This is a genomic window from Ruegeria sp. HKCCD6647-2 (genome assembly GCF_057221075.1).
On record NZ_JBWVBD010000002.1, the window covers coordinates 115026 to 226922 of the forward strand.

General features: G+C 58.8%; 115 protein-coding genes (2 of these 115 running past the window's edge). 50 read left to right on the forward strand and 65 right to left on the reverse strand.

The features are described from left to right. From AC2TDJ_RS06625 to AC2TDJ_RS06635, 3 genes are all read right to left on the reverse strand, one after another. Positions 1-89 carry the 5' portion of an NAD(P)/FAD-dependent oxidoreductase gene (locus AC2TDJ_RS06625; protein ID WP_480841419.1) on the reverse strand. The gene continues 1195 nt to the left of window position 1, outside the view, so only the first 89 of its 1284 coding nucleotides appear in the window; the start codon lies at positions 87-89; the stop codon falls past the left edge of the window. 266 nt (positions 90-355) lie between these two features. Beyond that, positions 356-1165, reverse strand: a complete 810-nt coding sequence (locus AC2TDJ_RS06630; RefSeq protein ID WP_480840471.1) for a nuclear transport factor 2 family protein — start codon at positions 1163-1165, stop codon at positions 356-358. A gap of 177 nt (positions 1166-1342) precedes the next feature. Further along, positions 1343-2500 (reverse strand): acyl-CoA dehydrogenase family protein, encoded by a 1158-nt coding sequence (locus AC2TDJ_RS06635; protein WP_480840473.1) that lies wholly within the window; start codon positions 2498-2500, stop codon positions 1343-1345. Between the two features lie 260 nt (positions 2501-2760). On the opposite strand from AC2TDJ_RS06635, the gene AC2TDJ_RS06640 reads away from it, so the two are divergent. From AC2TDJ_RS06640 to AC2TDJ_RS06660, 5 genes are all read left to right on the forward strand, one after another. Further along, positions 2761-3393 (forward strand): pyridoxamine 5'-phosphate oxidase family protein, encoded by a 633-nt coding sequence (locus AC2TDJ_RS06640; RefSeq protein WP_480840475.1) that lies wholly within the window; start codon positions 2761-2763, stop codon positions 3391-3393. Between the two features lie 87 nt (positions 3394-3480). After that, positions 3481-5958 carry a heavy metal translocating P-type ATPase gene (locus AC2TDJ_RS06645; RefSeq protein WP_480840477.1) on the forward strand — a complete coding sequence of 826 codons (2478 nt, stop codon included), beginning with the start codon at positions 3481-3483 and terminating at the stop codon, positions 5956-5958. Then, positions 5955-6344, forward strand: a complete 390-nt coding sequence (cueR, locus tag AC2TDJ_RS06650) for a Cu(I)-responsive transcriptional regulator (protein ID WP_480840479.1) — start codon at positions 5955-5957, stop codon at positions 6342-6344. Before AC2TDJ_RS06645 ends, cueR begins: the two co-directional genes overlap by 4 nt. A gap of 95 nt (positions 6345-6439) precedes the next feature. Further along, the gene (locus AC2TDJ_RS06655) at positions 6440-7312 is read left to right on the forward strand and encodes an NAD(P)-dependent oxidoreductase (RefSeq protein ID WP_480840481.1); all 873 of its coding nucleotides are present in this window, start codon (positions 6440-6442) and stop codon (positions 7310-7312) included. A gap of 106 nt (positions 7313-7418) precedes the next feature. After that, on the forward strand, positions 7419-10484 hold the full coding sequence (locus tag AC2TDJ_RS06660; protein ID WP_480840483.1) for an aminotransferase class III-fold pyridoxal phosphate-dependent enzyme: 3066 nt from the start codon (positions 7419-7421) through the stop codon (positions 10482-10484). A gap of 64 nt (positions 10485-10548) precedes the next feature. Here AC2TDJ_RS06660 and AC2TDJ_RS06665 read toward each other — a convergent pair whose 3' ends face one another. Both AC2TDJ_RS06665 and hemP read right to left on the reverse strand, forming a co-directional pair. Then, positions 10549-11025: a hypothetical protein gene (locus AC2TDJ_RS06665; RefSeq protein WP_480840485.1), complete on the reverse strand. Its 477-nt coding sequence runs from the start codon at positions 11023-11025 to the stop codon at positions 10549-10551. Continuing rightward, complete coding sequence (hemP, locus tag AC2TDJ_RS06670) at positions 11022-11189, reverse strand: hemin uptake protein HemP (RefSeq protein ID WP_298387027.1); 168 nt, start codon at positions 11187-11189, stop codon at positions 11022-11024. The genes AC2TDJ_RS06665 and hemP overlap by 4 nt, the downstream gene beginning before the upstream one ends. 223 nt (positions 11190-11412) lie before the next feature. On the opposite strand from hemP, the gene gph reads away from it, so the two are divergent. After that, on the forward strand, positions 11413-12090 hold the full coding sequence (gene gph, locus AC2TDJ_RS06675; protein ID WP_480840487.1) for a phosphoglycolate phosphatase: 678 nt from the start codon (positions 11413-11415) through the stop codon (positions 12088-12090). Positions 12091-12312: 222 nt separating this feature from the next. Here the strand turns inward: gph and AC2TDJ_RS06680 are convergent, their stop codons facing one another. From AC2TDJ_RS06680 to AC2TDJ_RS06695, 4 genes are all read right to left on the reverse strand, one after another. Then, complete coding sequence (locus tag AC2TDJ_RS06680; RefSeq protein ID WP_480840489.1) at positions 12313-13491, reverse strand: acetate/propionate family kinase; 1179 nt, start codon at positions 13489-13491, stop codon at positions 12313-12315. After that, the gene (locus AC2TDJ_RS06685) at positions 13491-14876 is read right to left on the reverse strand and encodes a bifunctional enoyl-CoA hydratase/phosphate acetyltransferase (RefSeq protein ID WP_480840491.1); all 1386 of its coding nucleotides are present in this window, start codon (positions 14874-14876) and stop codon (positions 13491-13493) included. Before AC2TDJ_RS06685 ends, AC2TDJ_RS06680 begins: the two co-directional genes overlap by 1 nt. A gap of 300 nt (positions 14877-15176) precedes the next feature. Beyond that, positions 15177-16148: an endonuclease/exonuclease/phosphatase family protein gene (locus AC2TDJ_RS06690; RefSeq protein WP_480840493.1), complete on the reverse strand. Its 972-nt coding sequence runs from the start codon at positions 16146-16148 to the stop codon at positions 15177-15179. 211 nt (positions 16149-16359) lie between these two features. Continuing rightward, complete coding sequence (locus AC2TDJ_RS06695; RefSeq protein WP_480840495.1) at positions 16360-16629, reverse strand: DUF2312 domain-containing protein; 270 nt, start codon at positions 16627-16629, stop codon at positions 16360-16362. Positions 16630-16794: 165 nt separating this feature from the next. On the opposite strand from AC2TDJ_RS06695, the gene AC2TDJ_RS06700 reads away from it, so the two are divergent. Then, on the forward strand, positions 16795-17013 hold the full coding sequence (locus AC2TDJ_RS06700; protein WP_480840497.1) for a hypothetical protein: 219 nt from the start codon (positions 16795-16797) through the stop codon (positions 17011-17013). A gap of 9 nt (positions 17014-17022) precedes the next feature. On the opposite strand, the gene AC2TDJ_RS06705 is transcribed toward AC2TDJ_RS06700, so the two are convergent. After that, a complete protein-coding gene (locus AC2TDJ_RS06705; protein WP_480840499.1) occupies positions 17023-17238 on the reverse strand; it encodes a hypothetical protein in 216 nt (71 codons plus the stop codon). A 240-nt stretch (positions 17239-17478) separates the two neighbouring features. On the opposite strand from AC2TDJ_RS06705, the gene AC2TDJ_RS06710 reads away from it, so the two are divergent. The 4 genes from AC2TDJ_RS06710 to AC2TDJ_RS06725 are packed head-to-tail and all read left to right on the forward strand — an operon-like array spanning position 17479 to position 19665. Continuing rightward, positions 17479-18342, forward strand: a complete 864-nt coding sequence (locus AC2TDJ_RS06710) for an MBL fold metallo-hydrolase (protein ID WP_480840501.1) — start codon at positions 17479-17481, stop codon at positions 18340-18342. 22 nt (positions 18343-18364) lie between these two features. Further along, on the forward strand, positions 18365-18793 hold the full coding sequence (locus AC2TDJ_RS06715) for a YeeE/YedE family protein (RefSeq protein WP_480840503.1): 429 nt from the start codon (positions 18365-18367) through the stop codon (positions 18791-18793). Next, positions 18793-19224, forward strand: a complete 432-nt coding sequence (locus AC2TDJ_RS06720; RefSeq protein ID WP_480840505.1) for a DUF6691 family protein — start codon at positions 18793-18795, stop codon at positions 19222-19224. The genes AC2TDJ_RS06715 and AC2TDJ_RS06720 overlap by 1 nt, the downstream gene beginning before the upstream one ends. 9 nt (positions 19225-19233) lie before the next feature. Then, a complete protein-coding gene (locus AC2TDJ_RS06725; protein WP_480840507.1) occupies positions 19234-19665 on the forward strand; it encodes a protein tyrosine phosphatase family protein in 432 nt (143 codons plus the stop codon). Positions 19666-19670: 5 nt separating this feature from the next. On the opposite strand, the gene AC2TDJ_RS06730 is transcribed toward AC2TDJ_RS06725, so the two are convergent. The 5 genes from AC2TDJ_RS06730 to AC2TDJ_RS06750 all read right to left on the reverse strand — a co-directional run bounded on the left by AC2TDJ_RS06730 (position 19671) and on the right by AC2TDJ_RS06750 (position 25598). Then, on the reverse strand, positions 19671-20783 hold the full coding sequence (locus AC2TDJ_RS06730; RefSeq protein WP_480840509.1) for a FliM/FliN family flagellar motor C-terminal domain-containing protein: 1113 nt from the start codon (positions 20781-20783) through the stop codon (positions 19671-19673). An 80-nt stretch (positions 20784-20863) separates the two neighbouring features. Further along, positions 20864-23545 carry an ATP-binding protein gene (locus tag AC2TDJ_RS06735; protein ID WP_480840511.1) on the reverse strand — a complete coding sequence of 894 codons (2682 nt, stop codon included), beginning with the start codon at positions 23543-23545 and terminating at the stop codon, positions 20864-20866. Continuing rightward, the gene (locus AC2TDJ_RS06740; protein WP_480840513.1) at positions 23533-23850 is read right to left on the reverse strand and encodes a hypothetical protein; all 318 of its coding nucleotides are present in this window, start codon (positions 23848-23850) and stop codon (positions 23533-23535) included. The genes AC2TDJ_RS06735 and AC2TDJ_RS06740 overlap by 13 nt, the downstream gene beginning before the upstream one ends. Beyond that, positions 23847-24227, reverse strand: coding sequence for a response regulator transcription factor (locus AC2TDJ_RS06745; protein ID WP_480840515.1), 381 nt, complete (start codon positions 24225-24227; stop codon positions 23847-23849). Before AC2TDJ_RS06745 ends, AC2TDJ_RS06740 begins: the two co-directional genes overlap by 4 nt. A gap of 78 nt (positions 24228-24305) precedes the next feature. Next, positions 24306-25598 (reverse strand): short-chain fatty acyl-CoA regulator family protein, encoded by a 1293-nt coding sequence (locus tag AC2TDJ_RS06750; protein WP_480840517.1) that lies wholly within the window; start codon positions 25596-25598, stop codon positions 24306-24308. Positions 25599-25788: 190 nt separating this feature from the next. Here AC2TDJ_RS06750 and AC2TDJ_RS06755 point away from each other — a divergent pair, with 190 nt between their 5' ends. The 4 genes from AC2TDJ_RS06755 (at position 25789) to aat (ending at position 29019) form a co-directional block, all read left to right on the forward strand. Next, complete coding sequence (locus AC2TDJ_RS06755) at positions 25789-26325, forward strand: LuxR C-terminal-related transcriptional regulator (protein WP_480840519.1); 537 nt, start codon at positions 25789-25791, stop codon at positions 26323-26325. A gap of 150 nt (positions 26326-26475) precedes the next feature. Beyond that, the gene (accB, locus tag AC2TDJ_RS06760) at positions 26476-26979 is read left to right on the forward strand and encodes an acetyl-CoA carboxylase biotin carboxyl carrier protein (RefSeq protein WP_480840521.1); all 504 of its coding nucleotides are present in this window, start codon (positions 26476-26478) and stop codon (positions 26977-26979) included. A gap of 9 nt (positions 26980-26988) precedes the next feature. Continuing rightward, positions 26989-28338, forward strand: coding sequence for an acetyl-CoA carboxylase biotin carboxylase subunit (gene accC, locus AC2TDJ_RS06765; protein ID WP_480840523.1), 1350 nt, complete (start codon positions 26989-26991; stop codon positions 28336-28338). Positions 28339-28386: 48 nt separating this feature from the next. Next, complete coding sequence (aat, locus tag AC2TDJ_RS06770; RefSeq protein WP_480840525.1) at positions 28387-29019, forward strand: leucyl/phenylalanyl-tRNA--protein transferase; 633 nt, start codon at positions 28387-28389, stop codon at positions 29017-29019. Here aat and AC2TDJ_RS06775 read toward each other — a convergent pair. From AC2TDJ_RS06775 to AC2TDJ_RS06805, 7 genes are all read right to left on the reverse strand, one after another. Beyond that, positions 28983-29342, reverse strand: coding sequence for a DUF2155 domain-containing protein (locus tag AC2TDJ_RS06775; protein ID WP_480840527.1), 360 nt, complete (start codon positions 29340-29342; stop codon positions 28983-28985). The genes aat and AC2TDJ_RS06775 overlap by 37 nt on opposite strands. Next, complete coding sequence (gene mlaD, locus AC2TDJ_RS06780; RefSeq protein WP_480840528.1) at positions 29339-29791, reverse strand: outer membrane lipid asymmetry maintenance protein MlaD; 453 nt, start codon at positions 29789-29791, stop codon at positions 29339-29341. The genes AC2TDJ_RS06775 and mlaD overlap by 4 nt, the downstream gene beginning before the upstream one ends. Before the next feature lie 11 nt (positions 29792-29802). Further along, the gene (locus AC2TDJ_RS06785; protein ID WP_480840530.1) at positions 29803-30186 is read right to left on the reverse strand and encodes an NADH:ubiquinone oxidoreductase subunit NDUFA12; all 384 of its coding nucleotides are present in this window, start codon (positions 30184-30186) and stop codon (positions 29803-29805) included. 79 nt (positions 30187-30265) lie between these two features. After that, the gene (locus AC2TDJ_RS06790) at positions 30266-30625 is read right to left on the reverse strand and encodes a RidA family protein (protein WP_480840532.1); all 360 of its coding nucleotides are present in this window, start codon (positions 30623-30625) and stop codon (positions 30266-30268) included. Positions 30626-30693: 68 nt separating this feature from the next. Beyond that, positions 30694-31959: an ATP-dependent Clp protease ATP-binding subunit ClpX gene (gene clpX / locus AC2TDJ_RS06795; protein ID WP_480840534.1), complete on the reverse strand. Its 1266-nt coding sequence runs from the start codon at positions 31957-31959 to the stop codon at positions 30694-30696. Positions 31960-32092: 133 nt separating this feature from the next. After that, the gene (locus tag AC2TDJ_RS06800) at positions 32093-32725 is read right to left on the reverse strand and encodes an ATP-dependent Clp protease proteolytic subunit (protein ID WP_480840536.1); all 633 of its coding nucleotides are present in this window, start codon (positions 32723-32725) and stop codon (positions 32093-32095) included. 50 nt (positions 32726-32775) lie between these two features. Further along, complete coding sequence (locus tag AC2TDJ_RS06805) at positions 32776-32967, reverse strand: hypothetical protein (protein WP_480840538.1); 192 nt, start codon at positions 32965-32967, stop codon at positions 32776-32778. A gap of 101 nt (positions 32968-33068) precedes the next feature. Between AC2TDJ_RS06805 and AC2TDJ_RS06810 the strand changes: the two genes are divergently transcribed. The 3 genes from AC2TDJ_RS06810 (at position 33069) to AC2TDJ_RS06820 (ending at position 34993) form a co-directional block, all read left to right on the forward strand. Beyond that, a complete protein-coding gene (locus AC2TDJ_RS06810) occupies positions 33069-33404 on the forward strand; it encodes an ArsR/SmtB family transcription factor (RefSeq protein ID WP_480840540.1) in 336 nt (111 codons plus the stop codon). Between the two features lie 224 nt (positions 33405-33628). Beyond that, positions 33629-33766 carry an entericidin A/B family lipoprotein gene (locus tag AC2TDJ_RS06815; protein ID WP_480840542.1) on the forward strand — a complete coding sequence of 46 codons (138 nt, stop codon included), beginning with the start codon at positions 33629-33631 and terminating at the stop codon, positions 33764-33766. 1068 nt (positions 33767-34834) lie between these two features. Further along, positions 34835-34993 (forward strand): hypothetical protein, encoded by a 159-nt coding sequence (locus AC2TDJ_RS06820; RefSeq protein WP_480840544.1) that lies wholly within the window; start codon positions 34835-34837, stop codon positions 34991-34993. A gap of 85 nt (positions 34994-35078) precedes the next feature. Here AC2TDJ_RS06820 and AC2TDJ_RS06825 read toward each other — a convergent pair whose 3' ends face one another. The 3 genes from AC2TDJ_RS06825 to AC2TDJ_RS06835 all read right to left on the reverse strand — a co-directional run bounded on the left by AC2TDJ_RS06825 (position 35079) and on the right by AC2TDJ_RS06835 (position 36670). Beyond that, positions 35079-35528, reverse strand: coding sequence for a hypothetical protein (locus AC2TDJ_RS06825; RefSeq protein WP_480840545.1), 450 nt, complete (start codon positions 35526-35528; stop codon positions 35079-35081). 172 nt (positions 35529-35700) lie between these two features. Next, on the reverse strand, positions 35701-36054 hold the full coding sequence (locus AC2TDJ_RS06830; RefSeq protein WP_480840547.1) for a hypothetical protein: 354 nt from the start codon (positions 36052-36054) through the stop codon (positions 35701-35703). A 133-nt stretch (positions 36055-36187) separates the two neighbouring features. Continuing rightward, positions 36188-36670 (reverse strand): hypothetical protein, encoded by a 483-nt coding sequence (locus AC2TDJ_RS06835; protein ID WP_480840549.1) that lies wholly within the window; start codon positions 36668-36670, stop codon positions 36188-36190. Positions 36671-36902: 232 nt separating this feature from the next. Here AC2TDJ_RS06835 and AC2TDJ_RS06840 point away from each other — a divergent pair, with 232 nt between their 5' ends. Together AC2TDJ_RS06840 and AC2TDJ_RS06845 are read left to right on the forward strand one after the other, a co-directional pair. Next, entirely contained in the window at positions 36903-37847 is a 945-nt protein-coding gene (locus AC2TDJ_RS06840; protein ID WP_480840551.1) for an aldo/keto reductase, read from the forward strand. An 865-nt stretch (positions 37848-38712) separates the two neighbouring features. Next, on the forward strand, positions 38713-38886 hold the full coding sequence (locus AC2TDJ_RS06845) for a hypothetical protein (RefSeq protein WP_480840553.1): 174 nt from the start codon (positions 38713-38715) through the stop codon (positions 38884-38886). Positions 38887-38986: 100 nt separating this feature from the next. On the opposite strand, the gene lepA is transcribed toward AC2TDJ_RS06845, so the two are convergent. Further along, positions 38987-40786: a translation elongation factor 4 gene (gene lepA / locus AC2TDJ_RS06850; RefSeq protein WP_480840555.1), complete on the reverse strand. Its 1800-nt coding sequence runs from the start codon at positions 40784-40786 to the stop codon at positions 38987-38989. 163 nt (positions 40787-40949) lie between these two features. Here lepA and AC2TDJ_RS06855 point away from each other — a divergent pair, with 163 nt between their 5' ends. From AC2TDJ_RS06855 to AC2TDJ_RS06865, 3 genes are all read left to right on the forward strand, one after another. After that, positions 40950-42056, forward strand: a complete 1107-nt coding sequence (locus AC2TDJ_RS06855) for a Hint domain-containing protein (RefSeq protein WP_480840557.1) — start codon at positions 40950-40952, stop codon at positions 42054-42056. Beyond that, positions 42053-42364: a hypothetical protein gene (locus tag AC2TDJ_RS06860; protein WP_480840559.1), complete on the forward strand. Its 312-nt coding sequence runs from the start codon at positions 42053-42055 to the stop codon at positions 42362-42364. The genes AC2TDJ_RS06855 and AC2TDJ_RS06860 overlap by 4 nt, the downstream gene beginning before the upstream one ends. A 66-nt stretch (positions 42365-42430) precedes the next feature. Further along, positions 42431-43372, forward strand: a complete 942-nt coding sequence (locus AC2TDJ_RS06865; RefSeq protein ID WP_480840561.1) for a LysR family transcriptional regulator — start codon at positions 42431-42433, stop codon at positions 43370-43372. On the opposite strand, the gene AC2TDJ_RS06870 is transcribed toward AC2TDJ_RS06865, so the two are convergent. Beyond that, positions 43369-43812 (reverse strand): low molecular weight protein-tyrosine-phosphatase, encoded by a 444-nt coding sequence (locus AC2TDJ_RS06870; protein ID WP_480840563.1) that lies wholly within the window; start codon positions 43810-43812, stop codon positions 43369-43371. The genes AC2TDJ_RS06865 and AC2TDJ_RS06870 overlap by 4 nt on opposite strands. Before the next feature lie 29 nt (positions 43813-43841). Here AC2TDJ_RS06870 and AC2TDJ_RS06875 point away from each other — a divergent pair, with 29 nt between their 5' ends. Then, entirely contained in the window at positions 43842-44537 is a 696-nt protein-coding gene (locus AC2TDJ_RS06875) for an NAD-dependent deacylase (protein ID WP_480841421.1), read from the forward strand. Between the two features lie 69 nt (positions 44538-44606). Then, the gene (locus tag AC2TDJ_RS06880) at positions 44607-45215 is read left to right on the forward strand and encodes an HdeD family acid-resistance protein (protein WP_480840565.1); all 609 of its coding nucleotides are present in this window, start codon (positions 44607-44609) and stop codon (positions 45213-45215) included. A gap of 72 nt (positions 45216-45287) precedes the next feature. On the opposite strand, the gene AC2TDJ_RS06885 is transcribed toward AC2TDJ_RS06880, so the two are convergent. The 6 genes from AC2TDJ_RS06885 to meaB form a co-directional block, all read right to left on the reverse strand. Continuing rightward, the gene (locus tag AC2TDJ_RS06885; RefSeq protein WP_480840567.1) at positions 45288-45752 is read right to left on the reverse strand and encodes a copper chaperone PCu(A)C; all 465 of its coding nucleotides are present in this window, start codon (positions 45750-45752) and stop codon (positions 45288-45290) included. Between the two features lie 42 nt (positions 45753-45794). After that, complete coding sequence (locus AC2TDJ_RS06890) at positions 45795-46145, reverse strand: hypothetical protein (protein WP_480840569.1); 351 nt, start codon at positions 46143-46145, stop codon at positions 45795-45797. A 68-nt stretch (positions 46146-46213) separates the two neighbouring features. After that, a complete protein-coding gene (locus AC2TDJ_RS06895; protein ID WP_480840571.1) occupies positions 46214-46363 on the reverse strand; it encodes a hypothetical protein in 150 nt (49 codons plus the stop codon). Positions 46364-46552: 189 nt separating this feature from the next. Continuing rightward, complete coding sequence (rpmB, locus tag AC2TDJ_RS06900) at positions 46553-46840, reverse strand: 50S ribosomal protein L28 (RefSeq protein WP_171094054.1); 288 nt, start codon at positions 46838-46840, stop codon at positions 46553-46555. Positions 46841-46959: 119 nt separating this feature from the next. After that, positions 46960-48153 (reverse strand): Hint domain-containing protein, encoded by a 1194-nt coding sequence (locus AC2TDJ_RS06905; RefSeq protein ID WP_480840573.1) that lies wholly within the window; start codon positions 48151-48153, stop codon positions 46960-46962. A 149-nt stretch (positions 48154-48302) separates the two neighbouring features. After that, positions 48303-49280: a methylmalonyl Co-A mutase-associated GTPase MeaB gene (meaB, locus tag AC2TDJ_RS06910; RefSeq protein WP_480840575.1), complete on the reverse strand. Its 978-nt coding sequence runs from the start codon at positions 49278-49280 to the stop codon at positions 48303-48305. 194 nt (positions 49281-49474) lie between these two features. Between meaB and hrpB the strand changes: the two genes are divergently transcribed. The 3 genes from hrpB (at position 49475) to AC2TDJ_RS06925 (ending at position 54145) form a co-directional block, all read left to right on the forward strand. Beyond that, positions 49475-51946 carry an ATP-dependent helicase HrpB gene (hrpB, locus tag AC2TDJ_RS06915; protein WP_480840577.1) on the forward strand — a complete coding sequence of 824 codons (2472 nt, stop codon included), beginning with the start codon at positions 49475-49477 and terminating at the stop codon, positions 51944-51946. Between the two features lie 172 nt (positions 51947-52118). Further along, on the forward strand, positions 52119-52577 hold the full coding sequence (locus tag AC2TDJ_RS06920; RefSeq protein WP_480840579.1) for an NUDIX hydrolase: 459 nt from the start codon (positions 52119-52121) through the stop codon (positions 52575-52577). An 89-nt stretch (positions 52578-52666) separates the two neighbouring features. Further along, on the forward strand, positions 52667-54145 hold the full coding sequence (locus tag AC2TDJ_RS06925) for an inorganic phosphate transporter (protein WP_480840581.1): 1479 nt from the start codon (positions 52667-52669) through the stop codon (positions 54143-54145). Positions 54146-54161: 16 nt separating this feature from the next. Here AC2TDJ_RS06925 and AC2TDJ_RS06930 read toward each other — a convergent pair whose 3' ends face one another. Together AC2TDJ_RS06930 and AC2TDJ_RS06935 are read right to left on the reverse strand one after the other, a co-directional pair. Then, a complete protein-coding gene (locus tag AC2TDJ_RS06930; RefSeq protein WP_480840583.1) occupies positions 54162-55136 on the reverse strand; it encodes a 2-dehydropantoate 2-reductase in 975 nt (324 codons plus the stop codon). Positions 55137-55221: 85 nt separating this feature from the next. Next, positions 55222-56184, reverse strand: coding sequence for a pirin family protein (locus AC2TDJ_RS06935; protein ID WP_480840584.1), 963 nt, complete (start codon positions 56182-56184; stop codon positions 55222-55224). A gap of 295 nt (positions 56185-56479) precedes the next feature. Here AC2TDJ_RS06935 and AC2TDJ_RS06940 point away from each other — a divergent pair, with 295 nt between their 5' ends. Both AC2TDJ_RS06940 and AC2TDJ_RS06945 read left to right on the forward strand, forming a co-directional pair. After that, entirely contained in the window at positions 56480-56968 is a 489-nt protein-coding gene (locus AC2TDJ_RS06940; protein WP_480840585.1) for a twin-arginine translocation pathway signal, read from the forward strand. A 13-nt stretch (positions 56969-56981) separates the two neighbouring features. Further along, positions 56982-57590, forward strand: a complete 609-nt coding sequence (locus AC2TDJ_RS06945; RefSeq protein WP_480840586.1) for a ferric reductase-like transmembrane domain-containing protein — start codon at positions 56982-56984, stop codon at positions 57588-57590. Here the strand turns inward: AC2TDJ_RS06945 and argF are convergent. Continuing rightward, on the reverse strand, positions 57587-58513 hold the full coding sequence (argF, locus tag AC2TDJ_RS06950; RefSeq protein ID WP_480840588.1) for an ornithine carbamoyltransferase: 927 nt from the start codon (positions 58511-58513) through the stop codon (positions 57587-57589). The genes AC2TDJ_RS06945 and argF overlap by 4 nt on opposite strands. A gap of 74 nt (positions 58514-58587) precedes the next feature. Further along, positions 58588-59775: an acetylornithine transaminase gene (locus AC2TDJ_RS06955; protein ID WP_480840590.1), complete on the reverse strand. Its 1188-nt coding sequence runs from the start codon at positions 59773-59775 to the stop codon at positions 58588-58590. Between the two features lie 295 nt (positions 59776-60070). On the opposite strand from AC2TDJ_RS06955, the gene AC2TDJ_RS06960 reads away from it, so the two are divergent. Together AC2TDJ_RS06960 and AC2TDJ_RS06965 are read left to right on the forward strand one after the other, a co-directional pair. Next, positions 60071-60955: a DMT family transporter gene (locus AC2TDJ_RS06960; protein WP_480840592.1), complete on the forward strand. Its 885-nt coding sequence runs from the start codon at positions 60071-60073 to the stop codon at positions 60953-60955. A gap of 111 nt (positions 60956-61066) precedes the next feature. Next, positions 61067-62299, forward strand: coding sequence for an MFS transporter (locus tag AC2TDJ_RS06965; protein ID WP_480840594.1), 1233 nt, complete (start codon positions 61067-61069; stop codon positions 62297-62299). Between the two features lie 2 nt (positions 62300-62301). On the opposite strand, the gene AC2TDJ_RS06970 is transcribed toward AC2TDJ_RS06965, so the two are convergent. Continuing rightward, positions 62302-63105, reverse strand: coding sequence for an ABC transporter permease (locus AC2TDJ_RS06970; protein ID WP_480840596.1), 804 nt, complete (start codon positions 63103-63105; stop codon positions 62302-62304). A gap of 126 nt (positions 63106-63231) precedes the next feature. On the opposite strand from AC2TDJ_RS06970, the gene AC2TDJ_RS06975 reads away from it, so the two are divergent. Both AC2TDJ_RS06975 and AC2TDJ_RS06980 read left to right on the forward strand, forming a co-directional pair. Further along, positions 63232-63801, forward strand: a complete 570-nt coding sequence (locus AC2TDJ_RS06975) for a GcrA family cell cycle regulator (RefSeq protein ID WP_480841423.1) — start codon at positions 63232-63234, stop codon at positions 63799-63801. Positions 63802-63806: 5 nt separating this feature from the next. Continuing rightward, a complete protein-coding gene (locus AC2TDJ_RS06980) occupies positions 63807-64451 on the forward strand; it encodes an NUDIX hydrolase (RefSeq protein ID WP_480840598.1) in 645 nt (214 codons plus the stop codon). A 5-nt stretch (positions 64452-64456) separates the two neighbouring features. On the opposite strand, the gene AC2TDJ_RS06985 is transcribed toward AC2TDJ_RS06980, so the two are convergent. Next, positions 64457-65533 carry a DUF2235 domain-containing protein gene (locus AC2TDJ_RS06985; RefSeq protein WP_480840600.1) on the reverse strand — a complete coding sequence of 359 codons (1077 nt, stop codon included), beginning with the start codon at positions 65531-65533 and terminating at the stop codon, positions 64457-64459. Continuing rightward, positions 65511-67802 carry a xanthine dehydrogenase family protein molybdopterin-binding subunit gene (locus tag AC2TDJ_RS06990; protein ID WP_480840602.1) on the reverse strand — a complete coding sequence of 764 codons (2292 nt, stop codon included), beginning with the start codon at positions 67800-67802 and terminating at the stop codon, positions 65511-65513. The genes AC2TDJ_RS06985 and AC2TDJ_RS06990 overlap by 23 nt, the downstream gene beginning before the upstream one ends. Before the next feature lie 164 nt (positions 67803-67966). Here AC2TDJ_RS06990 and AC2TDJ_RS06995 point away from each other — a divergent pair, with 164 nt between their 5' ends. The 4 genes from AC2TDJ_RS06995 (at position 67967) to AC2TDJ_RS07010 (ending at position 73826) form a co-directional block, all read left to right on the forward strand. Then, complete coding sequence (locus AC2TDJ_RS06995) at positions 67967-68863, forward strand: phytanoyl-CoA dioxygenase family protein (RefSeq protein ID WP_480840604.1); 897 nt, start codon at positions 67967-67969, stop codon at positions 68861-68863. A 120-nt stretch (positions 68864-68983) separates the two neighbouring features. Next, on the forward strand, positions 68984-72145 hold the full coding sequence (locus tag AC2TDJ_RS07000; RefSeq protein WP_480840606.1) for a valine--tRNA ligase: 3162 nt from the start codon (positions 68984-68986) through the stop codon (positions 72143-72145). Between the two features lie 144 nt (positions 72146-72289). Continuing rightward, positions 72290-73453, forward strand: a complete 1164-nt coding sequence (locus AC2TDJ_RS07005; RefSeq protein WP_480840608.1) for a benzoate/H(+) symporter BenE family transporter — start codon at positions 72290-72292, stop codon at positions 73451-73453. Between the two features lie 40 nt (positions 73454-73493). Then, a complete protein-coding gene (locus tag AC2TDJ_RS07010) occupies positions 73494-73826 on the forward strand; it encodes a DnaJ family domain-containing protein (protein ID WP_480840610.1) in 333 nt (110 codons plus the stop codon). Here AC2TDJ_RS07010 and AC2TDJ_RS07015 read toward each other — a convergent pair whose 3' ends face one another. Beyond that, positions 73827-74609 (reverse strand): crotonase/enoyl-CoA hydratase family protein, encoded by a 783-nt coding sequence (locus AC2TDJ_RS07015; RefSeq protein WP_480840612.1) that lies wholly within the window; start codon positions 74607-74609, stop codon positions 73827-73829. It lies immediately after the preceding gene. A 126-nt stretch (positions 74610-74735) separates the two neighbouring features. Between AC2TDJ_RS07015 and AC2TDJ_RS07020 the strand changes: the two genes are divergently transcribed. After that, a complete protein-coding gene (locus AC2TDJ_RS07020) occupies positions 74736-75848 on the forward strand; it encodes a pyridoxal phosphate-dependent aminotransferase (RefSeq protein WP_480840614.1) in 1113 nt (370 codons plus the stop codon). Here the strand turns inward: AC2TDJ_RS07020 and AC2TDJ_RS07025 are convergent. The 6 genes from AC2TDJ_RS07025 to AC2TDJ_RS07050 form a co-directional block, all read right to left on the reverse strand. Then, positions 75845-77041, reverse strand: a complete 1197-nt coding sequence (locus tag AC2TDJ_RS07025) for a pyridoxal-phosphate-dependent aminotransferase family protein (RefSeq protein WP_480840616.1) — start codon at positions 77039-77041, stop codon at positions 75845-75847. The two genes, AC2TDJ_RS07020 and AC2TDJ_RS07025, sit on opposite strands and share 4 nt — an antisense overlap. A gap of 51 nt (positions 77042-77092) precedes the next feature. After that, on the reverse strand, positions 77093-77728 hold the full coding sequence (locus tag AC2TDJ_RS07030; protein ID WP_480840619.1) for a bifunctional 4-hydroxy-2-oxoglutarate aldolase/2-dehydro-3-deoxy-phosphogluconate aldolase: 636 nt from the start codon (positions 77726-77728) through the stop codon (positions 77093-77095). A 3-nt stretch (positions 77729-77731) separates the two neighbouring features. Beyond that, on the reverse strand, positions 77732-79537 hold the full coding sequence (gene edd, locus AC2TDJ_RS07035) for a phosphogluconate dehydratase (RefSeq protein ID WP_480840621.1): 1806 nt from the start codon (positions 79535-79537) through the stop codon (positions 77732-77734). Positions 79538-79539: 2 nt separating this feature from the next. Continuing rightward, a complete protein-coding gene (gene zwf, locus AC2TDJ_RS07040) occupies positions 79540-80985 on the reverse strand; it encodes a glucose-6-phosphate dehydrogenase (RefSeq protein ID WP_480840623.1) in 1446 nt (481 codons plus the stop codon). 163 nt (positions 80986-81148) lie between these two features. Beyond that, entirely contained in the window at positions 81149-83392 is a 2244-nt protein-coding gene (gene ptsP, locus AC2TDJ_RS07045; protein ID WP_480841425.1) for a phosphoenolpyruvate--protein phosphotransferase, read from the reverse strand. Positions 83393-83438: 46 nt separating this feature from the next. Next, positions 83439-84677 carry an aspartate kinase gene (locus AC2TDJ_RS07050; protein ID WP_480840625.1) on the reverse strand — a complete coding sequence of 413 codons (1239 nt, stop codon included), beginning with the start codon at positions 84675-84677 and terminating at the stop codon, positions 83439-83441. A gap of 168 nt (positions 84678-84845) precedes the next feature. Here AC2TDJ_RS07050 and AC2TDJ_RS07055 point away from each other — a divergent pair, with 168 nt between their 5' ends. Next, positions 84846-85202: a hypothetical protein gene (locus AC2TDJ_RS07055; protein WP_480840627.1), complete on the forward strand. Its 357-nt coding sequence runs from the start codon at positions 84846-84848 to the stop codon at positions 85200-85202. Here AC2TDJ_RS07055 and AC2TDJ_RS07060 read toward each other — a convergent pair. The 4 genes from AC2TDJ_RS07060 to AC2TDJ_RS07075 form a co-directional block, all read right to left on the reverse strand. After that, complete coding sequence (locus tag AC2TDJ_RS07060) at positions 85196-85834, reverse strand: SDR family oxidoreductase (RefSeq protein WP_480840629.1); 639 nt, start codon at positions 85832-85834, stop codon at positions 85196-85198. The genes AC2TDJ_RS07055 and AC2TDJ_RS07060 overlap by 7 nt on opposite strands. 3 nt (positions 85835-85837) lie before the next feature. After that, a complete protein-coding gene (locus AC2TDJ_RS07065) occupies positions 85838-86290 on the reverse strand; it encodes a DUF1178 family protein (RefSeq protein WP_480840631.1) in 453 nt (150 codons plus the stop codon). Between the two features lie 63 nt (positions 86291-86353). Then, positions 86354-87103 carry an EcsC family protein gene (locus AC2TDJ_RS07070; RefSeq protein ID WP_480840633.1) on the reverse strand — a complete coding sequence of 250 codons (750 nt, stop codon included), beginning with the start codon at positions 87101-87103 and terminating at the stop codon, positions 86354-86356. Positions 87104-87156: 53 nt separating this feature from the next. After that, positions 87157-87651 (reverse strand): GNAT family N-acetyltransferase, encoded by a 495-nt coding sequence (locus tag AC2TDJ_RS07075; RefSeq protein ID WP_480840635.1) that lies wholly within the window; start codon positions 87649-87651, stop codon positions 87157-87159. A gap of 72 nt (positions 87652-87723) precedes the next feature. Between AC2TDJ_RS07075 and AC2TDJ_RS07080 the strand changes: the two genes are divergently transcribed. Continuing rightward, the gene (locus AC2TDJ_RS07080) at positions 87724-88329 is read left to right on the forward strand and encodes a flavin reductase family protein (RefSeq protein WP_480840637.1); all 606 of its coding nucleotides are present in this window, start codon (positions 87724-87726) and stop codon (positions 88327-88329) included. Positions 88330-88466: 137 nt separating this feature from the next. Here AC2TDJ_RS07080 and AC2TDJ_RS07085 read toward each other — a convergent pair whose 3' ends face one another. Beyond that, positions 88467-90101 carry a SulP family inorganic anion transporter gene (locus tag AC2TDJ_RS07085; RefSeq protein ID WP_480840639.1) on the reverse strand — a complete coding sequence of 545 codons (1635 nt, stop codon included), beginning with the start codon at positions 90099-90101 and terminating at the stop codon, positions 88467-88469. Between the two features lie 219 nt (positions 90102-90320). Here AC2TDJ_RS07085 and AC2TDJ_RS07090 point away from each other — a divergent pair, with 219 nt between their 5' ends. After that, positions 90321-91193, forward strand: a complete 873-nt coding sequence (locus AC2TDJ_RS07090) for an S-methyl-5'-thioadenosine phosphorylase (RefSeq protein WP_480840641.1) — start codon at positions 90321-90323, stop codon at positions 91191-91193. A gap of 16 nt (positions 91194-91209) precedes the next feature. Here the strand turns inward: AC2TDJ_RS07090 and AC2TDJ_RS07095 are convergent, their stop codons facing one another. After that, positions 91210-92067 carry an alpha/beta hydrolase gene (locus AC2TDJ_RS07095; protein WP_480840643.1) on the reverse strand — a complete coding sequence of 286 codons (858 nt, stop codon included), beginning with the start codon at positions 92065-92067 and terminating at the stop codon, positions 91210-91212. Between the two features lie 365 nt (positions 92068-92432). On the opposite strand from AC2TDJ_RS07095, the gene AC2TDJ_RS07100 reads away from it, so the two are divergent. Beyond that, a complete protein-coding gene (locus AC2TDJ_RS07100) occupies positions 92433-93062 on the forward strand; it encodes a LysE family translocator (protein WP_480840645.1) in 630 nt (209 codons plus the stop codon). 4 nt (positions 93063-93066) lie between these two features. Here the strand turns inward: AC2TDJ_RS07100 and AC2TDJ_RS07105 are convergent, their stop codons facing one another. Next, positions 93067-93240: a hypothetical protein gene (locus AC2TDJ_RS07105; protein ID WP_170354960.1), complete on the reverse strand. Its 174-nt coding sequence runs from the start codon at positions 93238-93240 to the stop codon at positions 93067-93069. Between the two features lie 323 nt (positions 93241-93563). Here AC2TDJ_RS07105 and AC2TDJ_RS07110 point away from each other — a divergent pair, with 323 nt between their 5' ends. Then, positions 93564-94103, forward strand: coding sequence for an adenine phosphoribosyltransferase (locus tag AC2TDJ_RS07110; RefSeq protein ID WP_480840647.1), 540 nt, complete (start codon positions 93564-93566; stop codon positions 94101-94103). A 171-nt stretch (positions 94104-94274) separates the two neighbouring features. Then, the gene (locus AC2TDJ_RS07115) at positions 94275-94757 is read left to right on the forward strand and encodes a fasciclin domain-containing protein (RefSeq protein WP_480840649.1); all 483 of its coding nucleotides are present in this window, start codon (positions 94275-94277) and stop codon (positions 94755-94757) included. Between the two features lie 41 nt (positions 94758-94798). On the opposite strand, the gene AC2TDJ_RS07120 is transcribed toward AC2TDJ_RS07115, so the two are convergent. The 11 genes from AC2TDJ_RS07120 to coxB form a co-directional block, all read right to left on the reverse strand. Next, positions 94799-96211, reverse strand: a complete 1413-nt coding sequence (locus AC2TDJ_RS07120) for an FAD-binding oxidoreductase (RefSeq protein ID WP_480840651.1) — start codon at positions 96209-96211, stop codon at positions 94799-94801. 38 nt (positions 96212-96249) lie between these two features. Then, entirely contained in the window at positions 96250-97068 is an 819-nt protein-coding gene (locus AC2TDJ_RS07125; RefSeq protein ID WP_480840653.1) for an MBL fold metallo-hydrolase, read from the reverse strand. 106 nt (positions 97069-97174) lie between these two features. Continuing rightward, positions 97175-97759 (reverse strand): GNAT family N-acetyltransferase, encoded by a 585-nt coding sequence (locus AC2TDJ_RS07130; protein ID WP_480841427.1) that lies wholly within the window; start codon positions 97757-97759, stop codon positions 97175-97177. Continuing rightward, positions 97759-99021 (reverse strand): M16 family metallopeptidase, encoded by a 1263-nt coding sequence (locus tag AC2TDJ_RS07135; protein WP_480840655.1) that lies wholly within the window; start codon positions 99019-99021, stop codon positions 97759-97761. Before AC2TDJ_RS07135 ends, AC2TDJ_RS07130 begins: the two co-directional genes overlap by 1 nt. Further along, positions 99018-100406: a threonine synthase gene (thrC, locus tag AC2TDJ_RS07140; RefSeq protein WP_480840657.1), complete on the reverse strand. Its 1389-nt coding sequence runs from the start codon at positions 100404-100406 to the stop codon at positions 99018-99020. The genes AC2TDJ_RS07135 and thrC overlap by 4 nt, the downstream gene beginning before the upstream one ends. Next, complete coding sequence (locus AC2TDJ_RS07145) at positions 100403-101080, reverse strand: SURF1 family protein (protein ID WP_480840659.1); 678 nt, start codon at positions 101078-101080, stop codon at positions 100403-100405. Before AC2TDJ_RS07145 ends, thrC begins: the two co-directional genes overlap by 4 nt. Before the next feature lie 151 nt (positions 101081-101231). Then, complete coding sequence (locus AC2TDJ_RS07150) at positions 101232-102047, reverse strand: cytochrome c oxidase subunit 3 (RefSeq protein WP_480840661.1); 816 nt, start codon at positions 102045-102047, stop codon at positions 101232-101234. Between the two features lie 22 nt (positions 102048-102069). Then, complete coding sequence (locus tag AC2TDJ_RS07155) at positions 102070-102645, reverse strand: cytochrome c oxidase assembly protein (protein ID WP_480840663.1); 576 nt, start codon at positions 102643-102645, stop codon at positions 102070-102072. Beyond that, positions 102645-102806, reverse strand: a complete 162-nt coding sequence (locus tag AC2TDJ_RS07160) for a hypothetical protein (RefSeq protein ID WP_480840665.1) — start codon at positions 102804-102806, stop codon at positions 102645-102647. The genes AC2TDJ_RS07155 and AC2TDJ_RS07160 overlap by 1 nt, the downstream gene beginning before the upstream one ends. Next, entirely contained in the window at positions 102803-103759 is a 957-nt protein-coding gene (gene cyoE / locus AC2TDJ_RS07165) for a heme o synthase (RefSeq protein ID WP_480840667.1), read from the reverse strand. Before cyoE ends, AC2TDJ_RS07160 begins: the two co-directional genes overlap by 4 nt. Positions 103760-103842: 83 nt before the next feature. Beyond that, positions 103843-104754: a cytochrome c oxidase subunit II gene (gene coxB, locus AC2TDJ_RS07170; RefSeq protein WP_480840669.1), complete on the reverse strand. Its 912-nt coding sequence runs from the start codon at positions 104752-104754 to the stop codon at positions 103843-103845. A 176-nt stretch (positions 104755-104930) separates the two neighbouring features. Here coxB and tldD point away from each other — a divergent pair, with 176 nt between their 5' ends. From tldD to AC2TDJ_RS07195, 5 genes are all read left to right on the forward strand, one after another. Continuing rightward, the gene (gene tldD, locus AC2TDJ_RS07175; protein WP_480840671.1) at positions 104931-106352 is read left to right on the forward strand and encodes a metalloprotease TldD; all 1422 of its coding nucleotides are present in this window, start codon (positions 104931-104933) and stop codon (positions 106350-106352) included. Between the two features lie 239 nt (positions 106353-106591). After that, positions 106592-107728, forward strand: coding sequence for a DNA-processing protein DprA (gene dprA / locus AC2TDJ_RS07180; RefSeq protein WP_480840673.1), 1137 nt, complete (start codon positions 106592-106594; stop codon positions 107726-107728). 154 nt (positions 107729-107882) lie between these two features. Continuing rightward, positions 107883-110522, forward strand: a complete 2640-nt coding sequence (gene topA / locus AC2TDJ_RS07185) for a type I DNA topoisomerase (protein ID WP_480840675.1) — start codon at positions 107883-107885, stop codon at positions 110520-110522. A 127-nt stretch (positions 110523-110649) separates the two neighbouring features. Continuing rightward, complete coding sequence (locus AC2TDJ_RS07190; RefSeq protein WP_480840677.1) at positions 110650-111354, forward strand: CoA transferase subunit A; 705 nt, start codon at positions 110650-110652, stop codon at positions 111352-111354. After that, positions 111354-111897, forward strand: partial view of a CoA transferase subunit B gene (locus AC2TDJ_RS07195; protein WP_480840679.1) — the 5' portion only. The gene runs 83 nt beyond the window's last position; the window shows 544 of its 627 coding nt (coding positions 1-544); it begins with the start codon at positions 111354-111356; its stop codon lies off the right edge, out of view. The genes AC2TDJ_RS07190 and AC2TDJ_RS07195 overlap by 1 nt, the downstream gene beginning before the upstream one ends.

Below are 111897 nucleotides of genomic sequence, written 5' to 3' on the forward strand. Positions count from 1 at the left end.
AGGTCACCGGACAGTGCAACGGCGTCGACGTTTTCTACGCAAGTTTTTCGCCACAGCGATTGGTTGTGATCACCCAATTTGAACCTCATGGATTTGAGCGGATCTTCGGTGCGGACGGGCCCGGTTACAAGCGCCGATCGATCATCGCCATCCATTTCTTGAATTCGAGTAGAACAGTCAAATCAAAAACGCGATGCAGTCGTACCTGTCGCCGACTCCGAGGCCAAAGGCGTGTCGCAACGTTGGCTCACTACTCGGCGCAGACCCGTGTTCGGGTCGAGGGGCGATTTCCTGACTTTTTCGACTGTGGCCCCAGCCCAAACTAAAACCGCGGAGACCGCATTGCGCAAGCAAATCAGAATTTGCCGTTGTCGTTCTTCCATTCGTTGCGCGGGGCAATTGTCTCGACCGTGTCCCAATGCTCGGCAATCTTGCCGTTCGCCACGCGGAACAAATCATAAAATGCGCTGTGGTTGCCGTTGAACCTGCCTTCGCACACTGTCAGAACGAAATCTCCTTCGGCCAACACCCGATGAACGCGCCGATAATCGACAACCCGATCACCATTTAGCCTCGCTGACAGAGAGGATCGCAACTCTGACACCTCATCAGATAGCCGTGGGTTGTGTTCGACATATGCATCAGAGTCGATATCAGTTTCGAGCCGATCCAAGTCACCCGTAATAAGTACGGCTTCGACAAAGGCGTGCACGAAGGCCCGGTTTGCTTCTGTGAGATGCTCGTCACTGGCGCCCGTTACCCCGTCCACCATGCTGTGACCGGATCTGTTCGGCCCCTGCCGCTTTTGAATATTATCCCAATGTTCGACGGCCTGACCGTCTTCAAATCGGAAAACCTCAAACCCGATATTGCGACGGGAAAAATCATACTCCGTATGAGCAAATACGTAGTCTCCGTCCTCGAAGGCCCTGACGACATTCACGCGGGGCGAGATTTCTGACAGGCGCTTGAACAAGGCGGCGAGACCCTCACTGCCTTCATGGGTTTGAGGGTTGTGCTGAATGTAGCGGGCCTCGTTCACCACGGAAACTGGGCCGGGGTCACCGGTCTCAATGCTTTTGAGCAGGGCTCGGATTCGATTCTTGTTAGTGTCCACCATGACGGCGCTCTTCGGGTCGATTTCGATACCCGGCCAGAATGCCATTCAGATCAACGCGGAACAATGGCGCCAAGTTGGATTTGCTGCGCAGCCTTCGGCTTTGCGTCCTGCGGACAGCAGGTGGGCCGGGCAGGCGCGGGCTTCGCCCGCGCCTGCCCGGCCCAACGGGAGGAGACGTTCCGAAAGGAATGTCGACGACGGGCGGGAGCCTACTTCTTCCGACTACTCGTCCAACGAGCGGGCAATGAGTTCCTTCATCACCTCATTTGTACCGCCGTATATCATCTGAACCCGCGCATCCGCATAGAGGCGGGCAATTGGGTATTCCATCATGTATCCGTAACCGCCGAACAACTGCAGACATTCGTGCATGACTTCATTCTGCACTTCCGATCCCCAGTATTTCACCATCGAGGCAGTCGCAGCATCCAGTTCACCCGCCTCCAGTTTGGCAATGCAATCATTCACGAAACTCCGCAGCACTTCGGCCTTGGTCTTGCACTCGGCCAGCTTGAAACGCGTGTTCTGGAAATCCATTACACGCTGCCCAAACGCCTTGCGTTCCTGAACATATTTCACGGTCTCGGCGATGGCGAAATCGATTGCTCCCAGCGCCATGATACCAATGGTCAACCGCTCCCACGGCAGCTGCTTCATCAACTGATAGAACCCCTGCCCCTCTTCCGGGCCCAGCAGGTTGGTCATCGGCACTTTGACGTCCTCAAAGAACAGCTCGGCCGTGTCGTTCCCCTTCATTCCCAGCTTTTTGAGATTGCGACCCTTGCGAAACCCCTCGACCCCGCCAGTTTCCACCACAATCAGCGAAACACCCTTTGCGCCCAGAGATTTGTCGGTCTTTGCCGCAACGATCACCAAGTCAGCCGACTGGCCGTTGGTGATAAAGATCTTTGAGCCGTTGATCTTGTACGAATTCCCGTCCTTTTCGGCCATGGTCTTTACGGCCTGCACGTCAGAACCGGTTCCGGGTTCCGTCATAGCCAACGCGCCGACCATCTCACCCGAAGCGAGTCTCGGCAGCCATTTCCGCTTTTGCTCATCACTGCCATAAGCGGTGATGTAATGGGTCACGATAGACTGTATGCCATAACCCCACCCGGCATCCCCTCGTGCGGTCTGCTCATAGAGAGTCACGGCGTCAAACCCCATGCCGCCGCCGACGCCGCCGTATTCCTCGGCAATCGAACCCGCCATCAGCCCTGTTTCACCTGCCTTCAACCAGAAGGCGCGATCAACGACACCGTTCTCGACCCAGGTCTCGATATTCGGCACCAGGGCGTCATCCAGGAACCGGCCCGCCATTTCGGCAAACATCCGGTGTTCATCGGTGACCCATGCGGCAGAGCTGGTAAAAAGAGACATTGAGACCTCATTCCTCTGGATTTGCTCCAAAACTAGCGGCTGCTTCACTTTCAGCCAATCCATGTGACGTCGCGTTCGGACAGACCGATACGCAACGTTTTGAATTTCACGCGCCTGTTGTAACCTTCGCCACGATCACGCTTTTGTCAGCGGCCCGGTCCAAAACCATGCCCATATAGTTGGTTCAAACTTTCGACCAATGCGCCACTTGTCGTGCGATTCAATGCCCTCGGTTCTCGAGGGTCACGAAAGGAACTTCGATGCCACGCGCCTTTTCTCAGTTGACTTTCACTCCGGCCGTACGTGCCTATCAGGACCGAATGGGGTCCGCCGCGACTTATGCCAAGTTCATTGAAGGCGGCCCGCAAAAAGGGCATGAGATCGGACCGAACGAAAAAGCCTTTATCGAGGCACGCGACGGGTTCTATCAGGCCACGGTGTCCGAGACGGGCTGGCCTTATGTGCAGTTTCGCGGCGGTCCTGTCGGCTTTCTGAAGGTTCTTGACGAACGCACAATCGGATACGCGGACCTCACGGGAAACAAGCAGTACATTTCGCGCGGGAATCTGGACGTCAATGACCGGATCGCGATGATCCTGATGGATTATGCGAACAAACGTCGCCTGAAAATCCTGGGCCGGGTCTCGTTTGCCGAAGGCGCTGAAGCCGCTACTGATTTGTACCCCGAAGGCGCCGAAACCGAGGCAGAACGCGCCGCCACAATACGGGTAGAAGCGCTGGACTGGAACTGTCCGCGCCATATCACACCGCGCTTTACGGAAGCCGAGTTGCGCCCCCATCTGAACAAACTGGGGCGCGAGATGGCGCAGCTTCAGGCCGAAAACGAGCGTTTGAAGGCCGAGTTGGACCGCATCAAAGCGACTTGGGGCTAAAATACGGCAAATAAGCGGAACACCCCTTGACCTTCCCGTGACTGGAACCCCCATCTGGAGGGTACTGCCAGTATCAGGACGACTCGGATGACAGAACTCAAACACGCTCAGATCAAAGTCACGGGAATGGGCTGTGCCTCATGTGTTGGACGGGTTGAAACCGCGTTGCAGGCCGTTCCAGGCATCGGCGAGGCTTCGGTCAATTTTGCGACCGAGACTGCACAGATCGCGTATGATGGCCAATTCCCTGAGATCGCCAAGGCGCTGGAAGCCGCTGGATACCCGGCCGCCACACAGGAAAGCATTTTGCAGATCGACGGGATGAGCTGCGCCTCCTGCGTTTCCCGGATTGAAAAAACCCTGACCTCCAGCCCCGGTGTAATTGGTGCAAACGTGAACCTTGCGACACAAAACGCGACGGTGATTTATCTCCAAGGAGCAACAGACCCGGCCGCGCTTGCAAAAACCGTGACCGAGGCAGGATACCCAACCCGCCCTGCAAGCAAGCAGGACGATCACGATCTCTCCGCAAAAACGGAAGAAATCAAAGCGCTCGCCCGGACGACCTTGTTCGCTGCGCTGCTGGCCCTGCCAGTTTTTGTTCTGGAGATGGGTGGTCATATGATCCCCGTATTTCACCATTGGGTGCAGGCGACCATCGGCACGCAGAACAGCCATTTGATCCAGTTCGCTCTGACCTCGGTATTGTTGGTTGGTCCCGGTCGGGTGTTTTATGCAAAAGGTGTCCCGTCGCTGTTGCGGGGTGCGCCGGATATGAATGCTCTGGTCGCGCTGGGAACCGGGGCAGCCTATTTGTACTCTGTCGTTGCAACTTTCGCGCCACAAGTGCTGCCGCAAGGCACAGCCAATGTATATTTCGAGGCCGCCGCCGTCATCGTCGTCCTGATCCTGTTGGGCCGACTGCTGGAGGCGCGCGCCAAGGGCCGGACCGGCGCCGCAATTCGCAAACTGGTCGGCCTGCAACCCAACACGGCCCGCGTGGCGCGTGACGGCGTCTTCGTCGACCGCCCGATTGCCGAGATTACAGTGAATGACATTATCCAAATTCGCCCCGGTGAGCGCGTCCCTGTGGACGGGCTCGTTCTGGACGGCAGCTCCTATGTGGATGAAAGCATGATCACGGGCGAACCGGTTCCGGTTGGCAAAGAGACCGGTGACGAGGTCGTCGGCGGCACGGTCAACGGCACAGGTGCGCTGCAAATCCGTGCAACCCATGTGGGCGCCGATACGGTGCTGGCGCAGGTTATCCGGTTGGTCGAGCAGGCTCAGGGCGCGAAGCTGCCCATTCAGGGGCTGGTGGACCAGATCACTCATCGCTTTGTTCCGGCCGTCATCGGTGTCGCCGTACTGACTGTTCTGGCGTGGTTGCTCATCGGTCCGGCCCCGGCGCTGCCGCTGGCATTGGTGGCGGGTGTTTCGGTGCTGATCATCGCCTGCCCTTGCGCCATGGGTCTGGCCACGCCGACCTCGATCATGGTGGGCACCGGTCGGGCGGCGGAATTGGGCGTTTTGTTCCGCAAGGGAGACGCGTTGCAGCAGTTGCAGCAAGCGCGGGTCGTTGCACTGGACAAGACCGGAACGCTGACACTGGGCCGACCCGAACTGGTCGAGGTGATCACCGCCTGCGGTTTTGCCCGGGAAGAGGTACTGCAATTGGCTGCGGCGGTTGAGGCTCGATCGGAGCATCCGATTGCAACTGCGATTACCCGTGCCGGACCGACGGAATTGCCGGAAGTTTCGGATTTCGAATCCCTCACGGGTCTCGGCTTGCGTGCGGTGGTCCAAGGGCGCAGCGTTTTGATCGGATCAGACCGTCTCATGGTGCAGAACGATGTTGATCTTGGCGCGTTGGAGACTGAAGCCGCACGACTGGCTGCCACTGGCGCAACGCCAATTTATGTCGCCGTCGACGGGCAACCGGCTGCCGCGCTGGCCGTTTCGGATCCGATTAAGCCAGGCACGCGGGCAGCTCTGGAACGCCTGCATGAAATGGGGCTGAAGTTTGCCATGATCACTGGCGACAATGCGCGAACGGCGCAGGCTTTGGCGGGTGAGTTGGGCATAGACCATGTCACCGCTGAGGTGCTGCCAGACGGTAAATTGGCGGCAATTACCGATTTACAAAGCCGGTTTGGACCTGTGGCTTTCGTCGGCGACGGCATCAATGACGCTCCGGCCTTGGCGGCTGCCGATATCGGGATCGCCATCGGCACCGGCACGGACGTTGCAATTGAAACCGCCGACGTGGTTTTGATGTCGGGCGACCTGCGTGGCGTGGCGAACGCCGTTGAGATCAGCCGCCGCACCATGCGCAATATCCGCCAGAACCTCGGCTGGGCGTTTGGGTACAACACCTTGCTGATTCCCGTCGCGGCAGGCGTGCTGTATCCGTTCGGCGGTCATCTGCTGTCCCCGGCGCTGGCGGCAGGTGCGATGGCTTTGTCCAGCGTCTTTGTCGTCTCCAATGCACTGCGTCTGCGTCGCGCACGCGCAAGCGTTTCCGAAACGCCCCAACCATCCTTATCGCAGGAGGCACACTCATGAATATCGGAGACGTCGCCACCCGAACCGGGCTGCCTGCCAAAACCATCCGCTATTACGAAGAGATCAACCTGATCAAACCGTTACGCGACGACAATGGCTATCGCCGGTTTCGTGAGCAGGACATTCACAAACTGAACTTCCTGGGTCGCGCCCGAGCGCTGGGATTCACCATTGAAGACTGCCGCACGCTGCTGGCGCTTTACGAGGATGAAAGCCGCGCCAGTGCTGACGTCAAACGGATCGCGCGTGAGCATCTGACACAGATCGACGCCAAGATCGCCGATCTGAAAGCGATGCGAGACACACTCGGCCACTTGATCGAGGCCTGCGCCGGAGATGATCGCCCCGATTGTCCGATCCTGCGGGATCTGGGTGGACAAGCGTAACTCGGGGTTGCCCTTTGGTCCCGGCTTTGCTTTGTCAGACCTGAACATTCCGGTACTGGCCACAGCCGCCGCCGGACAGGGGAGAGGATCACAAAATGGCAAAAGTCGCGTTCCTTGGCCTGGGTGTCATGGGCTATCCCATGGCAGGGCACCTTCAGGCAGCAGGGCATCAGGTCACGGTCTATAATCGCACATCCGCCAAAGCCGAGGCCTGGGTCGCCGAGTACGCGGGCACAATGGCCGCAACGCCGCGCGAAGCGGCGCAGGGCGCGGAATTTGTCATGGCCTGCGTGGGCAATGACGACGATCTGCGCATGGTCTGCACCGACGAAGACGGGGCCTTTCGCGGTATGTCAGAGGGTTCTGTTTTTGTCGATCACACAACCGTTTCCGACAAGATCACGCGCGAGCTTTATGCCGCCGCCAAGGCGCAAGGCATTGCATTCGTTGACGCCCCGATCTCGGGTGGGCAGGCGGGTGCCGAAAATGGCGTTCTGTCGATCATGTGCGGTGGTGATCAAGCTGCCTATGATGCAGCTAAACCGCTGATGCAGGTCTATTCGAAAATCTGCCGTCGTATCGGCGACAGCGGCGCCGGGCAATTGACAAAGATGTGCAACCAGATCGCCATTGCGGGGTTGGTTCAGGCCCTGAGCGAAGCATTGCATTTTGCCGAGAAGGCAGGGCTTGACGGTCGTGCAGTGGTCGAAGTGATCAGCCAGGGTGCGGCCGGTAGCTGGCAGATGTTGAATCGGCACGAAACCATGCTGGACGATTTTTTCGAACATGGCTTTGCAGTCGACTGGATGCGCAAGGATTTGGGCATCTGTTTGGACATGGCCAACGAAACCGGCGCTTCGTTGCCTGTCACGGCACTGGTCGATCAGTTCTACAAGGATGTTCAGAAGCTGGGCGGCGGGCGTTGGGACACATCCTCGTTAATCAAACGGTTGCGGGCTTTGGACTGACGAAAGGGGGCTGTCTGCCCCCTCTTGGCCCATTGGGCCAATTCACCCCCGAGGATATTTGGGGCCAGATGAAGAGGATCCCGGTGCAAGCGGGACACAGAATCAAATGAGCGACTTGAACACATTCTGGACCAACGCCCTGCGCCAATCCTGGGGGCTGGACGCCCGGTTGACGCGTTTGGATGGTGAGTATGACCTGAATTTTCTGGCCCGGGCGACCAACGGCCAGGACTATGTGCTGAAGGTCATGCGGGCGGATTGCGCGCCCGATCTGGTCGATCTACAGATCAGGGCGCTGAAATACATCTCCGCCGAAGCTCCGGGCCTGCCATTTCCTCAAGTGTACCCGGATCTGAATGGAGATTTCCTGCCTGAGATTGCGGATGAAAACGGACAGACACGGCTTGTTTGGTTGTTGGAACGGCTTCCGGGACATTGTTATGCAAGTACAGCACCTAAGACCGAAGACCTGATCCTGAAATTGGGCCGTGTCCTGGGTGCGACTGACCGGGCACTGGAAGGGTTCACCCATGCCGCTTTGATCAGGCCGGATTTCAAGTGGGATTTGATGCAGGGCGGTTGGATCGCAGACAGACTGGACGCTATTTCGGATCCGAACCGGTGCGCGCTTTTGCAGGAAATCGTGGAGGGCTTCGAGACGATATCGGACACGCTGTCCAGCTTACCTGTTCAGGCCATCCACAACGACGCCAACGACTATAACATTCTGGTTGAGGGCGAGTTGAGCGAACGCCGCAGCGTTTCGGGTCTGATCGATCTGGGAGACATGTGCGCGGCGCCGCGAGTATGTGACCTGGCGATTGCCGGAGCTTATGTGGTGCTGGATCATCCCAAACCTGAACGCGCTCTGGCGGCTCTGGTGCGGGGCTACCATGCGGCAAACCACCTGCGCCCTGAAGAGGTTGATCTGATCTGGCCCTTGTTGCGCATGCGGCTGGCCGTTTCGGTCGTCAATTCGACTTTGATGGCGCTGGAAAACCCGGACGATCCATATGTCACTATCAGTCAGGCACCGGCCTGGCGCTTTCTGGAAAACGGCACCGTCAATGGCGGCCTGATGCCTGCGCGGCTGCGCGCCGCCTGTGGGCTGCCGGTTGTCGATGGGGCCGAACGGATACACGCTTATCTGTCCGATCATCGCGGCCATTGCGCGCAATTGTTCGGGCAGGACCTGAATGAGGCGCCCATGGGGTCACTGTCCGCTGAGAACTCTACCTGGCCGCAAAACCCATTTCACATGCCATTGGCCGAAGCCGCGCGCGTGGGTGAGGAATTCGGAGTCGGCCTCTGGCTTGGTTACTATAACGAACCCCGTTTGATCTATGCGGAACCCGGGTTTCGCAAGGGGTCGTGGAAGGCTTCGGACCGGCGTACGGTTCATCTGGCCGTAGATGTATTCGCGCCAGCGGGGACTGTCCTCTATGCACCGATCAGTGGGCGGGTCGAGGTTGTGGAAAACCGCGACAATCACCTGGACTATGGCGGCGTTGTGATCCTGCATCACGAAACGCCAGAGGGTGATTCATTCTACACGCTGTATGGCCATCTGGACCCGGAGGTCTGCGACCGCCTTAAGCCGGGGGATCCGGTGGCGCAGGGTGCAGCTTTTGCCAGATTGGGCGATGCAAACCAGAATGGCGGTTGGGCACCGCACGTGCATTTCCAACTGGCCCTGACCACCGCCGGGATGGACGCGGACTGGCCGGGAGTTGCCGACCCGGATGAGATGGAGCTATGGAACGCCCTCTGCCCCAATCCTGCGGCGCTGCTGAATCTGCCTGACGACAAGGTGCATTATCGCCCGACGGACAAGCAGGCCATGCTGCAAGGGCGTCAGGCGCATTTCGGCGGCAATCTGAGCCTGACATATGATGACCCGGTCATGCTGGTGCGCGGTTGGAAGCATCATCTGTTTGACGAATGGGGACGCCCCTATCTGGACGCGTATAATAACGTCCCGCATGTGGGTCATGCACATCCACGCATTCAGGCCGTCGCGGCGGATCAGTTGAAGCGGATGAATTCGAACACCAGGTATTTGCACCCCGCGCAGACCGCTTTCGCCGAGAAAATTCTCTCCAAACTGCCGGATCACTTCGAGGTCTGTTTTTTCGTCAACTCCGGCACGGAAGCGAACGAACTGGCCTTGCGTCTGGCCCGTGCCCATACCGGGGCAAAGGGTATAGTGACTCCGGATCATGGATACCACGGCAACACCAACGCGGCCGTGGCGATCTCGGCTTACAAATTCAACAAGCCCGGCGGCGTTGGTCAGGCGGACTGGGTCGAATTGGTCGAAGTCGCGGATGACTATCGCGGCTCGTACCGACGAAACGACCCCAACCGCGCGCAAAAGTTTGCGGATCTGGTCGACCCGGCGATTGCCGAATTGCGAAACAGGGGCCACGAGCTTGCCGGTTTCATTGCAGAGACCTTTCCATCGGTCGGCGGACAGATCATTCCGCCAAAAGGCTATCTGCCTGCGGTGTACGAAAAAATCCGCGCCGCCGGGGGCGTCTGTATTGCCGACGAGGTGCAAACGGGCCTCGGGCGGTTGGGAAATTATTACTTTGGCTTCGAACACCAGGGCGCCCTGCCCGACATCGTGGTGTTGGGCAAACCCATCGGCAACGGCCATCCGCTGGGCGTACTGGTAACGACGAAGGCCATCGCTGAGAGTTTCGACAACGGGATCGAGTTCTTCTCGACCTTCGGCGGCTCGACCCTGTCATGCCGGATCGGGAAGGAGGTGCTGGATATCGTTGATGACGAAGGATTGCAGGGTAATGCCAAGGCCATGGGCGAGCGGTTGATGGATGGCCTCAGACAGATCGAAGCCGACTTTCGGCACGTTGGCGACGTGCGTGGCATGGGGCTGTTTCTGGGAGTTGAACTGATAAACCCCGACGGCTCGGAAGGCACCGAGATCTGCAGCTACGTCAAAAACCGGATGCGCGACTACCGCATCCTGATCGGCAGCGAGGGCCCCAAAGATAACATCCTGAAGATCCGCCCGCCTTTGACGATTGAAGCCGGAGATGTAGATATGATCCTGTGGACATTGCGCGATGTATTGGCAGAGGTTGGAGATTACACGCCTGCGCCGGTTTGCGACCACAATCATCACCACGCGGGTTGCGGATGCTGCTGAGGTACGCACTGTAAGCCAGAAAAACAAAACCCCGGCGGTAATTGCCGGGGTTTTGCAGTACCGATCAATGCAACATCGCAGAGGGTGCGTGATGCCCTGTCGTCGGCACGGGGGGTGCGGATATCATTCGGCGAAGGGCCAGCCCGAGCTCTTCGGACAATGACGCCAGAGCCGGTGCAAAGTCGGGGCGCACGATCAGTGAGGCCATCATCATGGCGTCTTCGCGCGCACCTTCCGAAGCGGCGGCAACCATCTGCGCGAAACAGTTTTCGTCAGCACCAATACACGAACACTCCAACCCGTGCCGGATCAGCGAACGACGCCCATAATTGGCACAAAGCGTACACAGGCGGTCCAGCGTCAGCATCACCGCCTGCCCGCGATCCGAGCCGAGCGCGATATTGAAATCACTTGCCGCGTCAGCCCGACCGGACGCTCCGTCACTCCAGAGCCGCAGATACATGACTGCCCCGGCTTCGACAGGACTCAGATCAGCCAGTCGGCCTACAGCCGCCCCGCCGCGTGAGGATGGCGCGCTCATTTCGTCAGGATCAGTTTGCCCGCGCGCGTGATGCGCAGGGTATAAAGCTGGTCGCCAAGCTCGATATGAGCCAGGTTGCCACCATTGGTCAGCTCTTCGGCCTTGTGAGCCGGCAGCATTGAGACAGCATAGCCTTGGGTCGGTGTGGGATTTTGCGCGTTCATCGGACATCTCCAGAGCGTGTCGGGCAAAGTGCCATATCTGCTAATGGTTTTCGTGATCTGGCTGACCCTGACGGGCTGGCTTTCTGTTCCTGAAACTTAATCTGATTATTTTAGTCGGGATTGTCAAGCGCCAGATTTCAAACCTTTTGTTGGGCTGCCGGTTGCGCATGGACACCTGCACGGGATAGGCCTGAAACCGACAAAGCCAGAGGCGGACCTATTCATGAGCGCAACCATTGTTTTCGACTTGGACGGTACACTCATCGACAGTCTCGCCGACCTGTCACAGGCAGTGAACCGGATGCTCGCGGACGTCGAACTAGCGCCGCTTCCGCAGCAAACGATCCGGCAATTTGTCGGCAATGGCCTGCCGAAACTGGTGGAGCGGACGATGGACCACTGCGGGCTGCCCCGACATCGCCATTCCGAACTGACAAAGGTAACTCTGAACCACTACAATTCGGCAGCATGTGATCTTACGACTGTCTATCCCGGCGTGCCGGAAGCGCTTGGCAATTTGCGCGATATGGGTTGTGCTCTGGGTGTCTGCACGAACAAACCTGAGGCCCCTGCAAGGCACGTTCTCGACGAGTTGAATCTGTCAGGGTTTTTCGACGCCGTTTTGGGCGGCGATACCTTAAACACACGAAAGCCGGACCCGACCCATTTACACGCCAGCTTTGAAGCATTGCCGGATGCCGGCCCGAGGATCTTTGCGGGGGACAGCGAGGTCGACGCCGAAACCGCGCAGCGGGCCGGGGTCCCGTTTCTGCTGTATACCGAAGGTTACCGCAAATCCCCTATTGCGGATCTGCCGCATCATGCCAGCTACGGCCACAGCTCAGAATTGCCGGGACTCGTTTTGCAACTGCTACACGATGATCCCCACCTTGCCACCTGATCGGCCCGACCGGTTAAGACCCCCAAAATGAAATTGAGGGGCTGGCCGAGGGGGTAAAGAGCCAGCCCCCCATAGGGGAATTAAGTGAGAGTGGTAAGGCCTGAGCGGCCCTGGTAATACGCAATAGATAGCGCATGTGTTGAGGGAACGATATTGGGGAATTCCCGTAGAGCCTGTATTTGCCAATCAGGAGGCGGATTTTTGCCAATATAATCGGGACACTCAACCCTTGGGGGCGAAGTCAAATGCGGCGCGGGCGATAACCAGTTCTTCATTTGTGGGAATGACCAAAACCTGAACTCGGGATGCCTCAGTCGAAATGGTTCGCGCGCTGCTCTGATTTGCGTCCTTGTTCAGTTCGATTCCCAGCCACTCCAAATCTGCGCAAATCTGGTCCCGAACACGCGCCGAATTCTCACCGATTCCACCGGTGAATACCACAGCGTCCACTCCGCCCAACACTGCAGCCAGCGAGCCAAGCTCTCGGCGGGCGCGGAAAGTGAAATACTCGATTGCCTGACGGGCATCGGCTGTTTCTGCCTGCTCAAGCGTGCGCATGTCGTTGGACAAACCGGAAAGGCCCAGCAATCCGGATTTGCGATACAGCAGGTCCGAGATTTCGCCGGCACTCATACCTTTCTGTTCCATCAGGTACAGGAGGACACCGGGATCGATCTGTCCGCTGCGCGTGCCCATCGGCAGACCATCCAGAGGCGAAAAGCCCATGGTCGACCCGGCTGAGCGCCCCCCACGTATGGCGCACATGGACGCCCCGTTTCCAAGATGAGCGACAATGACCCGACCAGCATGCAAATCCGGAGCGGTCTGTTGCAGATGACCGGAAATGTAATCATAGCTCAGCCCGTGAAACCCGTATCGCCGCACACCCATGTCGTAATACTCGGTGGGCAGAGCAAAAGTGTCGTTCACCCACGATTGGGTTCTATGGAAGGCGGTATCGAAACAGGCAACTTGTGCCGCCTTCGGAAACCGGCCCATTGCCGCGTGTACTCCGGCAAGGTTGTAGGGCTGGTGCAAGGGTGCAAAGGATGAGAGGCCCTCCAGGGTTTTCAGGCTGTCCTGTGTCAGCAGGACTGGCCGATCGTTATCCGGCCCGCCATGCACGATCCTGTGGCCCACTGCCGCGATCCGGGCGCCCGGAAACTGCTGCTGCAGCAGCGTCAATACATGCTCAAGTGCCGAGTCGTGATTCTGGATGACGTCCGAAGTTTCATCGGCCAGAACCTCGCCGTCCGACATGCGTGCGCGGACCTTCGCGGCCGGGCTGCCGATACGGTCGACGAGACCTGTGCAAACTTCCGACGGCTCTCCTCCGTCCGCCTGGAAGAGACCAAATTTCAAAGACGAAGACCCCGCATTCAGCGTGATGATATGATCCATCAGATTTTCCCCGAAAGCCGCGCTGCATGTAGTGCCGCAACGGCGCATGAGGCCAACCGAGCCTTGTCGTCATCCGCGCGGCTGTTCAGGATGATCGGCACTTTTGCACCCAGGACAACACCGGCGCCCTCGGCATGGGCGATGTAGGTCAACTGCTTGGCCAGCATGTTGCCCGCGTCCAGATTGGGCACCACCAGAATATCAGCCCGCCCCGCCACCTCGGAGACGATACCCTTGGTTCGTGCAGCGGCCAGGCTCACTGCATTGTCCATCGCCAGAGGGCCATCGACCAGCCCGCCCTTGATCTGCCCTCGTTCGGCCATCTTGGACAGCAGCGCGGCGTCAATCGAGGACCGGATGGCCGGATTGACTGTTTCGACGGCCGACAGAACCCCCGCTTTGGGGGCGCTGATCCCGATTGAGATTGCCAGGTCGATCGCATTCTGGGTGATGTCGATCTTGGTCTCAAGATCGGGTTCAATATTGATCGCGGCATCGGTCACCAGCAACGGATGCGGCTGACCTGGGACATCCATCACGAAGACATGCGTAAAGCGCCGCCCGGCCCGCAGCCCGCGGTTGCGCCGCAGGGCAGCGTGCAACAACTCGTCAGTATGCAGGTGGCCTTTCATCAACGCCTGCGCACGCCCATCCGCTACAAGGTCGACGGCCACATTGGCGGCCTCGAAATGCCCCTTTACCGGGATGATTTCCGTGTCCCCCAGCGGTACTTCCGTTTCACGCGCCGCCGCGGCGATTTTGTCCGGATCGCCGACCAGGATCGGCTTGATGATCGTCTCCTGCGCGGCCAGCAATGCCCCGCCCAGTGAATTGGGCTCTTCTGGCGCAACCACGGCCGTTGGCATCGCCGCCAAGGGACGCGACCGTTCCAGCAGCGCGTCGAAATGCCGATGCCGCTGGACCACTAGGCCGGGCAATTCGATCTCGTGAAAGGACAACTCTTTTTCCGGCGCAATAACGACGGCCGTACCGGAAACGATCACCGCATCGTCACTGGGTCGCAGGACGCTGGTGTCCATGACAACTTCGCGATTTTCCCGCTTTTCCAACACCTTAACCCGCGCCTGCAATTCCTCGCCTGCATGAGCCCGGGCGCCAAATTCGAAATGCTGTGATTTATACAGCGTCCCCGCACCGGGCAGGATATTCCCAAGCACCGCTGAAATCAGCGCACCCACGAACAAGGCGGGTGCAATGGCTTCGTTGACGGAATCGCCGTCCCCGTCTTCCGTCGACAGGTGCAGCGGGTTGTGATTTCCAGAGTTCGAGGCGAAGACAAAAAAATCGTCTTCGGTACAGATTCGCGTCAACTCGGCCGAGTCGCCGACATTCAGCTGGTCGTAGGGTTTATTGTGATAATGCATCGGGTTTCTCGGCGGCTGCTTGCATCGGTTCACGCCCCCGGATCATGCACGAACCGTTGAGGCCGGGGCTCCGGTTCGGGACTTTAGGAAGTTTCGTCGGGAAGTCCACTGATATCGCCGCTTACAAACCAAAGCGTTGACCTGAAATACATACGCCCACCAACTGAGCCGGCACAAGCGACCGAAATATTCAGGCATCGCATAAAGGTCCGTGCTTCACGAGCACTCGGCAAATGCGGGTTCGCATTCCTGACAAATTGGAACCGACGGGCCTAATGGTGGTCGACGGCGACCGCAGATCTAAACGTCCAACTTCACGAGGATCGGAAAATGATCAGACACCCCGTCCAAATCAACGCCCGATTTGGCGGACGGTCTGCTAAAGCGCCTCGGCCGACCACTGGAACCAACCATCACAGCAGGTCGGAATATTTCCACCGTGTCTGCATCCACCTTGATCGGGCTGGGTCCTCGGAGCATGCCATAAGACACCAGAAACTGATCCAGCATGTTCCAGTCGCTTTGGTAGAGATATGTCCCGGGATCATGCCCGAACATCAACGGCCATATCAGGTTCAACATGTGCCCGGATCTCGAATAGCGGACCCGACCCGGATCGCGGCTGCCCAGGAGATACTCCTGCATCGATCTGTTGAAGGGTTCGTCATTGAAATCACCCATTGAAATGATCGGCAGATTTTTGTCACCGCCGGCCTCCTCGTTCAGCAAGTTTGCCGCGATGTAGGCATGCGTTTCGCCGGTGAGCATCCGAAAGGGTTCGGAACTGTACTGCCCCGCGCTTCTTGACGGCCAGTGGTTGGCGATCGCGACAAATTCCTCGTCGCTGGAAGCAACTTTGAGCCGCGCCCAAAAGATATCCCGCGTCGCAGAACGTTTGATAACGCTCTGATGATCAGTTTCCACTACGGACAGCTCATTCGCGTCAAAGATAAATGACGTGTCGATTCCCCGTGCATCCGGAGACGCGTGCGCAGCGATCTGGTAATTTCGACCCGGGATGTTGATCGCATTCGCCAGACGCTGAACCACGTCTTCGTTTTCGACCTCACAAAGGCCAAGCAAGGCAGGTCCGGTGCCGTTGAACATCTGTTCTACCACGCTCGCCAACTGAGTGATCTTTTTGTCTCTGACAGCGGCGGTCCACCCCACCAGTTCATCCGCCAGCTTCTGCTTCAGCTTGGGGTCTCGGGGGGCGTTTTCATGGTCAAAAAGGTTTTCAACATTCCAAAACGCAACGTTCAAAGTTGCCATCAAACTGTCTCCTAAAAAATCGGCATCTCAATAGGCTAAGCCTAGCACGTTTTTTGAAGGATATCTTTGATATTTGGAAATTTATCGACATAACCGACGATCGAGTGACCTCGACCCCGCTGTTTTTTCGGACGGCAACAACAGCCGACGACCGGCACTTCACACTGAGGGTGTAGCACCGTGAAACAAGTATTGGGATGGCAGAATGGCCTCAGGTCATCCCCAGCGCTTCTTTGTACATCTCGATGACGGCTTCTTGTTCAGCAATGTCATCCTTATCGCGCTTCCTGAGGGAAATGATGCTGCGCATCGCCTTCACATCGTAACCGCGTGCCTTGCTTTCGGCGTAGACCTCTTTGATCTGATCCGCGATATCCTTTTTCTCCAGCTCCAGACGCTCGATCCGCTCAACGAACTGGCGTAGTTCGCCTGCAGTAACTCGGTAATTGGCAGCGGCCTGATCTTCGGTGATGTCTTCCATCTGCGTCTCTCCCAGGGACTGTTTGGTGATGCGATGTCATCGGGCAAGGTGCCGGATACATCGACACCGCGCGGGGCGCAAGCGTGCAATCGGGCAGCCGGGCTTGTACCGACGACACCGATCCGCTAAGCGCGGTTGCAGGAATTTTGGCAAGTGTTGGAAACTATGTTCGACATCATCGTCTGGGGCGGGGCCGCCCTGTCCTTGGCCGGGTTGGCCGGCCTTATCTGGTGCATCCTGCGTGTGATGAAAGCGCGTAGATCCGGATTGTCGGACGATGAATTGAGGGCCGCCGTTCAAGGCGTGCTGCCATGGAACATGGCTGCGCTTTTTCTGTCGGTGATTGGATTGATGATGGTCATCCTTGGCATTTCGCTTGGATGACCACCCCGGTCAGACCGGCATATTGTCAAATCGCGCTTCAAGCGCATCTTCGCACAGGGCCGCATCCAGCCGTCGCAGGCGCGACGGAATATGAACACCTGTTGCGCGCATCCTATCCAGAACTTTGCTGACACTGGGTTGCAGAGCCAGACGTGTGTCCAGACAAGCGTTCTGCAGCTTTTGTTCCAGCTGTTCCGCTTCGGCAAAAAGATCCTGAGCAGTCATTTGCTTCCTCCCACATGTCGTTACTGTGTCTGATATAGGTAACGACATTAAGACCAGAATGAGACTAGATGAACGTCGCGCAATTTCTTGCCTGTTCTCTCGAAAAATCGGCGATACACCACTGGTCGATTAATCCTTATACGAAAATCTCTCGAATTGCCTTGACTGACATCAACTCGTGATTTGGAACTTCCATCACATTCCGCTATCAATATATGAACTAACCGGCGGGAGGACCCAATGACACCCATCGTGAAAGCATTCTTTGAGCCCGAGACCTTCACCGTTTCCTACGTGGTGCAAGAACCAGAGGGCTCGGCCTGCGCCATCATCGACAGCGTGCTGGATTTCGATCATGCCTCGGGTCGCACCAATACGACGTCAGCGGATCAGATCATCGACTTCGTGACGGAACAGGACCTCAAGGTTGAGTGGATTTTGGAAAGTCACGTTCATGCCGATCACCTGTCCGCAGCCCCTTATTTGCAGCAGAAGCTTGGCGGCCGCATCGGCATCGGCGCAAACATCGTGGTGATCCAGGACACGTTCGGAAAGATCTTCAACGAAGGCACCGAATTCCAGCGCGATGGCAGCCAGTTTGATGCGTTGTTCAAGGAAGGAGACAGCTTTCACATAGGCCAGATGCGCGGGGATGTCCTGCACACGCCCGGCCATACACCCGCCTGCATGACTTACGTTATCGGTGACGCAGCCTTTGTCGGAGATACCTTGTTCATGCCGGATTTCGGCACGGCGCGCTGCGATTTCCCGGGTGGATCGTCGGCCGATCTATATGCGTCGATACAGAAAATTCTGTCATTACCGGATGAAACACGCGTGTTTGTCGGCCATGACTACAAGGCCCCCGGTCGGGACGAATTTGCGTGGGAAACAACCGTGGGCGAGCAAAAGGCCCTCAATGTCCATATCGGACAGGGTCGCAGTATCGAAGAATTCGTCGAGATGCGCGATGCGCGTGACGCGACCCTGTCCATGCCCCGGCTGATTCTGCCGTCGCTGCAGGTGAATATGCGCGCGGGTCAGATGCCGCCCGCGGATGAAAAGGGCGACGTGTTCCTCAAGCTGCCGGTCAACAAACTGTGAACGACGAGAAAGAGATGTTTGGATGAACGTTGAATGGATCTGGGGTCTTGCCGGAGGTCTGATGATCGGACTTGGCGCTGCGGTTTTTCTGTTGGGCAATGGCCGCATCATGGGCGCCAGCGGGATACTGGGTGGATTGATTGAACGCAGCGACCGGAAGATCCGGACCGAGCGTCTGGCCTTTGTTGCCGGCCTCATTGGCATGCCTCTGCTGCTGCGCCCGTTGATTGCACCTCAGGCCCAGACGCATCTGACCGGCGATTTGGCCATCGTGATTCTGGCGGGTCTGCTGGTCGGCATTGGCACACGGATTGCAAATGGCTGCACATCCGGTCACGGGGTCTGTGGGATATCTCGGTTTTCCATGCGCGGGATCGTCGCCACCGTGTTTTATATCCTTGCTGGAGGTCTGACTCTGGTGCTGTTTCGCCACGTTCTGGGGGTGGTTTGATGCGGATTACGCTTGCCTTTGTGGCCGGGTCCCTGTTCGGCATCGGCCTGCTGATCTCCGGCATGACTGATACGACCAAGGTACAGGGCTGGCTGGATGTTTTTGGCAACTGGGACCCGACACTGGCCTTTGTGATGGGCGGTGCAATTCTGCCCATGCTGGTGGCCTGGCGGCTGACCAAGGGACGCGAACCACTGGTGGGCGGGCAGTTTCCGACCGCGCCCAGGCCCGAGCTGGATCACCGTTTGATTGTCGGGTCTGTCCTGTTTGGTATGGGATGGGGTTTGGCCGGTCTGTGCCCGGGTCCCGCAATGGCGTCGCTCAGCTATGGCGGAACTGGTGGTGTCGTCTTTCTGATCGCTATGATCGCGGGCATGTTCGCGGCCCCGAAACTGGGCGCGCAACTGGACAGAATTGCCAATGCGGCCTAAGCATTCCTCATGGAGATTCGCCCGATTACACCCCGCTATGCCGTCTCGCCCCAGATCTCGGTCGAGGACGTGCCAGCCATTGCCGAGGCAGGTTTTGTCAAAGTGATCTGCAACCGGCCCAATTCCGAGGTACCACCGGATCAGCAGTCGGACGCTATCGGCGAAGCCGTGCGTGCTGCCGGGATGGAATATGAAGTGCTGGAGCTGACGCATCAGACCATGACGCCGGAAAACGTCGCGCGTCAAAGGGATATGGCCGAAAGCTGCACCGGTCCGGTTCTGGCCTATTGCGCGTCGGGCACACGGTGCTCGGTCGTTTGGGCATTGGGCCAATGCGACCAGTTGAGCACCGACGAAATCCTCGATGCGACGACCAAGGCGGGGTACGCGCTGGACAACCTGCGCCCGGCCTTGGAGCAGATGCGCAACGCGCCAGACTGATCGGATCAGGGCGTCCGATCTTCGTCCTCGCCGTATCCCGGCAGGCCCGCGAGCTGAGTGATTTCAGCCATCACCTGATCGGGGCTTGTAGCGGTCGTATCCATCTCCCCGTCGACCGTCACGTTTACCGGCAATTGCGCTTCGGAAACTCCGTCGTTTGTATCGCGCTGAGGAAAGACCCCCGTCTCGTCCGCGGGCCGCAGTACCGTGCGGCTTTCCATGAATGTCTGTTCGACCCCATCGGGTATGGCTGGCACCGGCACTTGTTCATTGATCCGCACGGCACGCATGCCGCCACATTGACCCAACCTTCCAATTGCCGCTTTGGTTCTGTCGATGGTCTCGACATTGGTTCGATCAAGCCGCGCACCGGTCAGCGGCAGAACATCCCCGGTCTTGAGATTTGAAAAAGTGGAAAGTGGCAGTGACATACGGCAGATCATGGCGTGCAATTCAGCCCGCATAACGCCTGAAGCCACGCTCAGGCTTAACCCGTCATCCAAACTTTCGGCTTCCTGATCGCCCTCGGTCGCTTGAATTTCAGGTAGCAGAATCGCGATCTGACCTTGCCTCAGCCCGCCTGCCAGATCGACGGTCAGATCGAAAACTCGGTAGCTGTCATTCACCATCCCCAGCACTAGCGACCGGGCGTCTTCGGCGCGTACCTCGAACTCAAACCCGGAGAGGCTTGCAAGGCCCATCGGCCCGTCCACAAGAGATTGCGCCCGGTTGAACAGGTCATCAATCAGCGGCACCGCCATTGCCGCGTCGGTGTCAGTAAACGCCCGGGGTTGCGGTTGCCCGCCCATCACCTCTCCGATCGTCTGGGTTTGCACGATAGCCGAAACGAAGCCCGGATCAATGCACACCGCCGCCGCACCTTGATGATAGGTAAACCGCAGGAGCATCCAACCGTCGTTGACCACATCCAGCAGATCTTCCTGCGCACGTACCCCCTGCTTGATACCAATCACCGACAGGGACAGGTTCAATCGCTCACTGGCAGAACGCGCGAGAGCCAGACGCAGCGCCCGCAGAATCGATCGGGGATTGGTTCCTGCGCTGTCCTGCCCCGCCGAAAGCTTGCGCGCCAAAGCGGCATTGGCATGTTGTGTCATGTCACCGAACCGCCCAATACATCTTCTGATCCGATAACCGGTGTAACCCGCCGAAGGTTACGAATATCTTTATGTATTTGTCATTGGGCCGCTTGGCTGAATGCCAGCGGCAATGAGACGCGGAAGGCCGCGCCGCCCTGACCTGGCAAATAGGTGATCTCTCCCCCCAAACGCTGCATGATCTCGCGGCAAATCGCCAATCCCAGACCCGCGCCGCCGGCCTTGTCGGAACCGACGCGGGCGAATTTCTCGAACACCATGGATTGTGCCTCGGATGGGATTCCACCGCCGTTGTCGATGAAATCGATCACAACCTGACCGCCCACGTCATGGGCCGAAATAGTCAGTACCGGCTCGACCGCATCACAGTATTTCTGCGCGTTGGAAATCAGGTTGATAAAAACCTGGCCCAAACGATCCAAATCGGTGTATAGCGCGATACGTTCGGTCGATCGGACGCGTCGCACGACGAGAGTCCGGTTGCCACCGGCCAACGCGCTGGAAACGGCCCGGTCCAGCACCGCGCGCAGTGTACCGTCCCCCATATTCAGGCTGACTTGTCCGCTTTCCAGAACACTCAGATCCAGCAGATCATCCAACAGCCGCGTCAGACGCAAGGCTTCATCATGGATGATTGCCGCATATCGGGTCTGCTCGTCAGCGCTCAAACCATCCGTATCTCGCATGATCTCGGAAAACGCCCGGATCGAGGTCATGGGTGTGCGCAACTCATGGCTGACCTGACTGAGGAACGCGTCCTTTTGCATCGAGACCTGAGTCAGCTTCGCATTTGCTTCGCGCAACTGCCGCGCGGTGCGGCTCAGTTCGGCAGATTTCGCCTCAAGCTGGCTGGAATACTCAAGCATCTGCGCGGATTCATCCGCCACAGCCAGCAGGTCTTCGACAGACACGGACGAGCCGCCGACAATCTGACCGATCATCGCATGGGCAGTTGCAGCACCTACCGAACCGCTCAGCTCACGCTCAAGGCGTTGCAGAAAACTGGGCGTGGGTTCCGGCAGCCGCCCCGCCCGGCCATTTTGTTTGGCTGCCTCGGCCTGAAAGAATTCTTGCGCCGGCACGGTGCCCAGAATCCTCTGGGTCATGATCATCAGATCTTCGCTTTGCGCCACGGACCCGGACCAGCCGCGCGGCGCGATGGAATGGTCAAAAATGTCGACGAACTGCGCACCCTGCAAACGCTCGAGCGGGCTGGGAAAACTCAGCAGTGATGTCACGCAGAACGCGATGGTGTTCAGCGACATAGACCACATGACGGTATGCACCATCGGGTCGATCCCTTCGATTCCGAACAGCGCCTGAGGCCGCAACCAACCCCACCCGAAGGGGCCGTTTTCAATGACCGAACTGGGGATGATTCCACCCCCCATCCCCGGCAAAAGCAGCGTGTAGATCCACAGGCCAAACCCAACGCTGAGCCCGGCCAGTGCCCCGGCCCGAGTGGCCCCGCGCCAGAACAAACCGCCGACCAGTGCCGGCAGAATTTGCGAAATCCCGGCAAAAGCCACCAACCCGATCGAGGCCAGCGCAGCCCCTCCGCCCGACAGATGATAGTAGAAATACCCCAGCGCCATGATGACCGCGATCGACACCCTGCGCGCCATCAGAACGACAGTTCGCACATCACCCGAAACCGAACCCGAACCTTCCTGCGTGTTGAGCCAGATCGGCATGACCACATGGTTTGACACCATCGTCGACAACGCCATCGCCGTCACGATGACCATGGACGTGGCCGAGGAGAACCCGCCGATAAACGACAGCATTGCCAGCCCCTCGTTGCCGAGCGACAGCGGCACGGTGAGAACAAACAGGTCGGGATTCGACCCCTCGGGCAACAAATCCAGACCGACAACTGCGATAGGGACGACGAACAGGCTCATCAGCAGCAGGTACAGGGGGAAAGCCCAGGCGGCCGTGCGCAAATGGCTTTCGTCGTCGTTTTCCACGACCATGACCTGAAACATCCGCGGCAGGCAGATAAAGGCCGCAGCGGACAGAAAGATGAACGTCGTCCAGCGGCTGGCGTCCACGTTCCACTGTCCGATCTCCGACGCATCGATCCGCTCCATCATCGGTCCCAGCCCACCAGCGACACTCCAGACAACGAAAATGCCAACGGCCAGCAAGGCAAACAGCTTGACCACCGCCTCCAGTGCGATGGCAGTGACCACGCCATGGTGGCGTTCGTTGACATCCAGATTGCGTGTGCCGAACAGAATGGCGAATACGGCCAGCCCAGCGGCTACCCAGAACACGCTGGAGCCTTCGCGGTACAATCCCGTCGGGTCTGCTTCGGCAAAGATCGAAAAGGACAACGTAATCGACTGCAATTGCAGGGCGATATACGGCGTTCCGCCAAGCACTGCCAAAATGGTCACGCAAACGGCGAGCGTGTTTGACTTTCCGTATCGCGACGAGATCAGGTCGGCGATCGAAGTTACACGCTGGCTGCGCCCCACGCGCACCAGCTTGCGCAGGCCCCACCACCAACTGACCATAACCAGAGTGGGCCCAAGATAGATGGTGACAAACTCAAGCCCCGATCGGGCAGCGTTGCCGACAGCGCCGTAAAAGGTCCATGCTGTGCAATAGATCGACAACGACAATGTGTAGATAAGCGGCGAGCGCAGCCACTTGCCCCGGCCCACCGCTGCCATGCGATCGGCGGCAAAGGCGACGGCGAACAGCAAAACCACGTAGCCGAGGCAAACCAGGATCAGGACATTCAGCGTTGCCATTCTTCAGGCTCCGGCGCGGGGCCGTCCGGAGCGGTCAGACGCCTTGCAGCAATCCCGAAGACCACACCAATCAGAATCAGAACACCCCAGCACGCAAAAATATAGAATATTGCAGCGGAAAGGGGTACGGCCCCCTCTCCGCCGCTTTGATCCGGCCACAACAGCGGCAGCGCAAGCATAGCCGCGCCAAGAAACGGCAGCAGTCGGGCGGCATCCGTCAGTCGACGCCTTCGATAGCTTTGCCGTTCGAGAAAAACCGACGGACGTACCGACGACGGATGTTGCTCGTCGTCCGGCGCGTTCATGACCTTGTGGCCTGCGCGTGCAGGTCGCGTACTGCGGTCAGAACTTCGGCGTTGGAGAAGGGTTTGGTCATGAACCGGCTCACCCCGGCCTGCTCTGCCATTTCCCGGTCGCGGGATTGGCCGCGGGCAGTCAGCATCAACACAGGCAGCCCCCTCAACTCGGCGTGTTCGCGCAGGTCACGCAGAATATCCATGCCGCTCTTGCCCGGCAGCATGACATCCAGAATGACCAAGTCCGGCTTGGCGGCCGCAATCACGTGGATCGCGTCCGAACCTTCCGAATGGGTTTCGACCTGCCAGCCTTCACGAGTCAGCAGGAAGCGGATTGCCTCGGCAATGTTGGGCTCATCCTCGATCAACAGAACCTTTCGGCTCATATTTTCAGTCCCTCCCCATGACCGGTCGCACGCCGGGCCACCTGTCTCTGCCAGATTAAGCGCTGTGTCTGGAACCTGTCAAAAGCCTTCGCTCAGAATCGACGGCTCGCGGCGCGACATGCAGTCTCGTTTCGGGCAAATCCGGCAGCTTGCCCCAGCTTGCGCGGTTGAGTCGGCTGGCTGCACCGCATCCTCGATCGGCAGCACCAGCATTACCGAGCGATAAACTGGGTCGACTCCAAAATCCTCGGATGGTTGCGGCCACGCTATTGCGTAGCATTCGAATTCTGCCGCCGCCCGTCCCATCTGAACGATACGCTTCCGGATCGGCACCAGCGGACGGTTCAGGGCCGTGTACACCGGCCAGAGCGGGCACCCCTCACCGTGGCGCGGCAAAGCGAAACCGGGTGTCGGTTTGTAAAACAGGATGCTGCCCGACGCGTCGCAAATCACCAAACCGGCCGGACGGGCCAATGTGCCCTCGGGTAGGAAAGCAAGCCGTCGCAGGACAGTGGCGAGATCGACCGAGAACGCCGCAGTCAGTGCCAGAGGGTCCGGGCCGGATCTATCGAGCGCAGCAAGGAATGCATCCAAAGGCAGAGCTTGGGCATCGGACGCATAAACATCCAGAAAATCATTGGCAAGCGATCTGGATGCCGCCGACTCCAATTCATCAAGTGTGGGCCGTTCTGTCCCGCCCGCCTCGATATCGGGAAAATGAAATCCGTGATCTGCAAAAAAATCCTCGACCGCGTCCAACGGCACACCGCGCCGATCCTTCTGCCCTTCGCTGTCATCCAGAAACGCCACCAACGCCTTGGAGCTTTCGGCAAGACGCTCGGCATCCTGATGCAGGTTCTTATGGAACCGGTTGCGCCACTCGGCATCGAGTTCTCCGGGTTCGGCCAAAATGGCTGCGGTCGATCGAATTGCGGCTGCGGTTGACAAAACTTCGTGCATCGAGGCGGCAAGGTGGGGGTCATGCGTCAGGCGATCCGACAGGGTTTCCACCGTGCGTTCCAATGAAACCACCCGGTTGTGCATCTGTGCCAGTACGCCGGACCAGCCGGGAAAACGGCCTGCAAATTCCTCTAGCCCGTCCAACTCGGCCTGCTGGCCTACCGAATCCGCGGCTGCCTCACGCAGGGCGGAGATCAGAGTTTCCTCGATCCCTTGCGTCAACGCCGAGGGTTCGACCGACAAGGCACCGGCGATATCGACCAGCAGCTTACCCCCGATACGACGGCGATTATGTTCGATCAGGTTCAGATACGAGGCCGATATGCCGACCTGCCGCGCCAGTTCAGCCTGTCGCAGACCCGATATCTGGCGCCTTTCACGTATCCGACTGCCGGTTAATGTGTCGCGCATGATGGCTCAGCCCCAGCAAAGCATTTCTAAAAACGGCAACGCTGTTTTCAGAATAATTTAATTTTTTGTAGCATTTATGAGTGGGTTTTCAAACGACCTTTACAGGCTTGACAATTTCTGCGTCCCGTTATTCCGAGCTTTCTGAACCGCGCCTCTTCTCTTTCCCGCAAATACGCGTCACCATACGTATATGAGCGATCCCGCCTTCGAATATGCGCCAATTGGCCTGGTTGAACTGGAAAACCGGATCATCCGTCGCTGCAATCTGCAATTCGCCCGTACCTTTGGCGGTGACGAGGTCGAGTACCGCAATATGCCGTTGTTGCACCTGTATCCTTCGGTGGCTGACTGGGAACGCATCGGCGAACGCAGCTTACAGGTGATGCGCGACACCGGTTATTACACCGATGAACGAGTCATGCGGCGGCGCAACGGAGATCTGTTCTGGTGCCGCGCCCGCGGCCGGTCGCTGACGCCGGACGACCCTTTCCGCCATGGCATCTGGAGCTTTTCGGATATCTCCGAAGAACGACCATTGGTCGAGTTGACAGCCCGCGAACGCGAGGTTGCAATCCTATCCTGTCGCGGGTTGTCCGCAAAGGAAATCGGGGCCGAACTCGGGCTGAGTTATCGCACGATCGAGGCTTACCGCGCCCGGCTTCTGGAGAAGTACGGCGCGCGCAAACTGCCCGAATTGGTGGCAAAATTGTCGGGAACGCCGCTGTGACGTTTTAAGGCCGTCGCATTTACTGCAAAACCCTTACTTTTCATACTCAGACGGCGCTTTTCATGGTCGACCGCATGGCTTATAACCCTGCGTAATCAGACCGAGCCCGCAGGGAACAAACGGGCCAAAGGGGAACCTTCGAGGACACTCATGACAGATACCAAACACGAAGCGGATGTGGCGTTCATCAAGGCATTGGCCGAATTGCTGCGCGAAAACGATCTGACCGAGTTGCAGGTCAAGCGTGAATATGGCGAAGAAGACAGCCTGAACGTGCGCGTCAGTCGTGCAGCTCAAGCCGTGGCAGCCCCGGTTCAGGTGGCCGTACCGGCCGCCCCCGCTCCGATGGCACCCGCGCCCGCTGCTGCGGCGGCCCCCGCTGAGGCCCCGGCTGCAGCTACGGACGACCCCGCCAGCCATCCCGGCGCCGTAACCTCGCCCATGGTCGGTACTGTTTACATGCAGGCTGAACCGGGCGCGCCCGCATTCATCTCGGTAGGCGCGTCCGTGTCCGAAGGCGACACCCTGCTGATCGTCGAGGCGATGAAAACCATGAACCACATCCACGCCCCCAAGTCGGGCACCGTCAAACGCATCCTGGTCAGCGATGGCGACGCCGTGGAATTCGGCACTCCTCTGGTCATCATCGAGTAAGGCGGGCCCATGTTCGACAAGATCCTGATTGCCAACCGAGGCGAGATCGCCCTGCGCGTTATCCGCGCCGCGCGCGAGATGGGGATTGCGACGGTTGCCGTGCATTCGACCGCCGACAGCGACGCGATGCATGTGCGCATGGCCGACGAATCGGTCTGTATCGGCCCCGCGCCCAGCCCGCAAAGCTACCTCTCAGTGCCCGCGATCATCTCGGCCTGTGAAATCACCGGCGCGCAGGCGATCCACCCCGGCTATGGCTTCCTGTCCGAGAATGCCGAGTTCGTGCAGATCGTCGAAGATCACGGCATCACGTTCATCGGTCCCACCGCCGAGCACATCCGCATCATGGGCGACAAGATCACCGCCAAGGACACGATGAAGGAACTGGGCGTACCATGCGTTCCGGGTTCTGACGGTGGCGTACCGGATCTGGCCACGGCCAGAAAGATCGGTGAGGAATTCGGCTATCCTGTCATCATCAAGGCCACAGCCGGTGGCGGCGGACGCGGTATGAAAGTCGCGATGAGCGCGGATGAGATGGAAAGCGCCTTCATGACCGCGCGGGCCGAGGGTAAGGCCGCCTTCGGCAACGACGAGGTCTATATCGAGAAATACCTGACCACGCCGCGCCATATCGAGATCCAGGTCTTTGGTGACGGCAAGGGCAACGCAGTCCATTTGGGCGAACGCGACTGCTCGCTGCAGCGCCGCCACCAGAAGGTGTTCGAAGAGGCCCCCGGCCCCTGCATCAGCCCTGAAGAACGCGCCAAGATCGGCAAAGTCTGCGCCGACGCCGTAGCAAAGATCAACTACATTGGCGCGGGCACCATCGAGTTCTTGTACGAAAAAGGCGAGTTCTACTTTATCGAGATGAACACGCGCCTGCAGGTGGAACACCCGGTGACCGAGGGCATCTTTGGCGTCGATCTGGTACGCGAGCAGATCCGCGTCGCAGCAGGCGAGCCCATGTCGTTCGGTCAGGACGATCTTGAGATCAACGGCCATGCCATCGAAGTGCGGATCAATGCCGAGAAACTGCCGAATTTCTCGCCCTGTCCGGGAAAGATCACGGCCTATCACGCGCCGGGCGGTCTGGGTGTAAGGATGGATTCGGCTCTCTATGACGGATACTCGATCCCGCCCTACTACGACTCGCTGATCGCAAAGCTGATCGTCCAAGGCCGCGACCGTGACGAAGCCCTGGCCCGTCTAAACCGCGCTCTGGGTGAACTGATCGTGGACGGGATCGACACCACCGTGCCGCTGTTCCACGCCCTGTTGCAAGAACCCGACCTGCACAGCGGTGATTACAACATCCACTGGCTGGAACACTGGCTTGCGGAGAACATGGCCCAATAGGACCCAAAATCCGGAGGGCCCTCGCCCTCCGGCCCCGGTGCACCCGACATGAGCCTGTCCCCTGAACTTCTGCTACACGGTTATTCCATCGGGATATTCCCGATGGCCGAACACCGAAACGACCCGGACCTTTTCTGGGTCGACCCCAAATTCAGGGGTGTTTTTCCTCTGGACGGTTTCCACATCTCACGCAGCCTGGCGCGCCGCATTCGCACGTGCGGATACACCGTCACCATAAATCGCGATTTTGACGGCGTTGTTGACGGGTGCGCGGACAGGGCAGACACCTGGATCAACTCGGAATTGCGCCGCCTGTACAGGCATTTGCACCGAAGCGGTCACGCCCACTCTCTGGAAGTGTGGGAAGGGGATGCACTGATCGGAGGTGTCTATGGCGTTGTTTTAGGGGCGGCTTTCTTTGGCGAAAGCATGTTTTCGCGGCGCACAGACGCGTCGAAAATAGGTCTGGCCTATTTGGTTGACCGGTTACGCCAAACCGGTTTTGCCCTGTTTGACACACAGTTTCTTACGGCTCATCTGGCGTCCATGGGGGCCATCGAGATATCGCGGGCCGATTACCATGCCGAACTGAAACGGGCGCTGGATGCCAGCGCTGATTTCACGGCAGATTTGGATCAAACCCCTCAGGGAGTCATACAGCGGATCACCCAGACATCGTAGCGCGCATGATCCAGCGCATTCAGCGCCGGCGACGTCGCGATCATCCACCCGTCGAACAACTGCTGGGATTTTCCCTGCTCCCAGATCGTAAGGTATGCGAACGCGTCACCGGTCGGGTTATCAACCGGATAGCGACAATCCCCCAGTGCGACGTCCAAACCAAAGACCGTTGCGGTCTGACCGTTTTGCACCTGAACATCAACCGTCTGGCCGCTGACCTTGTCCAACCCGCGCAGCATGGCTCCGGGGCCGGATTGGACCTTTTCCTGCGCCACAGCGCCCGAGGCTGCCAGGAACAAAGCCGTCAGTAGTACGTATTTCATTCGCTGCCGTCCCCGGCCACGAATTTCACAAGCAGCGAAATCAGACTAACCGCACCTTGCGTATCTTCGATCTGATCGCCGGGCTCGAAATAGAACGGAGATCCACCCGGCATGAGCTCAACAAAATTTCCGCCCAGCAGACCCTCGGAAGAGATCACGACCGCACTGTCATCGGGGATCAGTATGCCGTCCGCGACCGAAAAACTGGTGTCGGCCCGATAGGTATCCGGGTTCAGCTTGACATCTGTAACCGTGCCGATCTTGACGCCGGCCAGCCGCACGTCGGTGCCCACACTGACACCTTCCAGCGACCGGAACGATGCGCCGAGCTCGTATCCGGTGCTTGACTGTGACAAACCAGTTGACTGGCTGGCATAAACACCAAATGCAATGGCACCGGCCAGTACGGCCCCGCCGACAAGAACTTCGGTCATGGTGTGAGTCGACATAGGTGCCTCGCCTATTCCGGGCTCCAGGCCTCGTAGTCCGTCCGTTCGACCGGATCGGGGCGGCGCAGCGAACCCGCGGGCGCGTAAGCCAGCGCCGTACCGGTCAAGTTCTCCTGATGCGGCTTTTCCCACGATTTGTGGGGCAGCGGCTTGTCCGTCGGTGGTTCATCCCATGTGCGGTGCAGCCACCCATGCCAGTCCGGATCAATGCGGCTGGCCTCGGCCTCGCCATTGAAAATCACCCAACGCTTGCTGTCATTGGAATTGCGGTAGAACACGTTGCCTTCGTCGTCCTCGCCAACCTTTACGCCCTTGCGCGCGGTGTAGATTTGCGTGTTCAGGGTGGCTCCGTTCCACCAGGTCACGGCCCGCAAAAGAGTGTTCAGGATTCCCATTGGCTGCCTCCGGCATTTCTGTCCCCGCAGATATGGACCAAAGGCGGGCCAAGGTCCAGTGCAACGAGGCCACCCTGCGTCATTCCGGCAAGAACGCAGTCACTTCAATTTCGATGCGGTATTTCGGGTCTATCAATCCGCACTCGATCATCGTTGCTGCAGGCGGATTGGCACCGAATGTTTCGGCAAGGATCGGCCAGCACGGCTCAAACTCAGCGCGATCCGGCAGCATGTAGGTGGCCCGAACGACATCCGCAAAGGTTGCACCTGCCTCAATCAGCGCCTTTTCAATGATCGAAAGGGCAGACCGGCATTGCTCGACCACATCATCGCCCTGCCCGACCGTGCCTGCAACATGAACCCAGCCGCCCGCTACGACGGCGCGACAATACCCGACTTTGGCTTCAAACTCTCCGCCGGACGAAATGCGTTTGATCATTGCTTTGCCCTTGTACGAAAAACGGCGCGGTCAAAGCCGCGCCGCATAATTTCATTGACTATCTGCGCTTAACCAGCCGAGGCCGACTCTGCCGCATCCGCATAGATGATCAAAGGCTGCTTGTCAGACGTCACAGCCTCTTCGTTCACCACAACCTCGGTGACGTTTTTCATCCCCGGCAGTTCGAACATCGTATCCAGCAGGATATCTTCGAGGATCGAACGCAGGCCACGCGCGCCGGTTTTGCGCTCAATGGCCTTTTTGGCGATCGCTTTCAGTGCGTCATCGGTGAACGCCAGCTCAGCATCTTCCAGTTCGAACAGACGCTGGTATTGCTTGACCAAAGCGTTTTTGGGGCTTGTCAGGATGGTGACCAGGGCATCTTCATCCAGATCCTCAAGCGTTGCCAGCACCGGCAGACGTCCGACGAATTCCGGGATCAGACCAAATTTCAGCAGGTCTTCGGGCTCCAGTTCCTTGAAGATTTCGCCCACACCGCGTTCGTCATTTTCCCGCACGTCCGCGCCAAATCCCATGGCCGAGCCCTTGCCGCGCTGCGCAATGATCTTGTCCAACCCGGCAAATGCACCACCGCAGATGAACAGAATGTTCGTCGTGTCCACTTGCAGGAATTCCTGCTGCGGATGCTTGCGCCCACCCTGTGGCGGAACACTGGCGACCGTACCTTCCATCAGCTTCAGCAACGCCTGCTGCACGCCTTCACCCGATACGTCACGGGTGATCGACGGGTTTTCCGATTTGCGCGTGATCTTGTCGACCTCGTCGATGTAAACGATACCGCGCTGAGCGCGTTCGACGTTGTATTCGCTGGCCTGCAACAGCTTGAGGATTATGTTCTCAACGTCTTCACCCACGTAACCGGCTTCGGTCAGTGTGGTCGCGTCCGCCATCGTGAACGGAACGTCCAAAATGCGCGCCAATGTTTGGGCCAGCAGGGTCTTGCCGCAACCGGTCGGTCCAATCAGCAGGATATTCGACTTTGCCAACTCGATATCATTGCCCGCCTTCTGGGCATGATTCAAACGCTTGTAGTGGTTGTGAACGGCGACCGACAGAACACGCTTGGCGGTGGCCTGCCCGATGACATAATCGTCCAGAACTTCGCAGATATCCTTGGGTGTCGGCACACCATCCGAGGATTTCAGGCCGCTGGCCTTGGTTTCCTCGCGAATGATGTCCATGCATAATTCAACGCATTCATCGCAGATAAATACGGTCGGACCGGCAATAAGCTTACGTACTTCATGTTGGCTTTTGCCGCAGAAGCTGCAGTAGAGCGTATTCTTACCGTCACCGCCTGAATTCGTCGCCATGTTCTACCTTTCGGGCTCCATCCCAGCGGCCCGCCCGGACCGCGTTTGCCGCCTTTGCCTGCAGCTTAGGCCAGCACTGTGGCAGCTACAATCTCAAAATCAATCCTCACGCACCTTGCGCGAGGTTTTGAACTCAGCCGTCATCGCCATCCATTTTCGCGCGGTTCTCGACGATTTCGTCGATGTGACCCCACTCCTTGGCTTCTTCCGGGCTCATGAAATTGTCGCGATCCAACGCCTTTTCAACCGCCTTTTTGGTCTGGCCGGTATGGCGAACGTAAATGTCATAAAGGCGATCCTTCAGCTTCTGCGTCTCGGCCGCGTGGATCATGATATCGCTGGCCTGGCCCTGATACCCGCCACTGGGCTGGTGCACCATGATGCGGCTGTTGGGCAGCGAAAACCGCATTCCCTTCTCACCACCGGCCAATAGCACGGAGCCCATCGAAGCCGCCTGACCGATCACCAATGTGGAACATTTCGGCTTGATGTACTGCATTGTATCGTAAATCGACAAACCGCTGGTCACGACGCCGCCGGGCGAGTTGATGTAGATCGAAATCTCTTTGCTGGGGTTTTCGGCCTCAAGATGCAGCAACTGCGCCACCACCAGATGGCTCATGCCGTCGTGGATCGGACCGTTGATGAAAATGATCCGCTCTTTCAGAAGACGCGAAAAGATGTCGTAGGCGCGCTCACCCCGGCTGGTCTGTTCGACGACCATTGGGACGAGCGTATTCATGTAAGTGTCAACTGGATCGAACATTTCCTGACCTGCCTGCTTTGCTATGGATCGGGACATTACCCGAAGAGATGTTACCCGAGTCTTAGTGCTGCCACCGAGGGGCCGCAAGGGGTGCTGGAACGATCAGCAATTTCTGCTGTGAAACGGGCAATAAAGCCCGGCGTCCAGTTGGACAACCCGACCATCTTTTGTCGCCGGTTCCACGGTGCTGCCAATGCAATTCCTGAAAATCTTTTCTGTCCCATCACGCTATTTTGATTCATGCATATAGAATTAGATGAGCAAAAGTTGTACCAAGATAGCTCGCCTATAGGGTGGTTCCAGTTGGCACAAAACACCCGCAGGACACGCAAGGAAATAGAAAATGGCTCTTCCCCAATTCTCGAACGACATGTCGTCGCAAAGCATGGATCAAATGGTCGAAAACGCCACGAAGGCTTCAAATTTTCTCAAGGCAATCAGCCACGAGGGCCGACTGATGATCCTGTGCCATCTGGTGTCCGGAGAAAAGTCGGTGACCCAGTTGGAAGAACTGCTTTCTGCCCGGCAAGCCGCCGTATCCCAACAATTGTCGAGGCTTCGTCTGGAAGGGCTTGTCGTCCCCCGCCGTGAAGGCAAGGCTATATTCTATCGGTTGGCGGATGACCGCCCCCGCCGGATTCTGGAAGTGGTCTACGAACTGTTTTGCGAAGCAAAGTAGCTCAACCGAGATGAGGGCTGACGCTTTCATCTGCATCTGAAAATTTGAACTGCTGACACCTCTTGCTTGGACAGACGAGGTGGCGAAGGCGTGCCGAAGTTGTGACCGGGTATCACGCGCCGCGTCTTACCCTGGGCATTAGGTTCGGAACGGCTTTGAAAAGCAGTGGCTTTGAACCCGGGAAACTGCTAGTCAAACCAAAACAAGCACTTATGGAGTTACAAATGATCCGCGCGATTCTGATTGGTTTGGCAATGTTCTCACTGACCGCTTGCGAAACGGCCAAAGGGGCTGGCAAAGATATCGAAAAAGCCGGTGACGCCATTCAGGGTGCGGCTACGGACGTTCAGGAAAACCTCTGAGTTCGGCCAAAATGTTGCGGGCCTTCGGAAATGGTCCGCAATATATAGTTGCGTTGCAATCCTGAACAGAGTAGCATGCTCAGTGTAGGTGCATAGACGCGGCATTGCATCATCTGACACTTCTACGGGGGTCCTTTGCGCAAGCAAAAGACCCCCGTTCCCGTTTCGAGGGCGATGAGTGGTAGCCTGTATGAACCCGGGGTTCAAGAAAAGGAAAAGGCGTCAGGTGCGCAGACGCGGTCTTTGCATGCATCCTTTCGGACACCCCTGACGCCTTGCCGGTCCGACACGCCCGAGGGGCGTCCCGATCCAGTTGCCCCGGCCCCGTTAAGGACCAAAGCCACTGCGCCACGCGCTATGTCGCGCCGCAGTACGCATCGGCTTTCTGAGAGGCTGATCATCTGATCCGAACATGACGTCCAATTCAGCTGACGAACCACCGGTAAGCTGCTGCAGCTCAAAACAGATCCTAAAATCCACCTTTGCCGCTGCGGCCCCCTAGGCCTGTGCGTCCCGCCCTGGTTCCTAAAAACCGTTGCGGTGATCAGACTGTTACATTCGCCTCATGATCCGACAAGAAAATAGCACTGCAGCATGAAAAATAGACGGGGATAAACTGTTGATATCTGCCGGGAAGGCGATGTGGATAACTCAAGAATGCGCGAAAGCGTGCAGTGTTGACGGCGGAAAAGTTCAGCCATTCGGAAACACCCCTGTTTTTGGCAGTTTCTGCACCTGCAAAGGTCAAAGCGCCTTCCGCTGGACGGAATCGGCCCAATATGTACAACTTTCGGACCCAGATTCCTTCGAATCACGAACCCGCAGAATCGCCGTGGCGCAGAGTTCCAAGCAGCTGCCCTTCCGGAGCGGTTCGACACGTTGGAATTGGATCCTTAGCAAACCGATTGGCAGGGCAAAAACACAACCTGGCGGGTCTGGAAAACCGAAGCAGGGCAAATCCGAGATCTGCAAAACTACCCGGCTGGACATAGTCAGCATGCGGTTTGTGCGGGATTTGGTCTATGGGACTATACATCTGGGGAATGGAACCAGAGCCGGGCGTACCCAATGCCACCAAGCGACATCGCGCTGAAGGTCCGCAAGATCCAAATGACGCGTACCAAGGAACGCCGTATCCTGACACGCGGCAATCTGAACCCTGTCGCGGGTGCAGAATTGGTCGCCCGGCCCGTCCCCTCCCTGTGGAGACGATGGTTCCGTTTCTGAGAAGCGTTCCGGTCCGGCCGGGGCAACCAACTACATTCCGCCACAGCGGCACTTACCCCCTACTACCGCCCGGACCGGAACCGCTTCAGTTCACCTGCCGTTCCAGAACGGTGCTGTAAGTCGTTCCGTTGCGCAGGCTACGGAATTCGGCATAGATCTTGCCGTCTTCGTACCGGGCATCGATCAACGCGTTCGCGCCAATCACCAGCGGAGCGGTCTCTACGATTCCAATGGAACCCGAACCGTCAAGGCTGATCGTTCCCGTAGCTTCGTATTCGTTCCACTCGGTATCGCCGTCTCGACGCCACTTGCTGGGGCCCCAAAAGACGTTGTTTTCTTGGATCTGAACATCCAGCATCCATTCGGCCTGATTGAAACGGGGTTCATTTCCGCCTCGGTAGTGGCTGGGTGAAACAGTCGTATACGACCCCAGCCATGTGCCGCGCAGGTCAGGCGTGTTGTCGGCCATTGCGGCTGTTCCAAGGGTTAGGCTCGTGGCCAGAGCGGCTGCTCCGGCAGTCATAAATCTGGTCATTGGCTCTCTCCTCCAAAACTCTGGGCCGTCGCTGGCCTGCTGAACAGATTGGGAGAGAAGGAGCCCGTTGCAACTTACCTAAGGGAAACTTCATGCTTGGTTTAGGCAAGCATTAGATGGCAGATGGCGTCCCGATTGGGATGGGCCCGAAAACCAAAATGTTTGTATACACTTAGGCAAATATCGCGATCAGTTCCACCAGCCCGATGAGGCCGATCAGGACATTCGAGGTCAGGATCAACCCTTTTACGTTGCGCGACTTGAGGCCTCTAGCAAAGCTGGTTTGCGAAAATTCGTCGGTCATGTCATCCCGCAGGTTATCGACGTCTTCCAACGCGGTTTTGCCAGCGAGAATTCCGTAGGCAGCGGTCGCGATGACCAGAACGATCAGGACCAAAGAAATCCCCTCAGAGCCGAAGCCGATGATCGCGGCAATGGCGACATATGCGAAGATCGTGGTGCGCATGATGTGATAGTAATGGTCGAGACGACCCAACGAAATTTCAGAACGCAGTTTCGAATCCATTACACTTCTCCCTTGGAATAAACTGTTTGCAATACGCTGACAGTATCACCTTTTCGAAACTCCCGTAACGTAGTCACGCAACAAGACGCGGAAGCGATCCGCCTCCGCGCCCGTCTTTCAATTCCGACGGCTATCAGTCGATCGTGATGCTGCCTGTGATCGTGTTGACGAATTTCTTGGTGTCAGGATCAGTGAGCAACGAAAATGCTCCATTTCCCGACGCGTCAGCCCAGTTGCCGGTTCCGCCGGACACGGTCCAGTCCCCGGACAGTGCACCATCAGCACCGATACCGGTGGTTGTCCAATTCATCACTGCCTTGTCGCCCGAGCCGGTTTCGAACACGCAATTGCCACCACCCGATACCTCGGCCCCGTTAATGAGCACCGCGCCGAAACAGGACCCGGTTGCGCCTTCCATCGGATTTCCGTCGGCAACTTCGAAACTGTCATAAGTGGTCAATGCCTTGATCACCGCGTGGCCGTCCGAGATGCCAAAAACCTCGTTCCCGTTCACCCCCATGCCCTTGCCGGCTGCGTCATAGGTCTCGGCATTTGCCGCGATGGACAGGCAGATAGCAAAAACTGTAACTGCGGTCGTTTGTAAGAACTTGTGCATAATAACCTCTCATTTCTGAGGTTCTGGCGTTGCAAGTGCCTGAAAAACAAGGCGGCCTGAACGCGGTCCCCCAAGCAGATAGTATCATATTGATACATCTGCGTCTAAAGGCACCCCCTCTTTTCGAAGACGGTAAAATGCTCTGCCGCTTGGCCTCAAATTTCCACAAACTTGCGCCAGGGAACCAACCCGTACAGTATTCATACATTCAGATGGGAGCTGGGAGGGTGTCATGGCGGCAAATCAGGAAATAGGTCAAACCAGAGTTCGTATCCCTCGAATAGGGTTTGGCTCAACCGGTATCGGTAGCATTCCGCAGATCTATGGATACGAAGTCGACGAAGATCGGGCGCGGAACACCTTGCGCACGATCCTTGCCCGCCCCGATGGCTTCATCGACACTGCCCGCGGCTATGCGATGGGACGCAGCGAAGAACGCATCGGGCATGTCATCCGCGAACTGGGAGGCTGGCCGGAAGGCCGGGTCCTGTCCACGAAAATCGACCGGGACATGGAGAGCAGCGTTTTCGACGCGGCCCAGGCGCGGCGGTCCTTCGAGCAGAGCCTTGAGGCGCTGGGTGTGGACCGCGTGGATATCCTTCACCTGCACGACCCGGAATACGCGGCCGACGTGACGGAGATCAATCGCAGCGGCGGCGCGCTGGACGAGCTGTTCCGGATCAAAGAGGAAGGTCTTGCAACCGCCGTTGGTCTGGCAGGCGGACGACTGGACGTGCTGATGCCGATGCTGCGCGACCGGGATTTCGACGTGGTGATGACGCATAACCGGCACACGCTTGTGAACGTGAACGCGGCGCCGTTGATCGAACTGGCCAATGCGAAGGGCGTCACGGTTCTGAACGCCGCGCCTTATGCGGGGGGCGTTCTGGCCAAGGGCAGCGCGCTGCATCACTTCTACGTCTATCGGCCGGCAACAGATGAGGCGCTCGACCCCGTGCGCAAGGTCGAGGAAATCTGTGCCCGCCACGACGTCCCCATGGGCGCGCTGGCGCTGCAATTCTCGATGCGGGACGCAAATATTGCGGCAACGGTGTGCGGCGTAACCTGGCCACAGCATGTGGAGCAGACGCTCGAATGGGCCGATTGGGACATTCCGGAGACGGTTTGGAGTGAACTGGCCGAGCTTGGTCAGAGCGACGCTGATCCTGAGGCGTGAATCTCTGACCTGAACGGACGGAGCCCCGGGGCGCAAACGCGCTTGCAACGGTTGATCAGAAAGATGAGGGCAGCGCCGGCCCGAGGGGAGGCGCAAACGCGCCGCCCGTTTTGCCGGAGGCAATCCTTCGGTTTGACGGGGGCGGGTCATGCCCGAGGCATTCTTTCAGCATGACGCGGCCCGGCGATGCCGCCGGGCGGGTGGGTTGATCAAAGTGAAATGTGAAACGGCGTAAGCTCTATACTTCCTCAACTGGCCCGGCCATCGATTCTACATATAGTGGCAGAACATCATATTTTTTCGACATACAGAAAAATTGGGAGTTTCCTGTGGAGGAATCTGTTGACAACCCCCCTATATTGGGGCACAACATGTTCCAAACGGCACATCTAGGGCGATTATACCGCCAATGGTGATGTTTCTGCGTTTGTTCTCTTGCATATTGTATTTGGTCGAGCCATGCTGAGGTATGAGCTACAAACGAATCGCGCCGCCAAGGTGGTCAGACCAAGACGGCGCTTCGTTGTAGTACCGCACCAACCTTGGGGGGTTGCCGCGGTCAGTTTGCAACGCGTGAATCCTGACGGATTCACAAAAAACAGTCAAGGCGCCCCTCGTTGAAACTTTGAACGAGGCAGCGTTATGCCAAACTATTACGTTAACCAAAACCCACAGCCTGATGGCTATCACGAAGTGCATGTTGATGATGGAACATGCACTCACCCCCCGCTTCTAGCAAATCGCATACCGCTTGGGTGGCATTCGACTTGCCAAAGCGCGGTGGCGGCTGCGCGGCAACGGTACTTCCTGTCGGATGGTTGTGCTTATTGCGTACCATACTGTCACACTCGATAACGAGGATAATATGGCTACTAACCCACCATCAGGTGATGGACGTCGCAACGGAATGGTCAAAGGCCGTTCGCAAACTAAGACGCCATCCGGTCACTATGTGAAGCGTGACACCGAAACCGGGCGCTTCATGGACGTCAAGACTTCCAGCAAGAAGCCCTTCAAAGGTGTTCGGAAGGAAAAGTAATGGGGTGAGCGGCCAAGGTCGCTCTCCCTACCTCAAGGTGTGGGCACGCAGTTGGCTGCGCCAACCGCTTTCGCCCACCCGCCGTAAAAATGGCCAGCCTTTAGCTGTCCATTTTTAAGGCGCTAATAAACGCCTCCTGCGGGATATCCACCTTCCCGAACTGGCGCATCTTTTTCTTACCCGCCTTTTGCTTGTCCAGCAGTTTGCGTTTCCGCGTGGCGTCGCCTCCGTAGCATTTCGCGGTCACGTCCTTGCGCAGCGCCGAGAGGGTCTCGCGGGCGATGACCTTGCCTCCGATGGCGGCCTGGATCGGGATTTTGAACATGTGGCGCGGGATCAGGTCCTTGAGCTTTTCGCACATCGCCCGGCCCCGCATCTCGGCCCGGTCGCGGTGAACCATGGTCGACAGCGCGTCAACGGGTTCGTCATTCACCAGCACCGACATCTTGACCAGATTATCCTCGGTATAGCCGGTCATCTGGTAATCGAAGCTGGCATAGCCCTTGGTCACCGATTTCAAGCGGTCGTAGAAGTCAAAGACAACCTCGTTCAGCGGCAGGTCATAGACGACCATGGCGCGGCTGCCCGCATAGGTCAGGTCCAGCTGGATGCCGCGACGGTCCTGACACAGTTTCAGCACATCGCCGAGATATTCGTCGGGCACCAGAATGGTCGCCTTGATGCGCGGTTCCTCGATATGGTCGACCTTGGACGGGTCGGGCATGTCGGCGGGGTTGTGCAGCTCGATCATCTCGCCGTCTTTCATGTAGACGTGATAGATTACCGACGGCGCGGTGGTGATGAGCTCGATATCATATTCGCGTTCGATGCGGTCGCGGATAACCTCAAGGTGCAGCAGGCCGAGGAAGCCGCAGCGGAAGCCAAAGCCAAGTGCGGCCGAGGTTTCCATTTCGAAGCTGAAGCTGGCGTCGTTCAGCGCCAGTTTGTCGATCGCATCGCGCAGGTCTTCGAATTCGGCGGAGTCCACGGGGAAGAGGCCGCAGAACACCACCGGCTGCGCGGGTTTGAAGCCCGGCAGGGCGTCCTCGGTCCCGTTGCGGTCGTTGGTGATGGTGTCGCCGACGCGGGTGTCGCGGACCTGTTTGATGGATGCGGTGAGAAAACCGATTTCACCGGGACCGAGGCTGTCGACCATCTCCATCTCGGGCCGGAAGACGCCGACGCGGTCAACATGGTGCAGGGTGTTGTTCGACATGAACTTGACCCGCATCCCCTTTTTCAGCGTACCGTCCATGATGCGGACCAGAACGATGACGCCGAGATAGGCGTCGTACCACGAATCCACCAGCATCGCCTTGAGCGGCGCATCCAGATTGCCCCGCGGTGCAGGCAGTTGTTTCACGATAGCCTCAAGCGTCTCATGGATGCCCTGCCCCGTCTTGGCGCTGACCTGAATGGCGTCGGTCGCGTCGATGCCAATCACATCCTCGATCTGTTCGGCCACGCGGTCGCAGTCGGACGCGGGCAGATCGATCTTGTTCAGCACCGGCACGATCTCATGATCGGCATCAATGGCCTGATAGACATTCGCCAGCGTCTGCGCCTCAACCCCTTGGGTCGAGTCCACGACCAGCAGCGAGCCTTCGACCGCGCGCATGGAACGTGAGACCTCATAGGCAAAGTCCACGTGGCCGGGGGTATCGATCAGGTTCAGCACGTATTGCTCACCATTATCGGCGGTATAGTCGATGCGGACGGTGTTGGCCTTGATGGTGATGCCCCGTTCCCGCTCGATATCCATGCTGTCGAGCAGCTGTTCCTTCATGTCGCGATCCTTGACCGTTCCGGTCTCTTGAATGAGCCGGTCAGCAAGGGTGGATTTGCCATGGTCGATATGCGCGACGATGGAGAAATTGCGGATATGAGCGAGGTCTGTCATGAAGTGGGATATGTCCGGAGTTTTGAGCCTCGTCAAGCGTTGAAGCGTTGCAGAAATGGCCACAACGAGGTCTTTCTGCCTAACCGCATTTACCGGTTTTTGGCGAATGAGTAGGATGCTGGCACCGAACGGACCGACCACTAATCAGAGAGCAATTTAACCGTTGGCCGATTATTCGATCTTTGTACTTGGTGAAAGCCAGTTGTCGATCTCGGTGCCACAGGGGCTGGACGGCATCAATCAGGGCACCGGGATTCACCTGATCGGTGAGACCATTACAATTGACTCGCGAGCCGCGACAGAAGTCTTCATCTCCGATGCCGGTAGCGACACAAACTTTGCGGACAATGACGGAAATCAGCGCCTGAATGGCGACCAGACAATAGACGGGACGCTGTACAGCGATGGCACAAGAGTTGAAGCCGAATATGGCATTACGCTGACGGATGGCACGAATACATGGCAGGCAGTTGCATTTAATGTGAATAACTCGTCCCCGGCGTTCGGCACGGTCGAGGGGATCGCCTTTATTGGCGGTCCAGGAGGATTCCCCCCGGCAGGCGTTCCGCTAACAGTTGTCGGTACGCAGGAAGGGCCAAGTTTTAACGAGAATGAGTATGTCACTCCGATCTGCTATGCCAGCGGAACGCAGATCGAAACCGGCAAAGGGTGTATTCCCATCGAAGCTTTGCGTCCAGGTGACAAGGTTTGGACACTGGACGATGGCTATTTACCGGTGCAATGGACAGGATCACAGGATGTTGTCACGACGGGTCCGTTCCGGCTGGTCGACATCGCCGCAAACGTCCTGTCCAATTTTGCGCCTCTGCGAGTTTCGCAACAGCACAGGATGTTGATCTCCCATCCTCAGGCCGAGTTGCTTTTTGCCGCGCCCGAGGTTTTTGTACCCGCCATTAGTCTCGTTGATGCAGGGGTCGCGTCCCTTTCTGATGACAAAGCAACGCGTTATCATCACTTCCTGCTGGACCATCACAGTATCGTCCGGGCCAATGGTGCCGCGTCAGAAAGCCTTCTGGCATCCACTTCGGTTGATCAATCAAATCCCGACAGCTTGTTCTTTCCAGAGCTTGCGGGGCGCATTTCGACATCAACGAAAACAGCCAGACCATCCTTGAAACGTCGGGAAGCTGCATTCTTGATACGAACAATCTTGTCCATTGATCCAGCGGGTTGTTTGATTCATACTTCCGCGCAGACCGAGAGGGGCACCAGATCTCTCCGGGCAGGCAAAAACGAGGCAAGGGCATGAAACAGCTCCTTTTTATCGCATTCTGTGCAACATCACTGACAGCAGTGGTTCCGCAGGTCGCGGAGGCGGCCAAAATCAAACAAGCGTGTCTGGCGTCCGACCGCCAGGCAGCGACGCGGGCGCGGTGCAGTTGTATTCAGCGGGTGGCCAATCAGGCGCTCACCCGCAGCGATCAGAAAACCGTTGCCAAATGGTTCACCGACCCCCATCAGGCGCAGGAGTTGAAAATGTCGCAGACCGCGCGCGATGATGCGCTGTGGGATCGGTATCAGAACTTTGGCCAGATGGCGCAGGCGATCTGCAACTGAGCCGCTCACAATCCTTGACGTGATGCCTGCTGCGCCTCAGAAATGGCGCAGTGAAAGGTGTATCTTATGGTGATGAAAGGGCTGACCCTGCGCGGGCTCGAAGTGTTCAAAGCTCTGGCGCGGACGGGATCGGTGGCACAAGCCGCCGAGATCACGGGGCTCAGTCAGCCATCGGTGTCTCAACAATTGCGCAATCTGGAAAACGCTTTGGGCACTGAATTGGTGGATCACGGTCGCCGTCCGATGCGTCTGACGCAGGCCGGGCGCAGCTTTCTGGCTAGAACCGAAGCTGTTCTGGCCGAGCTGCAGATGGCCCAGAGCGAACTGACCGTGATGGATCTGGGTCATCTGACAACCCTGTCCATCGGATTGATCGACGATTTCGACAACGACCTGACACCGCGCCTGGCGACGATGCTGGCCGACAGCCTGACCCGGTCGAAATTCAAGCTGATAACACTGCCCAGCCTCGAGATATTCGAGGAGCTGGAGTCACAACGCTTGCATCTGGCCGTCTCTGCTCATAGCGGCGAGGTATTGGAGGGCGTTGTTGAATACCCTCTGGTGCAGGATCCGTTTATTCTGGTGGCTCCTAAAGGTGTGGAAAATGCCATGCGAGACCTGCCCTTTCTGCGCTATGCCCGCGAACAATTGATCAGCCGCCAGATCGAAAGCCATCTGGCGCGACAGCAGTTGGAGTTCGAGGAACGATTCGAAATCGGTTCGCACCTGGCGCTGATGGCGATGGTGGCGCGCGGTTTGGGCTGGGCGATCACTACGCCGCTGGGTTATATGCGGGCGGCACGCTTTCACGACGGAATGGATGTGCATCCTGCTCCGTTCGGAGAGTTCTCGCGCACGATTTCACTGTTTACCCGCACCGACTGGTCCGATCAGGTCCCGCAAGAGGTGGCAGAGATGATCCGGCGGCTCATGCAGAGCCAGATCATTGACCCGGCCATTGCGCAGGTGCCATGGCTGGACGGACGCCTGAAGGTGTTGGGTTAAGTGTCCAAGTGTGCCGCGAGCCCTGCAGCTGCTGCTTGAATCAGGTCCAGCGCGCCTTCGAAATCGCGCGTGTAATAGGGGTCGGGGACATGGTCAGCACCGGTGTGTTGCGCGAAATCGGTTAACAGGCACACGGGCGTTTCGTTGCCCCTTGGGCGCAGTTGCTCGATGTCGGCGATGTTGTTGGCGTCCATCCCGATGATCATGTCGAACCGATCGAAATCCGCCGCAGTGAATTGCCGCGCCCTCAGATCGCTGAGGTCGATACGCCGAGCCTGTGCCGCCTTTAGCATCGGACCGTACGGCGGGCTCCCGATATGCCAGCCCGACGTCCCGGCACTGTCGATGTCATGATGCGGCGCAAGGCTTCGAAAGGCGCCTTCCGCAGCGGGAGATCGGCATATGTTGCCCAAACAGACGAAAAGGATACGGTGTGTCATGGATCAAGGGTTTAGCGCGCGAGGCGTCGATGGAAAAGATCGTCATCCTGACCGGAGCCGGAATCTCGGCAGAAAGCGGTTTGAGCACATTCCGCGATGAAGGCGGTTTGTGGGCGCAACATCGGATCGAGGATGTCGCCACGCCCGAAGGGTTCGCCCGCGATCCGGCACTGGTGCACGGTTTTTACAACGCGCGGCGAGTTCATGCGGCAAAGGCGCAGCCCAACCCGGCTCATGTCGCGCTGGCTCGACTGCAGCGGGACTGGCCGGGCGACGTCATCATTGTCACGCAAAACGTCGACGGGCTACACGAGGCCGGCGGGGCCGAAGGCGTGATCCACATGCACGGCATTCTTGCTGGTGCATTATGTGCGGCTTGTGGTCATCGCTGGCCCGCGCCGCCCGAAATGGCGGTGGATGAAACCTGCCCATCGTGCCGCGCACCAACGGCCCGGCCCGACGTTGTCTGGTTCGGCGAGATGCCCTATCGCATGGACGAAATCTATGATCATCTGGCCGAGGCCCGGATCTTTGCCGCCATCGGTACATCTGGTCAGGTCTACCCCGCGGCAGCTTTCGTGCACGAGGCCATCGCGGCGGGCGCTCAGACAGTCGAGTTAAACCTTGAACCCTCGGTCGGAGTGTCCAGCTTTGATGAAACACTGTTCGGCCCGGCCACCGAAACCGTCCCACGCTGGGTGGATGGGCTACTCGGGCAGCGATGACATCGAAATCAGCAGACAGACGAGGAATCTGTCGTCTATGCTGCACCCAACTCTTATCGAAAGTGCGTTATGACAGAACCAGATACAAAAAGCGGTGAAATCCTTGATGACGGCAGCATCCGGTCGCGCGATGCGCTGAGTGATAACCTTGCGAACCTTTGGTGGACATTCCTGTTGCGTGGAGTTTTGGCCGCCTTGGTGGGCATTGCGGCGTTGTTCTGGCCCACCGGCAGCATTTCTTTGCTGCTGCGGCTGGTGGGGTTGCTGCTGGTTCTCGACGGTGGTCTGACGCTGCTGGGCTTCGGTCGCCGTGGCTTGATCGGCGGCGTCGGGGTCGGAGCGGTTCTGATCGGACTGGTGTTGCTGATCTGGCCCGAGGGCGCGGCCCGGTTGGCGTTCTTCCTGTTGGGTGCCTGGGCGCTGATCATGGCTATTGGCTCGCTGATGGCCTTGTCCCAGATGCACGAGCGGGATCCGGAACGGGCGACAGTGCGAAACTCGGGTATAGTGGCGCTGGTGATCGGATTGGTGCTGATCTTCTGGCCCGGAAGTGGCCTGGTCGCTCTGGGATGGGCCATCGCGTTTTCGGCCCTTGCCATTGCAGTGGTTATGTTTTTCCTCGCCGCCAGGTTCAAAAGCGCCGGCGACCGTTTGGCCATGCGCACCATCAACCGGTAACGCAACAGACCGGGCATTGCCCGGTCTGACGCATGGATGACGGCCGCTTGCGGCCCGAAGACGGGCGTCGCCTTAGTTGGAATGCGCCCCGGCGTCGTGACGTTCCAGATCGACGGGAATATCGATCTGAACTTCGCCCGCCTGCTCAAAGATCAGCGTCACTGGCACAAGGGCGCCGTGCTCGAAAGGCTGCGTCAGCCCCATGAACATCACGTGATCGCCGCCGCGTTTCAGCTTGTGGCTCTCGCCTGCGGGGATCACGAAGCCTTCCTCGACATGGACCATCTTGGCGACGCCATTCTCATCGATCTTGTGGGTGTGCAACTCGACCCGAGCGGCGACATCCGATGTTGCTCTGATCAGGCGGTCATCTGTTTCGCCTTCGTTGACGATCACCATGAACGCCCCGCCTGCTTTGGCATTCTGACCGGACGACCGGGCATAGGCGTCATCCACCTTGATATCTCCTCCGGCCAAAGCGGTAGTCGCAAGCGTTGCAGCGGCCAGAGTGGCCAGAATTCTGGATTTGAAGGACATCATGCCTCTCCTAAGTACATTGTCTGAAGATTGTGCAGGGAATCAGACAGCAACAGGAGGCGCCCGGGCCGGCGTCTGCGGAACCGGTGCGGCGATCAGACCATTGACGCGTAGTGGTTTTTCGTGCGGCGTCTGGTTGGGCGCGTGTGGCAGGTCAGTCAGCGAGGCAAGAACCGCGCCCAGAAGCGACAGCGCGTAGTCCGGACAATAATGAGGAGCGCCGGTCGGTTGACCATCTTCGTCCATGTAAACAACGACAGGGCCGGTTCCGGTGCACAGAACCATCTGGCCGACGGCTCTGTCGACCCCGCGTGAAGCGGCGACCCCCTGACCGGTCAGAATGACCAGCAAAGACAAGATCACTGGCAGAAAAATTCGATACGCAGTCGTCATGGTGATCTGAGATATAGGTTGGGAAATTCCCGGGCTTCAAGCACTGATCGCGCGCCTGCGGCGTTGCGTCAGTGGTCCAGCCCGGGGCGTTTTACATTTTCGACATTCAGGCTGTTGTGCTGCCGATTGACTCGCCGTTGCATCCGGGTGCACGCGCTGATGGTTTTACCCAGAAGTGCGGGTAGCAGAGTCAGGAAATCAAAGACTTTGGTAGGCATTGAAATGTCTCCGCCAGTTGAAAATATGAGCAAACATAACTCACATTCAACAGGCGTTATGTGAACAATTTCACCGTAGATCACGAATTAATATTAATTCGTATGTTCCGGTTTTAACGCGCTGCCTGCAAAAACGAAAAGCCCCGCACCGCTGGGTGCAGGGCTGAATTCCTCGAAAAGAAGTAAGGCTTAGGCCGAGGCTTGAGCCTTGGCGATTTCCTTCTTCACTTTCAACGCGTTCGCGGACAGCTCTTCGTCCTTGGCTTTGGCCAGGAATGCGTCCAGACCACCGCGGTGGTCAACCGAGCGCAGGGCAGCCGCCGAGATGCGCAGCTTGACGCCACGGCCCAGGGTTTCCGACTGCAGTGTGACGTCGTTCAGGTTGGGCAGAAAGCGACGCTTGGTTTTGTTGTTGGCGTGGCTGACATTGTTGCCAGTCATCGGGCCTTTTCCGGTCAGTTCGCAACGGCGCGACATGGTTTCTTCCTTTGTTTCTGGTGGCCGGGCATAGTGCCCTCGGCCAAATCACAAGGGGCGCAACCCGAAGTCGCGCCCGAAAACTGGTTGGATGCGTGTAGTGGGAATCGCCCGAAGGGTCAAGTCGGATGCTGCGAATTCTTTACGGTGTTCTTATGAACCCCACCGTCCCGCGATACATGCGCCTGCAACAGCGGTTTGTTGTTTTTCAGATGTCGCGCAACCAACTGCGCCTGCTGCCTGTTATGTGGAATGAGTCGCGCGGGATCTGCCCGATAGTCCAGGCGCGCCAGTTCGGGAAAAATTGCCAGAATTTCACGCCGTGCAGCCATGTTGAGCACCTTCATCGCTTCGAGTCCGGTGTACAGGCTCTCGGTCGGAGCGTTCTCGGCAAAAATCACTTGATGCCGATCGAAAAGCAGGTGGAAGTACTCAACGCTTTCCACGCTCTCATCGACAAAAATACCCGGCAGAGCGGTGAGCTTTATTGCCGGGATCAGCACTTCGGTCGTACCAAACATGCGTTGCGCTATTCTCGATTGCACCAGCATGCGATGCTGCCGGGAAACCAGCAGATCGCGATGTGGCAACCCCTTGCCCAGCGCCCCTGCAACGATGCGCACTGGCAAAAGCTTTGGATTCTCGCCGAGCGTCTGCGCGTCCAATCGGCGACGCCCGATCCAGCGGATGGGGCACAATCCGCAGCCCAGGGTGGGAATGAGATCACCGGTCGCGAGGTCCTGTATCGGAACCGAGCCTTCCTGCGTCTTAATTTTGGTCCCGAACGTGAAACAGGGAAATCCGGTTCCGTTTTCAAAGGTGGTGTAAGTCGCTGTTTTTCCTGACGGCAGCGTGAATGATCCGCTGGACAGAGAATAACTAACCCCCGCCTGTACGGTGATCGTTCCAAAGGTATTGTCGGTGATGACAGTACCGGCCGGCAGGTTGAGCGTATCGGTTCCGTTGCCGCCGCGAATATCGCCCGTTACGTCCGTGCTGCTGAAGTTCAGCGTGTCATCGTTGTTTCCAAGCCGAATTTCGCCGACCGTCGAACCGGTAACAGTAACCGTATCCGAACCCGACCCGCCCCCAACGCGGCCATCGACGGTGCTGTCTGTGACCGTGATCGCATCGCTTCCGGCATTGCCTAGGACGTTGTTGCTGATAGTGCTGTTCGTGACATCGATCTGATCGTTGCCACCGCGCCCCCGGACATTGTCTATGGGCGTTCCCTGCGGCGTCCCGTTCAGGGTACCGTTGTCATTTGTGACATCGATATCGTCATTGCCATTAGTCCCGTTGATATTGGGCATGGGTGACGGCTCCGTCGGCTGCGGTCAGACGTATTACTTTCTGCTACATCATCGATTCTTGCACAAATCGACAGGCTGACTCAACCTTTAGCTGAATCGCACATTAATCAGCAGATCGGACGCGGGAATACCTATAGCCAGCAGAAAACTCAGGCGTCTCTCAACCTGCCGAGCATTCGCTCTGCTGCCGCAGAAGGGCTAAGTTGCCCGGCTCGGACCTCGTCACCCAGCCGCTCCAGATCTGCGCGGGCCTGTGCGGTCGACAGGCGGGCCAGCAAGGCAGCACGGACCTCTTGCTCAAACCAGTATTGCGCCTGAACGGCCCGGTTTTGCGTCCAGTGGCCATTTTCACGCCGCCAGGTTGCAAGGCTCTGCATTTCTTCCCAGGCTTGTTCAAGCCCGTGCTCTTCAACAGCTGAGACCGTCATCGCCTTGGGAAACTCGTCGGGGTCCTGCGGGCGTTTCCGCAACAGGCGCAGCGCCCCGGCATAGTCGGCACAAGTTCGGGTCGCCGTCGATTTCAGATCACCGTCGGCCTTGTTGATCAGGATCATGTCGGCCATTTCCATTATGCCGCGCTTGACGCCCTGCAACTCGTCCCCGCCGGCCGGGGCCAGCAGCAGCAGGAACAAGTCAGACATCTCCGCCACCACTGTCTCGGACTGGCCGACACCGACTGTTTCGATCAGCACGACATCGAAGCCTGCAGCTTCGCACAGCGCGATGGCCTCACGCGTACGGCGCGCAACCCCGCCCAGATGGCTTTGGCTGGGGGACGGGCGGATAAAGGCGTTTTTCTCGCGACTCAGGCGCTCCATCCGGGTCTTGTCGCCAAGAATCGACCCTCCGGAACGGGCCGAGCTGGGATCGACGGCAAGCACCGCAACGCGTAGCCCCTGCCCCGTCAGCATCATACCGAAGCTTTCGATGAACGTGGATTTTCCAACACCCGGTGTGCCGGACAAGCCAATGCGCAGCGCCTGCCGTCCGGATCCCGACAGCTGATCGAGCAATGCAGTCGCCTGCGCGCGGTGATCAGCGCGCCCGCTTTCGACCAGCGTGATGGCCCGCGCCAAAGCGCGCCGGTCCCCATTCAAGATCCTGTCACCAAGGCTGCCTGTGTCCATTTCAACCTCAAATTCTAACGGCATGCCTACTTGCAGCCCCTCTGGCTGATTTGTCCAGCCCCGGATGGTCACGGAGCGATCTCATGTGTCACTAGCACGCATTTGCGGCTGGCGGGCCGGATCCACTGGAAAAGCCAAGACATACACGCTGCCCAAACAACACAGCCACAGCGGAACTGGACGGCGGTGATGTGATGACGGATAAAGCGCGCATGACGACCCGCTTGCCCATCGATGACGCCATACCCGAATTATTGGACGCTCTGCGCACCCATGGCAGGGCGGCATTGCAGGCGCCGCCCGGTGCGGGCAAGACGACGCGGGTGCCGCTGGAGATTTTGCAAGCTGGCCTGTGCCGCGGTCGGATCGTGATGCTGGAACCCCGACGGCTGGCTGCACGAGCTGCTGCGGAGCGGATGGCGGAAACTCTGGGTGAACCCGTCGGCCAGACCGTTGGTTACCGGGTGCGAGGTGAGGCCAAAGTATCGAAATCCACCCGGATCGAAGTCGTGACCGAAGGTATCCTGACCAGAATGCTGCAAGCCGACCCGGATTTACCCGGTGTAGCAGCAGTTATTTTCGACGAGTTCCACGAACGGTCCCTGAATGCAGATCTGGGGCTGGCACTTTGCCTCGAAGTGGCGGGCGCATTGCGGGACGATCTGATCCTGCTGGCGATGTCGGCAACGCTGGATGCTGAGCCCGTCGGACAATTGATGCAGGCGCCACTGGTAACGTCCGAGGGTCGCAGCTTTCCCGTCGAAACACACTGGCTTGAGCGTCCTTTGAGTGCACAGGCCCGACGGCTGGACGCGCTGGTCGATCTGGCCGTAGAGGCCGAGCGGGAAACGCGAAACGCTGGCGGCGGCGTGCTGGTTTTTCTACCTGGCGAAGGTGAAATTCGCCGGGCCGAAGCGACACTGACCAACCGGCTGCCAAAAAACTGCTCAGTTCGCCCTCTGTTCGGCGCTCTGCCCTTTGCCGCGCAACGGGCCGCGATCGCGCCGGCTCAGGAAGGCCGCAAGGTCGTGCTGGCAACATCAATTGCCGAGACCTCGCTGACCATACCGGACGTCCGGGTCGTGGTGGACATGGGGCAGGCTCGACGGGCGCGGTTCGATCCGGGCTCGGGCATGTCACGGCTGGTGACCGAGCGGGTCACGCGCGCCGAGGCGACGCAGCGCGCAGGCCGCGCCGGGCGAGTCGCCAAAGGAACTTGCTATCGACTGTGGTCAAAGGGTGAGGACGGCGCGCTGGCCGCTTTTCCTCCGGCTGAGATTGAAGCGGCCGATCTGACGGGTCTGGCCTTGGAACTGGCCTTGTGGGGCGCTGAACCGCAGGATCTGGCCTTTCTGACTGCGCCACCCGAAGGTGCCTTGGCAGAGGCCCGGACCCTGCTGAACATGCTGGGCGCGCTGGACCACAAGGGACGGATTACGGAGCATGGTCGCGCCTTGGCAGCATTGCCGCTTCATCCCAGGCTTGGGCACATGATGGTGCGCGCCGGTGCCAACGCGGCACCGCTCGCAGCACTGATGGCGGAGCGTGATCCGCTGAAAGGCGCGCCCACTGACTTGGCGCTTCGATTGGAGGCTTTACGGGACAAGCGCGCATTCCAGCGCAACCGAACCTGGCAGGTCAACCCCAGCGCGGTTGACAGGATCAACACTGAAGCCAGGCGATTGCAGTCTCAGGTCAGGGGCGAACAGGAAGATCTGAGCCCGGCAGCCATGGCGGCACTGGCTTACCCGGACCGGATAGGGCAACGCCGAAAGGGCGATCTGCCCCGCTATGTTCTGTCAGGTGGCAAAGGGGTCGTGCTGGACAGCGACGACACGCTGGCCGGTTCCCCGTATCTGGTCGCCACCGACACCGACGGAAACCCCCGCGAGGCACGGGTCAGGATGGCCGTACAAATCTCGGAACGGGAAATACGAGACTTGTTTGCTGACCAGATCGAATGGGTTGACAGCTGCGACTGGTCAAAGCGCGAGCGGCGGGTGGTGGCCCGCCAACAAGAACGGTTCGGAGCAATCACACTGAGTGACCGCATCTGGAAAGGCGTCCCGGACGCCACTGTCGCGATGGCCATGATGGATGGTGTCCGGGATCTGGGCCTGCGTCTGGACGGAGCCGCCGCCCGGTTGGCGGCACGGGTCGAGCTGGTTCGCGCCGAGGGTGTGGACTTGCCCGATTTTTCGGTCGCGGGATTGATGGCTGAACTGGAGGACTGGCTGCTGCCGATGCTCTCGGGCGTTCGCAACGCCGATGACTGGAAGCGGTTCGACCTGCTGCCCGCGCTGCGTGCCCGGCTGAACTGGGCACAGACACAGGAGCTGGATCGCCGCGCACCCGGTGCCTTCGAGACGCCACTGGGCCGGAAAGTACCGATTGAATATGGCGGTGCGGTGCCCGAAATCGCCTTGCGTTTGCAGGAGGTTTTCGGTGTCACAAAGCATCCCGTCGTGGGCGGCGAGCCATTGAAGATCACGCTTTTGTCCCCGGCGCAACGTCCGATCCAGATTACCCGTGATCTGCCGGGGTTCTGGGCGGGGTCCTATGCGGATGTACGCAAGGACATGCGCGCGCAGTACCCAAAACACCCCTGGCCCGAAGACCCGACGAAGGCCGACCCCACATTGCGGGCCAAACGAAGGGGTCGCTGACCGACACAGCTTGTTAATTCTGGCGAGCTCCGCCTTTCTTGGCGCAAATCTTCAAAAATCCTGCCGTTTTAGGGCAAATTCCTGCAATTCCGGGTGAATACATTGAGATATCCGGGATGTATGATTAAATGGTATCAACCCGGCACTCCGAAGGAGGCCAAACAGGCTGAACATGTCACACTGGCTGCGAAACATATGGGAAGAAGTGGCAAGACCGCTTTTCTTGCGCCCGCATAGGGTGCAATGCGCAGCGCTGTGCACAAGAAACAACGGCGGGCGGCGCGAAGTTTTACTGATCACAAGCCGGGATACCGGGCGCTGGATCATCCCGAAAGGCTGGCCAATCGACGGGCTGGACGGTGCGGGAACGGCGCGCCAGGAAGCCTGGGAAGAAGCCGGGGTATGCGCCAGATCGATCGACGCGGAACCGATGGGCCAGTTCAGCTACAACAAAATCCTCAAGGATGGCTCGGCTCAGCCTGTGCTGACTTGGGTATATCACATCGATGTCGCCGAACTGGCAGAGGACTTTCCCGAGGCTCATCAACGAAAACGGTGTTGGTTCTCCCCCGAAAAAGCCGCGGAACGGGTCGAAGAGCCCGAATTGCGCGACTTACTCCTGCAAATGTAACAGTTTTGCATCACTTTTGTGACAGCGGCCTTGCCCCGGCGAGCTTAAGGCGGTAGCGCGCAGTTTCAAACCAGTTGTGCATGAAAACAATGCCCGAGACTCCGTCCAAAACACGCTGGCAGTCGCTGGACAACGACCTGCACCGCATTACGAACGTTGAGCGTGCAAATGCGTATGTCTCGCGCCCGTTGCTGGCGCCGGGGATTGCTTTGGCTTTCATCGCGTTGGCCGGACTAATGGCTGCCATCTTTTTTGATCGGGCAGATGGCGGACTGATCGTTGTCGCGGCGGCTGCATTCGGCGCATATATGGCCATCAATATCGGCGCCAACGACGTCGCCAATAACATGGGCCCCGCGGTGGGTGCGAACGCGCTGACCATGACAGGTGCCATTGCCATTGCCGCCGTTGCCGAAAGCGCGGGTGCGTTGCTGGCGGGTGGAGATGTGGTTTCGACTATATCCAAGGGGATAATCGACCCGGCCTCGGTGCAGAATTCCAGCGTGTTCATCTGGGCTATGATGGCGGCGCTGATCTCTTCCGCTATGTGGGTCAATCTGGCGACGTGGATCGGGGCTCCGGTTTCCACCACGCACTCGGTCGTGGGTGGTGTGATGGGGGCAGGCATCGCCGCAGCCGGGCTTGGCGCGGTCGATTGGGGCACAATGGGAGCGATTGCCGCAAGCTGGGTGATTGCTCCGGTTCTGGGCGGAGTCATCGCTGCCCTGTTTCTGGCGCTGATCAAGGCCAAGATTCAGTATCAGAAAGACAAGATCGCCGCGGCGCGCCGTTGGGTGCCCATTCTGGTGGCATTCATGGCCGGTGCGTTTGCCACTTATCTGGCGATCAAGGGGTTGAATCGTATCGCTGAAATCGAGATCGAAGTCGCGCTGCTCATCGGGTTGGGCACGGGCTCTCTGGTCTGGGCCATCACTGTGCCTTGGGTGCGCCGCAGGTCGGAAGGAATGGAAAACCGCACCCGGTCTCTGAAGACGCTGTTTGGCCTGCCGCTGGCGATCTCGGCTACCTTCCTGAGCTTTGCGCACGGGGCCAATGACGTCGCGAATGCCGTTGGGCCACTGGCCGGAATCGTGCACGCGGCAGAGTTCGGGGGCTTCGCCCCGCAGGTCGCAATCCCCACCTGGGTGATGGTCATCGGCGCCTTCGGTATTTCCTTCGGTTTGTTCCTGTTCGGGCCCAAACTGATCCGGATGGTGGGCAGCCAGATTACCAAGCTGAATCCGATGCGCGCCTTTTGTGTGGCATTGTCCGCTGCCATCACAGTCATCGTCGCCAGCTGGCTGGGGCTCCCGGTCAGTTCGACCCATATTGCCGTTGGCGCGGTATTTGGCGTTGGGTTCTACCGTGAATGGAACGCCGATCGCCGCCGGAAACTACTGAATCTCCAACGGCCCGTGGATTTGCGGCTAGCCCGAGAAGAACACCAACGGCGCAAATTGGTGCGTCGGTCTCATTTCATGACCATCCTCGCAGCCTGGATTGTGACAGTGCCCGCTGCGGCCACCATGTCCGGCATCATTTTCAAGATGCTGACGGCGCTCAATTGATACGAAGACACAGCGGCTACTGCCTGACTTGTGCGACGGTCAAGGGCGAAGCCGGGGCTTGCCGAATAAGGCCGGCCACACGGCGACTGATCGGAGTCGGTGTCCCCGTTTTCATGCCCAGTCGAATAATCTCTCCTTGCAAACTGTCGATTTCCGTTGGACGCCCCGCCATCAGGTCATAGGCCATCGAAGTCCGGGCGCTGGGGTCAATGGTGAGCATCCGGGCCGCAATACGAGAAAACAGAGGTGTCGGCAGGCGCAGGATATGTGGTGTCATCCATGCAGGCAAAGGAGTGGTCGAGGTGATGGGATGCCCAGCGGATTTGAGGACCGAAAGCGCCTCGGCCATCTGATCGGCCATCAGACGTCGCCAGTCCCGGTCCAGCAGTTGCTTTTGCAAAGTCAACCCCGACAGGGCGTTCAGAGCATTGTTGAGGTTGACGACGAGCTTGCCCCATTGCACCGCCTCGATGTCTTCGCTTTCCGAGACGGGCAAAACGGCGCTTGAAAGACGTTCGGCCAGCGCCCCCGCCCCGCCTTCAATGACTATGTCGCCGGACGAGGCACGGTGATATGACGCGTCTTTGGTGGGCACCACATTGAAGGGCACCATTCCCGCCCGCACGTCGCGATCTGGCAAGGTACGGCTCAAGATTTGAGCATTTTCCATCCCGTTCTGCCATGACAATACGGGCGCAACCCGGGGCGCAAATTGAGAGATTAAGTCAGCGATTTCACCCGTTGCACCGGTTTTGACCGTCACGATGATCAGGTCTGCCCTTTCCAGGCTGGCCGGCTGTTCCGTCAATGCCAGCTGGCTGCCTGAGAGAGTTCGGTGAAGCCCGGAATAATCCGTCATCGTCAACCCGTGCGCGCGGATCGGATCCAGCACTCGGGCCCGGCCCAACAAAGTGACGTCATGACCTTCGGTCGCCAGCAAGCCGCCGCAAAAGCAACCGATACTGCCGGCCCCCGCAATCACGATTTTCATGGTGTCCCTCCTTTGACAACCGAAGGATCACCGGCAAGCCGCTGGCTGGCAAGTTTGTGCATCAAATGACGTTGCGCAACAGCGCCTATCGCGCCAGCCGCGGACGGGTGCGTTCAAGTTCCTCGGAGATCTGGATGAATTCCTGATCGTCACCGGGCGGCAAGTGAAATGCCCCATTGGCCCAATCAGCTGTCTTCCATTCGCGCGTGGCATTTTCGATCTTTTCTTTCGAGGAAGATACGAAATTCCACCAGATGTAACGATCCTCGTTCAGCGTCGCACCGCCCAACAGCATCAGCCGCGCGCCAAGTGGCCCGGCCTTGACCGAAAGTCGATCTCCGGGACGGAAGACCATCATACGGCCTTCGTCGAACCTATCGCCCGCCACTTCTACAGAGCCTTGGGTCACATAAACGCCGCGATCCTCATGGTCATCAGGCAGCGGAAAAGAAGCGCCCGGCTCCAGTTGCACGTCCAGATAGAAGGTCTCGGACAGCATCTTCACGGGGCTGTCCTCACCATAGGCGGATCCCAGGATCAGACGGGCGCTGACACCGATGTCTTCAATATGCGGCAAGGCGCCTTGCTTGTGGTGTTCGAAATCCGGGGCCATATCCTCGTGCGCTTCGGGCAGGGCAATCCAGGTCTGGATACCGAAAAGGCTGTGGCTTTTGCTGCGGGTTTCGGCACTTGTGCGTTCGGAATGAGTGACACCGCGACCCGCCACCATCCAGTTGACCTCGCCCGGATAGATCATCTGATGGGTTCCGAGGCTGTCGCGATGCTCGAATTCACCCTGATACAGATAGGTCACCGTACCCAGCCCGATATGGGGATGCGGGCGCACATCGATCCCGCCGTCGGTGATAAACTCTGCGGGTCCCATCTGGTCAAAGAAGATGAAAGGCCCCACAAGCTGGCGTTTGACCGACGGAAGCGCGCGGCGCACCTCAAAGCCGCCCAGATCACGAGCCCGTGGAATAATCAACGTTTCGAGTGCAGAGTTTTCCGAGACGCATTCGGGATTGTGGGTGGGATTCCAACTCATTCCTGTTCTCCCTGAGCGGTGGCAGTATGTTCACAGTTGCAGGATATAGGGCAAAAAGAAGGTGGAGAAAGCGCATTTCCGCACAATATTCGTGCGGCAACTTTCGATCAGTCAATTCGTTCGAAAGCTCGGACCTGCTGATGGATAAAAAGCCGCTGCGCTGCTTTTGGGCGGTATCCCGCAAGTGTGAGGGATGATCGTGACAGGAATTACCTCACGACCTCGGAATCCCAAACAAACGTGCTATGCTTCTTCTGAGAATAGACCCGGCATGTGATCGATAGGAGGTTCCGGTATGTCGCTTGTTCTTCTGACCCGTCGTTCCTTTATCAGTGCTGTTGGCGTCATCTCGGCGAGCAGCGCAATCGGGGTCGCGGTATCTGCCCGCGCCGACGGTGTCGCACCAACACGTTCGATGCGCGGTGGATCAAACAATTACCGCCCCGGCGCGCCGATCGTGGATCGTATCGGCGGTGGCGGGTTCTGGATGACAGGTACTGTGCGTCGTGCCGGGGATGGTGCGCCGCTTTCAGGCCAGCGTATTCAGATCTGGGCCCACACAACCGAAGGGCACGAGCGCGACCCACACAGCCACGGGGCGACTTTGACCGACGCCAACGGGGAATTCCGACTGGAGATACCGCAGATCGTACCCGCATTCGGACAGCCACACGGGCATCTGGCCTATGACAGCGGCGAGTTCGAGACTGTGTTCCTGCGCCCGGTCATGGCGAGCGCCAGAGATAAAAGCCTCAGCGCGCATTTTGTGCTGCAACCTGTGTGACACCTGAAGCTGCATGAGTCCGACCCGCGCTATCCTGATCTGGGCGGCTCTGTTCTGTGCCATCTTTGTGCCTGCGCTTGCGGCCGCAGCCAGCCCATATCTTGCATGGCGTGACCCTGTTTATGTCGCTGCCGGGTTTGCCGGGATCGTGGGGCTCGACCTGTTGCTGATCCAGCCATTGCTGGCGGGCGGGTATCTTCCCGGACTTTCCCAGTGGACTTCACGACGTTTGCACCGATGGGTCGGAGGCACATTGGTTCTGGCGGTTTTGATCCATGTCGGCGGACTGTGGATTACCAGCCCTCCGGACGTGATCGATGCTTTGCTGTTTGTTTCGCCCACTCCGTTTTCGGCCTGGGGTGTCATTGCGATGTGGGCAGTGTTTGCAGCGGCCTTGCTGGCAGTTCTGCGACGACAACTGCGCCTGCGGTTTCGCCCGTGGCGGTTGGGTCATACCTCGTTGGCCGCCGTGACCGTCATCGGTACCGTTGTCCATGCCATGCTGATCGAAGGAGCGATGGAAATCGTGACCAAGACCGCATTGTGCATTCTGGTTCTGTTGGCGAGCGTCCGAACGCTCGCCAAGTTGCGCGTATGGCGTGTTCGACGGCGCCCGGACTAGACGCCGAGACACCAGCGCATCACTGCCTTTTGTGCATGCAGGCGGTTTTCAGCTTCATCGAAAATAACCGAGTTGGAGCCGTCCATCACTTCGGAGGTCGCCTCCTCTTCGCGGTGCGCCGGCAGGCAGTGCATGAACAACGCGTCGGATTTGGCGTAACTCATCAGCTCGGCGTTGACCTGATAGGGGCGTAGCAGATTGTGGCGACGTTCCTTAGCCGATTGAGAATCATGCATCGAGACCCAGGTGTCGGCAACAACCAGATCAGCGCCCTCGACGGCCTTGAAGGGATCGCGCTCGACCACGATTTTCGAACCTTTCTTACGGGCGAAGCCCATGAACTCTTCCTCGGGGTCGAACTGGGCTGGTCCGGTGAAGGTCAGGTCGAATCCGAACTGGCCTGCTGCATGCAGGAACGAGGCGCACACATTGTTGCCGTCGCCGGTCCAGACCACCTTTTTTCCTTTGATCGGGCCGCGGTGTTCTTCGAACGTCAGCACGTCGGCCATGATCTGGCAGGGATGCGTGCGGTCGGTCAGGCCGTTGATTACGGGCACGTCCGAGTATTCGGCCATTTCGGTCAGGATGGTCTCGTCAAACGTCCGGATCATGATCATGTCGACATAGCGCGACAGCACGCGCGCCGTGTCGGCGATGGTTTCGCCGTGGCCCAGTTGCATATCCTTGCCCGACAGCACCATGGTCTGCCCGCCCATCTGGCGTACACCCACGTCAAAGGACACCCGGGTACGGGTCGATGGTTTTTCAAAAATCAGCGCGACCATGCGGTCCTTTAGAGGTTGGTCATTGTCGGGCGCGGCTTTCGGGCGGCCGAGGCGTGCCTGTTTCATCGCCCCTGCCTGATCGATCATGGTCCGTAATGCGGCGGCATCGGTTTTGTGGATGTCGAGGAAGTGGTTCATATCGTTTCGCTTTTGGCTAGTGGCGGGTGGGGGCCAGCCCCCACACCCCCGGAGTATTTGGGAAAAGATGAATGTCAGGCGTTGGTGAGGCTGGACTTGACCTGCGCGGCGGATTTTTCGAGGCGGATCATGGCTTGTGCGATATCGTCTTCGGTCAGGTTGAGCGGCGGCAGCAGGCGAATGACGTTGTCAGCTGCAGGGACGGTAATAACCTCGTTGTCATAACCTGCGTTCACCACGTCGGTATTGGTCGCCTTGCATTTCAAGCCCAGCATCAGCCCGACACCGCGCACATCTTCGAAGACATCAGGGTGTTCTGCGACCAGACCTTCGAGCTTTTGGCGCAGCAACCCCGCCTTGCGGTTGACCCCTTCGAGGAAGGCCGGGGTGGCAACCTGATCGATCACGGCGCACCCGACCGCGCAGCCCAGCGGATTGCCGCCATAGGTTGAACCATGTGTGCCCGCGGTCATCCCGGAGGCCGCGTCTTCCGTAGCCAGAACCGCGCCCAACGGAAAACCGCCGCCGATACCCTTGGCAACCATCATGATGTCGGGGGTGATACCTGCCCACTCATGGGCAAACAGCTTGCCGGTCCGGCCAACGCCGCATTGCACTTCGTCGAGGATCAGCAACAGGCCATTGTCGTCGCAAATTTGACGCAGGGCCTTGAGCTCCGCATCCGGCACCGGGCGAATGCCCCCTTCGCCCTGGACAGGCTCGATCAGAATTGCGGCAGTTTTTTCACTGATCGCGTTGGTAACACCGTCCAGATCACCAAAGGTGACATGCACGAAACCGGGCAACAGCGGGCCGAACCCTTTGGTCATCTTCTCGGATCCGGCTGCTGCGATACCGGCGGAAGACCGACCGTGGAACGAGCCATCGAAGGTGATGATCTCGACCCGTTCGGGCTCACCTTTGTCATAGAAGTACTTGCGGGCCATCTTCACGGCCAGCTCGCAGGATTCCGTGCCTGAGTTGGTGAAAAACACTGTATCAGCAAAGGTATGATCCACCAGCTTGTCAGCCAGCGCCTGCTGCTGCGGAATGTGATAGAGGTTCGACACATGCCACAGCTTATGCGCCTGTTCCGTCAACGCAGCGACCAGTGCGGGATGCGCGTGGCCCAGGGCGTTGACGGCAATCCCGGCGCCGAGATCCAGAAAACGTCGGCCGTCCGCCTCGGTCAGCCAGGCGCCTTCGCCCTTTACGAAAGTCAGGGGCGCGCGGTTATAGGTCGGCAGAACGGACGGGATCATTGGATCATCCTCTTCAGATAGATTAAGCCCTGTGAGTGATACACCAGGGCCATGTTCGTCAACAGATTTGCAGGAAATTGCGCTGATTTGGACAGCACAAATGGATCAAACGGGCTGGTTACGCAAAAAAGCGTCGGCGTCGGAGGCGCAGTGTATGTGCGTGTTTGATCATGACGCGCCGTATAGCGGGGCAGGTGCGGGCTGGAAACCCTGAAAATCGACGAAGTGGAAAATTCACAGTGGGACCGCGCCTTCGCCTCTTGCCAATTGGTCTGCATTGGCGCACCGCTGAACCATGTTTGTCGCCCAGAGACATAATCCACCCCTCGCGGCCGGGCTGATCTTTGCCGCCAGCGCCTTCATCGCGGCGACCACATTGCTGGCCAAGGCGCTGGGGACGGATACATTGGGGCCGGCGCTGCACCCGATGCAGATCAGCCACGGCCGGTTTCTGTTCGCTTTTCTGGTGATCGCCGGCGCAGTCGCCATTCTGCGACCGCGTCTGAGCCGACCGCATTGGGGGTTGCATATCGGTCGAACCAGTTTCGGCTGGTTGGGGATTACGCTGATGTTTGCATCGGTCGCTTATATACCCATGACCGACGCCACAGCGATTTCCTTTCTGAACCCGGTTTTTGCGATGGTGCTGGCCATTCCGTTGCTGAAAGAGGGCGTCGGGCCGTGGCGCTGGATTGCAGCTGCAGTCGCGCTGACCGGCGCATTGATCCTGTTGCGCCCCACGCCCGACAGTTTCCAGCCCGCGGCCTTGCTGGCCCTGACGGCGGCAGCGGTAATCGGGATGGAGTTGATTTTTATCAAGAAACTCGCAAGCCGAGAAATCCCTATCCAGATTCTGCTTGTGAACAACGCGATGGGACTGACCATTGCAACCGTCGCCGTGAGTTTCGTGTTTCAGATGCCGACTGCAGAGCAATGGGCGGCGCTGGCGGGAATTGGCGTTTTGATGGCTTGTGCTCAGGCCTGTTTCGTCAACGGAATGGCACGCGCGGATGCTTCATTCGTGGCTCCGATCAGCTATGCGACGCTGATCTTTGCTGCGTTTTACGACTTCGCTGTGTTCGACGTCATCCCGGACGCAATCAGTTTGACGGGTTCGGCCATCCTTTTGACCGGCGCAATGATCCTTGTCTGGCGGGAAACCCGCGCGGGTCGGAGCTGACAGTTCAAAAAATGTGTGAGGTTGGCCCAAGGGCGACCCCCATGTCGCAAATCCTCATGAACGCTTTGATCCGGGGTGCAATCTGGCCTCAGTTGATTTGAGAGTTTGTCCATGCATGAACGCCGCATCCCGGAATGGGTTCGCCACGCCCCAGCGCCTTCGGTCCGCGACTTCGGCATCCTTGCCGGGTTCGAGGCCATCGTGCGTGGAATCCTGATCTCGGTCTTTCCGTTGGTGATGTACCGTGCGCTGGGCGACGCATCGTCAGTGTCCTTTCTGTATTTTCTGGTCGGCATCATCTCACTGATCGCAGGGTTGATGGTACCGTTCATCATCCGGTTTGTTCCGCGCAGATGGGCTTATACCGTCGGTTGCATCATGTTCATTTGCGGCGCCGTTCTGGCGATCGAGGGCAGCCCCGCCGCGGTTGTCGGAGCCTTGGCACTGAATACCGTTGCCACGGTCGTGACCTTTGTCTGCTTCAACGCTTATGTGCTGGACTACATCAGCAAGATCGAACTTGGCCGGTGCGAGACCAGCCGCATGCTCTATAGCGCTATGGGATGGACGTGCGGTCCGATGGCAGGCGTGTTGCTGATGGAGGTCTGGGCCCCTGCCCCTTTCGTCATCAGCGCGATTGCGGCGGTCGCCATGCTGGCCCTTTTCTGGCGCATGCGCCTGGGTAACGGCAAACTGATCACCAAGGCACGTGGTCCCGCCAATAATCCACTGGCCTTTTTACCCAGGTTCTTTGCGCAGCCCAGATTGGTTGCCGGATACCTGTTCGCGATGATCCGCTCCTGCGGCTGGTGGATTTACGTCGTCTACCTGCCCATCTTTGCCATCGAGAACGGGCTGGGTGAGCAGTTGGGCGGTATCCTTTTGTCGGTCACAAACGCAATGCTTTTTGTTGCCCCTCTGATTCTACGCTGGGTCCAGGGGCGGTCATTGCGAACTGCGGTTCGAGTGGGTTTCGCCGCCTGCGGAGCTTGTTTTGTCGTTGCTGGCGCGCTGGCCGGGTGGCCCGTCGCCTCGGTTGCGGCATTGGTTTTAGGTTCGGTCTGGCTGATCGTACTGGATATTTGCGCCGGGCTGCCGTTCCTTATGGCCGTGAAGCCGTCCGAGCGCACTGAAATGTCGGCCATCTATTCCAGTTACCGCGATGTCTCGGGCATTTTGACACCGGGTGTCGCATCCTTGGTTCTGCTGGTTACACCCGTGGCCGGTGTCTTTGCGGTTGGAGGTTTCGCCCTCTTCGGGGCTTGGGCAATCGCCGCGCGGCTGCATCCCCGTCTGGGAAAGCCCCGGATCGCGTTTCAGCCTGGGGCACTGGCCGAGGCATAGGCTTACGCCTTGAGCCGATACCCGGTCCGCAGCATCTGCCAGGTTGCGGCCCCAACCAGCAGGGTCGCACCGCTGCACACCACCATACCCAGATAGGGCGAGCTGTCGGATACCCCGATCATGCCATAGCGCAGTCCGTCGATCAGGTAGAAGACCGGGTTTACGTGGCTCAACCGGTTCAGAATGGGTGGCAGGGCCTCGACCGAATAAAAGGTTCCTGACAGAAACGCCAACGGTGTCACAATGAAGTTGGTGATCGCCGCCATCTGGTCGAACTTGTTGGCAAAGATCCCCGCAAACAAGCCCAACGCTCCCATGAAAGCGCCACCCAGGACCACAAAAACCAATGCTATGACAAAGTGCTGTGGAATCAGGCCCAGTGTGAGTGCAAGCGCTATGGCGACGACGAGGGCAATCATAACGCCACGAACTATGCCACCGGCAAGATAGCCCAGCAGGATCTCCAGCGGAGACAGCGGCGGCATAAGCGTGTCGACAATATTGCCTTGCACCTTGGCGATCACCATCGAGGACGAGGTATTGGCAAAGGCGTTTTGTATCACTGTCATCATCATGATGCCCGGTGCCAGAAAAGTCAGGAACGGTACGCCCATTACATCCGGGCGACCCGGTCCGATGGCGATATTGAAGATCAGCAGGAACAATCCCGCCGTCACCAGCGGGGCCAGCAAAGTCTGCGTCCAGACCGCCAGAAAGCGCAGAGTTTCGCGTTGGCCCAGCGTGTAGAGGCCCATCCAGTTAACTGCTCCGAAACGGCGCGGGTCGTGTTCGGTGTGAATCTGCATGTTCTGCCCCTTACCTGATTCGAAGACCGCTTGTAACTCGGGCCGCAGTGATTAGAATAGGGGGCTGAGACGAATTCCCAAGGCGGCCCGAATCCGGGGCCGCTTTCCGCTTTTGAAAGGCAAATGATGTCCTGGACTGACGAGCGCGTAGAACTGCTGAAGAAGATGTGGGGCGAGGGCCAGTCGGCCAGCCAGATCGCCAAGGAACTGGGCGGGGTGACCCGCAATGCCGTAATCGGCAAGGTGCACCGCCTCGGCCTGTCGAACCGCGCAACCGGCGCGACCCCGGCCAAGTCCGAACCCAAAGAGAAACCGGCACCCGCTCCCAAGGCCGAAGCCAAGCCAAAGCCCACGCCCAAGACGGAACCTGCCCGCCCGTCCCCGGCGCCCGAAGCCAAGCCGGCCATGCCGGCCCGCCGCCAGATCATCCCGGCGGGGCAACCTTTGCCGCCGCAGCCTTCGGCGAATGAAATCAGCCCCGAGGCGCTGGCCAAGGTCAACGAGGTCGAGAAAAAGGCCAAAAAACTGACGCTGATGGAGCTGACCGAGAAAACCTGCAAATGGCCCGTGGGCGACCCCGCGACCGAGGATTTCTGGTTCTGCGGGCTGCCGGTTGAGGCGGGCAAACCCTATTGCGAAGCGCATGTGGGCGTGGCGTTCCAGCCGATGAGTTCGCGCCGGGATCGTCGGCGCTGAGCCCCATGCGCCAGGATCCGACTGCGACAGAGGATACCTGGCTGGCGCGGGCCAAACGGTTGTTGGCGCTGGCCGAAACCGGCCAGCACTTCACGAAAGATGCTTTTGACAGGGAACGCTACGACGAAATTGCCGATATAGCTCGCACCATGCTCGCTGATCTGGGTCGTGTTCCCCTGTCAAAGATCGAAGGATTGGTTTCTGAACACATAGGCGGTTACGCAACACCCAGCGTCGACATTCGCGCCGCTGTAATCCGAGATGGGCGTATTCTTCTGGTGCGCGAACGCAGCGACGGACGCTGGTCGATGCCCGGCGGGTTCGCGGATATCGGAAGCTCTCCTGCGGAAAACATTGAGCGTGAGGTCTGGGAAGAGGCAGGGCTTCGCGTACGGGCGCGGCATCTCTATGCATTAAGGCACAAGGCACGACACCCCTATCCCGCCGATGTGCGGGATTTCTACAAGCTGTTCTTTTTGTGTGACGAGTACTGCAACAATGACCCCGTGGCGGGTGCCGAGACCAGCGAGGCTGTATTCTTTGCAGCGGACTCACTCCCCGAGTTGTCTTTGGCGCGGAACTTACAAAAGGACATAGAGGCTGCGCTACGTGCAAACTCCAATGAAAACGTAGCTGCGATTTTCGATTAGGTACTTCACTGCGCCGGATGCGACGGTAAATCCGGCATCGGAACCCAGCCTGGCAACTTGTCCGGCGAAACTGAAACATGCAAACGTTCCGACCGGTCGCGCCCCACCTTCCGATGCTTGCGCAGCAGGAAAATCTTGCCCCAACCGCGCCATGTGCCGACCGATGGCGCATGCGTGTCAGTCGGGAAACGATCACGCCAGCCATCGGGCAAAAGCAAACCGTGCAGTTCGGCCTTGTCCAGCATCCAGATCAGGGAAATATTGCTGAGCGGCCGGGCCTCCTCGAACCCGTTCAACTGTCCGCCGACATCGCCGTGGGTGCCGCGGAACCAGACCTGTTCGATATGACCCTTGAATTCGGGGGAACACTTCCACAGAACCGGCTCGAACACTTCGCGTGTCTCGTCCAGTGCCATGGCGTGATAACCGTGACGCGTTGCCGGTCCAAGCTGGTGGTTGTGAAACGCATGACGCTCCTCGGCCCAGCGCCACAGCAGCGGCAGGCGCAGGCCCAGTGCTTTGACCGTGTCCCAGACGCCGATCATCTCAATAGCGACGTCCTCATGGCAGAACTTCCGACGAAAATCCCCTGCAGCTGTCCCGTTTGGATTACATTCATAGTGCCGGTAGGCCTGCTTGATATTTCGCACTGTCGCGTGTTCAGCCTTGAGCAGACCGATCATGTCGATGACACCCGCCAGGCTGCGCACGCCATAGGCACCACGTGAATAGCCGATGAAATAGATACGATCGCCCGGTTTATACCGGGACGCCAGATACCCGTAGGCACGACGGATCTGGCGGTTGATGCCTCGCCCCATCAAGACATCCAACGAGGATTTCCAGTTTTCCCACTGCACCCCGGATTCATAAAAAACGGAAACCTGGCTGCCCATTTCCTGACACAGTCGATAGGTCTGGCCGGCATGGGTTTCATAGCCCGGTTCCAGCGTGGACATTGTGCCGTCAAGAATGATGACATGACTGATCGGTTCGCGACGGCGCGTCTCGGCAGAGTGCTCGGAGCGTAAGGGCCGTCCGAGCCACCCCAGAACCTTTCTACTTAGCCGCGACAGAACCATGCGTCAGCAATTCCCATGTTTTCTGGGGTGTGAAAGGCATATCCGCCCGCCGTACCCCGTAATCCCAGAGCGCATCCTGAACCGCGTTTGCCACTGCGGCCAGTGCGCCCACGGTGCCGGCTTCACCGCATCCTTTCATTCCCATCGGGTTGGACGTTGACGGAACCGGCGCCGAGGTAAACTTAATCATGGGTATCTCAACCGCACGGGGCAAGGCGTAATCCATGAACGAAGCCGTGAGCAGTTGCCCATCGGCATCATGAACGACGTGTTCATGCAGCGCCTGGCCGATACCCTGGACCACCCCGCCATGCACCTGTCCCTCGGCCAGCATCGGATTGATAATATTGCCGAAATCATCCACCACCGTGTACCGATCCACTTTTACTTTGCCGGTGAAAGAATCGATCACGACTTCGGCAACGTGCGCACCGTTGGGATAGCTGCGCGCATCCAGGTTGGCGCGCGCCTCGTGTTGCAGCAGATCGATGCGACCATCTGCACGGGCCATATCCGCGGCTTCGGTCAGGGTGGGCGTCAGGTTCGAACCGGGCGCCCGGAAGGTTTCATGGTCGAAACTCACGTCGGCCTCCTCGACACCCATTTTATCAGCCAGATATGGCGTGAATGCGGCGATCATTTTGTCGATCGTTGCCAAAGTTGCCGTACTCTGCACCGTCACCGAGCGCGACCCGCCCGTACCGCCGCCATGGGCCAGCAGATCGGTATCACCCTGCAAGATCGTGATACGGTCCATCGGAATCCCGGTCTGATCTGACAGGAATTGAGTATAGGCCGTCTCGTGACCCTGCCCGTTTGACTGGGTGCCAACATAGAGATTGACCGTTCCACCCTCACAGAACTCGATCTTCGCGTTCTCGGCAGGGTCACCCAAAATGCTTTCGATATAGTAACATAGCCCCTGCCCCCGGATCAGGCCGCGTTCGGCATCCTCGGCCTTGCGGGCTGCAAAGCCCCGAGTTTGTTCACTCGCGCGGCTGAGGAGCATATCAAAATCGCCGACGTCATAGGTCTCACCTGTTGCGGTTTTGTAAGGGAATTTCTCGGGCTGGATGAAGTTCTTGCGGCGCAGCTCCCAGGGATCGACGCCCAGCTCGCGCGCGGCGCGGTCCATCGCACGTTCCAGGACATAGATCGCCTCGGGCCGGCCAGCACCGCGATAGGCATCGACCTGCGTGGTGTTTGTATAAAAACCCTCGACCCGCAAATAAGTGGTCTGCACATCGTAGGCACCCATCAGGACCTTACTGAACAGACTGGTCTGGATCGCTTGCCCGAAATGGCTGTTATAGGCGCCAAGGTTGACCTTGCTATGCACTCGGTAGGCCGTGACCCTGTGGTCCTCGTCAAATGCCAGTTCAGCCAGCGAGGTCAGGTCGCGACCATGATGGTCGGACAGCATCGCCTCGGTGCGGCTGGACATCCAGTGTACGGGTTGGCCCAGCTTCATCGCAGCCACGGCGACACAGAAATATTCGGGATATGGCATCACCTTCATCCCGAAGCCGCCGCCCACATCAGGGGTGGTAACGCGCAGCGCCTCAGGAGCCAGATTTAGTTTCTGAGCCAGTTGCGCCTTCATCGCCCAAACGCCCTGACCGCCATAAGCGAAATGCAGCCGTCCGCCCGACCAGTCGACCCGGCAGCCGCGCGGCTCGATCGGGTTGATAATCACCCGGTTATCGAGAACGTTCAGCGCGACGGTATGAGCTGCGGCCTGAAAGGCGGTCTCGGTCGCGGCCTCGTCGCCCAGAGCCCAGTCGAAGGCTCGGTTGTCCGGAGCCTCAGCGTGCAAAGGTTCACCGCCCAACGCGGCGTCAATCTTGGCCGGCAGGTCGTCGGTTTCCATCCAGATCAGCTCAACTGCGTCTTGGGCCTGCTCGGGCGTGTCCGCGATCACGACGGCAACGGGCTCACCGACAAAACGGACCCGATCCTTGGCCAGCATGTGCCGCGCGGGTGCTGCCCCCTCGGAACCGTCCCGGTTGGACACGATAGTGGCATTCATGACTGTGTCGATACCTGTCGCGGCCAGATCATCAATGGTCAAAATCAGGCGCACACCCGGGGCTTCACGTGCGGCATCCATTTCCAGCACGGTAATCTTTGCATGCGCAACCGGGCTGCGAAAGAACACGGCGTGCAACGCATTCGCGGGCACCGCATCGTCCATGTATTGGCCCTGCCCCGTCAGAAATCGCTGATCCTCGGTTCGCTTGACCGATTGGCTTCTGCCGAACTTTTCCATCGCCTGATCCTGTGACCACCCACCGGCGCGACACTAGCTTTCCGCGGTCCAAAGTCCAGTGTCCGGCGCATTTGCTTCAGGCGATCAGCATGTCGCAAACGGCAAAGCCGGAACCGCAATTCTCCATCTAGGCTGCCCCTGTGGATCAGCCTGACGGAGGTCGCATGACATCCTCGATCGAATTGCCGAATGGTCGCTTGCCAGTGCAACAGGTCAACAAATACTGGGAGGACGGCTTTCTCTTTCCGGTGACCGTGTTCGATCCGGCCGAGGCAGCGATCTTGCGCGCGGAGCTGGAGGAGATTGAAAAGACATGGCGCGAGGCCGATTTGCCTCTGCCTCTGACCATGTACAAACGAGTGAACGCACATCTGGTGATGCCGTTGGCTGCCCGCATTGCGTTGGATCCGCGGGTTCTGGACATCGTCGAAGGCGTTCTTGGTCCGGACCTTTTGCTCTGGTCTGCCGAGCTGTTCATCAAGGAAGCGCGCACGACGCAGGTTGTCAGCATGCATCAGGACCTGACCTATTGGGGCCTGGGTGAAACGCCGGATCAGGTGACTGCATGGATCGCCCTGTCACCGGCCACAACCGAAAGCGGTTGCATGGATTTCGTGAAAGGCAGCCACAAAAACCCGATCCTGCCCCACAACGACACATTTTCCGAAAACAACCTGCTGTCGCGTGGGCAGGAAGTGGCCGTTGATGTTGCGGAAGAAGACAAGACTCACATTGAATTGCAGCCTGGTCAGATGTCACTGCATCATGGTTTGACGATTCACGGCTCGGGGCCGAACATGTCGGATGACCGGCGGATCGGTTTGGCCATTCGTTATCTGAATCCAAATGCGCAGCAGAGTGTCGCGGACCGTGATTATGCCGTTCTGGCGCGAGGAGAAGACCGAAGCGGGAACTTCATTCATGTACCTGTCCCCGACGAGCTGTTCTCACCCGAAGCGCTTGAGCTTTACACGCGTATTCGCGAAGATCAGGCCAAGGCGATGGCGCAGGGAGCGACCGAAACACTGAAGCTCTACGACACCGCAACGACCAACCAATAGGGAAATAGGTGTCAAGCACCGGTTCCAAGGCGCCTGAGGCGTGCGCAGACCCTTTCCCTTGCCTCGCGCATTCGCTATTGCAGGCGCTGACCCTCAATTCGATGACGCAGGACGCACCGCATGGCGATGGAAAAGACATTCAACGCGGCCGAGGCCGAGGCCCGCATCTACAAGGCCTGGGAAGAGGCCGGAGCCTTCAAGGCAGGCGCAAACAAGTCGCGCGACGAAAGCTTTACCATCATGATCCCGCCGCCTAACGTGACGGGCGCGCTGCACGTGGGCCATGCCTTCAACAACACTTTGCAGGACATCCTGATCCGCTGGCACCGCATGCGTGGGTTCGACACGCTGTGGCAGCCCGGTCAGGACCACGCAGGCATCGCCACGCAGATGCAGGTGGAAAAGATGCTGGCCGCCACCCAGCAGCCAAGTCGTCGCGAACTGGGGCGAGAGGCGTTTCTGGACAAGGTCTGGGAATGGAAAGGCGAATACGGCGGCACGATCATCGAGCAGCTCAAGCGTTTGGGGTCCAGCTGCGACTGGTCACGCAACGCCTTTACCATGGCGGGTGCACCGCGTGACCCGCGCACAGGGCACGAGAACTCGGCCAATTTCCATGACGCGGTGATCAAGGTTTTCGTCGACATGTACGAAAAGGGCCTGATCTACCGCGGCAAGCGTCTGGTCAACTGGGACCCGCATTTCGAGACCGCAATCTCGGACCTTGAGGTCGAGAATATCGAAGTTGCGGGACACATGTGGCACTTCAAGTACCCGCTCGCGGGTGGTGAGACATATGAGTATTTGGAAAAAGATGAAGAAGGGAACGTGATATTCCGCGAAGAGCGGAATTACATTTCGATTGCCACGACCCGGCCCGAAACCATGCTGGGCGACGGAGCAGTTGCAGTTCACCCCTCGGATGAGCGTTACGCGCCAATTGTCGGGAAACTCTGCGAAATCCCGGTCGGTCCGAAGGAACACCGCCGCCAGATCCCGATCATCACCGACGAATACCCGGATCCCGATTTCGGCTCGGGCGCGGTGAAGATCACCGGTGCGCATGACTTCAACGACTATCAGGTCGCCAAGCGTGGCGGCATTCCTCTCTATCGTCTTATGGATACAAGCGGGCATATGCGGGCCGACGGCGCGCCCTATGCGAACGAGGCGTACAAGGCCGGGCAATATGCACGTGGTCAGTCCTTTACCGAAGGTGAGATTGACGCAATTAACCTGGTGCCGGATCACCTGCGTGGGCTGGACCGGTTCGAGGCTCGTACAAAAGTAATCGAGGAGATCACCAGCGAAGGCCTGGCCGTCATGACCCGCGCCGATGATCGGCGTCTGGGCTCGACCGCGCTGAAACCCGACCACGAGGGCGCAGGCAAAATGGTTCCGCTGGTCGAATCCAAGCCTATCATGCAACCCTTCGGCGACCGCTCGAAAGTTGTGATCGAACCGATGCTGACCGATCAGTGGTTCGTCGATGCCGAAAAGGTCGTTGGCCCTGCACTGGATGCGGTCAAGGACGGCACCGTCAAGATCATCCCCGAGTCCGGTGAAAAGACGTATTATCATTGGTTGGAAAACATCGAACCGTGGTGCATCTCTCGCCAGCTCTGGTGGGGTCATCAGATCCCGGTTTGGTATGGTCTCGATCTGTCCGCAGACGAATTCATGGATGACGAGAATGACGGAGAGCTTGATCTGGTCGAGCTCGGCCGCTTGCTGAACGAAGGCGGCATGCTGCATCGTGGCAATGTCATGGAATGTGCACCGAACTTTGACGCTGTCGTCGACAAGTTCCTGGATGACAATGCCAACATTCCCAGCCCTCTGAGCCATGCAACCGTAGTCGAAGTTTCCGACAAGCATGAGGCGATCCATCAGTTTGCGGAAAGCCTCGCCCAATACGCCGTCGAACAGGATCCAACCAAGCTGGTTTATCCGGTATGGCGCGACCCCGACGTCCTCGACACCTGGTTCTCCTCCGGCCTCTGGCCCATCGGCACGCTGGGCTGGCCCGAGCGGACCGAAGAGATAGAACGTTACTTCCCTACGGACGTTCTGATTACCGGCTTTGACATCCTGTTCTTCTGGGTCGCCCGGATGATGATGATGCAGCTGGCCGTGGTCGATCAGATCCCATTCCACACCGTCTACCTGCACCAGCTCGTCCGCGACGAGAAGGGCAAGAAGATGTCCAAGACCACAGGCAACGTCATCGATCCACTGGAGATCGTGGACGAATTCGGCGCCGACGCGCTGCGCTTTACTAACGCCTCGATGGCGGCGATTGGCGGCGTGTTGAAACTGTCCCGCGAGCGTATCACCGGTTACCGGAACTTCGGCACCAAACTGTGGAATGCCGTCCGCTTTGCCGAGATGAACGAAGTCTTCACCGACGCCGTCCCGCAAATGGATGTGGCCGATCTGAAGCCCAAAGCCGCAGTGAACCGCTGGATCATCGGCGAAACCGCCCGCGTGCGCGAAGAAGTTGACGCGGCGCTGGAAAGCTACCGCTTCAATGATGCGGCCAACGGTCTGTACGCCTTTGTCTGGGGCAAGGTCTGCGATTGGTACGTGGAATTGTCCAAGCCGCTGCTCCAAGGCGATGACGCCGAGGCACAGGCGGAGACCCGCGCCACCATGCGCTGGGTTCTGGATCAGTGCATGGTCCTGCTGCACCCGATCATGCCCTTCATCACCGAAGAGCTGTGGGGCCTGACCGGCAACCGCGCCAAAATGGTCGTCCACGCCGATTGGCCGACCTACGCCGCTGCCGACCTGATCGATGCAGATGCGGATCGTGAGATGAACTGGGTGATCTCGGTGATCGAAAACACCCGCTCGGCCCGCGCGCAGATGCGGGTGCCTGCCGGCCTCTACGTACCGATGCTGGTGACCGAGATCGACGCGAATGGACAGGCCGCATGGGACCGCAACGAGGCGCTGATCAAGCGTCTGGCGCGGATCGACAGCCTGACCAAAACGGATAAATTGCCCAAAGGCACCATCTCGATCGCTGCCCCCGGCGCGTCCTTCGGCCTGCCACTGGCGGACATCATTGATATCGGCGCAGAAAAGGAACGACTTGAGAAAGCCAAGGGCAAGCTGGCCAAGGAACTTGGCGGCCTGCGCGGACGTCTGAACAACCCCAAATTCGTGGCCTCTGCCCCGGAAGAAGTTGTGGAGGAAGCCAAGGCCAACCTCGCCGCCCGCGAAGAGGAAGAAGCTAAACTAAACGAGGCCCTCGCTCGTTTGCACGAGATCGCCTGATCCCTTCACCTTTTTTTCAAATACTCAATTCCGAACCCCGCCGCGCGTGTAACGGCGGGGCTTTCATTTGACGGCGCCTCTTTTCCCCTTGTTCCCAGCAGCTTGCGATTGTTAGCAAGTTCATCAGGTAACTCCGAGGCAGTGATGGCGCACGTCCTACCCCCTGTGCAGACAATTTCGACCGGCCTTGTCGTGGCCGTCGTGGGCTTCTTCAGTTCATTCCCGATTGTGCTGCAGGGTCTTGCCGCCATGGATGCGTCGGCAGCCGAGTCCGCGTCCGGGCTGATGATGGCTGCAATCGCGATGGGATTGGCGGCGATCATTCTCAGCCTTTGGTACAAGCAACCAATCAGTGTGGCGTGGTCGACACCGGGTGCCGCATTGCTGGCAGTCTCGGCAACCCCTGCTGCAGGCTTTTCGGGCGCGATCGGAGCGTTTCTGTGCGCCGGGGCGCTGACGGTGTTGGCAGGGTTGTGGCGGCCGCTTGCTCGCCTGGCAGCAGCCATACCGACAACACTGGCCCAAGCCATGCTAGGTGGGGTTTTGCTGCCGTTGTGCATTACTCCGTTCAAGGCCGCCGTCGAGTTGCCGTGGCAAGCGCTGCCTGTCATCCTGACCTGGTTTATCGCCGGACGGATCAACCGGCTGATCGCGGTTCCGGCTGCAGTGGCGGCGGCGGCAATCATAGTCGTTCTCAATGCTGGTGACAGCTCCGTCAGGCCCGAGCATTTGATGGCGGCACCCGTCTTGACCATGCCGACCTTTTCGATGGCGTCAGCAATTGGGATTGGCATCCCATTGTTCATTGTCACCATGGCAACGCAAAATATCCCCGGTATCGCAGTGATGCGCAGCTTTGGCTACGCGCCGAACGCAGGCAAACTGTTTTCGTCGGTCGGAGGCGCCAGCCTGCTGTCCGCGCCCTTTGGCGCCCCGGCAACGTGCCTGGCCGCCATTACCGCCGCAATGTGCTCGAACGAAGAAAGCCATCCTGACCCGGCCCAGCGCTATTGGTCGGCGATCATGGCAGGCGTGTTTTACTGCTTGTTTGGCATCTTCGCCGTGGCCATAACCGGCTTCGCGGCCCATGCCGACCCACTGCTGATGGGGACACTGACCGGAGTAGCGTTGATCGGTGTCATGGCAAACGCAACCTTTGCGGCGCTGGAAGTTCCAACCGAGCGCGAAGCGGCGATCCTGACCTTCGCAATCACCGCTTCGGGCATCACCGTATTCGGGTTGGGTGCTGCGGTGTGGGGCCTGGCAGCCGGCGGCATCGCGTATCTGGTAACCAACCGGGCTCGGTGAGCACTTTCGCCTGCCGAAACTGTCGGATACAATACCCTCTATGCTTGGATCACTTGGAAAACTGATCGAACGCCAGATCATGAAGGCGCAGGCCGAAGGTCAGCTGGAAGGGTTGGAAGGCGAAGGGAAGCCCCTGCCTGACCGTTCATCGGAGGCGCAGACAGACACGGCTCTGGCAGCCGGTCATCGGATCATGGCGCAAGCCGGAGTTCTGCCCGAAGAGTTCACGATCAAGAAGGAACTGGACGCGGTTCGAAGGTCCTATCCATCGCTGACAAACCCCAAAGAACGCAAGGCAGCGATGGCCCGCATCGCTGAACTGGAGATGCGGTACAACATGGCACGCGATGCGCGTCGCGCCTTTATGCGGTAATCACTTGAAATCCGGTTTCCGACCCTGCATCTGGGCAGCAATAACCTCGATCTGATCCGGCTTACCGATTAACGCCACCTGTTCGGCGGATTCTTCCAGCAGAACTTCGGCACGGGACTTGCTCTCGGCCACTTCGATCAGACGTTTTGCGGCACGGATGGCCGACGGGCTTTTGCTGGCAATGTCTTCGGCCAGCGCCAGTGCTTCGGTCAACGGCTCGTCCGACAATTTTGTGACCAGGCCCCAGTCCGCCGCCTGAGGGGCGCCAATGGGACGGGCCGTATAGGTCAACAGGCGCAGCACGTCCGAACGGACAAGCCGAGGCAGTAGGACCATGCCCCCCATATCGGGGATGATACCCCATTTCATCTCCATCACCGCCAGTTTGCTTTCGGGATGCGCGATGCGGATATCCGCGCCCAGTGCGATCTGTAACCCGCCGCCGTAAGCGACGCCCTGAATGGCGCAGATCACCGGCACTGGTACGCGCCGCCAGACCAGGGCAAGCTCCTGCATTTCATTGGCATCCTCATGGCTGCGGGTCATCAGCCACTCGGTCGGATCCATATGCGCCATCTTGGCAAAGCTTGCCATGTCGAGCCCCGCGCAAAAACTTTTCCCCTCGCCTGACAGAACCACGGCGCGAGCATCCGAGGCCGCGACCTCCTGTCCGGCGGACAGGATCGCCTTGATCATCGCGTCATCCAGAGCGTTCATCTTGTCACTGCGTGTCAGAGTGACATGAGCAATGTGGTCCTTGTATTCGACAGATACACGCGCCATGCGGGCCTCCCAAATCTGATTTTCCTGACAATGCCCTGAAAGGCGGGCACAGTTCCACAGCGACGTCAGGGCAGAACCTCTGATCGGAGGCTTGCCCAACCCTGCACCCTGCGTTTATCTGCGCACATGACTGACCTGCGCTACACTCCGCTCGCCCAATCTCTGCCCGCCACCGTGCCCTTTGTCGGCCCCGAAACGCAGGAGCGCCAGCGCGGCGGACAATTCAAAGCACGGCTGGGCGCGAATGAAAGCGTCTTTGGTCCCTCGCCCCGGGCAATTGAAGCGATGCAGAAGGCGGCCGGTGATATCTGGATGTATGGCGACCCAGAGAATCATGACCTGCGCCTTGCGCTTGCCGATCACCACAAAGTCGCCGCCGAAAATATCATTGTCGGCGAAGGAATTGATGGCCTGCTGGGTTATCTGGTGCGCTTGATGGTCGGACCGGGTGATGCGGTGGTAACCTCCGACGGAGCTTACCCGACCTTCAATTATCATGTGGCCGGATATGGTGGCAAACTGCACAAAGTTCCCTATTCCGGCGATCACGAAGACCCGATGGCACTGTTCGCCAAAGCGGCTCAGGTTGATGCCAAGCTGGTTTACCTAGCCAATCCCGACAACCCGATGGGAAGCTGGCATCCCGGCGCAGAAATTTTAGCGGCGATGGAGACTCTTCCAGATGGTTGCCTGTTGGTTCTGGACGAAGCCTATGTGGAATGCGCCCCCGAAGGGACGGCAGCCCCGATTAGTATCGATGATCCGCGTGTGATCCGGATGCGGACGTTTTCGAAGGTTTATGGCATGGCAGGTGCGCGCGTTGGCTATGCCTTGGGTGCGACAGACCTGATCTCCTCATTCCACAAGGTCCGCAATCACTTTGGCATGAACCGGGCTGCGCAAGCCGGGGCATTGGCCGCGTTGCAGGATAACGACTGGCTGCGGCAGGTTCAGAACAGGATTGTGCAGTCGCGTGAGCGGATCGGCGAGATTGCACGGAAAAACGGGTTGGAGCCCCTGCCGTCGGCCGCCAATTTTGTTGCCATCGACTGTGGACGAGATGGGGATTTCGCCAAATCTGTGCTGGAATCTCTGGTCGAACAAGGTGTGTTCGTCCGAATGCCTTTCGCCGCCCCGCAAAACCGCTGTATCCGGGTCAGTTGTGGAACTGACGCTGACCTGGACAGGTTTGCCGCTGCATTGCCCGCGGCTCTGACGGCGGCGAAGCGACAGGGTTAACGATTCTCAGCCAATACAGCGGCAGCAGCCTCCAGCGCTCCCGACCCACGCGGGATGTCCAGAGCGGCCATCGCGGTTTCCACACCGCCCAACATCGCCAGGATCATCTGCCCGTTCACATGACCCATGTGGCCAAGACGGAAGCAGCCATCCCAATCCTCCATCCCCAGACCGATGCCCAGCGTCAGACCCAGATTGGCTTCGGTATACTCGCGAAGCGGCGTACCGCGACCATCGGTTAGCCTCAGGGCTGTAACGGCGTGACTGCGGTGGGCGCGATCGGCGACATTCATTTGTAGCGCACCCGCTTCGGTCCAAACCTCGCATGCAGTCCAGACCGCCTTGGCCAAACGTTCGTGCCGGGCCCAGACATTCTCAACCCCTTCGGCGTGGATCAGGTCCAGCGCGGCGCGCAGGCCATAGAGATGATGCGTCGGCGCAGTCCCGTTGAAGTATTGGTAAAACAGGTCGGGTTTCGTTCTTGGCTGCCAGTCCCAGTACTGGGACACACGCGGCATAGAAGCCCGCTTGGACTGTGCCTTGTCATTGAAGAAAACAAAGCCTGTTCCGGCCGGTGTCATCAGCCCTTTCTGACATGCAGTGACAGTGACATCGACACCCCAGGCGTCCATCTCGAACCTGTCACAACCCAACGAGGCAATACAGTCAGCCATAAGCAAGGCCGGGTGATCCAGTTCGTCCAGCAGAGCCCGAAGCGCCGGGATATCGTTGCGGATGGAGCTGGACGTGTCCACGTGTACAGCCAGAACAGCCTTGATCCGATGGGCTGCATCTGCACGCAACGCCTCGGCGATCCGTTCGAAATTCCAGGGTGAAGATGCGCCAAAGTCTATCAGTTCCGCATTGGCACCGATCCCTTCTGCCATTTCGGCCCAACCGTGCGTAAAGCGGCCGGACGCCGGGGCCAGCACGGTTTCGCCCGGCGCGATGACGTTGGACAATGCGGCCTCCCATGTGCCATGACCGTTCGCGATGTAAATGGCGACATTGTAATCGGTCCGTGCCACGCGACGCAGATCGGCCGTCAACGCGGGCATCATGTCGATCAACTCGCCATCATATATGTTGGGCGACGGTCGGTGCATCGCTTGCAGCACCGCGTCAGGCATGACGGACGGGCCCGGAATAGCCAGATACTCGCGCCCCTGCGCGAGAGAAATGCGGTTTGTCATGGGGTCAACCTGTCTGAATTGACGCCTACCCTAGCGCCTGACCGGACGGCGTCAATCCATCAGCTTGGCAGCCTCGCGGGCAAGGGATTCAATCCCGGCCCAATCACCGTTCTGCACCAACTGCTTGGGCGCCACCCAGCTGCCGCCCGCACAGACGACGTTGGACAGCGACAGGTAATCGCGCGCGTTGGACGGAGAGACCCCGCCCGTAGGACAGAAGGTGATCTGCGGCAAAGGTGCGCCGATAGATTTAAGGGCGGGCGCACCGCCCGAAGCCTCGGCGGGAAAGAACTTCAACATGTCATAACCCCTTTCCAGCAGCCGCATGGCCTCGCTGGCAGTGGCAGCGCCTGGCAGCAGGGGCAGCCCCTCGGCCTCGCAGGCGGCAATCAGGGTATCGGTTGCCCCCGGTGAAACACCAAATTGCGCACCGGCCTCCTTTGCGGCCCGGACATCTTCGGGCGTGATCAGAGTGCCAGCGCCAACAACACCGCCGGGCACTGCGGCCATAGCGCGGATCGCGTCCAGAGCCGCCGGGGTGCGCAACGTAACCTCCAACGCGGGAAGACCGCCGGAAACCAATGCCTCGGCCAGTGGTCGTGCGTGCGTTGCGTCGTCTACGACCAGAACGGGGACGATAGGCGCAAGGGCGCAGATTTCGCGAGTGCGTTGGGTTTTTGCTGACATTGGTTACGCTCCGAAAATACTGGCACCGGCATCGGCCGAGCCTACTGCGTTGCGGAACGCGCCAAAAAGGTCCCGTCCGACGCCATATTGGTTGGCCGAAAGATCGGCGACGACCGGGACCCGGTCCAAAACGCCGGGTGTCAGGATTTCCAGATCACCCTTCACCGCGTCGACGCGCAGAATGTCGCCATCCTGAAGGTATGCAATCGGGCCTCCGTCAAGTGCCTCGGGACACACATGGATCGCCGCAGGCACTTTGCCCGAGGCACCGGACATGCGGCCATCGGTGACCAGCGCCACCTTTTGTCCGCGTCCCTGAAGGATTGACAGGATTGGCGTCAACGAGTGCAATTCAGGCATCCCGTTGGCTTTCGGCCCCTGAAAGCGGACAACAACGATAACGTCACCCGTGAATTCTCCGGCCCTGAATGCGGTTTTGACTTCGTCCTGATCGTGAAACACGCGGACCGGCGCCTCGACGATCTGGTGTTCGGGAGCCACCGCCGAGACCTTCATGACCCCGGTGCCCAGATTGCCAGTCAGACGCGACAGGCCGCCCGTCGGCTGGAACGGGTCTTTGGCAGAGCGCACGATCTTTTCGTTGAGGCTATGTCCAGCGCCCTTTTCCCAGACCAGTTCACCGTCTTTCAGCTTGGGCTCTTTCGTGTAGTTGTGCAGCCCCTGCCCTGCGACGGTCAGCGTGTCGGGATGCAGCAGACCGTCCTCCAGCAATGTACCGATGCAATAGCCAAGACCGCCAGCGGCGTGGAAATGGTTCACGTCGGCCAAACCGTTGGGATAAACCCGCGCGACCAGAGGAACTACGGCAGAGATGTCGGAAAAATCCTGCCAGTCCAGCACGATGCCGCCCGCCCGCGCCATCGCGATCAAGTGGATCAGCAAGTTGGTCGAGCCTCCGGTTGCCATCAAACCGACGATCCCGTTCACAAAGGCGCGTTCGTCGAGGATCTGGAAAACCGGCGTGTAATGGTTGCCCAGAGCGCTGAGCGATAGGGCGCGTCGGGCGCCCTCTTCCGTCAGAGCGTCCCGCAAGGGTGTGTTGGGATTGATGAAGCTTGATCCCGGAAGGTGCAGGCCCATGAACTCCATCAACATCTGGTTGGTGTTGGCTGTACCGTAGAAGGTGCAGGTCCCGGGCCCATGGTATGCGGCCATCTCTGCGGCCATGAGTTCTTCTCGGCCAACTTCTCCGGCGGCAAACTGCTGGCGGATCTTGGCTTTTTCGTCGTTCGGCAGACCGCTGGTCATCGGACCGGCAGGCAAGAATACCGCTGGCAGGTGACCAAAAGCCTGTGCCCCGATCACAAGTCCCGGCACGATCTTGTCGCAAACCCCAAGAAACACGGCAGCGTCATAGGTGTTATGGCTGAGCGCCACCCCCGTCGCCAGCGCGATCACGTCGCGGGAAAACAGGGAAAGCTCCATACCCGCTTCGCCCTGCGTAACCCCATCGCACATGGCGGGCACACCGCCCGCGACCTGAGCTGTACCGCCCGCCGCACGGATCGCCTGACGGATCAATTCGGGGTAACGTTCGAATGGCTGGTGCGCCGAAAGCATGTCATTGTAGGCTGTGACGATGCCCAGATTGCCTGCGGTTCCAGTCGCAAGAGATTGCTGATCCTCACCCGCGCCGGCGTAAGCGTGGGCTTGCCCACTGCAGGACAAATGCCCGCGTGCGGGGCCTTTGGACCGTGCGTGCTCCATCCTTTCCAGATGTGGACCACGCAGGTTTGCGCTGCGTTCAACAATCCGTTGCGTGACATCGGTAATGACTGAATGAACCATCGTTAACCTCCGATCTGCCGCCAGCGGCGCCCGTCGCGATGCATAAGCATCAGTGCGTCTTCCGGCCCCGAACTTCCCTGATCGTATTTCGCCGGGCGGTCACCGCGTTCTTCCCAGCCCTCGATAATGGGATCAACCCAGGCCCAGGCGGCTTCGGCTTCGTCACCGCGCATGAACAGGGTCTGATCGCCGCGGATAACGTCCATCACCAGACGTTCATAGGCATCTGGCGCGCTGGATTCTGTGCCCAGCGCTTCGGCAAAACTCATGTCCAACGAGACGTCGGACAGGCGAAACCCTCCCGGGCCGGGATCCTTGATCGTCGTACGCAGCGTGATGCCTTCGTCCGGTTGCAGACGGATCACCAGCACATTGCCCCGCAGGGGGCCGACATTGGGAAAGATCGTGTGCGGCGGGTCACGGAAAAACACCGCGATCTCGGATTCGCGGGCGCGCAGGCGTTTCCCGGTGCGCAGATAGAACGGAACGCCGGCCCATCGCCAGTTACCCAGATGCACCTTGAGGGCAATGAAACTTTCTGTACGACTGTCCGGATTGCCCACATGATCCAAATAGCTGTCACCGCCTTTTTCAGCCCGGTATTGCCCGCGCGCGATGTCAGACGGCTCGACCGGTTCCAGCGCTTCGATCACTTTGACCTTCTCATCGCGTACGGCATTGGGCGAGAATTTCGAAGGCGGCTCCATCGCGGTGAGACACAAAAGCTGAACCAAGTGGTTCTGAATCATGTCCCGCATCGCGCCGGACTGGTCGTAATACGCTCCGCGCCCCTCGACGCCCACGGTTTCCGCTACGGTGATCTGTACATGGTCGATATGGGTCGAATTCCACAGCGGCTCGAACAGGGAATTGGCAAACCGCAGAGCCATCAGGTTCTGCACCGTTTCCTTGCCCAAATAATGATCGATCCGATAGATCTGATGCTCCTCGAAACAGGTCCGCAGTCCTTGGTTCAGCGCCTTGGCCGACTCCAGATCGTGGCCAAAGGGTTTTTCGACCACGATCCGGCTGTCCGGCGTGGCAAGTCCGTGATCGTTTAGACGCTGAGCGATACCCGAAAACAGGTTTGGGCCTACCGACAGATAAAAGGCGCGTACAACGTCCCGACGCAGTGACTTGGCGAGTTCAGGCCATCCGGATTCGCCCAGTGCATCGACAGCCACATATTCCACACGGGTCAGAAAACGATCCAGAACACCGTTGTCGAAACCGGGCGCGAACTCCTGCATGGACGATTTGACTTGTTCCCTGAAGTCACCGACATCCAGATCCGACCTGGCGGTCGCGACGATCCGGGCCTCGGCTGGCATCTGGCCCACCTCGAATCGGTGATAGAGACCTGGCAGTATTTTGCGCTGCGCCAGATCGCCGGTCGCTCCGAACAAGACAAGGTCGAACGGATCAACCGGAATTACGCGTGAAACCATTGCCGGGCTCCTTCAGTGGCAACCTGATCCAAATTAACACGACTATCCTGCCGCATCTGCACATCAGGCCATGTTATCGCTAACATTCGCCCTGTGGATAGGCAAATCGATCAGGAAAATCAAGCTCTGACTTGCATGTAGTACAAAACGGATCGCAGGCGCGTCATCCCTGGCTGCGCAACCAGTCCATCACCGCAGGACGTACCGACTGTTCGCCGCGATGGCGGGCGTCCGTGATGATCTTGCGTACAGCTTGCAGATCCGACCGCAAAAGCAAGCTTTTGACTGGCCCGATCGAAGCCGGACGCATCGACAAAATGCGGATGCCCATCGCCGCCAGACACAGCGCCTCAATGGGGCGGCCCGCGTCCTCGCCACAAAAGCTTAGTGGCGTGTCCGAAATCCCGCAACGTTCGACAATCCGTTCGATGAAGCTCAGGAAGCTGACATTCAGCGTGTCATAACGGCGGCGCACAAGTTCATTCTCTCGGTCGGCGGCGAAAAAGAACTGCTTCAGGTCGTTGCCACCGATCGAGATGAAATCCACCTCGTCAAAAAACTTCTGCGGCGCAAACGCGAGTGACGGCGTTTCCAGCATCGCACCGACCTCAAGTGTTTCCGGCAATACGTGACCCAACCGCTTTTCGCGCTCGATGGTCTTGTTCACCTCCCACCGTGCTTCACGGTACTCTTCCGCCTGAGCGACAAAGGGGAACATGATCGTCAGCGCGCGACCATTGGCAGCGCGCAACAGGGCCTGCAGCTGCATTCGCATAACGCCACGCTTGTCCAGACCGACGCGGATCGCGCGCCAGCCCAGCGCCGGGTTCGGTTCCGCCACGTGTTTCATATAGGGCAAGACCTTGTCCGAGCCGATATCCAGCGTCCGGAACACCACGCGCTTGCCTCCGGCAGCATCCAGAACCCGCTGATATTGCGCAACCAATTCCGAACGTTTCGGCATCTGGTTGCGGATCAGGAATTGCAACTCGGTGCGGAACAGGCCGACACCTTCAGCACCCGAATTGCCTAGCGATGGCAGATCGGCCATCAGCCCCGCATTCATTACCAGATTCATCCGCGATCCATCCCGCGTCACAGTCGGGGTTTCGCGGATCGAGGCATAGCGCTCCTGCGCCTTGGCCTGCATGGCGATCTTGTCACGGAATGCACTGACGACCGTGTCCTCGGGGCGCAGGTGGACCACGCCATTGTCGCCATCAACCAGAACATGGTCACCATTCAGCGCTTCGGTCGTGATCCGCCCGACATGTACCACAAGCGGAATTGCCAACGCGCGGGCGACAATGGTGGCGTGACTTCCGACCGAGCCTTCTTCGAGCACGATGCCTTTCAGCGACCGGCCGTATTCCAGCAGATCTCCAGGTCCGATGTTTCGCGCGATCAGGATCGGATCAGGCGGCAGGTCCGTCCCATTGGTCTTACCCTGCCCCGTCAGGATCCGCAGCAATCGGTTACTGAGATCATCCAGATCCGCCAGTCGTTCCCGCAAGTAGGGGTCTGTCACCTGGCTCATGCGGGCACGGGCCTGCGACTGCTCCATCTCCACAGCGGCCTCGGCGCTAAGACCGCGAGAGATGTCTTCTTCCATACGCCGCATCCAACCCTTGGAGTTGGCGAACATCCGGTATGCTTCGAGAACCTGCAACTGTTCCGTGTCGCCGTCCCGCGAGATTTCCAGCATCTTGTCGACGCCGACCCGCAATTCGTCCACCGCCTCAGACAGGCGCTCAAGCTCGCGGTGCGGATCGTCGGCGATCGGGTTGGTGACGACAACACGCGGTTCGTGCAGCCAGACATGCCCCTCGGCCGAGCCCTCCTGCGCCGGGCCGCCGCGCAACAGAACCGACTGTTGGTGCAAGGGCGACAGGGCCGCCCCTTCGCCGACAAATGCACCCAGTTCGGCCATTTCGGCCAGAACCATGGCGACCACTTCCAGCGCATAAACCTCATCCGCGGAAAACTCGCGCGCCTCGCGCGATTGCACAACCAGAACGCCCAGTTTTTCGCCTAGGCGCTGGACAGGAACGCCAAGGAACGAGGAAAACCGCTCTTCGCCCGTTTCCGGCATATAACGGAAACCCTTGGCCGAAGGTGCATTTGCGGTATTCACCACCTTACCGCTTTTGGCGACGCGGCCTACCAGACCTTCGCCCATACGCATACGCGTTTTGTGTACGGCTTCCGGCGACAACCCCTCGGTGGCGCAAAGTTCCAGCGTCTCTTCATCGCGAAACAGGTAGATCGAGCAGACTTCGGCCCGGATGCTGTCGGCAATCAGGTGCGTGATCCGGTCAAGCCGTTCCTGACCGGCGGCCTCGCTCGCCATTTCCTCGCGCAGCCGCCCCAGCAGCTTGCGGGATTCAGTTTCGGTGCCGTCCGCCATGGCCCACCCAAGTTTCGGTATCAGGCGACCCTTGTGGCTGAAATGCTCAGGCCGCCTTGTCCAGTTCAAAGGCATCATGCAGTGCCTGAACAGCAAGTTCCATGTATTTCCTGTCGACCAATACAGAAATTTTTATCTCGGAGGTTGTAATGACCTTGATATTGATCCCCTCATCCGAGAGCACCTTGAACATCTTGGCTGCCACGCCCGACTGCGAGCGCATGCCGATGCCGACAACGGAAACCTTGCAGACATCCTCATCCGCGACCAGCTCGGCGTAGTTCAGTTCGCCCTTTTCCTTGATCGCCAGCAGCGCCTGCTCGGCACGGGCTACCTGATTGGTGGGGCACGAAAAGGTCATGTCAGTGCGACCTTCGTCCGAGATGTTCTGGACGATCATGTCGACATTCACACCCTCATCGCTGAGCGCGGTGAAGATGGTCGAGGCAATGCCGGGGCGGTCCGCCACCGATACCACGGTCATTTTTGCCTCGTCCCGCGAATAGGCCACACCGGCCACTACATTGGATTCCATGATATCCTCCTCGTCGACGACCAGCGTACCGGCCTCGTCGGATTGTTCCTCGAAGCTTGAGAGAACGCGCAGTTTCACCTTGTAGCGCATCGCCAGCTCGACCGAGCGGGTCTGCAGCACCTTGGCCCCCAGCGAGGCCAGCTCGAGCATCTCCTCGAACGAAATTCTGTCCAGTTTACGCGCTTTCTCGCAGATGCGCGGATCGGTGGTGTAGACACCATCGACGTCAGTATAGATGTCGCAACGCTCTGCCTCAAAGGCAGCCGCGAACGCAACGGCTGTCGTATCGGAACCACCTCGGCCCAACGTGGTAATACGGCCCTCGGGGCTGATACCCTGGAAGCCGGCCACGACTGCAACGCGCATGCCTTCGCCGAATTTCTGGTTGATATTGTCGGTCGGAATCTCTTCGATCCGGGCGGCGGAGTGGGCACCGTTGGTCATCAGCGGCACCTGCCAGCCTTGCCAGCTACGCGCCGGAACATCCATTTCCTGCAAGGTCAGTGCCATCAGACCAGCAGTCACGTTTTCCCCCGACGACACAACCGCATCGTATTCACGCGCATCATACAGCGGTGAAATCTCGTCGACCCAACCCACCAACTCGTTTGTCTTGCCCGACATGGCCGAGACGATGACGATGACGTCATATCCTTTGGCCACTTCAACGCCGATGCGCTTGGCGGCACGGCGGATGCGGTCAAGATTGGCAACCGAAGTGCCGCCGAATTTCATCACGAGTACGGGCATGGGGGCAAGTGTCTCCGCGCCTTGGGATTCCGATCCCGTGCCTCTTATGCGAGGGGGGACGCAAGGGCAAGTGTGCGGGCGAACTTCAAACTGCGGCACGGGGCCGCTTTACAATATCGTGCGGCAATGTCAGCGTGGCCGGTAACTGCTTAATCCACGGGGATTTCCATGTATCGTTTTGCCTTCGCCCTCACACTGATATCGACACCTGCACTCGCGCAGGTGGCCACGCTGTCGGGCACGGACGGCCAGAATTCGTTGGGCACCGTGCCCTGCGCCGCCTTAGCCGGAGAACCATTGTCCAGTTGCCCCGCCGAACTGCGCCACAAAGAGGATGGTACAGCAACGCTGGCCGTTCAGCTCAGCACCGGAGAAGTTCGACGGATCTATTTCACTGACGGCGTGCCGGATTCCAGCAGCTCGACCGCGAAGATTTCCTACGAAACACCGGGCGATAAGATGGTCATCTTTATTGAGCCCGGAGAAGTCTACGAAATCCCGCAGGCGGCACTGAAAACTCAATAGGCGTGTGGGCGACCGTCCCAGGTTTCGAAACAGCCGGTATTTTCCGGCGACAACGCTTCAAATCGAGCGACCAGCCCAGTCACTGCCTGTTCCACCGTGATTTCGGCCGCTGCGCCCCCCATGTCCGTTTGCACCCAACCGGGGTGATAAATGCCCACGGAAATCCCGTCAGCCCGCAGGTCGCTGGCGAGGTTCCGGCCCAGATTAAGCGCTGCCGCCTTGGAGGCGCGATAGATATAGCTGCCTCCCGGTGCGCGCGTATGTGATGCCATCTGAGACGACAAGATTGCGATCTTGCCCCTTCCGGCGCGCAGATTGGGCAACAGCGCCTGAACTGTCAGGAACACGCCGGTCACATTGGTGGCAAAGCTCTGCGCCCACATCTCGGCCGGGTAACCGTCAATCCCCTGTCCCTTGTCCAGATATACACCGGCGTTACAGATCAGAAGATCGACGGGACGGGCTGTAAGCGCTTCGGACATCGCCGCGTGCTGGGCCGGGTCGGTGACATCCAGCGCCACCTGTGCGCCGTTGTCACGGGCGGTTCCCGTTACCTCATCGCCCTGAGCACGATAGTGACCGGCCAGAGCCTTTCCGATTCCGCGATTGGCGCCGGTGATGACGATATGCATAGTTCAGTTCGTTTTACGACTGGGAATGAAAGGCAGCGGCGCAACCGGAACACCGTCTTCGATCAGCGCCCGCGCCTCCTCTGGCCCAGCCTCACCATAAATCGCACGTTCAGGCGCGTCACCCAGGTGCATTTTTCGGGCCTCGGTGGCAAATTCCTTGCCTACATAATCCGAGTTTTCTTCGACCTTGCGACGGATATCGGCAATCGCCTTTTCGATCTCGGGCGCAGGTGTGGCTACGTCGATGCTTTGGGCTTGGGGCTGTTTCGCAACAGCGGGCACCGCACTGCGCGCAGGCCGCACACGAGGCGTCATGATTGCCTTTTCAACGTCCGAACACCCGCAGACGGCGCATGTCACCATGCCTGCGCCAGACAGTTTGTCGAAGGCAGCAGCAGATTGAAACCAGCTGTCAAAGCTGTGGCCCTCTTTGCATTTCAACGCGTATTGAATCATGGTCGGTCCAACTGTCGGTCGGCGAATAGATACCAACCGAAATGGTAATATCAAGCCCTTCTATCAGCGCAGCATACGCCTGGACAGCCGTTGCACCAATTCCTCATGGGGTATATCGGCGTCCACCGCCAAACGGCGCAGGCCGAAATGCACGTGCGCAATTTGCTGATAATACCGGGTGTAAACATAATTTGTCCCGCCGCCCGCCAGCGCGCCCAGCAAAGGTACAGATTGCGCGGCAAGTTTCTGCCCCAGAACCACCGATAACTTTGGTGCCACAGTGGCGATCAACCGCTGCACGGTCGGGCCGGTCAACGTCAAGCGAGCCGAGAAAAACCCCATATCCGCCCCGTCGTCATGAGAAAGCGGACCAGCGGCGGACAAAACCCGGACGCAATCGAATTTCACACCTTCTTCGGCGGGATCAAACCCTTCCCGCGCTGCGGCACCCTGAATAGAGCGCAAAAGCATTGTCGTCGTTGCAGGCAGCTCCATCAAAGCCGTAGATACGCCGCCCAGGCCACCAGCGGCGCCCATCGCAGTGGCGACTGCCGTATTCACCCATGGCGGCTGATCGGGCACTGCGCGGCGCGAACCTTGCGCCGCTTGCATCGCGACCCAAAGCGCCTGTTCCGTCGCACTTGTCAATCCCTGCCTGACCGGCTCGGGCAGTTGTTCCAGCAGGGACTCCGCCGATCCGCCAAGCCGGTTCAACAGTTTGATGCCCGCTCCGCCGGCGGCCTTATAGTGTTCTGCCAGACGATCCAGTTCGACCTCGGGATCGATTTTTTCGACCAGAACCACGTCCTGCATATACGCCCTCCTGTTCAGGAAAGATCGGTATTTTGCAGCTGGTTTTCAATGGGTCAGTGTGTCCATCGAGTGACAGCGCCTTGAATTCCGTCCCAGTCACCGGGCGCAAGTTCTAGCCCGAGAACACGGTCCGGGTTGGTCGGAGGCGGCATCTCGATACCCTGCAAACGCGTGAATCCGAACCGGGCGTAATACGGCGCATCCCCGACCAACATGACACGATTCCAGCCCTGTTGGCGCCCGGCTTCAACACCTTGGTGGATCAAGTAGCCACCCAGCCCTTCGCCCTGATGGGTTGGGTGAACGGCAACCGGGCCCAGCAATAATGCATCGTGAACCCCGATATGGACGGGCCAGAACCGAATTGCGCCAGCCAGAATGCCTTCACCATCGCGCGCCACCTGCGACAGGCCGGCAACCGGTGGGATATCATCGCGCAGCCGGTAAGATGACAATGCCTCGCGACCGGGCGCAAAGCACAGGTCATACAGGGCCTCGACCTCCCACCAATCCTCCGGCTCTTCCGGCCTGATGTTGAACTGCTGCACCCCAGCCCTCTTTTCCTTGCTGGAATTCGCCCTAGCACTTCGTTACGCCTTGGGCAAACGCTTGGAGATCAGATGTTCTATCGCCCTGAAGATGGCCACGGCCTGCCGCACAACCCGTTCAACGCTATCATAACCCCCCGTCCCATCGGCTGGATCTCGACGCGGGACGCAAACGGGATCAACAATCTTGCGCCCTATTCGTTCTTCAACGGTGTCGCTTACACACCACCGCAGGTGATGTTTGCAACTACCGGAACCAAGCACGATCAGGATGGGGGCAAAGACAGCGTCGCCAATATCCAGGCGACGGGTGTTTTCTGCGTCAATGTCGTCGCACACGCCCACCGCGATGCCATGAACGCAAGCTCGGCAGGTTTACCCAAGCATATCGACGAGTTCGATCATGCCGGACTGACACCGGTCGAGTGCCGAACCATCCCCTGTGCTCGGATCGAAGGCGCTCCCGCCGCGTTGGAATGCAAGCTGACGCAGATCGTCACATTGCCGGGAGAGGCCAACCGAGTGGTCTTTGGCGAGGTGACGGGAGTGCATCTGCATGACGATCATATCCGCGATGGCAGATTCGACGTCACATCCTTCAAACCGCTGGCACGGCTTGGATATCGGGATTACTCGGTCGTGACGGAACTTTTTTCACTCAACCGGCCGGATGATTGAAACGGTGCCGTGGGGGCTCTGCCCCCGTCGCCCTGCGGGCGTCTCCCCCGAGATATTTTTGGCCAGATGAAGCAGGGGATCCGTGCTTCATCTGGCTCCAAATATCCCGGAGCGCGAGGCAGAGCCTCGCATAATTCTCAATGGCCACCCAGAATACCGGTTCGAACCGAGTAATCCACGACCAGTTCATAATCAGGGTCGTCATCGCTATCGACCATCAGGTGGCCGGCTTTGGTCAGCAGCTTGTGGCAGTCACGGCTCAGGTGGCGCAGCATGACGCGCTTACCTGCCGCCTCATATTTGGCCGCAACATTCTCGATGGCCTGCAGGGCGGATTGGTCGACGACGCGGCTGTCGGCAAAATCCACGATCACGGTTTCCGGGTCGTTTGCCACGTCGAACAGTTCGACAAAACCATCCGATGAGCCAAAGAACAGCGGTCCCTGAATTTCGTAAACCTTTGCGCCCTGTTCGGTGGCGGAGTCGCGCGTAACGGCGTGGATGCGCTTGGCGTTGTTCCAGGCATAAGCCAGTGCCGAGACAATCACGCCGACGACCACCGCAACGGCAAGGTCTTCCATCACCGTAACAACAGTCACCAATACGATCACGAAGGCATCCATCATCGGAACCTTGAGCAGAATCTTGAACGAGTTCCAGGCGAAGGTGCCGATCACAACCATGAACATAACGCCCACCAGAGCGGCCAGCGGAATCTGCTCGATCAGGGGTGACGCAAACAGGATAAACACCAGCAGGAACACCGCCGCCGCAATGCCCGCGATACGGGTTCGGCCACCGGATTTCACGTTGATCATCGACTGACCAATCATCGCGCATCCACCCATGCCGCCGAAGAAGCCGGTCACGACATTCGCTGCGCCTTGCGCGATGCACTCTTGCGACGCACCGCCCCGCTTGCCGGTGATCTCGCCCACAAGGTTCAGGGTCAGCAAGGATTCGATCAATCCGATGGCAGCCAAAATAACTGCATACGGCAATATGATTTCAAAGGTTTCCCAGGTCAGCGGCACCATCGGGATGTGAAATTTCGGCAGGCCGCCTTCGATTGAGGCCAGGTCGCCAACACGCGGCACGTCCAGACCCATACCGATCACCAGCGCTGCCACAACCGCGATCCCGGCCAAAGGCGCGGGTACGATGCGCGTGATACGCGGCATAACCCAGATCACCGCCATGGTCAGCGCGACCAGGCCCAGCATCGTGTAAAGCTGCATGCCGGACAGCCACTCACCACCGCCCATGCCGTGGCCCGTGTTTTCCATGGTACCGGGCACTTTGAATTGCCCCAACTGCGCCAGAAAAATCACGATGGCTAAACCATTCACGAAGCCAAGCATCACCGGATGCGGCACCAATCGGATGAATCGGCCCCAGTGCATCGCGCCCGCGATGACCTGCAAAATCCCCATCAGAACAACTGTAGCGAACAGATACTCGACACCGTGCTCGGCCACCAGCGCCACCATGACCACAGCCAAAGCCCCTGTCGCGCCCGAGATCATCCCCGGGCGGCCACCGATCAATGCGGTTATCAGTCCAACCAGAAAGGCTGCATAGAGGCCAACCAGCGGGTGCACACCTGCAACGAAGGCAAATGCCACGGCCTCGGGCACCAGAGCCAGCGCCACGGTCAGGCCGGATAACAGCTCGATCCGCAGACGCGATACCGTCATCCCTTCGTCCGGCGACCAGCGCAGATCGGGTATGGCAAGGCGATTGGCAAAACTTGCCAGCATGGCTCGGGGCATGGAGTTGTCCTGTGGTTTGGGTCTGTTGGCGCGAAAGCGCCCTTTTACCTGTGCGAATCGATATGTGATACCGCGAAAATGGGATGCTGGTATGCACCCTGCGCATACCATCACCCTGCCGATTCAAGATTCGTTCCATGCAAACCGCTGAACATACTTGCCAAATGGCACCTCGATACGCAGATAATCCGAATTGAAAACACAAAGCGGAGACAGCACGTGACCCAAACAAAAATCGCCGTCATAGGAGGATCGGGCATCTATGATATCGAAGGTCTGGAAAATGCCGAGTGGGTCACGGTTGAGTCGCCCTGGGGTATGCCGTCGGACCAGATCCTGACCGGATCACTTGATGGGGTGGGGATGGCGTTCCTGCCGCGCCACGGCCGCGGTCATGTGCATTCCCCTACCGAGGTACCCTATCGCGCCAATATCGACGCGCTGAAGCGGCTGGGTGTTACAGATGTGATTTCCATCTCGGCTTGCGGATCATTCCGTGAACACATGGCACCCGGCGATTTTGTCATCGTCGACCAGTTCATCGACCGGACTTTCGCGCGCGCGAAAAGCTTCTTTGGCACCGGCTGTGTCGCACATGTCAGCGTTGCCCATCCGACCTGTCCGCGCCTGTCGGACGCCTGCGAAACAGCGGGCAAGGCGGCTGGCATCAACATCCACCGCGGCGGCACTTATCTGGCGATGGAAGGGCCACAGTTTTCGTCGCTTGCCGAGTCGAAGATGTACCGCGAACAGTGGGGTTGCGACGTGATCGGCATGACCAACATGCCCGAAGCGAAACTCGCCCGTGAGGCCGAGCTTTGTTACGCCTCGGTCGCAATGGTCACGGATTACGACAGCTGGCATCCTGACCATGGTGAGGTCGACGTTGCGGCTATCATAGCGACTTTGACCGGCAATGCCGACAAAGGCCGCGCCTTGGTCAAAGGTCTGCCGTCCCTGTTGGGGGCTGAGCGCCAGCCCTGCCCGCATGGTTGCGACCGGGCGCTGGAATACGCCATCCTGACCGCGCCCGAGAAGCGCGACCCGGCGTTACTCGCCAAACTGGATGCCGTTGCCGGAAGAATCCTCTGACGTTGGCGCCGTATCTTCAGTTCAGAGGTACTTGCTGACGCACGTCCTGCCACAGCCCGTGCGACCACAAATCGTTGTGCATACCGCCCGGAATGATGAAAAGCTGCGTGGACTCATCCGTTAGCTCCGCCAGCGCATGACTGTGGTGAACTGGAACGGTTTCGTCATCTGTGCCGTGAAAAATCAAAGTAGGAACTTCAATCGCCCCAATGATGTCACGGGTGGCGAATTGATCTTTCATCAGGGAGTGTACAGGCAACCATGGGTATCTTTCCGCTGCAACATCGACAGTCGCCGTGAACGGAGCCTCAAGCACCAGCAATTCGGCGTTTGGTCGCTGCTCAGCAACGGCCGCCGCAATTGCGGTTCCAAGGCTCTGACCATGGATCACAACCTCGTCACCCTGCTCCTGGAGCTGGTCGAACAGCGCGAGCCCATCTGAAATCAGCGCCTCTTGAGAAGGTTCGCCGCCGCTACCCGGAAACCCTCGGTAGCTGGGCGCCAGAAGGCCATAACCGCTGTTGAGAATTTCGCGAAACCGGTCGGACCGGTCTGACAGATTTCCACTTTGCCCGTGAAAGAACAGAACCGTCGGAGCCCCATCAGTGGCCGGGCGCGCAGACCAACCAGTCAACTCAACACCGTCAGACATGGGAAGCGTCACAACCTCGACGTCCGCCAACCCGATCGCGCCGGGCTCAGGCAATTTGCCATCGGGTTTGTACAGCAAAGCCTGTTGGTTGAAATACATGTACCCAACCGCCGCCGCGTAGAGAACGCTGACGAGCACTACAACGGCAATCAGAACCTTCCCAACCTCAAACGGCCGAAAGCGAAAGAAAGCTTTGGGTTCGATGTCCTGCGTCTGCGTCATCCGTTCCTCCGTCACAGTGGGCTGCTCTTGAAGTCTGGGAACGTAGCGGGAAAATTCAAGAAACGCCCGCAAAGCTTAATGCAATCTTTAACTTGTTGCCCATTTACCAGCAGCGAAACCGATTCAAGCCTAACGGCCTGAAATGCCAAATAGTTACGCTGTGCTGGGTCTGATCAAAGCGACCGCGTTCAACGCGGATATCCTGCATTGTATCACCCTTTTTTCGTGGCCAGCGCGGTGTTTCTGACTGCAACTCAAGAGTCTTTGTGGCTAGAGACGCTGATGCAGCGCGTGGCAGAGCCACGAAAGGCTTGACGTTACTGCGCCACCAAGGCTTGCTGGCGCAGTAACGAAAGGGACGCCTTATGGAACTCGACTTATGGTTGGCCTTTGTGGCAGCTTCAACTGCGCTTTTGCTTATACCCGGCCCCACGGTGTTGCTGGTGCTGAGTTATGCGCTGTCAAAGGGACGCAGCGTTTCTATCGCCTCGGCCACAGGGGTGGCGGCTGGTGATTTTATCGCCATGACAGCGTCGCTGCTGGGGTTGGGTGCGCTGGTACTGGCGTCGGCCACCTTGTTTTCCGTTCTGAAATGGGTGGGTGCGGCCTATCTGGTGTGGCTTGGCCTCAAACTGCTACGCAGCGCGCCTTCGGGCGGATTGAGCCCTGTGGACACTGGAAAAGACGTCACGGCGCGCAGCGTTTTCGGCCATGCGGCGGCCGTAACCGCGCTGAACCCTAAATCGATTGCCTTTTTTATCGCCTTCGTCCCCCAATTCCTGCGCCCGGCCGAGCCGCTTGGCCCGCAATTCGCTATTCTGATTGCCACCTTTGTCGGTTTGGCATGGTTGAATGCGCTGGCTTATGCATTGCTGGCGGATCGCCTGCGCAGGACGATTGGTCGCGCAGGTGTCATCACCGCGCTAACACGCTTTGGCGGGCTGACATTGATGGGTATGGGTGTGGCCACGGCGATCCTGCGGCGCCCGGCCTGATGTCCTAATCTTCCGCGTTCTCTTTCATGAAACCGCGGATAAAGCGCCGGATTTCCCGTGCCGCGGAGGTGTCGAGCTCTTTGCACAGCTCGACAAACGCATCTCTTTCGTCCTTGTCCAGACGCAGAACTAACTGACTGTTTTTCTTGGTAGAACCCTTGCCGTCTTTCTTTGCCACGCGTTCCGTTCCTATTAATACTTGATTCCATATGCGATGCATTGTATATACATAGCATAGAAGTTGTAGTTATCGGGCACCTAACAATAAAAAAAGGATTATGGCAATGAATCTTCATGTCGCTCAGGCATTTCTTTTGCGAGATCAGCGCAACTGGCGCAAACCGCACCTATCTTGGCTTCCGGCATCGCTGTACCGCTACTACAGCCTGCCAAACACTTTAACGCGCCGCCGCAAATAGTCTCGGTCGAAAGACTTTCCTTGCATGAATGGACCTGATGGGCCAAAAACTGGCGTGTTTTTTGCCGCGAAGTAGAGTGCCCATGTCCAGAAACAAGACCGTCAAGGATTACATCCGAACCATCGTTGATTTCCCGCATGAGGGGATCATGTTCCGGGATGTGACAACCCTGTTCGCGGACCCGCGTGGATTTCGTATCGCAATCGACCAGATGTTGCATCCCTATGCCGGCGAACGGATCGACAAAGTAGTTGGTCTTGAAGCGCGCGGCTTTATTCTGGGTGGTGCTATCGCGCATCAATTGAGCGTGGGTTTCGTGCCTATCCGCAAAAAGGGCAAGCTGCCCGGCACCACCATCAGTCAGGATTACAAGTTGGAATATGGCGAGGCCATTGTCGAGGTCCACGATGACGCCATCCAGCCGGGCGAGAAAATCCTGGTTGTGGACGATCTGCTGGCCACCGGTGGCACGGCCGAGGCGGGCATCAAGCTGATCGAGCGTCTGGGGGGTGAAATCGTCTCGTGTGCGTTCATTATCGATTTGCCAGAATTGGGTGGCCGCAAGGTGCTTGAGAACTTGGGAATGGACGTCCACGTCTTGTGCGAATTCGAGGGCATGTAAAGGCAGCCGGATCACAAGAACGTGACTGGAAACACCAAAACGTCCGGGCTTAGCGCGGGCGTTTTTCATTTCAACATCTCCATTCTGTTACGGGCAGTGATCTATTTGCGATGTCGTCGCGTACCCGGGACGATGCCAAATGAGGCATTTTCAACAAGGGAAGTTATCTCGATGTTTCGCAAAACTGCTTTCGCCAGCGTCGCAACTGTTCTTCTGGCCACTTCCGTCTTTGCTGACGGGCACAAGAAGGACATTGTTGACACCGCAGTCGGTGCCGGCAGCTTCAATACGCTCGTCGCTGCCGTACAGGCCGCAGAATTGGTTGACACGCTGAAAGGTGAAGGGCCGTTCACCGTATTTGCTCCCACGGACGAAGCGTTTGCCGCCCTTCCGGAAGGTACGGTGGAGAATTTGCTCAAGCCGGAAAACAAGGATCAGCTCGTCGCCATTCTGACCTACCACGTGGTTCCGGGAAAGGTGATGTCGACCGATCTGTCCGATGACATGTCGGCAGCCACGGTTCAGGGTGGAAACGTCACGATCGATCTGGACAACGGTGTGATGGTCAACGATGCCAACGTCGTTCAGGCCGATATCGAAGCCGACAACGGTGTGATCCACGTGATCGATAAGGTCATCCTGCCTGCATCCTAAGAAAATCCTAGGCGTGGCCCGGATAATCCGGGCCGCAGTCCTTATCGAAGCACAGCACCGGGGTTCATGATCCCCTTCGGATCAAGCGCATTCTTGATGGCCCGCATGGCTGCCAGTTTCGTAGGGTCGACATATCGCTCGACATCTTCGGTTTTCAGACGCCCGACTCCGTGTTCCGCACTGACAGAGCCGCCGAATTCATGAACCAGATCATGGATAGCATGTTTGACGATCAGTCTTTGGTCGTCGACCTCTGACCTGCTGCGCCCTTTAGGTGGAAACACGTTGTAGTGCAGGTTTCCATCGCCCAGATGCCCGAAACAATTGATGCGATAATCCCCGAGTTCTGCAACCACAGCCGCACCGCGTCGGATGAACTCGGGAATGGTCGAAATCGGAACCGAGATATCGTGGCTGGATACCGACCCGATGATCCGGTTGGCTTCGGGTATCTGTTCGCGCACTGACCACAGGTCATTCCTTTGAGACAGGTTCTGGGCGATCACCCCGTTCGTGACCAGCCCCCGTGCCTGCCCCGCCTCGTACAGGCATTCCAGGACAGCCATGGGATCTTGAGCAGATGCCAGACCCAGCTCAACCAGAACGCTCCATTCCGGGGGCGTGTCAAAGGGTTGACGGGTATTCGGCAACACTTCCGACAGGAACTCAAGCCCTTGACGGTGAAGCAACTCAAACGCGCTGACAGCCTCGCCAACCTGATCCCGCAACACCGAGAGCAGGTCGATGGCGGCTTCAGGCGACGGAACCTCAAGAATTGCCGTCCCGACCCCCGCAGGCTTGGGGTACAGCTTCAGTGACGCCGCCGTGATGATCCCCAACGTGCCCTCGGACCCGATCAGCAGGTCGCGCAGGTCGTAACCCGTGTTGTCCTTGCGAAGCCGGCTCAGACCGCGCCAGATGTCGCCGTTGGGCATCACCGCCTCCAACCCCAGACACAGATCGCGCGCATTGCCATAGCGCAGTACGTTGAGGCCACCCGCATTCGTGGCAAGGTTCCCTCCGATCCGGCAGGACCCTTGCGCCGCCAGCGACAGAGGGAACAACCGGTCTGCGGCATCCGCAGCGGTCTGGATGTCTTCCAGAATGGCTCCGGCTTCGGCAATCAAGATATTCTCAGTCGGATAAATGGCCCGGATCGCCGCCATTCGCTCAAGCGAGACTACCAATGGCTGCGGCCCATCAGGGGCCACCTGCCCCCCGACAAGCCCCGTGCCACCGCCATAGGGGACAATCGGCACACACGCGTCGAAGGCAAGTTGAACCAGCGTGCTGACCTGTTCGACCGTTCTGGGCAGCGCCAGCAACCCGGCCTGCCCCGCAAATCGGCCCCGCGGCTCTTCAAGGTAGCGCGCAGCGACAGGACACAGCACATCCTCGGGCAGTCGCTCCCGGATCTTTTGGGCAAGGCTGTCATCGGCGGGATTCAATGTCATGCCCATTCCTTGCCCAAGCCTGCGGGTCACGACAAGCCCTATTCCAATTCAATCAGATAACGGGGCTCCAGAACCACAACGGTCGGCCGGTCCGGCAGCGTGCGCAGGGCAACGACGATTTCGGATTCCCCGTCCCGCTCCACCGGAAATTCATCCCGGATGTCGATCAGGAAGCGTTCCAGAGAAAACCCGGAAAACCAATGCATCGGAATAATGATCGAACTCTTCAGTCGTTTCAGTACCTCGATCATCTCCGGCAGTGGCATCGTTGTTCCCCCGTCGACAGCGGCCATCACGACGTCCAGCCGCCCCAGCGCCGCAAATTGCTCGTCTGACGGAACGTGGTGGAGATGCCCCAGGTGACCGATGCACAGCCCCTCGACCTCAAACACAAAGATTGAATTGCCCCGTTCTTCAACCCCACCATAGGCTGAACGGATATCTGTCGACACATTGCGTACCAGCAATTCACCCAGGTCGAGATAATGGTCGATTCCCTGACCGAATTCGCCCCAACCGGGCAGGACGTAGGGAATGGCGGGGTCGGGGTTGGCGGTCCAATGAGTGCTGTGCGCATGGTTCATCGTGACAATGTCGGGGATCAGATCTGCCGCACCGATAAAGCCCGTGAAATCCGTTACAGCGTTTAGCCCGCCGCGAGTCTGGATCAGAAAAGAGGCATGGGCGATATAGCTGATCCGCACCGAAAACTCCGAAACCGGGTCATTCCAGGCTGCCTTGTAAAGGTATTCAATCCCCGGTGCTGCATCGGCGATGGCGATACAGTGGCTCGGCCGCCGCTCTTGCGCCGCAGCCCCGCCCGAGATCACCATCAATGCCGCAACAACCCAGCGCATGGGGGAAGTGTAGCGCAAGTTGCTGCCAAGTCATGCCCCTTGTTCATCTGGCTGCAAATATCCCGGGGGTTTGGGGGCAGAGCCCCCAATGGCCCACTAGGGCCAGCTACCCGGCGTCGGTCTTACCACGCCGATCCGACCGCAGGCTGGCATAGAGCACATGCGTCCGCCACCGCCCATTGATCTGCAGGTAGGATTGCGCGACGCCCTCGTATTTGAAGCCCGAGCTTTCCAGCAATCCTCGCGAAGCCGCGTTTTCCGGCAGACAAGCAGCCTCGATGCGGCTCAGATCCAGCCGGGTAAACGCGTGGTGAACCAATGCACCGATTGCCTCGCGCATATATCCTTTCCGCGCAAATGCCTGACCTGTCCAATAGCCAAGCGTCCCGGCCTGCGCTGGCCCCCGGCGAATGTTGTCCAGCGTGATCGCACCAAGCAACACATTGTCGCTTCGGCGAAACAGGAACAGGGGAACAGCTGTTCCGCCGGCAATCGACCGCTGGGCCCAATACACCCTGTTGGTGAAGGACTTGCGTGTCAGATGGTCCGATGCCCAGATCGGCTCCCACGGGGTCAGGTGTTCCTTTGACGCCCGCCGCAAGGCGGTCCAGTCACTAAAATCAGAGTGAACGGGAGGACGCAGGCTCAGCCGCTCGGTTTCGAGTTTCAGCTTACGTCGGCCCAACAGCATCACGCCGCACGCCTCTCCTGCAATTCGGCGAGTGTAGGTGCGCTTGAAACCGGACCGTACAGCGCCAAAGCGGCCGGGGCCTGGACGGCCATACATTCGGCGAATGCACGGACATCTTCGGTGCTGACCGCATCAATCTTGGCAACGGTATCCTCCAGCGAGGGCACCCGGCCCCAGATCTGCACCAGCCGCGCCAGGCGTTCAGCGCGGTTCGACGGGCTTTCCAGCCCCATCAGCATCCCCGCCTTCATTTGCGCGCGGGCACGGGCAACCTCTTCGGAGCTCATGTCTTCGGCGGCGCGCCTCATCTCGTCGATCGTAATTGTGGCCAGTTCTTTGACCTGATCGGCCGAAGTTCCGGCATAGATCGTGGTGGTCCCGGTATCGGCATAGGCGCCGGTCTGGGCGAAGATCGTATAGCAGAGTCCGCGCGTCTCGCGCACTTCCTGAAACAGGCGCGAGGACATGCCACCGCCCAAAGCGGTCGAATAGATCTGAGCGGTATAGATTGCATCATCACGATAGCCGGGGCTTTCCAACGCTAGCGCGAAATGGGCCTGCTCAAGCTCTTTCTCCTGCCGCGCTTCACCGCCCGTGAAACAGGCAGGTTCGGCGATCAGCCCCTTGCGCGGTTGCAAATGACCGAACATGTCTTCGGCCATTTTCATGAGCGCATCGTGATCAACCGCACCTGCCGCAGACAGGATCATCTGCTCGGATCCGTAGTGTTCTGCCACAAAGCCCGACAGGTCCTCACGCGAAAAGGCGCTGACCCGTTCGGTCGGGCCCAGAATAGTCCGGCCCAGAGGCTGATCGTGATAGCTCTGCTCTTGCAACCAGTCAAAGATCACGTCGTCCGGTGTGTCATAAGCCTGACCGATCTCTTGCAGGATGACGCCGCGCTCGACCTCGATCTCGCGCGGATCGAAAACCGGGTTCAGAACGATATCGCCGATAACATCCATCGCCAGTGCTACGTCGTCTTTCAGCACACGTGCGTAATATGCCGTCACCTCGCGCGAGGTATAGGCGTTGATGTAGCCGCCTACATCCTCGATTGCCTCGGCGATTTGCAGCGCGGACCGGCGCTCGGTTCCCTTGAACGCCATATGCTCAAGGAAATGCGCAATCCCGTTCTGCTCAATCCGCTCATGCCGCCCGCCGGCGGTTACCCAGATGCCGATGGCCGCAGATTGCAGCCCCGGCATATGTTCACTGACGATACGAAATCCGTTCTTCAGTTGGTCTTGTCTGACAGTCACTCAGCGATGTGCCCTTTGATATGATCCTCAAGGGCGCCCAGATCGTTGGCGATGAGGGTCACCCGTTCCGGACGTTCATACAGATCAGACATGCGAGAGGGAAGAGGCGGATGCACATCGCTGGCCCTCTCGACTGCTGCCGGGAATTTCGCCGGGTGCGCGGTGGCCAACGTGATCATCGGGACGCCGGCAACGCGATGTTCTTCCGCGACCTTGATGCCGACTGCCGTGTGGGGACACACCAGTTCGGCGCTGTGGGCCAGCGTGGACTTGATCGTCGCCAGCGTCTCATCCTCGGAGACTCTCCCTGAGTCAAAACTCTCGCGCAGCGTTTCCATCGCGCCCTGGCTGACGTTGAAGCCACCACTTTTGAGTTCATCCATCAGCTGCGCAATTGCACCGCCATCCTCGCCATAGGCATAGTAAAGAGCGCGCTCAAAGTTCGAGCTAACCTGAATATCCATCGACGGGCTGATCGAGGGGATGGTGTCGCCTTTGAAATAACCCTCTCCCGAGAGGCAACGATGCAGGATGTCGTTCTGGTTGGTTGCCACGACCAGACGGTCAATCGGCAGGCCCATGCGCTTGGCCAGGTAGCCCGCGAAGATGTCACCGAAATTGCCGGTTGGCACGGTGAAGCTGACCTTGCGATGTGGCGCGCCAAGACTTACGGCAGCCGAGAAGTAATACACAATCTGCGCCAGAACGCGGGCAAAGTTGATCGAGTTCACCCCTGCCAGCTTCACCCCGTCGCGGAAATCAAAGTCGTTGAACATATCCTTCAATGCGGCCTGACAATCGTCGAAATCGCCGTCCACGGCCAAGGCATGCACGTTGCTGTCCGCCGGAGTTATCATCTGGCGGCGCTGTACCTCGGACACGCGGCCATGGGGGAATAGGATGAACACATCCACAGCATCCAGACCCCGGAACGCCTCAATAGCGGCCGAGCCGGTATCGCCACTGGTTGCGCCAACAATGGTCACGCGATCTTCGCGACGTTTCAGGGCGACCTGGAACAGCTGACCGATCAGCTGCATGGCAAAGTCCTTGAAGGCCAGAGTTGGCCCGTGGAACAGCTCCAGCAGGAAGTGGTTCTCGTTCAGTTGTTTCAGCGGCGCGCGGGCGTCATGGCCGAACCCTTCATAGGCGCGGGCGATGATCGCCCTGAACTCATCCTCTTCAAACGATCCGCTGACATAGGGCCACATCACGCGAAACGCGATTTCCTCATAAGGCAGCCCTGCCAGCGCGGCGATCTCGTCTTGCGACATCACCGGGATTTCAGCGGGCAGGTACAGGCCACCGTCGCGGGCCAGTCCGGTCAGCATCGCCTCTTCGAAGGTCAGTTCGGGCGCTTGCCCACGGGTCGAGATGTATTTCATTTCGCGTCACTTTCAGAATTGGCGCGGTTGCGCCACAGGAAGTATCCGGTCATCGCCGCCCAGACCAGAGCCAGGCCAAACCAGGTGATTGCATATTGCAGATGATCATTTGGAATTCCCGCCGAATCCACCGGCAAGGGCGTCACGCCAGGATCGGTCACTGTTCGTGCGATCAGCAGCACTGGCTCAGCCCCTAAAGCAGCGGCCAGGTTGGGCACATCCCGGGCAAACCAGATATTGGCGTCGATATCTGCCTCGGGCGTGTAACTGTCGATCTCGTCGGGCCAGTGCAGATTGCCAGTCACCTCCATCGGACCGGTCAGGCGTTCGGCATCCTTGGCAGCCGTCGGGACAAAGCCGCGGTCCACAAGAATGGTCCGAGCCTCGGTGCTGAAAGACTGGATGACGCGGTACCCCGCCCCGACCTGTTTGACAGAGACCAGAACGTGGATTTCACCCGGCTCCATCTCGCCCGAAACGGTCACGGGCAGGTATTTGTCCGCGTCTTCGGAAACCTGCGGTGGCAAGGCGATGGGATCAGCAGAAATGCGGCTTTCGATCTCGGCCAAAACGCCCTGCTTCCACCCCATCCGCTGCACCTGCCACACGCCCAGCGACAACAGCACGCCCAGACCGGCAAGGCCGAAGATCAGCAGGAACAGAATGCGGCGCATGACAGACTCTTGTTGCAGAAACCGGCGTCTTGTTAAGGCGCGCGCGGGCGCAAATGCAACCACGCAATTGTATCGGGCGCAATCTTGCGCCCTTAACAGAGAAAAAGCCGCCCCAAGGGGCGGCTTTTGCAATTGGATCACCTGTCCGGTGTTACATCAGCGGGGCCTGACCCCAGATGTAGACGGCAAAGAACAGGAACAGCCAGACAACGTCAACAAAGTGCCAGTACCAGGCAGCGGCCTCGAAACCGACGTGTTTTTCCGGCGTGAAGTCACCTCGAAGCGCCCGGATCAGACAAACGCTCAGGAAGATCGTCCCGATGATCACGTGTGCGCCGTGGAAACCTGTGGCCATGAAGAAGTTCGAATAGAACTGGTCGCCGCCAAATTTCCAGCCATCATGGGCCAGCAGCTCATAGTATTCAAAGGCCTGAAGCGCAGTAAAGGCGATGCCCAATGCGATACCAATCGCCAGTCCCTGCACCAGCGCCTTGCGGTCGTTGCCATGCACCAACGCATGGTGCGCCCAAGTGATCGCGCAGCCCGACAGCAGCAGAACCAGAGTGTTGATCAGCGGCAGGTGGAACGGGTCAACGGCGTGGATGTCCGGCTGAATGTATTCGGTGCCGGCATAGTCGTACATCGGGTACATGCGATGCTTGAAGAACGACCAGAACCAGGCAAAGAAGAACATCACCTCGGACATGATGAACAGAATGAAACCGTAGCGCAGACCAATGCGTACAACCGGCGTGTGATCACCGGCGTGGCTCTCGGCCACGACGTCAGACCACCAGGCAAACATGGTGTAAAGGACGGCCACCAGACCGGCCCAGAAAATCCACGGGGTAATCCCATGCATCCACAGAACGGCGCCGAACAGCATGGTGAATCCGCCAATCGCACCAATCAGCGGCCAGATAGACGGGTTCAGAATGTGGTAGTCATGGTTTTTAGCGTGTGCCATCAGCGTCCCTCACCTACAGGCGTTAGTTCGTGTTTGTATCTGCCTGCGCGTCAAGGGCGGCATAGCCCTCGGGCAGGTCAATTTCGTAGAATGTATACGACAGAGTGATCGTATGAACATACCTGGCTTCCAGATCTTCGACCATTTCCGGATCGACGAAGAAAGTCACCGGCATCTGCACCCGCTCGCCGGGCTCCAGCACCTGCTCTTCAAAGCAGAAACAGGCTATTTTCTGGAAATAGCCACCGGCTGAATATGGTGCCACGTTGTAGGACGCCTGCCCGGCAATGGGGCGGTCGGTCGGATTGTAAGCCTCATAAAATGCCAGCCCCGTCTCGCCGATGCGCACTTCCATCTCACGTTCGACCGGCTTGAACTCCCAAGCCATATCCTTGGCTTTCGAGGCATCAAAGCGGACCGTCACGGTCCGGTCCAGAATGTCCTCGGGCGCCGTCTCGGCCACACCGGTAGTTCCGCCGAAACCAGTGACGCGGCAGAACCAGTCATAAAACGGCACAGCGGCCCAGGCGAGGCTGCCCATCAGCACGACCACGCCTACTGTCTGCACTACGGTTTTCTGCGGACCCGACAGTGCCATCAGTTCTGCACCTCTTGTGTGGCCACACCGAAATCAGTGCCTGAAACTTTGACAACCGTCAGGCCGAAAATGATAACGATGAACGCGGCCAAGGTCAGGCCCACGCCAAGGTTTCGACCGAACCGACGTTGATGCAATTCATGGCTTTTCCGCAGACTCATGACCAGCCTCCCAACCCATAAGGTTTCAACAGCGCCTCAGCGAGAATTGCGCCGAAGTGCAGGAAGAGATAGAGCAACGACAGCTTGAAGAAAGTGCGTTCGGCCTTGAAGTTATCCGCCTCTGCTTCTTCCTCTGACCGTCGCGAAATCCGCCCTGCACCTCGCAGGAACAGGGCGTTCATCACCAGTGCGACAGTCAGGTAAACCGGCCCGCCAATGTCGGAAAATGCCGTGCCGATGGCCAATACCGCCAGCAACCCGGTGTAGACCAAGATATGCGTGCGGGTCGCGCGGCGGCCATGAGTGACCGTCAGCATCGGAACACCTGCATCGTCATAATCAGACCGCATGAACAGGGCCAGCGCCCAGAAATGCGGAGGGGTCCACATGAAGGTCAGGGCAAACATCAGCCATGGTTCGATCGACATCGATCCGGTGGCCGCAACCCAGCCGATCACCGGGGGAAACGCTCCGGCTGCGCCACCGATAACAATGTTCTGCGGTGTCAAGCGTTTCAGCCACATCGTGTAAACGACGACATAGAAAAAGATAGTGAAGGCCAGAAAAGCGCCTGCGAACCAGTTCGTCGCCAGGCCCAGCATGATGACGGACAACCCCGACAGAGCCAGTCCAAGCGCCAGAGCTTCGCCTTCTTCGACTTTACCGGACGGGATCGGGCGCCCTTTTGTGCGCTTCATCACTTTGTCGATATCCGCATCCCACCACATGTTCAGGGCGCCGGAGGCGCCACCGCCGATGGCGATGAACAGGATCGCGCAGAATCCGACGAACGGGTGCACAGGGACCGGAGCAGCCAGCAACCCCACCAAGGCGGTGAACACGACCAGCGACATCACACGCGGCTTAAGCAGGGCGAAGTAATCGCCAAAGCTGGCCTCGTCCGCGTGGGTCTTGGCGGTCACTGTGCTGGCATTGATGCTTGCGTCGCTCATGTCCGGTCCTTCAGGGGCGAAAGCTGCGCGAATGCCGCGCAGCCCGTCTTATTCAACGCGCGGGTGCTGGCCCGCGCCGGATCTTAGTTCGAGGCAACCTGGTAAACGGCCGGCTGGCCCGCATACTCTTCCAGAGCGCCCTGCAGCCATTGCTCGTAAGCCTCTTCGCTAACCACTTTGACGGTGATCGGCATGTAGGCGTGGTCCTTACCGCAGAGTTCCGAGCACTGACCGAAATAGACACCTTCCTTGTCGGCCTGGAACCACAGTTCGGCCAGACGTCCCGGAACACCATCCTGCTTCACACCAAAGGACGGAATCGTCCAGGAATGGATCACATCGGATGCTGTCACCTGCATGACGATGATCTTGCCAACCGGCACAACCACTGCAGTGTCCGTCGCCAGCAGCCACTCGTCTTCACCGTAACCCGCATCGGTCAGCTTGGCGCGCATGGCGTCATCCAGAACAAACGGCGTGACATCTGCATCCGCAGGCCGCGCGCTTTCGTCCAGTGTGGCCGGGTGCCCCAGCAGATAGCTGTCGAACGCAAAGTCATGATCAACGTATTCGTAGGTCCAGTACCACTGGTTGCCGACCACTTTGATGACGACGTCCCCTTCGGGAATCTCCTGCTGTTTGAACAGAACCGGCAGCGAGAAAGCCCCGATAAAGACCAGAATCAGGATCGGGCCCAGGGTCCAAGCGATCTCGACCGGGGTATAGTGCGAGAATCGCGCGGGTGTCGGGTTCACGCGTTGGTTATAGCGCACGATGCAGTAGACCAGCAGGCCCGCCACGAACAGACAGATGGCGGTGATGATCACCAGAATCATTCCGTCCAGACGATGAATCCCCTCGGCAAGGCTGGTCGCCGCAGGCTGGAAACCCATGCCGCCATCGACCGGCTTGCCAATAATCTCAAGCTCCTGAGCCATGGCGGGAAGGCTGGAGAGGGCAGTTGCAAGCCCCGAAAGCATCAAAGCATTCTTCATGTTCTGTCCTGATCGTTTGATCTTTGCGTCCCTGGCGAAAAGGCGTGAATCGGTCACACCTCACCCGTTGTCTTTGGCCGCGTTAAAAACCATATTCCTGCGGGTAGATAAAGCAAAATGCTTGCGTCAAACAGACGCTATTTTTGATCTGGATCAAACCCGAAAGGTCCCAACCGATGCCCAACGACCCGTTTCGCCCCTTTGAGAGCGCCCTTCCGAAGGACGAAGCCCTGTCAATTCTACAGGGTGCGACCGCTGGCGCCGAGGATGGCGAACTGTTCGTAGAGCGCCGAAAATCCGAGTCTCTGGTGTTTGACGACGGGCGGTTGCGCACGGCATCTTATGATGCGTCCGAAGGGTTCGGTCTGCGCGCCGTGCAAGGTGAGGTAGCCGGATATGCGCACGCGACAGATGTCTCGATCCCTGCTTTGAAACGGGCTGCAGAAACCGCACGTCTGGCTGTTGGTGACGGCGGTGGAACGCTGGCCGAGGCACCGCGCGCCACAAACATCCGACTCTATACGGATGAAGACCCGATCGAGTCCGCGGATTTCCCGGTCAAGATCGAGACCCTCCGCGCCATTGATGCCTTCGCCCGTGACCTCGACCCACGGGTCGTTCAGGTCAGCGCAACGATCGCCGCCGCCGTACAGGAAGTGGAAATTCTGCGCCCCGACGGCGTTCTGGTCCGCGATGTGCGCCCAATGACCCGGCTGAATATCTCGGTCATCGTTGAACAGAACGGTCGTCGGGAAAGCGGCTCGGCTGGCGGCGGCGGTCGGGTCGGTCTGGATGGGTTGATCGATCCTGCCGACTGGCAGGACAAAGTTCGCGAAGCGTTGCGAATTGCCATGGTCAACTTGGAAGCCGTCCCCGCCCCTGCCGGCGTGATGGAAGTCGCGCTTGGTCCCGGCTGGCCGGGCATTCTGCTGCACGAAGCCATCGGCCACGGGCTTGAGGGTGATTTCAACCGCAAGGGCAGTTCGGCTTTTGCCGGTCTGATGGGAAAACAGATTGCCTCAAAAGGCGTGACGGTGGTCGATGACGGCACGATTGCCGATCGGCGCGGCTCGATCACAGTGGATGACGAAGGCACGCCCAGTTCACGGACCGTGCTGATCGAAGACGGCGTACTGACAGGATATATGCAGGACCGACAAAATGCCCGCCTGATGGGCGTTTCGCCCACAGGCAATGGGCGGCGGCAAAGCTATGCGCACAAACCCATGCCACGGATGACCAACACAATCATGCTGGGCGGCGATTCCGATCCAGCCGCGTTGGTTGCCGATATCAAAGATGGCATCTGGGCCGTTGGGTTCGGCGGCGGTCAGGTGGATATCACCAACGGTAAATTCGTGTTCTCTTGCACTGAGGCTTATCGCGTCGAGAACGGCAAGATTGGCGCCCCTGTGAAAGGCGCGACCCTGATCGGAGACGGCCCGTCAGCGCTCAGGCGTATTCGCGGGCTGGGCAACGACATGGCGCTGGATCCCGGCATGGGAACATGTGGCAAGGACGGCCAGTGGGTGCCGGTTGGAGTGGGACAACCGACTGTCCTGATGGACGGTCTGACCGTCGGCGGATCGGCTGCCTGAGTCGCCGTCCACACCAAATGCGCGCGGCGCAAGGTTAACTTGACGCCGCGCGCTCCGAGGATTCGCTCAACTCTGCGCGTGTCGAAACGCAAACGGAACACAAAACTTTCCGTTTAAAATCAAATATATATAAGATTACCCCTCAAAATTCTCGGAAGTTTTGCATAGAATTTTCGCGGATTCACAAGCTGTTAACCCCACATCCCGTAAACCAGTTCTGCAACCAGGCGGAGCATCGGATGACCGAAGAGCAGCTTTCTTCCAATCACCCCACACTCCCACCCACCACGGAAGAGGATCGGTTTTCCTGGCTTCGTCTGTTGCGCTCGCGCAAGGTTGGCCCGGCGACGTTTCGTCGGCTGCTGCGCGAACATGGCTCGGCGCAGAACGCGCTGGCCGCGCTGCCGGAAATGGCACGCGCCGCCGGAATCGAAGGGTATGAAGTCTGCCCGCCCGGCGTGATCGAGGCGGAACTCAAGGCCGCAAAAGCCGCCAAGGCGCGGCTTCTGTGCCTTGGGGCCGCCGACTTTCCTTCAGCCCTGCACGATGTGACCGACGCGCCGCCTTTACTATGGGCGATAGGCGATACCTCGGTACTGAAACGCCCGGCGATTGCCATGGTTGGCGCCCGCAATTGCTCGTCGCTGGGCGCGCGAATGGCGCGCAGTTTGGCAAAAGAACTGGGTGAGAAGGGATACATCGTGGTATCCGGACTGGCGCGCGGCATTGACACATCGGCCCACCTTGCCGCTTTGGATTCGGGCACTGTCGCCGTTATGGCCGGGGGCGTCGATGTGGTCTATCCGGCGGAAAACACGGACCTGGCGTGCAGTATCATCGAGAACGGATTGCGTTTGTCGGAACAACCGATGGGCGTCACCCCACAGGCGCGTCACTTTCCGCGCCGCAACCGGATCATATCCGGGTTGGCTCAAGCCGTTGTGGTCGTCGAAGCCGCAGCGAAATCGGGCAGCCTGATCACGGCGCGCGACGCACTGGATCAGGGGCGCGAGGTGCTGGCTGTTCCCGGCCATCCCTTTGACGCGCGAGCCGCGGGCTGCAACCTGTTGATCCGCGATGGCGCAACTCTGGTTAGGTCTGCCGCCGATGTCATCGATGCATTGCCGCCGCAAGGTGACTTGTTTGACTCTCCTGCGTCGGACCCAGTTTTTGACAATGATGAACGGCCCCATACGGATGCAAGGGAGTTACACGCACAGATACTGGCGCGACTTGGACCGTCCCCGATTGCAGAAGACCAATTGCTGCGCGATGTCTCGGCCTCGGCGGGTGAAATCGGACCCGCGCTGGTCGATCTGGAACTGGACGGGCGAATCCACAGACAACCCGGCGGTCTTCTGTCACTGGCAAGCTGACGCTTGGCTCAGTCGGCGCGAAACCGAATGTATCTGACTGAAATCGCCGCATCTTTCGAAGAATTCAAGGAACGCATTGACAATTCCGCCTTCCCCCACACATTTTGCACGGCCATAGAAGGCGCCAAATTCGTCGAGCGAGGTTTTCCCCTAAATGCCCGTAGTTGTTGTAGAATCCCCGGCCAAGGCAAAAACGATCAATAAATATCTGGGGCCCGACTACACGGTTCTGGCCTCGTACGGCCATGTTCGCGACCTGCCGCCCAAGGACGGATCGGTCGATCCAGACCATGAATTCTCGATGAAATGGGAAGTCGGGAATGACAGCCGCAAACACGTAAAGGCCATCGCTGACGCGCTGAAAGAAGACAACGCCCTGATCCTCGCCACCGACCCTGATCGCGAGGGTGAAGCAATCAGTTGGCACTTGCAGGAGGCGCTGACCAAGCGCCGCTCGATCAAGAAGGACACGCCGGTCAGCCGCGTCACGTTCAACGCCATCACCAAGGAAGCGGTGACCCAGGCAATGCAGAACCCGCGCGAGGTGGATATGCCCTTGGTCGAGGCCTATCTGGCCCGCCGCGCGCTGGACTATCTGGTAGGATTCAACCTGTCGCCGGTTCTGTGGCGCAAGCTGCCAGGCGCGAAATCCGCCGGAAGGGTGCAATCGGTCTGCCTTCGTCTGATCGTCGAGCGCGAGATGGAGATCGAGGCGTTCAAACCCGTCGAATACTGGTCGGTCCGGGCGCTGTTCGAAACACCGCGCGGTCAGACTTATGAGGCGCGGCTGGTCACGCTGGCCGGCAAAAAACTAGACAAGCACGATCTGGCCAACGCCACTCAGGCCGAATTGGCTGTGCAGGCGATCACCAGCCGCGCGCTGAGCGTCACCTCGGTCGAGGCCAAGCCGGCCGCGCGCAACCCCAGCGCACCGTTCATGACTTCGACGTTGCAACAGGAGGCCAGCCGCAAATTCGGTATGGGCGCGCGGCACGCAATGCAGGTGGCACAACGGCTCTACGAGGCCGGCTACATTACTTATATGCGAACCGACGGCATCGACATGGCGCCCGAGGCCGTGGCTGCTACTCGTGAGGTAATCGCCGACCGGTATGGTGCGGAATATGTGCCGGACAGCCCGCGGATGTATAAAAACAAGGCCAAGAACGCTCAGGAAGCCCACGAATGTATTCGCCCCACGGATATGTCGCGCGATGCCAAGGCGTTGAAGGTGACCGATGAAGATCAGCGAAAGCTCTATGATCTGATCTGGAAACGCACCATTTCCTGCCAGATGTCCGCTGCCCGTCTGGAGCGCACGACAGTCGAGATCGGCAGCGACGACGGTCAGGTTGGCCTGCGTGCGACCGGTCAGGTGGTGTTGTTCGACGGCTTCATGCGTGTTTACGAAGAAGGCCGCGACGATGTGGCCGATGACGACGAAAAACGCCTGCCCCAGATCGCTCAGGGCGATCCTGCCCCGTTTGCCAAGACCTCGCTGCGCGATCAGTTCGCCAAGGCGACGAGCGGCAACGGCGACAAGGTCGCGAAAGAGGCTATTCTGTCCGAAAACGAGTCCGTGCTTGCCCTGCAACACCACACACAACCCCCACCGCGCTATACCGAGGCGACTCTGGTCAAGCGGATGGAGGAGCTGGGAATCGGGCGGCCGTCGACCTATGCCTCGATCGTGACCACGATTCAGGATCGCGGCTATGTGCGCAAGGACAAGAACCGGCTGATCCCCGAGGAAAAGGGTCGGATCGTCACGATTTTCCTGCTGAACTTCTTCCGCCAGTATGTCGGGTATGAGTTCACCGCGAACCTGGAAGAACAGCTAGACGATGTCAGCGCTGGTGATCGGGATTACAAGGACCTTTTAGGCAAGTTCTGGCGCGATTTTTCAGCGGCAATCGGCGAGACATCTGAACTGCGTATTTCCGAAGTGCTGGACAAGCTGGACGAGGCCTTGGCGCCGCAGCTTTATCCCCCGCGCGAAGACGGCTCGGACCCGCGCATCTGCCCGAAATGCGGTGTTGGCCGGTTGCACTTGAAGACGTCGCGCACCGGCGGATTTGTGGGCTGCGGCAATTACCCGGAATGCAACTATACGCGCCCCATCGCAGGAGAGGGCGCGGAAGGTGACGAACGTTTGCTCGGCGAAGATGCAGGCGATGAGATCTGGCTGAAATCCGGTCGCTTTGGTCCCTATGTCCAGCGCGGTGAGCCAACACCCGAAAACAAAAAGCCACCGCGCGCGTCGCTGCCGCGCGGATGGAGCAAGGACGACATGGATCTGGAAAAGGCGCTGACCCTGCTCAGCCTGCCGCGTCAGATCGGCGAACATCCCGACGGAGGGATGATCAGTTCAAATTTCGGGCGCTTCGGGCCGTATCTGATGCATCAACTGCCGGACGAGGCGAAACCGGTATATGCCAATCTGAAGGACCCCAACGACGTGTTCGAGATCGGCATGAACCGGGCGGTGGAGTTGCTGGCGGAAAAACGCGCCAATCCAGGGCGGCGTGGACAGGCGGCGGCGAAACCGTTGAAAGAGCTGGGCGAGCACCCTGACGGTGGCGCGATTCAGGTTTTGGATGGGCGCTATGGGCCTTATGTGAAATGGGAAAAGGTCAACGCGACCTTGCCCAAGGACATCAAACCCGAGGACGTGACGCTGGAAATGGCCGTGGAACTGGCCAACGAAAAGGCGGCCAAGAAGGGAACCAAACGGAAAGCTGCACCGAAAAAGAAAGCAGCGGCCAAGAAGACAAGCAAGAACGCGGCAGGCTGAACCGGTCATGTGGCCGGCCATGGTCGGCTGCGTTAGGTAGAAATACCACTGACCCCTTGGTTTCATTGACTTCCCCGTGACGTGGCGGCACAACCTGCCCATCACCATGTCATTGGGGGAGTTTTCCATGAAGAAAATCTATGCCAATGCCACCGAGGCACTCGATGGGGTGCTCGAGGATGGCATGCTGATTGCCGCAGGCGGGTTCGGTCTGTGCGGCATTCCCGAACTGCTGCTGGAAGCGATCAGGGAGTCGGGCGCTCAGGACCTGACCTTTGCCTCGAACAACGCGGGCGTTGATGATTTCGGTATCGGCATCCTGCTGCAGACCAAGCAGGTCAAGAAGATGATCAGCTCTTACGTCGGCGAGAACGCGGAATTCATGCGTCAGTACCTGGCCGGGGAACTTGAGCTGGAATTCAACCCGCAAGGAACACTGGCCGAGCGTATGCGCGCGGGCGGTGCGGGCATCCCCGGATTCTACACCAAGACCGGCGTAGGTACGGTGATTGCCGAAGGCAAAGAGCATAAGGATTTCAACGGCGAGACCTACATCATGGAAGAGGGAATCTTTGCCGACCTCGCCATTGTCAAAGCCTGGAAAGCCGACGACACCGGCAACCTGATCTTCCGCAAGACTGCGCGTAACTTCAATGTACCTGCTGCGACCTGCGGCAAGGTCTGTATTGCGGAAGTCGAGGAAATCGTTCCCCGCGGCTCCTTGGACCCGGACTCGATCCACCTGCCCGGTATCTACGTGCATCGCATCATTCAGGGCGAGCACGAAAAGCGCATCGAACAGCGCACCACCCGCAAGAAGGAGGACGCATAATGCCCTGGGACCGCAATCAGATGGCCGCCCGCGCGGCGCAAGAGCTGGAAGACGGCATGTATGTGAACCTCGGCATCGGCATTCCGACGCTGGTGGCGAACTATGTGGGGGACAAGGACATCACCCTGCAATCCGAAAACGGCATGTTGGGCATGGGCCCCTTCCCCTTTGAGGGCGAGGAAGACCCCGACCTGATCAACGCCGGCAAGCAGACGATCACCGAACTGTCCCGCACCTCGTACTTCGACAGCGCCACATCCTTTGCAATGATCCGGGGCGGCAAGATCGCCGCGGCCGTTCTGGGCGCGATGGAGGTGGACGAGGAAGGCGATCTGGCCAACTGGATGATCCCCGGCGTGCTGGTCAAAGGCATGGGTGGCGCGATGGATCTTGTGGCCGGTGTGGGCCGTGTGATCGTGGTGATGGATCACACCAACAAGCACGGCAAGTCCAAGCTGCTGAAGAAGTGCACTCTGCCCCTGACCGGCAAAAAGGTCGTCAACCGCATCATCACCAATCTGGGTGTTCTGGATGTGGTCGAAG

Coding starts and splice junctions, on each gene's coding strand:
- AC2TDJ_RS07130 (WP_480841427.1), bottom strand. CDS start 97,759: ATGCTGTTGGGCCGACGTAAGCTGAAACTCGAAACCGAGCGGCTGAGC.
- AC2TDJ_RS06720 (WP_480840505.1), top strand. CDS start 18,793: ATGCGGATTACGCTTGCCTTTGTGGCCGGGTCCCTGTTCGGCATCGGC.
- AC2TDJ_RS06815 (WP_480840542.1), top strand. CDS start 33,629: ATGATCCGCGCGATTCTGATTGGTTTGGCAATGTTCTCACTGACCGCT.
- aat (WP_480840525.1), top strand. CDS start 28,387: ATGAGCCTGTCCCCTGAACTTCTGCTACACGGTTATTCCATCGGGATA.
- AC2TDJ_RS06745 (WP_480840515.1), bottom strand. CDS start 24,227: ATGAGCCGAAAGGTTCTGTTGATCGAGGATGAGCCCAACATTGCCGAG.
- edd (WP_480840621.1), bottom strand. CDS start 79,537: ATGGTTCATTCAGTCATTACCGATGTCACGCAACGGATTGTTGAACGC.
- AC2TDJ_RS07100 (WP_480840645.1), top strand. CDS start 92,433: ATGGAACTCGACTTATGGTTGGCCTTTGTGGCAGCTTCAACTGCGCTT.
- AC2TDJ_RS06935 (WP_480840584.1), bottom strand. CDS start 56,184: ATGAGTTGGAATCCCACCCACAATCCCGAATGCGTCTCGGAAAACTCT.
- AC2TDJ_RS06655 (WP_480840481.1), top strand. CDS start 6,440: ATGGCAAAAGTCGCGTTCCTTGGCCTGGGTGTCATGGGCTATCCCATG.
- AC2TDJ_RS06990 (WP_480840602.1), bottom strand. CDS start 67,802: ATGGAAAAGTTCGGCAGAAGCCAATCGGTCAAGCGAACCGAGGATCAG.
- gph (WP_480840487.1), top strand. CDS start 11,413: ATGAGCGCAACCATTGTTTTCGACTTGGACGGTACACTCATCGACAGT.
- AC2TDJ_RS06890 (WP_480840569.1), bottom strand. CDS start 46,145: ATGACGACTGCGTATCGAATTTTTCTGCCAGTGATCTTGTCTTTGCTG.
- AC2TDJ_RS07125 (WP_480840653.1), bottom strand. CDS start 97,068: ATGCGCTGGGTTGTTGCGGCATTGATGGTGATCTCGGGCGGGGCTGCG.
- hrpB (WP_480840577.1), top strand. CDS start 49,475: ATGACGGATAAAGCGCGCATGACGACCCGCTTGCCCATCGATGACGCC.
- AC2TDJ_RS06985 (WP_480840600.1), bottom strand. CDS start 65,533: ATGGTTCTGTCGCGGCTAAGTAGAAAGGTTCTGGGGTGGCTCGGACGG.
- AC2TDJ_RS06755 (WP_480840519.1), top strand. CDS start 25,789: ATGAGCGATCCCGCCTTCGAATATGCGCCAATTGGCCTGGTTGAACTG.
- AC2TDJ_RS06955 (WP_480840590.1), bottom strand. CDS start 59,775: ATGATCCCGTCCGTTCTGCCGACCTATAACCGCGCGCCCCTGACTTTC.
- AC2TDJ_RS06865 (WP_480840561.1), top strand. CDS start 42,431: ATGGTGATGAAAGGGCTGACCCTGCGCGGGCTCGAAGTGTTCAAAGCT.
- zwf (WP_480840623.1), bottom strand. CDS start 80,985: ATGGTTTCACGCGTAATTCCGGTTGATCCGTTCGACCTTGTCTTGTTC.
- AC2TDJ_RS06845 (WP_480840553.1), top strand. CDS start 38,713: ATGGCTACTAACCCACCATCAGGTGATGGACGTCGCAACGGAATGGTC.
- AC2TDJ_RS06695 (WP_480840495.1), bottom strand. CDS start 16,629: ATGGAAGACATCACCGAAGATCAGGCCGCTGCCAATTACCGAGTTACT.
- dprA (WP_480840673.1), top strand. CDS start 106,592: ATGACCGAAGAGCAGCTTTCTTCCAATCACCCCACACTCCCACCCACC.
- meaB (WP_480840575.1), bottom strand. CDS start 49,280: ATGGACACAGGCAGCCTTGGTGACAGGATCTTGAATGGGGACCGGCGC.
- AC2TDJ_RS07190 (WP_480840677.1), top strand. CDS start 110,650: ATGAAGAAAATCTATGCCAATGCCACCGAGGCACTCGATGGGGTGCTC.
- AC2TDJ_RS07000 (WP_480840606.1), top strand. CDS start 68,984: ATGGCGATGGAAAAGACATTCAACGCGGCCGAGGCCGAGGCCCGCATC.
- AC2TDJ_RS06800 (WP_480840536.1), bottom strand. CDS start 32,725: ATGTTCGATCCAGTTGACACTTACATGAATACGCTCGTCCCAATGGTC.
- AC2TDJ_RS07060 (WP_480840629.1), bottom strand. CDS start 85,834: ATGCATATCGTCATCACCGGCGCCAATCGCGGAATCGGAAAGGCTCTG.
- AC2TDJ_RS06725 (WP_480840507.1), top strand. CDS start 19,234: ATGGAGATTCGCCCGATTACACCCCGCTATGCCGTCTCGCCCCAGATC.
- AC2TDJ_RS06895 (WP_480840571.1), bottom strand. CDS start 46,363: ATGCCTACCAAAGTCTTTGATTTCCTGACTCTGCTACCCGCACTTCTG.
- AC2TDJ_RS06790 (WP_480840532.1), bottom strand. CDS start 30,625: ATGATCAAACGCATTTCGTCCGGCGGAGAGTTTGAAGCCAAAGTCGGG.
- lepA (WP_480840555.1), bottom strand. CDS start 40,786: ATGACAGACCTCGCTCATATCCGCAATTTCTCCATCGTCGCGCATATC.
- AC2TDJ_RS07065 (WP_480840631.1), bottom strand. CDS start 86,290: ATGATTCAATACGCGTTGAAATGCAAAGAGGGCCACAGCTTTGACAGC.
- AC2TDJ_RS06880 (WP_480840565.1), top strand. CDS start 44,607: ATGACAGAACCAGATACAAAAAGCGGTGAAATCCTTGATGACGGCAGC.
- AC2TDJ_RS07155 (WP_480840663.1), bottom strand. CDS start 102,645: ATGGCACTGTCGGGTCCGCAGAAAACCGTAGTGCAGACAGTAGGCGTG.
- AC2TDJ_RS06830 (WP_480840547.1), bottom strand. CDS start 36,054: ATGGATTCGAAACTGCGTTCTGAAATTTCGTTGGGTCGTCTCGACCAT.
- accC (WP_480840523.1), top strand. CDS start 26,989: ATGTTCGACAAGATCCTGATTGCCAACCGAGGCGAGATCGCCCTGCGC.
- AC2TDJ_RS06885 (WP_480840567.1), bottom strand. CDS start 45,752: ATGTCCTTCAAATCCAGAATTCTGGCCACTCTGGCCGCTGCAACGCTT.
- AC2TDJ_RS07025 (WP_480840616.1), bottom strand. CDS start 77,041: ATGACAAACCGCATTTCTCTCGCGCAGGGGCGCGAGTATCTGGCTATT.
- AC2TDJ_RS07095 (WP_480840643.1), bottom strand. CDS start 92,067: ATGACGCAGACGCAGGACATCGAACCCAAAGCTTTCTTTCGCTTTCGG.
- AC2TDJ_RS07115 (WP_480840649.1), top strand. CDS start 94,275: ATGTTTCGCAAAACTGCTTTCGCCAGCGTCGCAACTGTTCTTCTGGCC.
- AC2TDJ_RS06735 (WP_480840511.1), bottom strand. CDS start 23,545: ATGGCAACGCTGAATGTCCTGATCCTGGTTTGCCTCGGCTACGTGGTT.
- AC2TDJ_RS07150 (WP_480840661.1), bottom strand. CDS start 102,047: ATGGCACACGCTAAAAACCATGACTACCACATTCTGAACCCGTCTATC.
- AC2TDJ_RS06665 (WP_480840485.1), bottom strand. CDS start 11,025: ATGAGCGCGCCATCCTCACGCGGCGGGGCGGCTGTAGGCCGACTGGCT.
- AC2TDJ_RS07145 (WP_480840659.1), bottom strand. CDS start 101,080: ATGCGCCGCATTCTGTTCCTGCTGATCTTCGGCCTTGCCGGTCTGGGC.
- AC2TDJ_RS06630 (WP_480840471.1), bottom strand. CDS start 1,165: ATGGCATTCTGGCCGGGTATCGAAATCGACCCGAAGAGCGCCGTCATG.
- coxB (WP_480840669.1), bottom strand. CDS start 104,754: ATGAAGAATGCTTTGATGCTTTCGGGGCTTGCAACTGCCCTCTCCAGC.
- AC2TDJ_RS06700 (WP_480840497.1), top strand. CDS start 16,795: ATGTTCGACATCATCGTCTGGGGCGGGGCCGCCCTGTCCTTGGCCGGG.
- clpX (WP_480840534.1), bottom strand. CDS start 31,959: ATGGCGACGAATTCAGGCGGTGACGGTAAGAATACGCTCTACTGCAGC.
- AC2TDJ_RS06870 (WP_480840563.1), bottom strand. CDS start 43,812: ATGACACACCGTATCCTTTTCGTCTGTTTGGGCAACATATGCCGATCT.
- AC2TDJ_RS07015 (WP_480840612.1), bottom strand. CDS start 74,609: ATGGCGCGTGTATCTGTCGAATACAAGGACCACATTGCTCATGTCACT.
- cyoE (WP_480840667.1), bottom strand. CDS start 103,759: ATGAGCGACGCAAGCATCAATGCCAGCACAGTGACCGCCAAGACCCAC.
- AC2TDJ_RS06875 (WP_480841421.1), top strand. CDS start 43,842: ATGGAAAAGATCGTCATCCTGACCGGAGCCGGAATCTCGGCAGAAAGC.
- AC2TDJ_RS06775 (WP_480840527.1), bottom strand. CDS start 29,342: ATGAAATACGTACTACTGACGGCTTTGTTCCTGGCAGCCTCGGGCGCT.
- AC2TDJ_RS06685 (WP_480840491.1), bottom strand. CDS start 14,876: ATGCATTATCACAATAAACCCTACGACCAGCTGAATGTCGGCGACTCG.
- AC2TDJ_RS06980 (WP_480840598.1), top strand. CDS start 63,807: ATGCGCCAGGATCCGACTGCGACAGAGGATACCTGGCTGGCGCGGGCC.
- AC2TDJ_RS06645 (WP_480840477.1), top strand. CDS start 3,481: ATGACAGAACTCAAACACGCTCAGATCAAAGTCACGGGAATGGGCTGT.
- AC2TDJ_RS06905 (WP_480840573.1), bottom strand. CDS start 48,153: ATGCCCAATATCAACGGGACTAATGGCAATGACGATATCGATGTCACA.
- AC2TDJ_RS07050 (WP_480840625.1), bottom strand. CDS start 84,677: ATGCCCGTACTCGTGATGAAATTCGGCGGCACTTCGGTTGCCAATCTT.
- AC2TDJ_RS06965 (WP_480840594.1), top strand. CDS start 61,067: ATGCATGAACGCCGCATCCCGGAATGGGTTCGCCACGCCCCAGCGCCT.
- argF (WP_480840588.1), bottom strand. CDS start 58,513: ATGAACCACTTCCTCGACATCCACAAAACCGATGCCGCCGCATTACGG.
- tldD (WP_480840671.1), top strand. CDS start 104,931: ATGCCCAACGACCCGTTTCGCCCCTTTGAGAGCGCCCTTCCGAAGGAC.
- AC2TDJ_RS06805 (WP_480840538.1), bottom strand. CDS start 32,967: ATGAATCAAAATAGCGTGATGGGACAGAAAAGATTTTCAGGAATTGCA.
- AC2TDJ_RS07110 (WP_480840647.1), top strand. CDS start 93,564: ATGTCCAGAAACAAGACCGTCAAGGATTACATCCGAACCATCGTTGAT.
- AC2TDJ_RS06690 (WP_480840493.1), bottom strand. CDS start 16,148: ATGGCAACTTTGAACGTTGCGTTTTGGAATGTTGAAAACCTTTTTGAC.
- hemP (WP_298387027.1), bottom strand. CDS start 11,189: ATGAACGCGCAAAATCCCACACCGACCCAAGGCTATGCTGTCTCAATG.
- AC2TDJ_RS06975 (WP_480841423.1), top strand. CDS start 63,232: ATGTCCTGGACTGACGAGCGCGTAGAACTGCTGAAGAAGATGTGGGGC.
- AC2TDJ_RS06840 (WP_480840551.1), top strand. CDS start 36,903: ATGGCGGCAAATCAGGAAATAGGTCAAACCAGAGTTCGTATCCCTCGA.
- topA (WP_480840675.1), top strand. CDS start 107,883: ATGCCCGTAGTTGTTGTAGAATCCCCGGCCAAGGCAAAAACGATCAAT.
- mlaD (WP_480840528.1), bottom strand. CDS start 29,791: ATGTCGACTCACACCATGACCGAAGTTCTTGTCGGCGGGGCCGTACTG.
- AC2TDJ_RS06970 (WP_480840596.1), bottom strand. CDS start 63,105: ATGCAGATTCACACCGAACACGACCCGCGCCGTTTCGGAGCAGTTAAC.
- AC2TDJ_RS06680 (WP_480840489.1), bottom strand. CDS start 13,491: ATGGATCATATCATCACGCTGAATGCGGGGTCTTCGTCTTTGAAATTT.
- AC2TDJ_RS06925 (WP_480840581.1), top strand. CDS start 52,667: ATGCCCGAGACTCCGTCCAAAACACGCTGGCAGTCGCTGGACAACGAC.
- AC2TDJ_RS06820 (WP_480840544.1), top strand. CDS start 34,835: ATGCCACCAAGCGACATCGCGCTGAAGGTCCGCAAGATCCAAATGACG.
- AC2TDJ_RS06860 (WP_480840559.1), top strand. CDS start 42,053: ATGAAACAGCTCCTTTTTATCGCATTCTGTGCAACATCACTGACAGCA.
- AC2TDJ_RS07160 (WP_480840665.1), bottom strand. CDS start 102,806: ATGAGTCTGCGGAAAAGCCATGAATTGCATCAACGTCGGTTCGGTCGA.
- cueR (WP_480840479.1), top strand. CDS start 5,955: ATGAATATCGGAGACGTCGCCACCCGAACCGGGCTGCCTGCCAAAACC.
- AC2TDJ_RS06740 (WP_480840513.1), bottom strand. CDS start 23,850: ATGAACGCGCCGGACGACGAGCAACATCCGTCGTCGGTACGTCCGTCG.
- AC2TDJ_RS07030 (WP_480840619.1), bottom strand. CDS start 77,728: ATGTCAGCAAAAACCCAACGCACTCGCGAAATCTGCGCCCTTGCGCCT.
- AC2TDJ_RS07070 (WP_480840633.1), bottom strand. CDS start 87,103: ATGCAGGACGTGGTTCTGGTCGAAAAAATCGATCCCGAGGTCGAACTG.
- AC2TDJ_RS06940 (WP_480840585.1), top strand. CDS start 56,480: ATGTCGCTTGTTCTTCTGACCCGTCGTTCCTTTATCAGTGCTGTTGGC.
- AC2TDJ_RS06750 (WP_480840517.1), bottom strand. CDS start 25,598: ATGCGCGACACATTAACCGGCAGTCGGATACGTGAAAGGCGCCAGATA.
- AC2TDJ_RS06930 (WP_480840583.1), bottom strand. CDS start 55,136: ATGAAAATCGTGATTGCGGGGGCCGGCAGTATCGGTTGCTTTTGCGGC.
- rpmB (WP_171094054.1), bottom strand. CDS start 46,840: ATGTCGCGCCGTTGCGAACTGACCGGAAAAGGCCCGATGACTGGCAAC.
- AC2TDJ_RS06710 (WP_480840501.1), top strand. CDS start 17,479: ATGACACCCATCGTGAAAGCATTCTTTGAGCCCGAGACCTTCACCGTT.
- accB (WP_480840521.1), top strand. CDS start 26,476: ATGACAGATACCAAACACGAAGCGGATGTGGCGTTCATCAAGGCATTG.
- AC2TDJ_RS07085 (WP_480840639.1), bottom strand. CDS start 90,101: ATGCCCCGAGCCATGCTGGCAAGTTTTGCCAATCGCCTTGCCATACCC.
- AC2TDJ_RS07080 (WP_480840637.1), top strand. CDS start 87,724: ATGTTCTATCGCCCTGAAGATGGCCACGGCCTGCCGCACAACCCGTTC.
- thrC (WP_480840657.1), bottom strand. CDS start 100,406: ATGAAATACATCTCGACCCGTGGGCAAGCGCCCGAACTGACCTTCGAA.
- AC2TDJ_RS06785 (WP_480840530.1), bottom strand. CDS start 30,186: ATGGGAATCCTGAACACTCTTTTGCGGGCCGTGACCTGGTGGAACGGA.
- AC2TDJ_RS06810 (WP_480840540.1), top strand. CDS start 33,069: ATGGCTCTTCCCCAATTCTCGAACGACATGTCGTCGCAAAGCATGGAT.
- AC2TDJ_RS07055 (WP_480840627.1), top strand. CDS start 84,846: ATGTATCGTTTTGCCTTCGCCCTCACACTGATATCGACACCTGCACTC.
- AC2TDJ_RS06995 (WP_480840604.1), top strand. CDS start 67,967: ATGACATCCTCGATCGAATTGCCGAATGGTCGCTTGCCAGTGCAACAG.
- AC2TDJ_RS06960 (WP_480840592.1), top strand. CDS start 60,071: ATGTTTGTCGCCCAGAGACATAATCCACCCCTCGCGGCCGGGCTGATC.
- AC2TDJ_RS07120 (WP_480840651.1), bottom strand. CDS start 96,211: ATGACATTGAATCCCGCCGATGACAGCCTTGCCCAAAAGATCCGGGAG.
- AC2TDJ_RS06920 (WP_480840579.1), top strand. CDS start 52,119: ATGTCACACTGGCTGCGAAACATATGGGAAGAAGTGGCAAGACCGCTT.
- AC2TDJ_RS06730 (WP_480840509.1), bottom strand. CDS start 20,783: ATGACACAACATGCCAATGCCGCTTTGGCGCGCAAGCTTTCGGCGGGG.
- ptsP (WP_480841425.1), bottom strand. CDS start 83,392: ATGGCGGACGGCACCGAAACTGAATCCCGCAAGCTGCTGGGGCGGCTG.
- AC2TDJ_RS06660 (WP_480840483.1), top strand. CDS start 7,419: ATGAGCGACTTGAACACATTCTGGACCAACGCCCTGCGCCAATCCTGG.
- AC2TDJ_RS07020 (WP_480840614.1), top strand. CDS start 74,736: ATGACTGACCTGCGCTACACTCCGCTCGCCCAATCTCTGCCCGCCACC.
- AC2TDJ_RS07005 (WP_480840608.1), top strand. CDS start 72,290: ATGGCGCACGTCCTACCCCCTGTGCAGACAATTTCGACCGGCCTTGTC.
- AC2TDJ_RS06635 (WP_480840473.1), bottom strand. CDS start 2,500: ATGTCTCTTTTTACCAGCTCTGCCGCATGGGTCACCGATGAACACCGG.
- AC2TDJ_RS06945 (WP_480840586.1), top strand. CDS start 56,982: ATGAGTCCGACCCGCGCTATCCTGATCTGGGCGGCTCTGTTCTGTGCC.
- AC2TDJ_RS06835 (WP_480840549.1), bottom strand. CDS start 36,670: ATGCACAAGTTCTTACAAACGACCGCAGTTACAGTTTTTGCTATCTGC.
- AC2TDJ_RS06640 (WP_480840475.1), top strand. CDS start 2,761: ATGCCACGCGCCTTTTCTCAGTTGACTTTCACTCCGGCCGTACGTGCC.
- AC2TDJ_RS07010 (WP_480840610.1), top strand. CDS start 73,494: ATGCTTGGATCACTTGGAAAACTGATCGAACGCCAGATCATGAAGGCG.
- AC2TDJ_RS06705 (WP_480840499.1), bottom strand. CDS start 17,238: ATGACTGCTCAGGATCTTTTTGCCGAAGCGGAACAGCTGGAACAAAAG.
- AC2TDJ_RS06825 (WP_480840545.1), bottom strand. CDS start 35,528: ATGACCAGATTTATGACTGCCGGAGCAGCCGCTCTGGCCACGAGCCTA.
- AC2TDJ_RS06715 (WP_480840503.1), top strand. CDS start 18,365: ATGAACGTTGAATGGATCTGGGGTCTTGCCGGAGGTCTGATGATCGGA.